At 53.6% G+C, this 115,343-nt stretch carries 77 protein-coding genes, 1 pseudogene and 1 other annotated feature (1 of these 79 running past the window's edge); of the genes and pseudogenes, 14 read left to right on the forward strand and 64 right to left on the reverse strand.

Annotation, left to right across the window (positions count from 1 at the left end; genetic code table 11):
• Positions 1-111 precede the first annotated feature (111 nt).
• The 3 genes from M2108_RS22885 to pheS all read right to left on the reverse strand — a co-directional run bounded on the left by M2108_RS22885 (position 112) and on the right by pheS (position 6,648).
• Positions 112-2,619 (reverse strand): hypothetical protein, encoded by a 2,508-nt coding sequence (locus tag M2108_RS22885; RefSeq protein ID WP_277471734.1) that lies wholly within the window; start codon positions 2,617-2,619, stop codon positions 112-114.
• A 205-nt stretch (positions 2,620-2,824) separates the two neighbouring features.
• On the reverse strand, positions 2,825-5,269 hold the full coding sequence (gene pheT / locus M2108_RS22890) for a phenylalanine--tRNA ligase subunit beta (protein ID WP_277471733.1): 2,445 nt from the start codon (positions 5,267-5,269) through the stop codon (positions 2,825-2,827).
• 344 nt (positions 5,270-5,613) lie between these two features.
• On the reverse strand, positions 5,614-6,648 hold the full coding sequence (pheS, locus tag M2108_RS22895) for a phenylalanine--tRNA ligase subunit alpha (protein ID WP_068729059.1): 1,035 nt from the start codon (positions 6,646-6,648) through the stop codon (positions 5,614-5,616).
• A gap of 96 nt (positions 6,649-6,744) precedes the next feature.
• Positions 6,745-7,014 (reverse strand) — a binding site (T-box leader).
• A gap of 259 nt (positions 7,015-7,273) precedes the next feature.
• Between pheS and M2108_RS22900 the strand changes: the two genes are divergently transcribed.
• From M2108_RS22900 to M2108_RS22920, 5 genes are all read left to right on the forward strand, one after another.
• A complete protein-coding gene (locus tag M2108_RS22900) occupies positions 7,274-9,871 on the forward strand; it encodes a hypothetical protein (protein WP_277471732.1) in 2,598 nt (865 codons plus the stop codon).
• A 57-nt stretch (positions 9,872-9,928) separates the two neighbouring features.
• Complete coding sequence (locus tag M2108_RS22905) at positions 9,929-11,407, forward strand: efflux RND transporter periplasmic adaptor subunit (protein ID WP_277471731.1); 1,479 nt, start codon at positions 9,929-9,931, stop codon at positions 11,405-11,407.
• Positions 11,404-12,099 carry an ABC transporter ATP-binding protein gene (locus M2108_RS22910; protein ID WP_277471730.1) on the forward strand — a complete coding sequence of 232 codons (696 nt, stop codon included), beginning with the start codon at positions 11,404-11,406 and terminating at the stop codon, positions 12,097-12,099. Before M2108_RS22905 ends, M2108_RS22910 begins: the two co-directional genes overlap by 4 nt.
• Complete coding sequence (locus M2108_RS22915) at positions 12,099-13,271, forward strand: ABC transporter permease (protein WP_068729067.1); 1,173 nt, start codon at positions 12,099-12,101, stop codon at positions 13,269-13,271. Before M2108_RS22910 ends, M2108_RS22915 begins: the two co-directional genes overlap by 1 nt.
• Before the next feature lie 476 nt (positions 13,272-13,747).
• On the forward strand, positions 13,748-15,352 hold the full coding sequence (locus tag M2108_RS22920) for a sensor domain-containing diguanylate cyclase (protein WP_277471729.1): 1,605 nt from the start codon (positions 13,748-13,750) through the stop codon (positions 15,350-15,352).
• A 96-nt stretch (positions 15,353-15,448) separates the two neighbouring features.
• On the opposite strand, the gene pulA is transcribed toward M2108_RS22920, so the two are convergent.
• The 10 genes from pulA to M2108_RS22970 form a co-directional block, all read right to left on the reverse strand.
• The gene (pulA, locus tag M2108_RS22925) at positions 15,449-17,857 is read right to left on the reverse strand and encodes a type I pullulanase (RefSeq protein WP_277471728.1); all 2,409 of its coding nucleotides are present in this window, start codon (positions 17,855-17,857) and stop codon (positions 15,449-15,451) included.
• A 331-nt stretch (positions 17,858-18,188) separates the two neighbouring features.
• Positions 18,189-19,466, reverse strand: coding sequence for an MFS transporter (locus M2108_RS22930; protein ID WP_277471727.1), 1,278 nt, complete (start codon positions 19,464-19,466; stop codon positions 18,189-18,191).
• A 200-nt stretch (positions 19,467-19,666) separates the two neighbouring features.
• Positions 19,667-21,379 (reverse strand): phosphoenolpyruvate--protein phosphotransferase, encoded by a 1,713-nt coding sequence (ptsP, locus tag M2108_RS22935; RefSeq protein WP_277471725.1) that lies wholly within the window; start codon positions 21,377-21,379, stop codon positions 19,667-19,669.
• On the reverse strand, positions 21,372-21,647 hold the full coding sequence (locus tag M2108_RS22940; RefSeq protein ID WP_039871440.1) for an HPr family phosphocarrier protein: 276 nt from the start codon (positions 21,645-21,647) through the stop codon (positions 21,372-21,374). Before M2108_RS22940 ends, ptsP begins: the two co-directional genes overlap by 8 nt.
• Positions 21,648-21,757: 110 nt before the next feature.
• The gene (gene ptsG, locus M2108_RS22945) at positions 21,758-23,815 is read right to left on the reverse strand and encodes a glucose-specific PTS transporter subunit IIBC (protein WP_277471724.1); all 2,058 of its coding nucleotides are present in this window, start codon (positions 23,813-23,815) and stop codon (positions 21,758-21,760) included.
• Between the two features lie 300 nt (positions 23,816-24,115).
• The gene (gene glcT / locus M2108_RS22950) at positions 24,116-24,979 is read right to left on the reverse strand and encodes a glucose PTS transporter transcription antiterminator GlcT (protein ID WP_277471723.1); all 864 of its coding nucleotides are present in this window, start codon (positions 24,977-24,979) and stop codon (positions 24,116-24,118) included.
• A gap of 138 nt (positions 24,980-25,117) precedes the next feature.
• The gene (locus M2108_RS22955) at positions 25,118-26,734 is read right to left on the reverse strand and encodes a hypothetical protein (RefSeq protein WP_277471722.1); all 1,617 of its coding nucleotides are present in this window, start codon (positions 26,732-26,734) and stop codon (positions 25,118-25,120) included.
• The gene (locus M2108_RS22960) at positions 26,727-27,437 is read right to left on the reverse strand and encodes an ABC transporter ATP-binding protein (RefSeq protein WP_277471720.1); all 711 of its coding nucleotides are present in this window, start codon (positions 27,435-27,437) and stop codon (positions 26,727-26,729) included. Before M2108_RS22960 ends, M2108_RS22955 begins: the two co-directional genes overlap by 8 nt.
• 159 nt (positions 27,438-27,596) lie before the next feature.
• Positions 27,597-29,126, reverse strand: a complete 1,530-nt coding sequence (locus tag M2108_RS22965) for a flotillin family protein (protein ID WP_277471719.1) — start codon at positions 29,124-29,126, stop codon at positions 27,597-27,599.
• Complete coding sequence (locus tag M2108_RS22970) at positions 29,126-29,662, reverse strand: NfeD family membrane protein (RefSeq protein WP_277471718.1); 537 nt, start codon at positions 29,660-29,662, stop codon at positions 29,126-29,128. Before M2108_RS22970 ends, M2108_RS22965 begins: the two co-directional genes overlap by 1 nt.
• 202 nt (positions 29,663-29,864) lie before the next feature.
• Between M2108_RS22970 and M2108_RS22975 the strand changes: the two genes are divergently transcribed.
• Positions 29,865-30,746, forward strand: a complete 882-nt coding sequence (locus M2108_RS22975) for an aminoglycoside 6-adenylyltransferase (protein ID WP_277471717.1) — start codon at positions 29,865-29,867, stop codon at positions 30,744-30,746.
• A 97-nt stretch (positions 30,747-30,843) separates the two neighbouring features.
• Here M2108_RS22975 and M2108_RS22980 read toward each other — a convergent pair whose 3' ends face one another.
• From M2108_RS22980 to M2108_RS22995, 4 genes are all read right to left on the reverse strand, one after another.
• Positions 30,844-32,007, reverse strand: coding sequence for an iron-containing alcohol dehydrogenase (locus tag M2108_RS22980; protein ID WP_277471716.1), 1,164 nt, complete (start codon positions 32,005-32,007; stop codon positions 30,844-30,846).
• Between the two features lie 160 nt (positions 32,008-32,167).
• Positions 32,168-33,748, reverse strand: a complete 1,581-nt coding sequence (locus M2108_RS22985) for a UDP-glucose--hexose-1-phosphate uridylyltransferase (RefSeq protein ID WP_277471715.1) — start codon at positions 33,746-33,748, stop codon at positions 32,168-32,170.
• A gap of 45 nt (positions 33,749-33,793) precedes the next feature.
• Positions 33,794-34,780: a UDP-glucose 4-epimerase GalE gene (galE, locus tag M2108_RS22990; RefSeq protein ID WP_277471714.1), complete on the reverse strand. Its 987-nt coding sequence runs from the start codon at positions 34,778-34,780 to the stop codon at positions 33,794-33,796.
• 1 nt (position 34,781) lies between these two features.
• A complete protein-coding gene (locus tag M2108_RS22995) occupies positions 34,782-35,960 on the reverse strand; it encodes a galactokinase (protein ID WP_277471713.1) in 1,179 nt (392 codons plus the stop codon).
• A 240-nt stretch (positions 35,961-36,200) separates the two neighbouring features.
• Between M2108_RS22995 and M2108_RS23000 the strand changes: the two genes are divergently transcribed.
• Complete coding sequence (locus M2108_RS23000; protein ID WP_277471712.1) at positions 36,201-37,058, forward strand: AraC family transcriptional regulator; 858 nt, start codon at positions 36,201-36,203, stop codon at positions 37,056-37,058.
• Positions 37,059-37,494: 436 nt separating this feature from the next.
• Here the strand turns inward: M2108_RS23000 and mgrA are convergent, their stop codons facing one another.
• The 4 genes from mgrA to M2108_RS23020 form a co-directional block, all read right to left on the reverse strand.
• Complete coding sequence (gene mgrA, locus M2108_RS23005; RefSeq protein WP_277471711.1) at positions 37,495-38,499, reverse strand: L-glyceraldehyde 3-phosphate reductase; 1,005 nt, start codon at positions 38,497-38,499, stop codon at positions 37,495-37,497.
• Positions 38,500-38,593: 94 nt separating this feature from the next.
• Positions 38,594-39,331, reverse strand: coding sequence for an NAD-dependent protein deacylase (locus tag M2108_RS23010; protein ID WP_277471710.1), 738 nt, complete (start codon positions 39,329-39,331; stop codon positions 38,594-38,596).
• 32 nt (positions 39,332-39,363) lie between these two features.
• A complete protein-coding gene (locus M2108_RS23015; protein ID WP_280777200.1) occupies positions 39,364-40,131 on the reverse strand; it encodes an HAD family hydrolase in 768 nt (255 codons plus the stop codon).
• Positions 40,132-40,155: 24 nt separating this feature from the next.
• Positions 40,156-40,896 (reverse strand): alpha/beta hydrolase, encoded by a 741-nt coding sequence (locus M2108_RS23020; RefSeq protein ID WP_277471708.1) that lies wholly within the window; start codon positions 40,894-40,896, stop codon positions 40,156-40,158.
• A 199-nt stretch (positions 40,897-41,095) separates the two neighbouring features.
• On the opposite strand from M2108_RS23020, the gene M2108_RS23025 reads away from it, so the two are divergent.
• Positions 41,096-42,136 (forward strand): acyltransferase family protein, encoded by a 1,041-nt coding sequence (locus tag M2108_RS23025; protein ID WP_277471707.1) that lies wholly within the window; start codon positions 41,096-41,098, stop codon positions 42,134-42,136.
• 73 nt (positions 42,137-42,209) lie between these two features.
• Here the strand turns inward: M2108_RS23025 and M2108_RS23030 are convergent, their stop codons facing one another.
• The 8 genes from M2108_RS23030 to M2108_RS23065 all read right to left on the reverse strand — a co-directional run bounded on the left by M2108_RS23030 (position 42,210) and on the right by M2108_RS23065 (position 53,432).
• On the reverse strand, positions 42,210-43,160 hold the full coding sequence (locus M2108_RS23030; RefSeq protein ID WP_277471706.1) for an ArsR/SmtB family transcription factor: 951 nt from the start codon (positions 43,158-43,160) through the stop codon (positions 42,210-42,212).
• 145 nt (positions 43,161-43,305) lie between these two features.
• Positions 43,306-44,718 (reverse strand): family 43 glycosylhydrolase, encoded by a 1,413-nt coding sequence (locus M2108_RS23035; protein WP_277471705.1) that lies wholly within the window; start codon positions 44,716-44,718, stop codon positions 43,306-43,308.
• 44 nt (positions 44,719-44,762) lie between these two features.
• A complete protein-coding gene (locus M2108_RS23040; protein WP_277471704.1) occupies positions 44,763-46,511 on the reverse strand; it encodes a glycoside hydrolase family 2 protein in 1,749 nt (582 codons plus the stop codon).
• 29 nt (positions 46,512-46,540) lie between these two features.
• Positions 46,541-48,319 carry a glycoside hydrolase family 2 protein gene (locus tag M2108_RS23045; RefSeq protein WP_277471702.1) on the reverse strand — a complete coding sequence of 593 codons (1,779 nt, stop codon included), beginning with the start codon at positions 48,317-48,319 and terminating at the stop codon, positions 46,541-46,543.
• Between the two features lie 44 nt (positions 48,320-48,363).
• Positions 48,364-49,299, reverse strand: coding sequence for a carbohydrate ABC transporter permease (locus M2108_RS23050; protein WP_277471701.1), 936 nt, complete (start codon positions 49,297-49,299; stop codon positions 48,364-48,366).
• A gap of 16 nt (positions 49,300-49,315) precedes the next feature.
• Positions 49,316-50,287, reverse strand: a complete 972-nt coding sequence (locus M2108_RS23055; protein WP_277471700.1) for an ABC transporter permease — start codon at positions 50,285-50,287, stop codon at positions 49,316-49,318.
• Between the two features lie 11 nt (positions 50,288-50,298).
• Entirely contained in the window at positions 50,299-52,047 is a 1,749-nt protein-coding gene (locus M2108_RS23060) for an extracellular solute-binding protein (protein ID WP_277471699.1), read from the reverse strand.
• A 431-nt stretch (positions 52,048-52,478) separates the two neighbouring features.
• Positions 52,479-53,432: a glycoside hydrolase family 43 protein gene (locus tag M2108_RS23065; protein WP_277471698.1), complete on the reverse strand. Its 954-nt coding sequence runs from the start codon at positions 53,430-53,432 to the stop codon at positions 52,479-52,481.
• Between the two features lie 413 nt (positions 53,433-53,845).
• Here M2108_RS23065 and ilvD point away from each other — a divergent pair, with 413 nt between their 5' ends.
• Entirely contained in the window at positions 53,846-55,531 is a 1,686-nt protein-coding gene (ilvD, locus tag M2108_RS23070) for a dihydroxy-acid dehydratase (RefSeq protein WP_277471696.1), read from the forward strand.
• A 444-nt stretch (positions 55,532-55,975) separates the two neighbouring features.
• Here ilvD and M2108_RS23075 read toward each other — a convergent pair whose 3' ends face one another.
• Entirely contained in the window at positions 55,976-57,355 is a 1,380-nt protein-coding gene (locus M2108_RS23075) for a polysaccharide deacetylase family protein (protein ID WP_277471695.1), read from the reverse strand.
• Between the two features lie 268 nt (positions 57,356-57,623).
• Here M2108_RS23075 and M2108_RS23080 point away from each other — a divergent pair, with 268 nt between their 5' ends.
• Positions 57,624-58,820, forward strand: coding sequence for an AI-2E family transporter (locus M2108_RS23080; RefSeq protein WP_277471694.1), 1,197 nt, complete (start codon positions 57,624-57,626; stop codon positions 58,818-58,820).
• Here M2108_RS23080 and M2108_RS23085 read toward each other — a convergent pair.
• Both M2108_RS23085 and M2108_RS23090 read right to left on the reverse strand, forming a co-directional pair.
• Positions 58,781-60,565 (reverse strand): peptidoglycan D,D-transpeptidase FtsI family protein, encoded by a 1,785-nt coding sequence (locus tag M2108_RS23085; protein ID WP_277471693.1) that lies wholly within the window; start codon positions 60,563-60,565, stop codon positions 58,781-58,783. The two genes, M2108_RS23080 and M2108_RS23085, sit on opposite strands and share 40 nt — an antisense overlap.
• 151 nt (positions 60,566-60,716) lie before the next feature.
• Positions 60,717-62,780, reverse strand: a complete 2,064-nt coding sequence (locus M2108_RS23090; protein WP_277471692.1) for a methyl-accepting chemotaxis protein — start codon at positions 62,778-62,780, stop codon at positions 60,717-60,719.
• 291 nt (positions 62,781-63,071) lie between these two features.
• Here M2108_RS23090 and M2108_RS23095 point away from each other — a divergent pair, with 291 nt between their 5' ends.
• Genes M2108_RS23095 through M2108_RS23105 form a run of 3 tightly spaced genes read left to right on the forward strand, consistent with a single transcriptional unit; the run spans position 63,072 to position 66,425 of the window.
• On the forward strand, positions 63,072-64,028 hold the full coding sequence (locus tag M2108_RS23095) for a glycoside hydrolase family 113 (RefSeq protein ID WP_277471691.1): 957 nt from the start codon (positions 63,072-63,074) through the stop codon (positions 64,026-64,028).
• A gap of 10 nt (positions 64,029-64,038) precedes the next feature.
• Positions 64,039-65,253, forward strand: a complete 1,215-nt coding sequence (locus tag M2108_RS23100; RefSeq protein ID WP_277471690.1) for an AGE family epimerase/isomerase — start codon at positions 64,039-64,041, stop codon at positions 65,251-65,253.
• Entirely contained in the window at positions 65,253-66,425 is a 1,173-nt protein-coding gene (locus tag M2108_RS23105) for a glycoside hydrolase family 130 protein (protein WP_277471689.1), read from the forward strand. Before M2108_RS23100 ends, M2108_RS23105 begins: the two co-directional genes overlap by 1 nt.
• Positions 66,426-67,077: 652 nt before the next feature.
• On the opposite strand, the gene M2108_RS23110 is transcribed toward M2108_RS23105, so the two are convergent.
• From M2108_RS23110 to M2108_RS23250, 29 genes are all read right to left on the reverse strand, one after another.
• Positions 67,078-68,142: a LacI family DNA-binding transcriptional regulator gene (locus M2108_RS23110; RefSeq protein ID WP_277471688.1), complete on the reverse strand. Its 1,065-nt coding sequence runs from the start codon at positions 68,140-68,142 to the stop codon at positions 67,078-67,080.
• 176 nt (positions 68,143-68,318) lie between these two features.
• Complete coding sequence (locus tag M2108_RS23115; RefSeq protein WP_277471687.1) at positions 68,319-70,430, reverse strand: methyl-accepting chemotaxis protein; 2,112 nt, start codon at positions 70,428-70,430, stop codon at positions 68,319-68,321.
• A 348-nt stretch (positions 70,431-70,778) separates the two neighbouring features.
• Positions 70,779-72,107, reverse strand: coding sequence for a peptidase U32 family protein (locus M2108_RS23120; RefSeq protein ID WP_277471686.1), 1,329 nt, complete (start codon positions 72,105-72,107; stop codon positions 70,779-70,781).
• Between the two features lie 319 nt (positions 72,108-72,426).
• Positions 72,427-73,359, reverse strand: a complete 933-nt coding sequence (locus M2108_RS23125; protein WP_277471685.1) for a peptidase U32 family protein — start codon at positions 73,357-73,359, stop codon at positions 72,427-72,429.
• Between the two features lie 57 nt (positions 73,360-73,416).
• Complete coding sequence (gene mltG, locus M2108_RS23130) at positions 73,417-74,466, reverse strand: endolytic transglycosylase MltG (RefSeq protein ID WP_277471684.1); 1,050 nt, start codon at positions 74,464-74,466, stop codon at positions 73,417-73,419.
• A 179-nt stretch (positions 74,467-74,645) separates the two neighbouring features.
• A complete protein-coding gene (locus M2108_RS23135) occupies positions 74,646-74,954 on the reverse strand; it encodes a DUF1292 domain-containing protein (RefSeq protein WP_277471683.1) in 309 nt (102 codons plus the stop codon).
• Positions 74,947-75,255 (reverse strand): DUF1292 domain-containing protein, encoded by a 309-nt coding sequence (locus M2108_RS23140; protein ID WP_090715060.1) that lies wholly within the window; start codon positions 75,253-75,255, stop codon positions 74,947-74,949. Before M2108_RS23140 ends, M2108_RS23135 begins: the two co-directional genes overlap by 8 nt.
• A 13-nt stretch (positions 75,256-75,268) precedes the next feature.
• Positions 75,269-75,685, reverse strand: coding sequence for a Holliday junction resolvase RuvX (gene ruvX / locus M2108_RS23145; protein ID WP_198536677.1), 417 nt, complete (start codon positions 75,683-75,685; stop codon positions 75,269-75,271).
• Positions 75,685-75,960: an IreB family regulatory phosphoprotein gene (locus tag M2108_RS23150; RefSeq protein ID WP_068729140.1), complete on the reverse strand. Its 276-nt coding sequence runs from the start codon at positions 75,958-75,960 to the stop codon at positions 75,685-75,687. The genes ruvX and M2108_RS23150 overlap by 1 nt, the downstream gene beginning before the upstream one ends.
• 315 nt (positions 75,961-76,275) lie before the next feature.
• Positions 76,276-78,909, reverse strand: coding sequence for an alanine--tRNA ligase (gene alaS / locus M2108_RS23155; RefSeq protein ID WP_277471677.1), 2,634 nt, complete (start codon positions 78,907-78,909; stop codon positions 76,276-76,278).
• Between the two features lie 818 nt (positions 78,910-79,727).
• Positions 79,728-80,258: a DUF5412 family protein gene (locus M2108_RS23160; RefSeq protein ID WP_277471676.1), complete on the reverse strand. Its 531-nt coding sequence runs from the start codon at positions 80,256-80,258 to the stop codon at positions 79,728-79,730.
• Between the two features lie 182 nt (positions 80,259-80,440).
• Entirely contained in the window at positions 80,441-81,331 is an 891-nt protein-coding gene (locus M2108_RS23165; protein WP_277471675.1) for a polymorphic toxin type 44 domain-containing protein, read from the reverse strand.
• Positions 81,332-81,610: 279 nt separating this feature from the next.
• A complete protein-coding gene (locus M2108_RS23170) occupies positions 81,611-85,606 on the reverse strand; it encodes an endo-1,4-beta-xylanase (protein WP_277471674.1) in 3,996 nt (1,331 codons plus the stop codon).
• A gap of 878 nt (positions 85,607-86,484) precedes the next feature.
• Positions 86,485-87,720, reverse strand: coding sequence for an amidohydrolase family protein (locus tag M2108_RS23175; protein WP_277471673.1), 1,236 nt, complete (start codon positions 87,718-87,720; stop codon positions 86,485-86,487).
• Complete coding sequence (locus M2108_RS23180; protein ID WP_277471672.1) at positions 87,713-88,780, reverse strand: pyridoxal-phosphate-dependent aminotransferase family protein; 1,068 nt, start codon at positions 88,778-88,780, stop codon at positions 87,713-87,715. Before M2108_RS23180 ends, M2108_RS23175 begins: the two co-directional genes overlap by 8 nt.
• Positions 88,764-89,549 (reverse strand): ABC transporter ATP-binding protein, encoded by a 786-nt coding sequence (locus tag M2108_RS23185; RefSeq protein ID WP_277471671.1) that lies wholly within the window; start codon positions 89,547-89,549, stop codon positions 88,764-88,766. The genes M2108_RS23180 and M2108_RS23185 overlap by 17 nt, the downstream gene beginning before the upstream one ends.
• Positions 89,546-90,310 (reverse strand): ABC transporter ATP-binding protein, encoded by a 765-nt coding sequence (locus tag M2108_RS23190; RefSeq protein ID WP_277471670.1) that lies wholly within the window; start codon positions 90,308-90,310, stop codon positions 89,546-89,548. Before M2108_RS23190 ends, M2108_RS23185 begins: the two co-directional genes overlap by 4 nt.
• Entirely contained in the window at positions 90,310-91,176 is an 867-nt protein-coding gene (locus M2108_RS23195; protein ID WP_277471669.1) for an ABC transporter permease, read from the reverse strand. The genes M2108_RS23190 and M2108_RS23195 overlap by 1 nt, the downstream gene beginning before the upstream one ends.
• A complete protein-coding gene (locus tag M2108_RS23200) occupies positions 91,173-92,162 on the reverse strand; it encodes an ABC transporter permease (RefSeq protein ID WP_277471668.1) in 990 nt (329 codons plus the stop codon). Before M2108_RS23200 ends, M2108_RS23195 begins: the two co-directional genes overlap by 4 nt.
• On the reverse strand, positions 92,159-93,775 hold the full coding sequence (locus M2108_RS23205) for an ABC transporter substrate-binding protein (protein ID WP_277471667.1): 1,617 nt from the start codon (positions 93,773-93,775) through the stop codon (positions 92,159-92,161). Before M2108_RS23205 ends, M2108_RS23200 begins: the two co-directional genes overlap by 4 nt.
• A 192-nt stretch (positions 93,776-93,967) precedes the next feature.
• On the reverse strand, positions 93,968-95,335 hold the full coding sequence (locus M2108_RS23210) for an MATE family efflux transporter (RefSeq protein ID WP_277471666.1): 1,368 nt from the start codon (positions 95,333-95,335) through the stop codon (positions 93,968-93,970).
• A gap of 253 nt (positions 95,336-95,588) precedes the next feature.
• Positions 95,589-96,785 carry a rhamnogalacturonan lyase family protein gene (locus M2108_RS23215; protein WP_277471735.1) on the reverse strand — a complete coding sequence of 399 codons (1,197 nt, stop codon included), beginning with the start codon at positions 96,783-96,785 and terminating at the stop codon, positions 95,589-95,591.
• Positions 96,786-96,962: 177 nt separating this feature from the next.
• Positions 96,963-97,763, reverse strand: coding sequence for a polysaccharide deacetylase family protein (locus M2108_RS23220; protein WP_277471665.1), 801 nt, complete (start codon positions 97,761-97,763; stop codon positions 96,963-96,965).
• Between the two features lie 144 nt (positions 97,764-97,907).
• Positions 97,908-98,603 (reverse strand): DUF1961 family protein, encoded by a 696-nt coding sequence (locus M2108_RS23225; protein WP_277471664.1) that lies wholly within the window; start codon positions 98,601-98,603, stop codon positions 97,908-97,910.
• A complete protein-coding gene (locus M2108_RS23230; protein ID WP_277471663.1) occupies positions 98,600-101,311 on the reverse strand; it encodes an exo-rhamnogalacturonan lyase family protein in 2,712 nt (903 codons plus the stop codon). The genes M2108_RS23225 and M2108_RS23230 overlap by 4 nt, the downstream gene beginning before the upstream one ends.
• Positions 101,312-101,394: 83 nt before the next feature.
• A complete protein-coding gene (locus M2108_RS23235; RefSeq protein ID WP_277471662.1) occupies positions 101,395-103,767 on the reverse strand; it encodes a helix-turn-helix domain-containing protein in 2,373 nt (790 codons plus the stop codon).
• Between the two features lie 91 nt (positions 103,768-103,858).
• Positions 103,859-105,496, reverse strand: a complete 1,638-nt coding sequence (locus tag M2108_RS23240) for an extracellular solute-binding protein (protein ID WP_277471661.1) — start codon at positions 105,494-105,496, stop codon at positions 103,859-103,861.
• Positions 105,497-105,538: 42 nt separating this feature from the next.
• Positions 105,539-106,426, reverse strand: a complete 888-nt coding sequence (locus M2108_RS23245; RefSeq protein WP_277471660.1) for a carbohydrate ABC transporter permease — start codon at positions 106,424-106,426, stop codon at positions 105,539-105,541.
• A 16-nt stretch (positions 106,427-106,442) separates the two neighbouring features.
• Positions 106,443-107,411 (reverse strand): ABC transporter permease, encoded by a 969-nt coding sequence (locus M2108_RS23250; protein WP_277471659.1) that lies wholly within the window; start codon positions 107,409-107,411, stop codon positions 106,443-106,445.
• A 241-nt stretch (positions 107,412-107,652) separates the two neighbouring features.
• Here M2108_RS23250 and M2108_RS23255 point away from each other — a divergent pair, with 241 nt between their 5' ends.
• Complete coding sequence (locus M2108_RS23255; RefSeq protein WP_277471658.1) at positions 107,653-109,647, forward strand: beta-galactosidase; 1,995 nt, start codon at positions 107,653-107,655, stop codon at positions 109,645-109,647.
• Between the two features lie 1,087 nt (positions 109,648-110,734).
• Here the strand turns inward: M2108_RS23255 and M2108_RS23260 are convergent.
• The 3 genes and pseudogenes from M2108_RS23260 to licT form a co-directional block, all read right to left on the reverse strand.
• On the reverse strand, positions 110,735-112,198 hold the full coding sequence (locus M2108_RS23260; protein ID WP_277547373.1) for a glycoside hydrolase family 1 protein: 1,464 nt from the start codon (positions 112,196-112,198) through the stop codon (positions 110,735-110,737).
• A 597-nt stretch (positions 112,199-112,795) separates the two neighbouring features.
• Positions 112,796-114,703, reverse strand: coding sequence for a beta-glucoside-specific PTS transporter subunit IIABC (locus M2108_RS23265; RefSeq protein ID WP_277471656.1), 1,908 nt, complete (start codon positions 114,701-114,703; stop codon positions 112,796-112,798).
• Between the two features lie 118 nt (positions 114,704-114,821).
• Positions 114,822-115,343, reverse strand: a pseudogene (gene licT / locus M2108_RS23270) (BglG family transcription antiterminator LicT); it runs 312 nt beyond the window's last position.

The following is a 115,343-nucleotide window of genomic DNA, read 5'->3' on the forward strand; positions in this document are numbered from 1 at the left end:
CAGGAGAATCGCTGCTCTGTTTAAATTTTAGACTTTTGAGAAGAGAATGAGCCTGTCACTACCAGTAGAATATCTACTTATGGGACAGCCTCTTTGCCTTGCATCCGCCATTCAACTGTCCTGCTCGATCAATTGAATCCATTCATTATATTCATTCTGCAGCTTGGCATATTCCGCCTGAAGCTCACGGTGTTCCTTGGCCAGCTTGTCCAGCTCGCCCTCTCTGAGCTCGAACTGTGCCTGCATCAGCCGAAGCTGGCTCTGGGTCAGTTCAAAATGCTCCCCGATCTCATCCAGCTGCTGCTGCGCTTCACGCTGTGCCTCGCTTAACGCTTTGGCCTGTGCCTCTGCCTCCCCGGCTTCCTGCTGCCAGATCTCGATTTCCTCGCGCAGAGCGGCTTCCGTTCCGCTCCACTGTGCTTCCCGCTGCTGCAGCTCTTCATACTGCTGCTTCCAGGAAGCTTCATTCTCGCGTGCCTCCCGGATTGCTTCCTGCTGTCCGGCAGCTGCCGCTGCAGCTTCACGGGCAGCCTCGGACAGCTCTTCAAAGCGCCGTGCCGTTTCCTCGGTTTCGGCCTCCAGCAGGCTGTATCTTTCTTCCAGCTGCTCTTTGTCCTGCAGCAGGTCGTCATACTGTGCAATCAAGTCCTCGTACCGGCTGCGCAAAGCCGCAAGCTGCTTGCGTACTTCCGCTGCGTCTTCACGCTGAGCGGCAGACTCAAGCTCGGCTTCCGCCCGCTGGCCGGCCTCGCGTTCAAGCTTCTGCTGCATTTCCAGAGCCTGGCTGCGCAGAGCTTCTATCCCGTGCTGCAGCGAATCTGCCCGCTCTTCCGCTTCCAGCAGGCTCATTTCAAGTTCGCCGATATCTGCCATATGCTTATCAGCTAGCTCCTGCCAGTTCCGCGCCTCTGCTTCTGTACGGGCAAGCTCATCCTGCAGACGGCTCAGCTCCGCCCCGGCTCTTCCGAGTTCGCTGCGCAGCTCCGCTGCTTCACTGCCTGCCTGCTCATACTGCTGGCGCAGCTCTTCCAGCTCGCCGCTCAGCAGCGTCTGCAGCTCTGCGGACGACTGCAGTTCCCTGCGAGCCTCGCCGAGCGCGGCTTCCTTCTCCTGCAGCAGACTGCGCAGCTCCGCCGCTTCACTGCCTGCCTGCTCATATTGCTGGCGCAGCTCTTCTAGCTCGTCGCTCAGCAGCGTCTGCAGCTCTGCGGACGACTGCAGTTCCCTGCGCGCCTCGCCGAGCGCGGCTTCCTTCTCCTGCAGCAGACTGCGCAGCTCTGCTGTCTCTTGGCCTGCCTGCCCAAGTCGCTCACGCAGACCGGCTGAGTCCCTCAGCTCCTGCTCATGGCGCTGACGCAGCTCTTCAAGCTCCGCGTTGACCAGCTCAGCAAGCTCTGTTGCCGACTGCAGCTCTTCCCCGGAGCGGCTCAGCCGCTCCTCAGCCTCCAGCAGGGCATCCCTGAGTCCGGCCGCATCGTTCTGCGTCTCATCATAACGCAGATGCAGCTCTTCCAGCTGCCCATTCAGCAGCGCAAGCTGCTCGGCTGAAGTCCGCTGCTCCCCGGCGAGCTGCTCTCCCCGGGCTACAGCCGCTTCATACTCGGCCTGCAGACTCTGCCGGGCATCGCGTTCACTCTTAAGCCCCGCTTCGGCCGCACGCAGCCGTGACTGAAGCTGTCCCGTACCTCCGCGCAGCTCATTAAGCTGCTTGTCCAGCTCCTGAAGCTGCTGCTTGTGGCGGTGCTCCTGTGTGCCCTGGGACTGCCGGAGCTCCTTGTTCTTGGTCTGCTCCTTCTGCAGCGCTTCCCGCTCACCGCTAAGCTCCTTCTCAAGCGCTGCCTTGGTATCTGCAAGCTCCTTGCTGAGCACGGCGCGGATCTCTACAACTTCCCCGCCGAGCGATTCCCGGGTCTGCGCCAGCTCCTGCTCCAGCTGAGACAGCGTTTCCGCTTTCTCCTGCAGCAGTGTATCACGGAGGTTATTCAGCTCCTCCGCATGCGCCGCCCTCAGTTCATCAAGCTGCTGCAGGCGGGCCTCATCAAGTGCCGCCAGCTCCTGCCTGTGGCTATCGCGGCTTTCAGCCTGTTCCTGCTCATAGACCTTGCGCAGCTCCTGCAGCTCCGCCTCACGGGCCTGCAGCTCTTCTGCAAGCTTCTCCCGGGCAGCTGCCGCCGCCTGCTCCGCCTGCTGCAGCTGCTCGGCATGAGCCTTACGTTCCTGCTCCAGATTATCCAGGTGACGCTTGCGTTCCTCTTCAGCTTCAGCTACCAGCCGGGCGGCTTCCGCCTTGGCCGACTCCCTTAGCCGTTCATATTCTTCCTGCCGTTCGCGCTGGACTTCCAGGAGGCGTGACACCTCTACCCGCAGCTCAGTACGCTCACCGGTCAGCATATTTAGTTCATTTTTGAAGTCCTGAACCTGGATGGCCTGCTCTGCCATATGTACGGCTGCAAGCACCGCGATCCGCGGGGTATCCAGTCTGGAATGGGATTTAGAAATGGCTTGCATATGCTCGTCCACATAACGGGCCACTTGTTTCATATATTCACTGCTGCTTCCGACTAATTTATAGGAAGTTCCATATATCTCCACGGCGACACGGGTCCGGTCCATAGCCACAGTTGTGCCCTCCTTTGTATGTGTGCGGATTCTAAGCTGATTGCCCTGCTCCTATTGTATCGTGATTTCTGGACATTTGGCAAAACAACCGTCTTATTGAATAAATTCTGCCGGTACCCCGCACTTTTGTACTAAAAGATGTGTATAGGAAAAGCCGCGCGAATCCCGGTCTAATTGGATTCGCTGCGGCTTTGCACAATTCCTGCTACTTTCTTAATTCTGCACCAAAACTTTGCTGAAGCGCGGAGACAACCTTTTCGTGCACTTCTGATACCTCTTCATCCGTCAGTGTATGCTCTGTATGGCGGTACAGGAGGGAGATGGCCACGCTCTTTTTGCCGCTCTCCATTTTACCGCCGGTATAGACATCGAATACCTGTACGTTCTGCAGCAGCGTTCCGCCGTTCTCACGGATAACGTCCAGCAGATGGCCGGCAGGAACAGCCTCATCGACTACAACGGCAATATCCCGTTCCATCCCCGGGAAGCGCTGCAGTTCACTGTACTGCAGATTAGTCCGGGCGTTGTCATACAGCGGCTGCAGCAGCAGCTCAGCCACATAGGTATCCTCAAGGTCAAGCTTATGCTGCAGTTCCGGATGAAGCTGGCCCATCGTGCCAATCAGCGTACGTCCTGCTCCTTCAAGCAGATAAATGGAAGCGGAACGGCCCGGATGATAATCCTGCGGCGCATTGCCTTCATATACAATACGTCCGGTGAGCCCAAGATAAGCAAATACGCTCTCCAGTGCTCCCTTGAGATCGAAGAAATCAACAGGTTCAGCCGTTATATTCCATTGTTTGGCTGTACGGGTTCCGCTCAGCAGCAGCCCCAGTACCGGCAGCTCACGCGGCTGGCGGGTAAGCTGTTCTTCGTCAGTGAAGAACACATTGCCGATCTCGAACAGCGCCAGATCACTCTGCCGGCGGTTCGTATTATAGAGGGCAATATCCAGCAGCTGCGGCAGCAGGCTGGTGCGCAGCACACTGCGCTCCTCGCTCATCGGCATTGCCAGCTTCACAGCCTGCTCGCCTGCGGAGAACGCAGGGAACAGCTTGCTCTGCTCCGGCTGGATGAAGGAATAGCCCATTACTTCCTGGTAGCCGCCAAGAGCCAGCATACGGCGCAGTTCACGGCGGACGGATTGCCGGGCTGTCAGGGCTCCCGGAGTCGTAACCCCTTCAATCAGGGTTGTCGGAATATTATCATAGCCGTACAAACGGGCTACCTCTTCAATCAGGTCCACATCGTAGCTGATGTCTCCGCGCCGGGAAGGCACCTGTACTTCAACCAGTCCTTGCGCGGCATCGCCGCACTTGAAGCTCAGTCGTCCGAACAGTGTCTTCACTTCCAGCAGTGAAAGCTCTGTACCCAGATAGTTGTTCAGCTTCTCAAGCGAGAGCGTCAGAATTTTCTCCGGAGCAGAATCGCTGCCTGCCTGCACAATGCCTTCATGCACTGCGCCGCCGGCATAACGGGCGATCAGGGCTGCGGCACGGTTCAGTGCCGGAATGACCGCTTTCGGATCAACCTGCTTCTCGAAGCGCAGGGAGGCTTCCGAACGCAGGCCAAGCTGGCGGGAAGTCTTGCGTACGGTGCCGCCCTCGAACCGGGCCGACTCCAGAATGATATTAACGGTCTCTGCCGTTACTTCCGTGTCCAGACCGCCCATTACACCAGCCAGAGCCACCGATTTGGCTCTATCGGCGATAACCAGCATTTGCGGCTCCAGCTTACGCTCCTGGCCGTCAAGGGTAGTCAGTACTTCGCCTTCACGGGCAAAGCGTACTCCCAGCACGCCGCCTTCCACTTTGTCTCCGTCAAAAGCATGCAGCGGCTGGCCGTATTCAAGCATGACGTAATTTGTAATGTCTACGATGTTGTTGATCGGGCGCACTCCTGCAGCCATCAGACGGTTCTGAATCCACAGCGGCGATGGAGCAGGCTTCACTCCGGAAATATAACGCACCGCATAATGGCTGCAGAATTCCTCGTTCTCGATCTGAACAGAAATGGAGTCAGAAGCTTTGCCTCCGGCTTCAACCAGTTCAGCAGCAGGATCAGGCAGCTTCAGGTCACGGCCCAGAATGGCGCTCACTTCATACGCTGCACCAATCATGCTGAGACAGTCGGAGCGGTTCGGCGTCAGGTCAAATTCCAGAATCTCGTCGTTCAGGCCGAGCACCTTTAGAATATCCTGGCCGACTTCCGTGTTCTCCGGCAGCACCAGAATGCCTTCCTGCAGCTCTTTCGGCAGCAGCTTGTCGTTCAGGCCCAGCTCTTTGGCCGAGCAGATCATGCCCTGTGACAGGACGCCGCGCAGCTTCGCCTTCTTGATCTCCAGACCCGGCAGCTTGGCGCCAACGAGGGCAACGGGAACCTTCTGGCCGGCGGCCACGTTCTTCGCTCCGCAGACGATCTGCAGATCCTCGCCCTGTCCGGCATCAACGATACACACGTTCAGCTTGTCGGCATCCGGGTGCTTTTCTTTGGATTTCACATATCCGGTTACAATCCCGGACAGTCCTTTGTTGCGGCGCTCCACGCCGTCAATCTCAATGCCTGCAGTAGTAATTTTGTCCGCCAGCTCTTCAGCGGTTACTCCCTCTAACGATATATAATCGGTCAGCCATCCGGTTGATACTTTCATGTCCGCTCACTTCCTTTTGTTTCAGATGTATTTATCTACCTGCCGGGTCTGCTTGCTGTCCGGGAAATAGAAAAGTCCGCACTCCCAATTTCACTTTTAAAATATTCTTGTATATCCGTACTTCCTCCAGGGAATGTTTGGACTTCCGGCCGCTGTTGTCTGCAGATTTCCTGATTGAACCGCTGTATGCGGTAGAAATCCGCAGACAAAGGCGGACGCTACCGCTCCTACAGTTCCAAAATTCCCTTCCGGTCGTTCCTATATAATATTATCCTTAAAAGCCAAACCATCGCTGCGCTTACCTTTCATAATCTACCGCCCCAGCCCGCAGCCCCGCCAAAAATCTATATCCCCTTGAACTGCTTCACAAAGCCCATATCGTTAGTGTAGAAGTAGCGGATGTCGTCGATTCCGTATTTCAGCATCGCGATCCGTTCCACGCCCATACCGAAAGCGAAGCCGCTGTATTTCTCAGGGTCGTAGCCGCCCATTCTAAGCACGTTCGGGTGTACCATACCTGCGCCGAGAATCTCCAGCCATCCGCTCTGCTTGCACAGACGGCAGCCGTCGCCGCCGCATTTGAAGCAGCTGACATCGACTTCAACGCTCGGCTCGGTGAACGGGAAGAAGCTAGGGCGCAGACGGATGCCTGTAGCCGGCCCGAACATTTCCTTCACGAACTGGTTCAGCGTTCCTTTGAGGTCGCTCATACGGATTTTGCTGCCGATGACGAGACCTTCAATCTGGTGGAACTGGAAGGAGTGGGTCGCATCGTCATCATCGCGGCGGTACACTTTGCCGGGACAGATGATTTTGACCGGAGTTTCGCCCTTCATCGCCTGCATGGTGCGGACCTGTACCGGAGAGGTCTGGGTACGCATGAGCAGGTCCTCTGTTAAATAGAAGGAATCCTGCATGTCGCGCGCCGGGTGGTTCTTGGGCAGATTGAGCGCTTCGAAGTTGTAGTAGTCTGTCTCCACCTCCGGACCTTCAGCGACCTTGTATCCCATGCCGATGAAAATATCCTCGATCTCCTGAACAACCCGGTTCAGCGGATGGATGCCGCCCTGCGGCAGAGTGCGGCCCGGCAGGGTAACGTCTACCTTTTCAGCCTGCAGACGGTTCAGCGTCTCCTGCTGCTGGAAGGCCTCCTGCTTGGCTGTAATAATCTCTTCAATGGCGCTGCGCACCAGGTTCGCCACCTGGCCGATCACTGGCCGCTCCTCGGCGCTCAGTCCTCCCATTCCGCGCAGAACCTCAGTCAGCTCACCCTTTTTGCCCAGATATTTGACACGCAAATCATTCAGCGCCTGCGGATCGGTAACCTCCTGCAGCTTAGCCAAGGCCTCGACCTTCAATGCTTCCAGCTTTTCTTTCATGGCATGCACTGCCCCCTTTAATCATCGTATTGTACAAGTTGAACCGGCACCCGTTCTAAACAGGACCGGATCAACAAAAAAAGGCCTTTTCTCCCGGAAAGGGACGAAAAGACCGTGGTACCACCCTTGTTAGACAAGCTGCACCATATCCCTCTAAGAGAGGTATTCCCTCTTACGGCATGGTAAAGACATGTCTCACTTTAACAGAAATAACGGTCTGCGGCCGGTATCCCCTACTGAATGAAATTCAGGGAACTGCTCCGGAGTGAACTTCGGCAGCTCTGCTCTCCCAGAAACGCTCTCAATCTCCGGCGTCTCCTCCCTGTTGGCCAGGCACTGCGTACTTGTCTCCATCACTGCATTTGTTCAGATTATACGTATTCATCTTCATAAAGATATGCCTCAATAGTATAAGCAAAAATAAGACTTTTGACAAGCGGATCTAAAATTAGGCAAATTTTTATCTGATTTTAATCTTCCTTTAAGTTTCAAAAAGCTTTTTCCGGTTTTTTTTCAGCGGACATTCAGCGAATCTTGATATTTTTCCTAATTAGTAAGGCCGGGCTAACCTGTTTTTCTATGCGAAAAAAGGATACTGCCGGTTTTTAAACAGGGAGGGAAATTCATGCATAAACGAAGTAAGGCTTATGTTCTGTTATTACTCAGCACATTTGCCGTAAGCCAGTTCCCCGGATTTACGGGATCTGCAGCATATGCGGCCGCCGCCGGCACAGCAGCAGCCAAAACGACGGCTGCCGTAACCGAAATCTCAACGCTCGCCAAGCTGAGCCCGATAAATCTGGGAGCGTCCTTTAGCGTCAAGCTTAGCGATGCCCGGGTGTTCGCTCAGGACAGCGGAAATATTTTAACGTATACCCTTACTTACACCAACAGCTCAAGCACCAGCGTCAATCTGGTCAATTACTTCTCCAAGGTTGTTACAACCGGGGGAAGCGTGATCAAGGGAACGGCTGTCTCCGCAGACAGCACGGTCAAAAAAATCGCCGGGAAAGAAACAAAGAGTATTACATACTACGCGAATATCGGCAAAGCCGTCAGCGTAAAAGGGCTCAAAATCAATATGTACGGCTGGAATTTCAGCGCAGCCAATTATGAGCAGCGGATCGGCACCTTTACCGTTCCTTCAAACTATTCAGCCGCAGCGCTTCAGGGGGAGAGCAAGAAAACCGAGCTGGGCAGCGTTCCCGTCACTACTCAGGCCAGCTCGCTGCAAATCTACAAATATAACGGAAAAGTCTATGCCAAGGTTGGCTATAGCATTACGAATCTCGGTACCAGGGTGCTGAGCGATCCGGGATACAGCATGTATCTGAAGTCCTCCGGCGGTTCGGTATTTACACTTGCGCTGGATGAGAGCAGCTCTGAATACAAGATTCAGCCGCAGCAAAAAAAGACGCTGTATTTCATGACCGAAATCCCGGCCTACATGAACACTTCCAAAATGGAGCTGCAGATTGCCAAGCTGGATGAAGGCCTCAAGCTGTACCTGCCGGTGGCCTCTTATTCATTGCCGACTCCGGTTACTGCTGACTTCACAGTTGCTGCCGGTGCGATCAAAAAAGTATCCGTCGACAGCAATGTGGTTGATATGCAGCTGAAATCAGCGGCCGTCTATGCCGAGAATGAGAACGGAATCTGGACGTACCAGTTCCGGGTCAAAAATACAGGCAGCACAGCAGTGACTTTGCCTGCCTACGTGCTTTCGGTCAAATCAGCGGAAGGCTATACCTTCCCGGTCACGACTGACGCCTTCAACAGCCTTACGCTGAAGCCGCTGGAAGAAAAGCTGATCGAGCTTACCGCCAGCGTTCCGCTTGAGCTCGCCCAGGATACCCTGCAGCTTCAGGTCATACCGCCAGCCGCCGCAGATAATTCCGGCAAAATCATGCTGCCGGTAGCCTATTTCAAAATTCCATATAAGCTCGAGAGCAACACTCACATCACCTCCGAGGCCAGTGTTATCAACAATTACGGGACGTTCGGCGTTACCCTGCAGTCTCTGGAGCGTCTGCCCTGGGGCGATGAGGACCTTGTCCAGGCCAAGCTAAGCATCCGGAACAGCACCTCCAAGACGATCACGCTGCCCAAGCTGACAGGTATTTTGAAGGCAGATTTGAATGATCTGACCTCCTCAACCCAGGTCGTTATTGACAATGACGTGTCCATCCTTGCGCCTGGTGAAAGTGCACAGCTTACCGTATTGGCCCATATTCCATACACGCTCGACTACAGCCAGACCAAGATCATTCTCCAGGAAACGTCCGGACAGTTCCTTTCTTTGAGCACAAGCGACGGGGCGGTAACCAGCCTCAGCCCGCTGGCGGCAGGTTCATCATTCAAAATCACGGCAACCGGTAAAAAAGCGAGCATTCAGGAGCGGCTGACCACGGTGTATACCGGCAGCAGCTCGAAGACGGTATACACCGAAATAGAGATGAACAGCGAGGAATCCCGCCAGACGAACCTGGCCAGGCTGTATGCCTCCTTCCGGACGGCGGACGGGCAATATTTTGAAGCCGATGTTAATCAGTCTGAGCTGCCTACCGGCGCAGCCGGCAAAACACTGGTCACCTTCTCGGCGAATGTGCCATCCACAGTGGACACCTCTTCCCTCCAGCTCTATATCGGACAGGGCGTTGCGGGCGGCAAGCTTGCTGCAGCCGGAACGGAAGCTACCGGATACGTGAATACTGCCGCGCTGGCCTTGAACGTTACAACTGTAAGCTCGCAGACGAATCTGAACAACGGAGTATCTATGTTCCCTTACGCTCTTACGATTACCAATTCTGCGGGCAGTTTGACTGCAGGAAATACCAATCTTACCTTGTCATTCAATTATAACCTGACACAGGATTCCACTTACCAGACTGGTACATACGGCCATAAGCTGGTGCTGCACTTCATCGATCCTTATGGGCAATTCTATGAAAAGACGCTAACGCTCGGCACCGACCTGATTGTCGGCAGCAACAGCCTGTACACCACGACGATCAGCAGCACCCTTTTCAAGACCCTTAACGGCGGAAACTACAGGCTGACTCTGTACGATGAATTCCAGGGCCAGCGGATTGAGCTGGGCAGCCAGGTTTACGACATTACCGTTACCCAGCCTGCTTCGGCAACAGACGATGACAAGGACAAAGATACAGACAGCAGCACAAGCACTGGTACTAGCGATACTACAGCAGATAGCGCATCTTAATATTTAGGCAGCCCTGCAATTTTTATATTCAATATTGAGCAAGATGGAGGCCCTTGAATGAAGAAGAAAAAAGTGATTATCGCTTCAAGTATCGTAGTAGTGGCAATCGCAGGTGTCCTGGCTTATGTGCTGTGGCCGGATGCCGGCAAGGAGGCCAGTGCGGCTCCTCTGAATACCGCCATTGTGGCAAAAGGCAACATCCTTAACGGAGTGTCAGGTTCCGGCTCGATCTCACCGATCAATACCGGCAGCATCCGGACCAAGGAAGCCGGGGAGGTCGATCAGGTTATGGTGGCTAAGGGCGATGTCGTTAAAAAAGGCGATGTGCTGATCACTTTTGTAGCCAGCGACATGAGCGACAAAATGAAAGAGGCCGAGAAATCATTGACCAGCCTGAAGACGGACCTTACGGACAAGCAGGAAAATTACAAAACGCTGGCGATGAACAATGCTACGGAGGAAGAGCTGGCTTCTGCCAAAAAGGCGATCGAAAAAGTGGAAAGCGACATAGCCGGGCAGCAGGAATCCATCGCCGACCTTGAGGAGGATATGCTTCCTCAAGGCCCGTTGACCGCTCCGATGGACGGCACGATTACAGCAGTCAACATTACGGACGGCGAACAGGCCCAAAACGGCTCGGAGCTGTTCACCATGACCGATTACGAAAACCTCAGCGTTACTGTTCAGGTGGACGAACTGGACATCCCGAATATTAAGCTTGACCAGTCTGCGACCATTACACTCGATGCCCTGGAGGACCAGGAGTTTGAAGGTAAAGTCATTGAGATCGCCAAAGAAGGCACCTCCTCCAACGGCGTCTCCCTCTTTGATGTGACCGTAGGCCTGAATGAATCCGAAGGCGTACTGGTCGGGATGTCCGCCGAAGTGGCAATCACGATTGAAGAAAAGAACGATGTATTAACCGTACCGATCGAAGCCGTATCCGAGATGAACGGAAAATATTACGTTAATGTTCCAGTGACGGAAGGTGACGGCAGTGAAACCGGCGCAACAAGTGACACTGCTGGCGGGCAAATGCCTGGCGGCGATGTTCCTGCCGGCGGTGCAGCTGGCGGGCAAGCGCCTGACGGTGCGGCTCCTGCTGGCGGGGAAGCTTCTGCCGAAGGTGCAACTGGCGGGAAGGCTTCTGGCGGTGAAGGCCGCGGAGGCACCTTCCCGAGCGGGGCTCCAAGCGGCGGCTTCCCGGGCGGCGGTCAAATGGGCGGCAGAAGCAGCTCAAACACAGCTTCCGGCCAGAAGCGGGTTGAGGTCACAGTCGGCATACATGATGAGAGCAACATTGAAATCGTCAGCGGACTGTCCGAAGGCGATGAAGTGGTTATCCCGACCGTTATCAGCACAGGCAGCTCCACTAGTAGCGGACAGTCCCAGATGGGCGGCATGGGAGGTATGGGCGGTTTCAGTACAGGCGGTTTCAGTACAGGCGGCTTCAGCGGCGGCGGCTTTAGCGGCGGCACAGGCGGCCCGCCATCCGGCGGCGGCAGCGGCAGCGGCATGGGCGGTGGCCGTCAATGAGTACGCAGCCGCTGATTAAGGTCGAGAACATGATTCACCGGTACGTCATGGCCGGTGAATCCATGACCATTCTCAAAGGCCTCAGTTTTACGATTGAACACGGTGAATTCGTGGCGATTATCGGCCCTTCCGGCTCCGGCAAATCCACATTGATGAATATGCTGGGCTGCCTTGATATAGCCAACGAAGGCGATTATTTGCTGGACGGGCAGGAAGTCCGTAAATTATCGGACAACAAACTGGCCCAGATCCGCAATGAAAAAATCGGCTTTATCTTTCAGAACTTTAACCTTCTGCCCAAGCTGTCGGCAGTAGAAAATGTAGAGCTCCCCCTCATCTACCGGGGGGTCTCCCACCGGGAACGCCGGGAGGTTGCCCGCAATGCACTGATCAGGGTCGGCCTTGAAGAACGGATCGACCACCGGCCCTCAGAGCTGTCGGGCGGCCAGCAGCAGCGTGTCGCCATTGCCCGCGCACTGGCCGGAACTCCGCCGATCCTGCTTGCAGATGAGCCGACCGGCGCCCTTGATTCCAGAACAGGCAAGGAAGTTCTCCAGATGATCAAAGAGCTGAATGAGCAGGGACACACCATCATCCTCATCACGCATGACCTCGAAATTGCCGAACAGGCCAAACGGATCATCCGCATACAGGATGGCAGCCTCGTTGAAGATCGGAGGATTGCCAGATAATGATGCTGTATCAAAGTATGAAAATGGCCATTAAGAGCATCCTCAGCAGTAAAGTGAGAGCTTTTCTGACTATGCTTGGAATCATCATCGGGGTTTCATCCGTTATTGCGCTTGTTTCTGTCGGGCAGGGAACGACTTCGCAAATTACGGAATCGTTAAGCTCACTGGGGACTAACCAGCTGACAGTTAGCATTATGGGACGAGGAGCAACCACCTCCCTGACCTACGAGGAGGCGCTTGCTCTTGGAGAGATTGAAGGTGTGGAGAATGTCTCTCCTGTCATCAGCGGCAATGTTACTGCCAAGCACGGAACCGAAAACGTCTCGGTATCGGTAGAAGGAATTACGCCCGCCTATGAGGATGTACAGAATTTCCATGTACAGTCCGGCCGCTTCCTGCTTGATATTGATACCGAGTACCGCCAGAAGGTCGCCTTAATCGGTTCGGACACGGCTGAGGATTTATTCGGCACTGACAGCCCGGTCGGTGAAAGAATACAGCTGAACGGGACGAGCTTTAAAATCGTCGGCCTGCTGGAGAGCAAGGGCAGCACCAGCGGCGGCTCCAGTGACGAGAAGATTCTGATTCCAATCTCCACTGCAGAACGGTTCCTACAGAGCAAAGGGGTTCGCTCCATTACCATTACCACGACCTCCAACGGGAACGTGGAGGAAGTCAAAACCAAGCTGGAGTCCACCCTGGACGCCAAATTCAGTTCAGCGGAGAATGCCTACTCTGTCTTTGATTCCCAGGAGATGCTTGAGACCGTTAACGAGACCAGTGCCACGCTTTCGCTCGCTCTGGGCGGGATTGCCGGTATCTCACTGTTTGTCGGCGGTATCGGCATCATGAACATTATGATTGTCTCCGTGAATGAGCGGACCCGTGAGATCGGTATCCGTAAAGCCATCGGCGCCAAGAAAATAAATATTCTCATGCAGTTCATGATCGAATCTGTCGTATTAAGCGGCTTAGGCGGCCTGATCGGTGTCGGCCTGGGTCTTGGAGCCAGCTGGGCGGTAGGCAATTATACCTCGATGAATGTAGCGACATCCTGGAACATGGTCCTGATCTCCTTCTCGTTCTCGCTGATCATCGGAATCGTGTTCGGAATGATTCCTGCGAACAAAGCGGCAAGAATGCGCCCGATTTATGCGCTCCGCAACGATTAACCCCGGCGAATGCTAACATAATCCGTAAAGCCCCTGAACCTGGCTTTGCGGATTTTTTTATCTGCCTTAAGGAGTATCGTTTACAGAAAAGATGGGTAATAGGATTCAAGGGCCGGAATAGAAATAGTCTGTAGGGTTCAATACATAATTTAAAAATTTGTTGTAAGATTTGTTTATACGTTCCCCTTTGCCGGTTGTATGCAGTTCCGGAAACCCCGGAATTCCGCATATTTCCGGTTGTAAGACGTTATCGTAATACATATGCTGCCTGCAGACATTCCGCCCCATTTGGCAGTTGAAGCGGGCAATCTGACGGATGAGAAGAATCGTTAATCGTACGGAAGCTAAGCTTTCCTGTGACTTTTGAATGACCCCTCCTCCAGTCCCTGAAGGGCCTAGCTCCGCAGTGGAACAGCACCGCATGTTTTCTGTACACAGCAATGAGTTTTTAAGTTTGATGCGGGGAGAGGATGACAGTGGCAGGTTTATCCAAGAATAACAACACACGCAGATTAATTATTGTATTTGCCGCTATCCCGGTGCTTCTGGTCGTTATCAGTACCGCTTCCCTGCTGTACTTGAATGCTACAATGAATAGGCTTTCAGATTCCCTGTACAGTGACGTATACCAGAACTCGGAGCTGATTCTGAACGCTGACCGCGACCTTTACCAGGGTGCAGTCTCCCTTCATGCGGCAATGAGCCCGAACATTACAAGCGAGCAGCGCAGCCTGTTCGCCCAGGATTTTGAAGACAACAACTCCCAGATCCGGCAGCGCCTTACTATGGCCAGCTATAACATTAACAACCTGGACAATCCGTACAGCGGCATGAAGCAAAGCGAGCTTCTGCTGAGTGAATTAAAGGATAAGCTGGCAAGCTTCGAGAGCTCCATGGAGACCTGGAAGGACACAGGCCGTGATCTTATTTCCCGGCGGGTACAGAGCGACTGGAACCCGGACAGCTTTTCGGCCACTCTTATTAATACCCAGTTAACGGAGACGCGCAGCAGCCTGGACGAGGCAGAAAACCTGATCGGCAATTACGCCCAGCAGATTACCCTGGAATTCCGCGAGAAAAAGAGCGCTCTCTTTGCCGTCTACTCCCTGTTCCTGTTCCTCCTCATCCTGGTCATTATTTACCTCTGCCGCCGGCTGATATCGCTGCAGAACCAGATGCTGGAGGAAAAATCGCTTTACCAGCTGATCGGTGAAACGATGTCGGATTTCATTATTTTGACCGACCCAAACGGCCTGATCCTGTATGCTTCGCCTTCACATGCCGGCGTGCTTGGTTATGTTCCGGAGAAAGGCTCTCCGCTCACCAACTATATCCGCGAGGCGGAGATATCCTGGGCCAAGCTGAAAAGCGCTGTACAAGGCAGTCCCCGCATCTCGGAGCTGCGCATGCGTTCCTCGGAAGGGCACTGGGTATGGCTGGAGACGAAGGTATCGCCAATCAGCGGGAGCAAGGTTTTCCCGGCCCAGTTCATGCTGATCTCCCGGGAAATTACGCAGCGCAAGCAATATGAGGAACGGCTGCACAAGCTGGCCTTCTACGATCATCTGACGGCGATCCCCAACCGGGCGCATTTCAAGATGTATATGGAAAACCTGATCACCCAGCCGGAGGAGCGCAGACAGGAAATTGCGCTGGCACTGCTCGATTGCGACCGGTTCAAACAGCTGAACGACACCCTGGGCCATCTGGCCGGCGATGAGTTCCTGCAGCTGTTGTCCCGTGAGCTGCAGCAGACCGTCAAGGGGACCGGCCAAGCCTTCCGCATCGGCGGCGATGAATTTGCCGTAGTGCTGCACCGGTTCACCAGTCCCGAAATGCTGGATGAAATCCTGCAGAGGCTGCTGCAATTATTCAACAAGACATGGTCGGTGAACAACGGCTCCAGCTTCCACACTTCAGCCAGCATCGGGGTAGCCTTGTATCCGCAGCACGGCTCCAGTATTAACGAGCTGCTCCGCGCAGCCGATCTGGCGATGTACCGCTCCAAAAATCGTGGCGGAAATGAAGCCAGCCTGTACAATGAGCTGATCGACGAAGAAGTGTCAGATCAGACTAAATAGAGCATCAGCGTATACAAAAAAGGCGCCCCTCAAGCCGGAAACGGCAGGGACGCCTTTTTGTAAATAGCAGAAATGACTTACAGGCTGCTGAGTTCTCTAAGCAGTGTGTCCGCTGCTCAGCTTCAGAGGATCATCCGCATTGCCGCGGCCGGGCTGCTTGCGTTCGCGAACCAGCACCTTGATCAGCTTTTCGCTGCCGGAGCAGTCAATGAACCGGTCGCCGTCCGCCGCCTTTTCTTCCCAGTCATTCAGTCTGAGAATATAGCCGACGGACTGCACGCCCATTTCAGCTTCAATCCGGGCTACAGCCCGCCCGTTCTCCATTTGCCGGAAATCACACTGGCCGTCCTGTATGCCTGTACCCCAGACCCACAGGTTCCAGCCGCGGTAATCGCCGTCAGGGCGGTCATAATGGACTTCAATGATTTTGGATCTTGGGGCAGGCTCACCATAGCTGTCGTATAGCACCATCATCGACAGGCCTTCAACCTGAACCTCCTGGTTACCGGCAATCCGGAAGGCTTCCGCCGCGGCATAGCTGTGATCCACCACAATGTTCCAGCAGCCGCCGGTATTAGGCAGCCTCTGCGTAATACTTTCCGTATTGGCATTGAAGATAACGACGATATTGTTCCAGACATCGCCGCCTGCATTATCCTTCAGCATATAAGACACTACACCGCCGTCACAGCGGAGGAATTCCAGGGAACGTTCGATTTCCTGGCGCCCGTGCAGACGGAAAGCGGGATGCTTGCGGCGCAGCTCAATCAGGCCCTTATAATACTGGAAGACCGGCATAAATGCCTGCTTCCGGTCCCAGCGGATCGCATTAATGACATCCGGGCTGCGGTAGCTGTTATGATCGCCGTATTTGCTGCGCAGCATTTCATCGCCGGCATGAAGAAAGGGTATGCCCTGAGACGTAAGGATCAGGCCATTAGCCAGCAGCGAGCGCCGCACCGTCTCGTTACGGAGAATATTCTGCGGATCGACGGCAAAATACGGATCGGCTGCCCCGACAGCCGCCTCCAGATCCCCCCCGTATTTCAGCCTTCCGTTCTCCAGCTCCGGCAGTCCGGCTGCCTGCTTCAGACCCTGGGAGGCCAGTATTTTATCCCACAGGTTAAGATTATCATGGGCAGTCACATAATTGACCGTTTCAACGGGTGAATCGGTAAAATCATGAATCGCACCTTTGATTCCGGAGGCTATCGCCCCCTCCTTGCCGTACTCGCCGGTCACGAATCCTCTGCCCCAGCCGTCACTGTCACCTTTGATTGCTGAGCGGAAGTTATCATTGAATACCGCATAACCTTTGCCGCGCTGCACGCCTTTGAGCGTCTTGGCAGCCAGAGGGGAATCTCCGCCAGTCCAGGGCTCTCCGTAAATCAGCAGATTCGGGTTTATGTTAAGCCGCAGCTCCTCGGTAATCTCCCGGATCGTCACGCTGTCCATCAGCCCCATCAGATCGAAGCGGAAGCCGTCGATATGATATTCAGAAGCCCAGTAGGCCAGGGAATCCTTGATAAATTTGCGGACCATCGGCCGCTCGGTGGCAAGCTCATTGCCGACACCCGAACCGTTCGATAACCGTCCCAGGTAGTCCCGGCGGTAGAAATAATCCGGTACCAGCGGTTCAAAAGGCCCCTTCTCGAACGCATAAGTATGGTTGTAGACCACATCCATAATCACCGCAATGCCTTTGCTGTGCAGCGCCTGCACCATTTCCTTACATTCGCGTATGCGCGCTCCTGGATCGCTTGGATTCGTGCTGTACGAGCCCTCAGGCACATTATAGTGCTGCGGGTCATAGCCCCAGTTGTACTCCGTGTAATAATCCGGACGAGGCCCCCCACCTGTACCATTCAGCTCATCAACCGTCTGGTAATCAAAGACCGGCAGCAGATGGACATGGGTTATGCCAAGTTCAGCCAGATGATCAATGCCCAGCGGATTTCCGGCCGCATCACGCAGACCGGTTTCGGTAAAAGCCTTGAACTTGCCCTTATTCATTATCCCCGAGCTTGCATGAGCCGAGAAATCGCGCACATGCAGCTCATAAATGATAGCGTCGGCCGGATGCGGGAGCTGTGGTGACTTATCTCTGCTCCAGCCTTCCGGATCTGTATCACGCAGGTCCACAATTGCCGAACGCAGCCCATTGGCCGAAACAGCGGTTGCATAAGGGTCCGCGGCTTCATTGATCGTTCCATCCTCAAAGATCGTACGGTACATATAATACTTGCCCTTCAAATCCCCGGTGACCTGTACCTGCCAAACGCCGCCATCCCCGCGCTGCATCGGAACAATCCGTCCGCTGTCCCTGCTTAATTTCGCCGGCGATCCGGTTCCGTTCCCTCCAGTCTCGTATAATACAAGTGAAACGGTAAACGCCGTTGGAGCCCACACCTTAAACTGGCTGTACGCTGCGGTATAGGTCAGGCCAAGATCACTGCCTGCATAGGTTTCGAGCACTGTCTCTGCATTCATATAGTTACTGTTCATAACATCCTCACCATCCTGATGCCCACCATTGATTTTACCGGTGAACAGATCACCTTATTTAATTCCAACTATTACCACATCATTATACAATCATACTTGCACTGATTTGCAAGCGGGGCGTAGCGGTGCCTTATTCCTGAGTTCAAGCTAATAACTTGGCTCAAAATAGTATATGTAACACTATGTTCACAGGTTTGGGTCCAGCAGCGTATTCTGCTGCTTATACAATATATATCGACAATTTATGGCATTTATTTAAGATAAAAAGCAAAGTGGCGAATCTAACGGAAGTATAGTCCATAATTCGCCACAGGGCTACAGTAAAATGCTGCTATCTGTCTGATTCAGCAGATATTGGACCGCTTTGCTTGTGCTTGCGCTGTACTCTGGCGAACAAAACGGCGACCGGAAACAGCAATGCGGCAGCCGCCAGCAATGAAGCTCTGATAGAGAACCTGCTGCCGATATAACCGACTGCAGGTCCGCCGGCTGTCTGTCCAAGCGCGTCAGACTGGCTGATCAGAGACAATACGGTTGCCCGTGTCCTGCTCTCCAGTCTAATGTTCAGCCAGGTCTTGTATACCGGCTCATTGACCGCACCTGCCACTGCAAGGAGCAGGACTGCAGCCACTGCCGTGTAAAAGCCCGGTGCAAGTGCAAGCAGCAGGATGGCCCCGATGCGGACCAGCGTCAGTACCAGTAAGGCTGCCGTAAGCACCTTCTCCTTGTGCATATCGATCCTGCGTTCAGCCATATGCACGGCAGGTATTGCCAGCAGTGTAGAAGAGGCGCTGATGATTCCGAACCACACTGCCATGGAGATCACACTGTCCGGAAACCCGATTCCTTCTATTAAGTGGATTTGCCATAACCGGTCATAGCCTTCGGAGGCTGCCCCGCTGAACAGGGTTACCGCAGCCAGCGGGAGCAGTACCGGACTTCTGAACAGGACTGCAGCACCGCTGTGCCAGGTAAGGGCCCATGCCTTGAACGGAGCAGCTTCTGCTTCCCGCTTCCCCCTGACGAAGCCTGTTTCCTTCATCAGTAGGAACAGGACAAGCCCCAGCATGAGATATATTAAACCTCCGGCGATGTAGGGCAGGTTCGGTGCTGCAAGCGATAACCCCACACTTGTTCCGGCACCGAGAAGGGAGGCGGCAAGAGAAGCCTTTTCCGCCTGCATAAAAAGAGTCCCGGCTTTTCCCTCCCCCAGCTCATCCATAATCCAGGCGGTGTCCGCGCCGCTGACAAAAGTCCAGCCGAGCCCGAACAGCAGCTGCGCGGCCATTACCCATGCAACCGCCGGCACGTCAGCCCCCCCGCCCGTAAACCAGACAATGCTTCCCTCCAGCAGGAAGCCGCAGCCCATGACGCTCACGCCTATGATCACGGACAGTCTGCGGCTGTATAAATCGGCAACAGCACCGGTAATTCCCTCAAAGATAAGCACTGTGATTTCCAGCACCGTTCCGATCAGCAGCAGCTCAGAAGGGCGGAGCCCGAGTTCAGTCACATAATAAATGCTGTAGGTGGTGAATATAGTGCTGCTTGCAAATGCCATGATGAATACTAGCAGCAGATACATTTGAGAAGCCTGTAATTTTCGCACATAAGTTCCGCCTTTTCCTAAGGAATGTGCTTTAAGTATAAGGAACGCTGTTCGTTGCTGCTGTTCCGGACTTGCGGATTTTCTCTTTATGAAACAGCGTATGGAACAGCAAAAAAACCGGCCCCCTTGTCAGGAGACCGGCATAAAGTAGTTGGAAAAGTGAATTTGCCAAAACGGATCTTGCTTAAGCTAAAAAAGAATTACTTCACGCTGCTCTGCACAAGTGCAGCTACTTCCTCGGCCGTGCCGAGCTGCAGCGCTTTAGCAGCCATTTCCTTCATTTCTGCAGCGGACAGCTTGGAAATCTGGCTGCGTGCAGGCAGGATGGAAGTGGCGCTCATGCTGAATTCATCAAGACCCAGGCCGAGCAGAAGCGGAATCGCAGTAGAATCGCCGGCCATTTCGCCGCACATGCCGGTCCATTTGCCTTCAGCATGTGCGGCGTCGATCACGATTTTGACCAGACGCAGGATTGCCGGATTATACGGCTGATACAGGTAGGATACCTGCTCATTCATACGGTCGGCAGCCATTGTATATTGAATAAGGTCGTTTGTTCCGATACTGAAGAAATCAACTTCCTTCGCAAACTGGTCAGCCAGTACCGCAGTAGAAGGAATCTCTACCATAATACCGAGCTGGATGTTGCCTCCCACTTCCTTGCCTTCTTCACGCAGCTTCGCTTTCTCCTCAAGCAGGAGGTCACGGGCTGCACGGAATTCGCCAAGGGTAGCGATCATCGGGAACATGATCCGCAGGTCACCGTGTGCGCTTGCTCTGAGCAGGGCGCGCAGCTGTGTACGGAAAATATCCTGACGGTCCAGACAGAGACGGATTGCCCGGAATCCGAGGAACGGATTCATTTCCTTTGGCAGATCCAGGTAAGGCAGCTCCTTGTCGCCGCCGATATCGAGCGTGCGGACAACGACCGGCTTGCCTTTCATGTTCTCAAGCACGGTGCGGTACGCGTTGTACTGAACTTCCTCGGAAGGCAGCTTGTCGCGGCCCATGTAAAGGAATTCGGTACGGTACAGGCCTACGCCCTCGCCGCCGTTCTCAATCACACCGGCAACATCGTTAGGCGTACCAATGTTAGCAGCCAGTTCAACATGTTTGCCGTCAGCAGATACGGTCGCTTCATCGCGGAGTTTTTTCCACTCGGCGATTTGCAGGTCGTATGCTTCCTGCTTCGTCTTGTACTCAGCCACCTCAGCCTCGCTAGGGTTGATCAGCACATCGCCGCTCAATCCGTCCACGATAACCAGATCGCCTGCTTTAACCAGCGACAGCACATTTTTGGTGCCGACAACCGCCGGAATTTCCAGGGAACGGGCCATAATCGCCGAGTGCGAAGTACGTCCGCCGATATTGGTAGTGAAGCCTTTAACAAAATTACGGTTCAGCTGCGCAGTATCCGAAGGTGTCAGATCCTGTGCAATAACGATAACTTCTTCACTGATCTCAGCAGGGCTGATATAGTGAATGCCCAGCAGGTGGTTCAGCACGCGCTTGGTTACATCGCGCATGTCGGCAGCACGTTCCTGGAGGTAGGCACTCTTCATATTCTCGAACATCGATACAAATTGTGAAGCAACTTCATTTAGCGCATAGTCTGCATTAACCGCTTCTTCACGGATTTTGTCCATTACCGGGCTGATCAGCTCAGGATCCTCAAGAATCAGCAGGTGGGATTCAAAAATCTCAGCTTTCTTCTCGCCCAGCTCTGCCAGCGTGCGCTCCTTGATGGCCAGCAGCTCACCCTTGGATTTATCCAGGGCGGCCTGCAGCTTGGCCAGCTCGGCTTCCACATCGCTTACTGCAGTCTTGGTAATGGTATAGTCCGGATGTTCCAGGATAAATGCACGGGCTACGGCAATACCTGCTGAAGCCGCGATTCCTGAAATTTTACTCATTAATTTCTCCCAGCCCTTCTTTGATCATTACGTCCTGCAATGCGCTGAGGGCTTCGGCTTCTTCGCCGCCTTCAGTGATCAGGGTCAGTGTGTCGCCTGCTTCAAGACCCAGGGACAATACGCCAAGGATTGATTTCAGGGTTACTTTTTTTCCTTTTGCTTCTGCAAAGGCTTCAGTGCCTTTGAATTTAGTAGCTGTATTTACCAGTGCAGTTGCTGGACGTGCGTGAATTCCATCTTCGTCAACAATTTTGAAAGTTTTTTGCATAATAATCCAACTCGCTTTCTGTTTATTTGGTGTGGTTGTATGTTGCTTATCTATATGTGAGGGCAGCGCCTCCACTAAATTATAATGGATGCGCTGCGCCATTGCACATTTTACTGAATTGTGATGATGTCCTTGTCGCCAATGGTAACCTTGCCAGGCTTCTTCAGGGTTACTGTTGAGCCTTCTGGCAGGTTGGAGAAGATGACCGGTGAAATGACGGAAGGCGCATTGGCTTTCACGTACTCCAGATCCACTTCCATAATCGGCTGTCCGGCTGCAACCAGATCACCTTCCTCGACAAGAACTGTAAAGCCCTGTCCCTTCAGCTTCACTGTATTAACCCCGATGTGTACAAGCACTTCCTTGCCGCCGTCCGACATAATGCCGATCGCATGCTTGCTCGGGAATACATTGAATACTTTGCCGTAAACCGGTGAAGCAATTTTACCGTCAGCGGACAGGAAGGCGAAGCCGTCACCTGTCATCTTCTGCGAGAAGACCGCATCCGGCACCTGGGTGATATCCATCAGCTCGCCGTTAACCGGCGATACGATGTCCTCTGGCACGATCGCTTTACCCTCTTCTCCGGCCTGCTGCTCAAGCTCAGGCTGCGGAGCAACCGGTGCTGCAGCAGGGGTTCTGCCGTTCATAACATCCTGAATCTGCGACTTGATGGTGTCGGAACGTGTTCCGAAGATCGCCTGGACGTTATTTCCGACTTCAAGCACCCCGGAGGCACCCAGCTTCTTCAGGCGGTTTTTGTCAACGCCTGCTTTATCTTTAACCTCAACCCGCAGACGCGTAATACATGCATCCAGGTGAGCAATGTTCTCTTTACCGCCCAGTGCTGCCAGAATGTTGCGCGGCAGATCGTCTCCGCTTGTTGAAACAGCTTCTCCGCTTGTTTCTTCTGTCTCATCGGAAGGCTCTTCACGGCCTGGGGTTCTAAGATTGAACTTGCGGATGACGAAACGGAATCCGAAGTAGTAGATTACCGCGATTACCAGACCTACCGGTATTACCAGCCACCAAGCAGTACGGTTTGGTATAACCCCAAACAGGACATAGTCGATGAAACCGCCGGAGAAGGTCATCCCGATTTTGACATTCAGGATGTGCATGGTCATAAAGGAAAGGCCTGCGAATACCGCATGTACCGCGAACAGCAGTGGTGCTACGAACAGGAACGAGAATTCCAGCGGCTCGGTAATCCCTGTCAGGAATGATGTGAGCGCTGCGGAAACCATCAAGCTTCCGACAATCTTTTTGTTCTCAGGTCTAGCTTCATGATAGATCGCCAGCGCCGCTGCAGGCAGTCCGAACATCATAAACGGATATTTACCAGTAGTGAAGGTACCCGCTGTGAATTCCACACCGTCACGCAGCTGCTGCATGAAGATCCGCTGGTCTCCGCGGACCAGATCACCCGCTTTATCGATATAGCTGCCGAATTCATACCAGAACGGCGAGTAGAAGATGTGGTGCAGACCGAAAGGAATCAGGGAACGCTCGATCACCCCGAAGATGAAGGCTGACAGCGTCAGATTCGTATTGATCATGCTCTGTGATACATAGTTCAGGCCGTGCTGGATCGGCGGCCAGATGATCGTCAGTACAAGACCGAGGATCAGCGAGGTTACAGCCGTCATAATCGGCACAAACCGTTTACCTGCAAAGAAGCCCAGATAAGACGGCAGCTCTATACGGAAGAACCGCTTGTACATAGACGCCGCGAGTATCCCGACGAGTATCCCGCCGAACACCCCAGTCTGCAGTGTTGGAATCCCCAAAACACTGGCGTACGCAAAGTCCTGCTTGCTCAGCACCCACTCGTTGATCCCGAGCACGGTCCCCATAGTCACGTTCATGACGAGGAAACCGATAATAGCTGCAAGCCCTGCTACCCCTTCGCCTCCGGCCAGCCCGATAGCTACCCCAACTGCGAACAGAAGCGACAGGTTGCTGAAGACAATCTGTCCCGAGTTCATTAATACATTGGCAATGGCTTGAACAACATCGTTCTCCAAAGCCGGAACGTATTGGAGGAAATCAGGATTAACAAGCATGTTGCCGATCCCGAGCAGCAGACCTGCCGCAGGCAGAATAGCTACAGGAAGCATAAGCGCTTTACCGACCCGCTGTAAAACGCCAAACAACTTCTTGAACATAGGTTCACTTCCTTAATATGATTTTCTCACCAGACAAAATGCCAAAAAAGGCATGAGCAATACAGCATACAGGTTGTCATCTAACGCTAAAGTTAGATTACCCCGAGTTAGGGGATTACAACCAAAATACTGTAAATCACTCATGCCTGATCGTATCAGTTACACGTTGGTATTCTGTTGGTCTTTATTAACAGGGATTAGTTTAGCACCGATAATAAAAGAAAGCAAGCGCAATTTTGGCGCACTTAATTTTTATGCATCCACTTATAAATTGTAAAAGCATCAAGGCCACGGTTACCGCTACTGCTCCATATCCGCCTCATCCTCTTTTTTCTGGGCAAGACGCTGCAGATGAATCGTTAAATAGCTGACCTCCGCCGGATATACAGGAATGCGGACCCGCTGCTCGATAATCTTGGTCAGCTTCCAGGACAGCGAATACATCTCCGGGTATTCCCGCTTCATCAGACCATCCAGCGAAGATGTCTCCCGAACCGTTTCCCCGCGGCGCAGCCGTTCCAGTACGAACCGCAGATGGGTAACCAGACGCGAATAATCCAGCGAATCCCGCGGAATCCGGTAATCCAGATTATCCTCCACAATCGCCACCAGATCCCCGATCAGCAGGGAATGCTCCCGCACCTCGGAGATATGCCTGTTGCTGAGCGCACTGACAATATGCAGCGCCACGAAACCGATCTCATCCGGAGGAAGCGTGACGGCCATCGTCTCGTTAATCCGCTTAACCGCATATTCGGCCAGCCTGTATTCTTCCGGATAGATCTCTTTTGTCTCATACAGAAAAGGGTTGTGAATGGCCATATTCTGTTCATTGCGCCGGATGGCAAAGGAAATATGGTCGGTCAGGGCAATATGGATATGCTCGTTCAGGGGCTGGTTGCTGCTCTGCATAATATGCAGAACGATTTCCTGTACAACCTCTATCAGTTTCTCGTCCACCTGGGGGACCAGTTGTTTATATTGTTCCTGCTCTTCCTGGTTGCGGAGAATAAACATCTTCTCTACAGAGGACAGAGTGATCTGATCACGGCTTTTGCGGTTATACCCGATCCCCTTGCCAATTACGACGACTTCGGCATACTGGGGATGCTGGGCAATGATGACATTGTTATTGAGTACCTTGGCTACAGTTATGCTGCCCAATTCCGACACCTCTTTTAATTCTGAATACCTTATGCTTCAAAGCAGACTGTCTATCATAGCAGCATGCGTAAATTATACTTGAGGTACCATCATAACATCAACATGAGGTTATTAGAAGAGCGTCTCGAAAGCAGCATTTTATTTGACCCGGAAGGTTTTGTATGAATATTTGTAGACCAGGAAAAGCGCAGTGACCATATAAACAGCAGCAGCCAGAAGCACCAGTATCGCAAATTGTCCGGGTGCACCCTTAAACTGCATACTGATTACTGCCACACCCATAATGATGCTGTTAACTATGCTGAAAAACGGATTTTTCACATTTAATTCGGTGCTGTAGGGCTGAAAGATATAATACATAAACAAATGGTGGACGGAGAAAAAGAGAGAAAGGCCCAGTACCGTCGCACTAAATATAAGTGAATCCCCTGCACTCCAGCTTTCACCGGACAGGAAAATCAGCAGATTCACCGCTATACAGATCGCCGCAGCCGGAATCAGATTGAGACCGCTGATCCGAAGCAGACGGACGCGAAAATTGCTTAATACAGCTGAGCGTTCACGGTAGAAGCCGTAGCGCAGCAGACTAAGATCACAATTGAAGAACATCGCTTTGCAGACCAGCTCTCCAATTGAGGTAAAGTTCATCACGATGACAAATACAGGCAAAGCCCTGACCAAATAACTGACCAGCCGGGAAGACAGCTCCGGTGCGACCAGCTGCAGCAGCAGTCCTGCGGCAAAAAGCACGCCAATGATCATCAGCCGGCGCTGAATCGGCTGCACCAGAAACCGCCTGTGCCGGGAAAAGAAAATCGCATTCAAGTAAGCATAACCGCTCTTTCCGGCGAACTGCTCCGGGCGCAGCTGCTCAGCCGAGAAATCCTGTTCCTTGGTTTCAACCTGCTTCAGATTGGCCTCTTTCATCATGCGTCCCATATCCAGCAGCGGGTCATCTATTTTGGTTACGGCATCTACCGCATTCCGGTACCTCGGGTATCTGGCAATATAAACGGCGGCAATGATTCCCGGCAGCAGCGCTGCCAGAACTGCAGGCAGACTGAACAGCACAGCATCCATGTCCAGCAGGGCACTGCCTGTATAGAGCGGCAGAAAAGCAAGCAGATATCCGGCTCCGATTACCGACCAGACCAGCATGTTCTGTTTAACTACTACAATCTCCTTACGGTCAAAAATACGCAAATGTACCGCTTCAGCGGCTGTGCGCCAAAATGTTAGCAGAAGTGCCAGCAGAACCCCATGCCAGAGCGGAGCATCGTAGATACCTGCAAATACCATCATCGCCGGCACAAAATATATAAAAAAGCTTACGCCCCTGAGTCCCATCACCGCATGCATATACTTGTCGGCAGGCATGCGCATCAGCTTGACACAGATATACTTGTCGCGCTTAGGCTCGAGAATTACCGCGTTTGAAACCGCACTGACTCCAAAACTCAGCAGAAACAGTATGTGCAGATATAAATTGTATTGCTGCGGCTGCGGCAGGTCACCGCCGGCAAGGGATACCGGCAGATAGATAATCAGACCCAGATAAGCAAATCTGGTCAGAAAGCCAAATAGAATCCGCAGGATAAGCGCTGCGATCGTGAACAACTTTTTAAGCGTCCGGTTGGAATAAACGTTTTCTTTCATCAGGGTGCCCAGCCAGGGGATTCTCATGAAATAGTACATGATCCGGTTGGCGCCGGATACACCCCGGATGTCCATGATCGTATTCAGTGTGCTAAGCATGGCTGTTCCCGTCCTTCAGCAGCGCGATAATCTTCTCCTCGAACTCCGGGCTGCGCAGCAGGTCTGACGGGATTTCCTGAAGGATACCATTGTTCAGAATGACCAGCTCGTCACACAGGTCTGCGGCAAGCTGCAGAATATGAGTAGAGAAAATAATAATATGATCCTGCTTCATCTCCCGCAGCAGCTTCTTGATCTCGAGCGCCACAACAACATCGAACGAGGTCAACGGCTCGTCCAGCAGAATCAGCGGCGGCCGGGTGATAATAAAGCACAGCATCTGGATTTTGTTCTTCATCCCGTGGGAATAGCCTTTAATCAGCCTGTGGCGGTCCTCTTCCTCGAAAGAAATAATATTAAAATAATCCTCGACAGTCCGTCCGGGCTGAATTTTATCCCGGTTAATGTCCATATAGAATTTCACAAACTCATAACCAGTCAGAAACTCCGGCAGAATCGGCAGAGAGAAGACATATCCGATCTCATTTTCGGTGAGCGGCAGACTGACCTCATTCCTCTTAAGGAAGGCCCCGCCGCTGTCCATCCGGACCTCGCCGCTCAGACAGTTGAACAGCGAGGTTTTTCCGGCACCGTTGCGGCCCAGGAGGCCGTATATTTTCCCTTTTTCAAACGTGAAATCGACGCCTTTCAGCACTTGTTTATCGTTGTAGCTTTTCCTGATGTTGTCCAGTATGAGCTCCATTCCATTCTCCCCCAGTCGGTACCGCTATCTGGTAATATTTCTGGTATAAAAAAATCAGCACGTCTTCCCAAATTAGAGACGTGCTGATCCTGAATGCTGTCATGCGTGAAAAGGTTGCACAGTCTAGTATGATCCCTTCACAGACTCAGCCTGTGCAGTCTACTCCTTATGCTCCTTGGCTGCTGCCGGGCTGCTCGGCACCACTTGAACCGTGCTTCCCCCGGATGCCGGAACGGCTTTCTGGGTCAGCCCCTTGATCAGCGCCTCCACATCAATGCCGGAGACGCTCTTGAGCATTTCCGGAGCGGTGGACATCAGCTGGGTCACATAATTGCTGACCCGGGCCGCCCCTTCGCCATTCCCGGTATCGACAACAGTGAGCTTATCGATGGAAGCGATCGGCTCGGCAATCTTGCCGGCCAGCTCAGGCAGCATCTTGACGATGATGTCGAGCACCGCTGCTTCGCCGAACTTCTGGAACGCCTCGGCCAGCTTCTCCTTGGCTTCCGCTTCGGCAAGACCGCGTGCCCGGATAACTTCAGCTTCCGCTTTACCTTTGGCCAGCTCGGCATCGGCCATCGCCTGGCCTTCAAGCCGCTTCTGCTCCGAGGTCGCCTGCGCCTGCTTCTCGATGCTGTACTGCAGGGCGTCCGCTTCGCGCATCCGTCTGGCCTTATCCGCTTCTGCCGCCTGCTCTACAGCATAACGGTCGGCTTCCGCTTTCTTCTTCACCTCAGCATCATACTGCTTCTCGCGGACCTGGATCTCTTTGGCCTGAAGGTCGATTTCGCGTTCCTTTCGGACCAGCTCAACCTTCATCTGCTCCTCGACCACCGTCTGCTTGGCCCGGGCCTCCTGAATGTGATACGCCTGGTCGGCTTCCGCCTTGGCTGTATCCTGATCGCGCTTAAATGCGGCGACCTTCAGCTGGTTGTCCTTTGAGGCTTCGGCAATGTTCGTGTCACGCAACAGCTCCGCCTTCTGCCCCTGCTCCTCGGCATTGGCCTTCTGAATCCGCGCATCCCGCATCGCTTCGGCTTCGGCAATTTCCGCATCGCGCTTAACTGCAGCAATCCGCGGTTTCCCGAGCGCTTCCAGGTATCCGTGCTTGTCACGCACATCCTTGATCGTGAATGAAACGATCTGCAGCCCCATTTTCTTCAGATCGCGCGCTGCAACCCCTTGTACCTCCTGGGCAAACCGGTCACGGTTGCGGTATACCTCTTCGACTGTCATCGAGCCGAGAATGGCCCGCAGATGGCCCTCCAGCACTTCCTGGGCCTCACTCTTGAGTGCTTCAATCGGCTTGCCCATGAACTGCTCGGCGGCCGTCGCCACATCCTCGGTCGAGCTGCCGACCTTGATAATGGCTACACCATCGGCGATAACCGGAACCCCTTGCTCCGTGTATACCTCAGGAGTTGTTACATCAAGTTTATGGGAGAGCAGCGACATGAACTCCGCCTTCTGGAACACGGGAAGAATAAAGGCTCCTCCGCCGCGTACAATCTTGATCTTGCGGCCGGAGCCGTCATCGGAGATGTGATTTTTGCCGAGGAATGAACCGGTAACGATCATCCCTTCATCCGGTCCGACTGTCTTATAGCGGGCCCAGAACGCAATCCCCAGAACGAACAGCACAGCTACAACTACTGCAGGAATAAACAAATAATCAGGTACACCGAACATTACACATCCGCTCCTTTTCTCTCTTCAAATTCAGATACCAGTGCGACGCCTTCCCTTACTTCAATCACTACCACCTTGCTGCCGGCAGGCAGGGACAGCTGCTCAAAGCTCGCTGCCGTATGCAGGCTGTTACCTGCACCAAACCTTACCATCACCTCGCCGTAGCCTGTCGCGGGAACCGGAACGGTAATTTCTCCGATCCTGCCGGGCAGATCCTGCATCGAGAAGCCTGTGGACACCTCGCTTTTATCCATAGGTTTGATGACTGCAAGGAACAGGAGTACTGCCATAAAGGCTGCTATCAGCAGGGACAAGGCAAGAATTGAGCCGTCTTCCAGCCCGCTGTAGCGTGTCAGCAGAACACCAGCCCCCCCGAAGACGGTGATGCCGCCTGCAAGTACCGTAGGGTTCAGAAAATCAAACGAAACGATATCAAATACCCCGTGCAGGGCATCCCCGATCAGATCCCCCACCAGCACACTAACCACCGCAAAAATTACGCCCAGCGCCAAACAGCCCAAGTATAGCGTTTGCATAATTTTCTCCTCCCGTCTTGTAGTTACGGACTGTCATACCAGTATAAACGCACAAACCACGTCCTTGGTTTCACAAACTTGGATTTTTATCTCATTAATGGTTCATGTAAGCGTGCGCGCTAATGTCATCCGCCCTGTCTCTATGATACACTTATATAACCGTTAATCGGAACTTTTTTACAATAAAGGCGGGGAAATGGCGATGAGAAATCAGCAGGAAATGATGGATCTGATTGTGGAAACCGCAGCTGCGGATGAGCGTATCCGGGCGGTCTATATGAACGGTTCGAGAACAAACGTGAATGCGCCGAAGGATATTTTTCAGGATTACGATATTGTATACGTGGTAACTGAGACGGAATCTTTTCTAAAGGACAGGGACTGGACCGGCAGATTCGGTGAACGGCTGATTATGCAGGAGCCGGACCAAAATGACTGGTTTCCCGGCAGTGTAATCGATGTCAGCCGCAGATACGCTTACCTGATGCTCTTCCGTGACGGTAACCGGATCGATCTTACCCTGCTCTCCAGGGATGCTGTAGCGGACGAATACCTTGCTGACAAGCTCACCGTTCCTCTCCTGGATAAGGACGGCATTCTGCCTCCGGCTGAGGCGCCTACTGATATAGATTACTGGGTGAAAAAACCATCGGAAGCGCGTTACCTTGGCTCCTGTAATGAATTCTGGTGGTGTCTGCAAAATGTGGCCAAAGGCCTCTGGCGCGACGAGCTGCCCTATGCCAAGCACATGTTCGAGCATTATGTAAGGGATCAGCTGGATACCATGATCTCCTGGTGGATCGGCACCCGGCATGATTTCAGCATTTCCGCAGGTAAAATGGGCAAATACTTCAAACGCCTGCTTCCGCCGGAGTACTGGGAAATGTATGAACAGACTTATTCTGACGGCAATCCCGGCCATTTCTGGGATGCTGTATTTACTGCCTGTGAGCTGTTCCGGACACTCGCCGCAGAGGTGGCAGCGAAGCTGTCATATCCCTATCCTGACCATGAGGACAGGAATATGACGGCTTACCTGCAGCAGGTCAGGGAATTGCCGGCGGATGCAGACGGCATCTGGTAAAGATGCAGCCGTAATAAACAAGGGGTGCCCCCGGCCATTGATACGGCCAGGGGACACCCCTTTTCACTGACAAATGCAAAAGAGCTAAAGCTGTCTCTTACAGTGACATCTTATAAATTTCTACGACATCCTCACGGTCCAGCTTGCGGAAGTTGCCGAACGGACCGAAGCGGACCGCCTTGTCGGCCATGCTGCCGATTTCGCTGTCGTCGATGTCGTAATCGCCGAGCGTCTTCGGAGCGCCGATGGAATCCCAGAAGCTGCGGAGTGCTTCAATGCCCTCAAGCCCGGCTTCCTCGTCGGTTTTGCCGGAAGCATCAACTCCGAATACATTCACCGCAAGCTGGCGGAAACGGGCAGGGTTGGTGCTGAGGTTATATTTCATCCACTGCGGGAACAGGATCGCCAGGCCGCCGCCATGCGGGATGTCATAAACTGCGGATACAGCATGCTCGATATTGTGTGTGGCCCAGTCCCCGGCGAAGCCCATGCTGATCATGCCGTTCAGCGCCATCGTACCACAGTACATAATCGTCTCGCGCAGCTCAAAATTCTCCAGATCCTCGATCAGCTTCGGCGCTGCTTCGATGACGGTGCGCAGCAGCGCTTCGCAGAAGCCGTCCTGCAGCGGCGTGTTGGTGTCGGTGTGGAAGTAATGCTCAAGGGTATGGGACATGATGTCCACGATCCCGTATACGGTCTGGTCGCGCGGCAGGGAGAAGGTGTTCACCGGATCAAGAATCGAGAATGCCGGATAGGCATGAACGCTTCCCCAGCCCATTTTTTCCTTGGTAACTTCGTTGGTGATTACCGAGCCGCTGTTCATCTCTGAGCCTGTTGCTGCCATAGTCAGAACTGTGCCCAGCGGAAGGGCACCCTGCGGAGCCGCCTTGCGCTCCACGAAATCCCACATATCCCCGTCATACTTTGCCCCGACAGCTACAGCCTTGGCGCAGTCCAGCACACTTCCGCCGCCCACAGCAAGAATAAGCTCAATATTATGCTCACGGCACAGCTCCACGCCTTTATGTACAGTCGACAAGCGTGGATTAGGCTCTACACCGGCCAGCTCTGTAACAACAGCCCCGGCTGCGCTCAGCTCGGCGAGCACATTATCATAAAGACCGCTGCGCTTGATGCTGCCGCCCCCGTACATGAGCAGGACATTCTTGCCGTACTTCGGTACTTCCGTCCGCAGTGCCTGCAGCGTACCTTGTCCAAAAATCAGTTTGGTCGGATTATAAAATTCAAACTTGCGCATATGTCTTAACCTCCGTTAATTCAAATATAGGGATGCAGGATTATATTATAGACCTCCGGCGGGCCGCATACAAATCGGAACTGGAATCATTTCCCTTCCGGTACAGGATAAAGAAATGCCCCGCGCCATCAGAGGCCGGGACATTCCGCTATGCTTGTATTTATTGTGCACCAAAGCTCTGGACGAACCTGCGGAAAGCCGCCTGGCCTTCCGGCGTCCGTTTGTACACTCCGGCATGCTCCAGAATATGCGTGAACTTGATGCCCACCTCGTTCTGGACTGTTTTGACTGCTTCTTCACGGGCAAGACCTGTACCGAAACGTTCCACCAGCTCGTCAATCCAGAAGGCGTGCAGCGCCAGCGCATGCCCTTCTTCTGTCTTGACCGCCTCAAGCAGCGCCTGATCTCCGGCCAGGATACCGGCCACAGCGTCAAGCTCTTCCTTCAGGCGTCCCGGAAGAATCGCCAGACCCATAACCTCAATCAGGCCGATATTCTCCTTCTTGATGTGGTGCATTTCGCGGTGCGGATGGAAGATCCCTTCCGGGTACTCCTCGCTGGTCCGGTTGTTGCGCAGCACCAGATCCATCTCGAAGCCGCCGTCTTCGGACCGGCGCACGATCGGTGTAACCGTGTTGTGCGGTGTCTGCACGCCTTCAACGTCGCTGAATGCCAGCACATCGGCTTCGGGATCGCTGTAGCCCTTCCAGGCCTCATACAGCGCGTTTCCGCATTCCAGCAGCACGGCCGGATCATTGCCGCCAAGACGCAGCACGGACATCGGCCATTTCACGATGCTCAGGCTCACGCCTGGATAAGCAGGATGATTGTAGCTGACCTCCTTAGGCGCTTTCTGGATCGGGAATGTATGCCGTCCGCCCTGGAAATGGTCGTGGGTCAGGATGGACCCGCCGACAATCGGCAGATCGGCATTGGAGCCGATGAAATAATGCGGGAACGACTCAACGAAAGAGAGCAGCCGCTTCAGCGTATCCTTCGTCAGCTTCATCGGCACATGATCATGATGGAACACGATGCAGTGCTCGTTGTAGTAGACGTAAGGCGAATATTGGAAGAACCATTTCTCCTTGTTCAGCTCGAGCGGAATAATGCGCAGGTTCTGGCGCGGCGGGTGGTTGACCCGGCCGGCATAGCCGACATTCTCGCGGCAGAGCTGGCATTTCGGATAGACCGGCGGCGGAAGCAGCCGGGCCATCGCGATTTCCTTCGGACTTTTCTCCGGCTTGGACAGGTTGATCGTCATCTCGATATTGCCGTACGGCGAATCCTGCAGCCAGTAGACGTTCTTGGCAACGCGGTCCATCCGGATATAGTTGGAATCAATGCTGAGCTTATAGAAGCGGTCAGTAGCCGCTGCAATCCCCTGCTCAGCTGCAAGGCTCTTGAATTCTGCGTTGACTTCTGACGGCCGGGCCATCAGCAGACCCATAATTTTGGCATCCAGCAGGTCACGGTACGTGTCGGTGTTCTCAGGGATAAGGCCGATAGTGAAGCCATAATCGATCAGTGCATCAAGCGGAGCCTGCGGACTCTCCAGCGGAGCTTCGCTGAACGCTCCGGCATAGGGCTCGCTGAAGCCAAACTGGTCCAGCAGCTCGTTGCGGCTGTAATCCACATCCGCCGGCTGGATCAGCTGCTGGTGCTGTGCGAACAGGACAAGCTGCTCGATGGCATACAGAGCCTTCTCTGCGGCGGGAGCGGCAGTATTATCGTTAGACATGTTAACTCTCCATTCTCCTTATTCAGGTGTAGCCTCTTGTCTGTATTATTCTCCGTAGCCTTGCGGATTGGCGGAATGCCAGTTCCAGGCGCTCTGGATAATTTCTTCAATGTCTGCCTTCTGCGGATTCCAGCCCAGAACCGACCGAGCTTTGGCCGAGGAAGCCACCAGTACTGCCGGGTCACCGGCGCGGCGTTCCTGGATCACTACCGGAATGTCCCGGCCGGTCACCTTGCGGGCCGATTCAATGACCTGTTTCACAGAGAAGCCAAGTCCGTTGCCAAGGTTGAAGACATTGCTGGCACTGCCGCTGCGCAGGTAGGTTACCGCACGGATATGGGCGTCAGCCAGATCGCTGACATGGATATAGTCACGGACGCAGGTTCCGTCTTCTGTCGGATAGTCGTCACCGAACACTGCAATGCTCTCGCGCTGTCCAAGAGCGGTCTGCAGCACCAGCGGAACGAGATGGCTCTCCGGACGGTGGTCTTCACCGATCTTGCCGCTGGCATGTGCGCCGGCTGCGTTGAAGTAGCGGAGGGCCACATACTTGATGCCCAGCACTTTGTCGAACCAGGCCATCATGCGCTCCATGGTCAGCTTGGTTTCACCGTAGACATTCGCCGGCTCGGTGCGGTCGCTTTCTTCAATCGGCACCTTCTCAGGTTCACCGTAGGTTGCCGCTGTGGAGGAAAAGACGATTTTGTCTACACCGGCATGCTGCATGGCTTCCAGAAGACACTGCGTACCGTACACGTTATTGTCGTAGTATTTAACAGGGTCTTTCATGCTCTCGCCGACAAGGGAGCTGGCCGCGAAATGGATGACTGCTTCAATCTTATTTTCGGAAAAAAGCTTGGCCAGCAGCTCTTTGTCACGCAGATCGCCTTCATACAGCTTGCCGCCCAGCAGCGCCTCGCGGTGCCCTGTCAGCAGATTGTCAATGACTACAACCTCTTCGCCCCGGTCCAGCAGCTCCGCTACCGTATGGGACCCGATATACCCTGCTCCGCCTGTTACTAAAATTGCCATCTTACTTCACTCCTTCCAGTTCTTCTACACCATTGCCGATGCCGCATACATAAAATTCGCCGGTCAGACCGGTTCTTGCTGAATAAGCTTCGCCTACCTCGCGGATAAAGCGTTCTACATCGTCTTCATGAACCAGTGATACTGTACATCCGCCAAAGCCTGCACCGGTCATCCGGGAGCCCAGTGTACCTGGAATGCGCTGTGCCTCCTCCACCATGACATCCAGCTCTTCGCAGCTTACTTCATACAAGTCGCGCAGCGATACGTGGGAGTCGTTCATGAACAGCCCGAACTGCTTCAGATCGTTGTTCTTCAGCACTTCTACAGAGTCAAGCACACGCTGGTTTTCTTCCACAACGTGGCGGGCCCGGCGCCGTACAGTCTCGTCGTCGATTTTATGCTGATGAAGCTCGAACTGCTCCGGCTTCATCTCTGCCAGATACGACAGGGAAGGCACTTCCTGCTTCAGAATCGCCAGCGCTTCTTCACATTGGCTGCGGCGCTCGTTATATTTGGAGTCTACCAGACCTCTCTTTTTGTTCGTATTGCCGATTACCAGCTTGTAGGCTCCGGTCGCGAAGGGAACCAGGCTGTATTCCAGTGTGTCACACATCAGGAGGATCGCGTGATCACGCTTGCCGTTGGCTACTGCGAACTGGTCCATAATCCCCGAGTTGACGCCGACGTACTGGTTCTCGGCACGCTGGGACAGGAGGGCAATTTCAACCGTATCGGTATCTCCGCCCAGCAGGGACAGGAAGGCATAGCCTGTAACTACTTCGATGGAAGCGGAGGATGAAAGGCCGGAGCCGTTCGGGATTTCACCGTGGAACAGCAGATCGTAGCCGCCGGAGAGCGGAAGATCCTTCTTGGCCAGCTCAACCAGAACGCCGACAGGGTAGTCGACCCATTCGCCGGTTTTGGCTTTGCCGATTTCACTGTAGTCAATGGAAGCTGTGTAAGGAAAGTTCGTGGAAGCGAACTGCACCTTGCTGTCGCTGCGCGGACGCACGATCAAAGTTGTTCCGAAATCCAGTGCTGCCGGGAACACATAACCGCCGTTATAGTCCAGATGCTCGCCGATCAGATTCACACGGCCCGGAGCGTAGAATACACGCGCCTCCTCCGTGCTCTCCCCATACTTCTCGATAAATTTGCTGTTAAGTTCCTGTATGCTCATTAATGCCACTCCATCCTTTCGCTGGTTTCACTCTTTGGTCTTAGGTTCTTTTGCTTGCGTCCTTTATGGTTACATTATAATAAAATCAGACTTGCCCTGATAATGCAATCATGTGTGTAATGTATGGATAAATGTGACTTCGCGCGTTATACTTTGAACAGGCCGGGCTTCAGGTTCTGAAGCCGCCTCCCTATCTGCAGGGCATTGACAGCGTTAACTCTAGGGAAAGGATCTGTCCGTGTGGAACATACTTATTCCGTAGGCTCTAACCCCGTGTACTATGACAGCCAGAATCTGCATGTGCTGTTTGCCGGCGAGAGCCAGACCCTGCCGGTCCATCAGGCCGGACCCAAAATCTACGATTACTACCTGCTCCATTTCGTTGAATCCGGCTACGGCCAGTTCACTACCGAGCACCGTAAATATTCGCTGGGGCCGGGCGACTGCTTCCTGATCCACCCCGGCCAGCTCGTCAGCTATGTCTCGGACCGGCAGCAGCCCTGGCGGTACCGCTGGGCGGCTTTTACCGGAGCTGATGCCGATGCCCTTGTGCTTCAGGCAGGCTTTGCACCGCAGCAGCCGGTGCTTCAGACCGCAGAGGGAACCGTATTCCCTTCGGCACTTGCCGGGATGATGCAGGCTTTCTATGCCAATAAAGAAAGCGCCCATCTTACTTCCCTCGGCTACCTGTACCTTGTCATCGGAGAAGCAGCCGAACGGCATCTCTCCGCATCACGGCTGCCGGGGGCAGAATCCCAGGTCAAGCGCACCGTGAAGCAGATGATCCATTATATGGCTTCCCAATATGCCCACCCGGTATCCATTGAACAGATGTGCGGCAGCCTGGGGTACAACCGGGCTTACCTGTCACGGATTTTCAAGCAGGAGACCGGCCTTTCGCCGGTCACTTACCTGCTCAAGCTGCGCATTGAGAAATCGCGCCAGCTGCTGCGCGAACGCCCCGAGCTGTCCGTCGAGCAGGTAGCCGCTTCGGTAGGACTGACCGATGCGCTCTATTTCTCCCGCCAGTTCAAGCGGTTCTGCGCCCAGTCCCCGACTGCCTACCGTCTGGCCACGGCCAGACACGGGGAGAAGTAGCCGGCTTTGCTTCCTGGCGGGCTCCGGCATAAGCTGGCTGTTCTTAATCTTTCTGCCAGCTTCATCTTTATGTAAAGCAACAGCCCGTATCCTTTCCGGAAACGGGCTGTTTGGATTTCTCTGCTGTAGCTTTTAATTACGAATTTCAAGAAATATTTCGGCAAAAGACTGGCTAATCAAACTAAGTGGAAAACCGCCAACTAATTCCGGGCTAACTACTGCTGCGAAGAATCTAGCTGGAAAAATGCTACTTAATGATACACTTTTCGCTTCAAACGGTGGTTTCAGCCTGAAATAAGATACGATTTTCCAACTAATTATTAGAAAAGCTTGTAAACAGTGAAATTAGGTGGCGAAAATCCAACTAAGTACCGGGCTCGCTCCCAACTTTTCAGCTGAACTTTGAAAGAACGCACCAACTCTACCGGCTGGCTCCTCAAACCTCGCTCTCAGTCTTCAGGATCGTATCGATCCGGTCCAGCTCCTCCTGTGCGAATGCCGGGTGGGACAGGCAGGCGATGTTCTCCTCAATCTGGCTGATCCGGCTGGCCCCGATCAGCGCCGAGGTCACCTTACCCTGCCGCAGGGTCCACTGGAGTGCAAGCTGTGCCAGGCTCTGGCCGCGTGTGACAGCCAGCTGGTTAAGGGCGCGGATCTTACGCTGTACCTCGGGTGTGATTCCGCTCTCATCCAGCGCCGCAGACGGACCGGCTGCCCGTGAATCCCCGGGGATGCCGTTAAGGTATTTACTCGTCAGCAGGCCCTGCGCCAGCGGAGTGAAGGCAATCGTGCCGACTCCATTGTCTTCGAGCACCTGCTGCAGCCCGCCTTCAATCCAGCGGTCCAGCATGGAATAGCGCGGCTGGTGAATCAGCAGCGGCGTACCCAGCTCCTTCAGAATACGGATCGCCTCCACCGTCTGCTCCGCCGTATAGTTGGATAATCCGATGTAAAGCGCCTTGCCCGAACGGACGGCATAGTCCAGCGCCCCCATTGTTTCTTCAAGCGGCGTCTCCGGGTCCGGGCGGTGGGAATAGAAAATATCAACATAGTCGAGCCCGAGCCGCTTCAGGCTCTGATCCAGACTGGCGAGCATGTATTTCCGTGAGCCCCAGTCACCATACGGCCCCGGCCACATATAATATCCCGCCTTGGTGGAAATAATCATTTCATCGCGGTAAGCGTAAAGATCACGGCTGAGCACTTTGCCGAACAGCTCCTCTGCCGAGCCCGGGGGCGGACCGTAATTGTTCGCCAGGTCAAAATGGGTAATGCCGAGATCAAACGAGCGGGTGATCATTTCCCGGCCGTTCTCATAGGTATTGATTCCTCCAAAGTTATGCCACAGCCCCAGCGATATTGCCGGCAGCTTAAGGCCTGACCTGCCCGAGCGGTTGTAATGCATTCCTTCATACCGTTCATCGCTAGCCACATATACCATTGCTGATCCCTGCCTCTCGCTAACCTCTATTGGTTATCTACCCTAATTTAAACCTGGCGCTGACATTATAATCTGCCACTTACGGAATTGCGGTTCACAGCTGCCCCATTATCCTTCCCATAACCTCCCCGATCCGATCAGTAATAATCAGATCCGCCCGGTCGTCATAAGGAGTCGGCTCCCCGTTCAGCAGAACGGTATGGCGCCCGTGGAAATAGGTGACGAGGCTGGCTGCCGGCTGTACAGTCAGCGAAGTGCCGCCGATAATCAGCAGGTCGGCAGCAGAGATTGCTGCAACAGATCCGATCAGCACATCATGATCGAGCTCTTCTTCATACAGCACCACATCCGGCTTGATGATGTCTCCGCAAGCTTCACAGCGCGGCACCCTTTCAGCCGAGCCTGTAACAGCCTCCAGGGGATAGAAGCAGCCGCAGCCCATGCAATGGTTGCGGTGTACCGAGCCATGAAGCTCAAATACGGCACGGCTCCCCGCCTTCTGATGCAAGCCGTCAATATTCTGCGTAATGACCGCCTTCAGCTTGCCCTGGCCCTCAAGCTCGGCAAGCAGCAGATGGGCGCCGTTCGGAACGGCCTCCGGGTGAAGCATTTTACTGCGGTAAAAATCAAAAAAAATGTCCGGAGAGGACATAAAAAACCGGCGGCTGAGCATGACCTCAGGCGGATATGGGGAGTTATGCTCACTCTGATACAGTCCGGCCGCAGAGCGGAAATCGGGAATACCGCTTTCCGTAGAGGTTCCGGCACCGCCGAAGAATACAATATTTCCGCTGTTCTTAATCCAGGAAACCAGTGTCTGCACTTGATCCATACTCTGCACACGCACCTTTCAACAAACCGAATTTAATCCGAAATGCGAAGCTGATGATACCCGGTAATAATGGCGTCCGCATCCAGCAGATGGTCTGCGGCTCCATCCGGCGAGATTCCGACGGACAGCAGCAGACCGGCTCCTTTGCCGAGCTGCATATCTGCGTTGCTGTCACCGATAATTACGGTGTTCTCAGACAGAACCCCCAGTTCACGGCAAGCCGTCTCAGCCATTTCGGGCGCCGGCTTGCCCTGACGTACACGGTCTCTTGTCACCACTGTCTGAAAAAAACCTTCGATACCCATCCATTCCAGCTGCTCACCAGTCGTACCGGCTCCGTCTGAAGTAACAACTCCGAGCTTCAGCCCTGCAGCTGCACACTGCTGCAGAAACGGCAGCAGCCCCGGCAAAGGTACAGCAGTACGGCGGGCACGCAGCTCATTCATCGCCTCCTTGACGATGGCGTTGACGCGGGCCAGCGCTTCATTCCAGGGAACGCCGGCCCCATACAGATGCCAGGCCAGTATGCCTGTTGTTTCTTCGGCAGTAGCCATCGCCAGCGGCCCGGCCGGGTCATAGCCGGTCAGTTTGCCGTCAGCGCCGTGCCGGGTCCCGAGCACACGGGACAGATCCGGCAGGCGGCTGCCCCCTATAAGCGCCAGCTGGTTGTCCAGCTCCTGTAATACCAGCTCTGCCCAGGCTCCCCATGTCGCGAGCAGGTCCAGCAGAGTGCCGTCCTTGTCAAATAATATGCACTGGCAGGGTACAGCCAGATGATTAACATGCAGCTGCGGCATCATCCGCCTCCTCTCGTTTTTTATATATCAGCGCAGGTTGCCCAGCCAGTCCAGCATAGCCCGCGCGGTGCGGGTCTGCTGCTCTTCTTCCGTGATGGAAGCTTCCCCGTCGCCCTTTTGCTTCCCGTAGCTTCCGAACTGGGCGTGATTTCCGCCCTCAATGGAGAAATAAACGGTATTTCCGGGCAAATAGGCACGGCCTTCGTTGTAATTCTCTTTGTTGACTACTGTATCTGCCGTACCCAACACAGACAAGACAGACAGCGTCGTGTCCTTCAGGCTGCCTTTCTCATCCGGGTAGGATGCGAGGTAAAAGACACCCTCCAGCTGATCTGCATGCTCTGCCGCATATCGCGATGCCATAACACCGCCCAGAGAGTGGCCGCCGATCACGAAGGACTGCTGCGGATGAGCGCTGATGATCTCCTCTGCGGCATCCCCTTTAATGACAGCCAGATTGAATGGCATCTTGGCTATGTAGAACGGATGGCCTGCGGTGGCAATTCTTTTGGCCAGTGGTGCGTACGCTTCCGCTTCCACAAGCGCACCCGGATAAAAAATAACGGCAGTGCCGCTTGCGACCGCCGGCTCAAAGGAAATCCAGCCATCATTCTGTTCTACAGTGACCCCTCCGGCGGAGAGCATTGCGGTCTCGGCATTTTGTCCCGGCTCATACGGTGTCAGGTATCTCCACAACAGAAGTCCGGCAACAACCAGAAGCACTGCAAGCGACAGGAGAGCCCTGCGTTTGTTTATTATTTTCTTCATATAGATTCACTCCCGTGTACTGCATAGAGAAAATTATAGTGGAATCAAAGAAATCAAACAACCTTCAACATATCGCCACAAATACAGCCTCTGATAGCGCTTTCCATTGTGATTGAATTCACAATAACGAGCTCCAAAAAGATGTATTTTAAAATTAAATTAAAAACTTTTGCATTGTGCAACTTTTGGGGGTTAAACCATGGAGAGGGAGAATACGCTGGAGGCGCGCGGAGAAACATTTTTTCTCAACCTGCGCTTCATGCTTATCGTCACAGTATTTGCCGGTAATGCGATCGAACCGTTAATCAGCAGAATGAGCGGCATGCACGGGCTATACATGTGGATTTTCAGCTTTCATATGCCGTTGTTCGTGCTGGTAACCGGTTATTTTGCCGGCAAGAGCCTTACCGGAGGCGCGGGCCGCAAGGTACTCCTGCAGATCGGTATGCAGTACCTGATTTTTCAGACCCTGTATTCAGCACTGGATGTTTCCCTTTTCCAGGTAGACGGCATTCATCACTCCGTATTCGCACCCTATCTGCTCCTATGGTTTCTGGCCAGCCATGCCTGCTGGCGCCTGCTGATGCTCGGTATGGGCAAATGGTCCGCACCCGCACAAATTGCTTTTGCTGTAACGGCCGGCGTGGCTGTCGGCTATCTGCAGGTTGACGGGGTCTGGTTCAGCATCAGCCGCACCTTTGTCTATCTGCCTTACTTCGTAATCGGCTATCATTTCTCTTTCGGCGCCTTCACCAGGCTGTACCGCAAATATATCAAAGCAGCCGCAGCCGCTGCCTCATTGCTGTTTCTGGCCGTTCTGGCCGCGGCAAGTCCCGAGCTTCCGCTTGGCTGGCTGTACGGCAATATGACTTACCTGCAGCTTGGCGCTGGCGAATGGTATGCAGGTGTATACCGGCTGGCGCTATACGCGGTGCAGATTGCCGCATCCCTTGCTTTTATCGGGCTCGTGCCCTATGGTGTGAGCCGGATGACCGACTGGGGCCGCCGTACGCTGTATGTCTTCCTGCTGCACGGCTTTATTGTCCGGATGGCTGCAGTCTCCGGAATCTACGGCTATCTCGGCAATACCGCCGGAGCCCTTCTGCTGCTGCTCGCAGCCGTTCTCTGCACTATACTGCTGGCCCAGCCGGCAGTCAAACGGTGGCTGCACCCGCTGGTTGAACCGCCGGTGGACTGGATGATCAGTCTGCAGCGCGCTGCGCTGCGGCGTACGCCCTGAGCTTTCCTGCAATAAAACGCAAACGCCCTGTCCCGGAGTGGTCATCACTCGTGAAGCAGGGCGTTTGCGATTTTCAGGCCAGAACCTCATCTTCCTGAGCCAGTGTATACCTAACCTTCATAATAATGTGCTGGTCATAGTCGCCGAACTGGCGGCCAAACAGGTTCAGCCCGCCCTGATGAACCGCATCAGGTCTAATTCCAATCCGCAGCCGCAGCTTGGGGTTCCCTTCCAGCTGAAGATCCTTTAGCGTCGTCTCTGATACCTTTTCCATATCAAGTGTAGTCTTCTCGTGGTCCACCCGCCAGGACTTCAGGAAGCCGTATTGCGTCGAGCCATCCCACCACCAGTTCGGATTCAGCCTGCCGCGCCGGTCACCGAAATCACCGGGACTGGTCCACATGCCGATCTCTGTACCGTTGACCCACACCGATATATTGGATGGCCAATCCTGGTCATAATTCGGTGCTTCCGAGCACATCTCCATTGACAGCTCAAGGCTCTGGATCTGCGCTCCGGCAGGAAGATCCATAGGCATCAGATACTCCAGAAATCCCCGGCGCAGCCAGATCAGCTGAGCGTTAACATGCTTGGGATGATAGAAGCTCGCCGGCTCATCTTCCTTGATAATAAGGCCCTCACTGTTCGCCATGCCGCAGGTCGGTGATACCTCACAATCGCTATAATGGCCGACCGGCATCTCCATCTCATACATATACTCTGCCCCGCCACCCGTTGTCTTTTTCGCATTAAGGGCAATATGAACATCGTCGTAGTTCCTGCTGCACACCTTCATTGCGCCGCGGGATGCGGGAAGCAGCTCTGTATGAATCAGCCCGGCTGCCTCCAGGACTTTGATATTGCTGGCTACTGTTGAGACCGGAAGCTTCAGCTTGTCCGCAATTTCAATAATATTTAAGTTTCTGGTGTTGAGGAGCCGGAGAATATCAACCCTGGAGCGTGTTGATAAGGCATGGGTTACCGTGACCAGTCTTTCCGGGTCGTCAAAGCTAAGTTCCAGCACAGGTTCAGCTCTCCTTCTATCCTGATTAGATATATTTATAGTACTTCCTAACCTATTGAAAAACAATTATGGTGAGCACCCTGCTTATTCACAAACGGCTCCCGGAAATCCGGAAGCCACCCTCGGTTCAGCTCTGTTTTTGTATCTAATCCGCCGGCTTGATATCAATAAAGTCAATCTCCCCGTAGCCGTCACCCTTCGCGAAGCGGAGGGTATTGGTTCCTGCATGCAGCTGAACGCGGGCTGTAGACAGCCCCCAATTTTCCCAGCCTTTGTTGGTGATATTGAAATGGCTGGGCGCGCCTGAATTAACACTGAGCAGCAAATGGGACCAGCCGCCGCCTGCCGTGCCGTTAGCGGTCCGGGCCAGAAGGATATATTGTCCCGCTTCTGCCGCTTTAACTGAAAATTCCACGTAGCTCTCCGGCGTATCAATATGTCCCGCCTTCATTCCGCCAGAACTATTCTGGCTCGAAGATGCATAAGCTGCGCCGCCAAAAGCAGCTTCTTCACCTTCATAACGCTTACGTGCCGCTTCCCCCGAAGGTAGAGTTACCGGAAGATTGGGATCAGCCGGAATGCCAAGGGCTGGTGTATTGTCTGCGTTCCAGCGAAATGGCTGCATCCGTACCTCACGGTTCCATCCGGCGCCGCTGTATTTGGCAACATGATACATGATCCAGTCCTCCCGGCCGTCGGGTGACTTCGTAAACGAATGATGGCCCGGCCCGTACAGCCCGTTCCCTGAGCTAAAGACCGGCTGGCTGCGCTTGTTCCAGGATGCCGGATTCAGCAGGTCAGCGGAAATGTCCGCCGTGATCAGCCCCAGGCAATAATCATCAGTCCAGCTTCCGCTGGCCGAATAGACAAGACTGATGATGTTCCCCTGTATAATCACCTGCGGCCCTTCATTCACGTTCGGAGAATGGTTCGTTTCCCAGCTGTATGTTGGCCTGGCAATCTCCACCCGTTCAGAATCGATGCTCCACGGATTGCTCATGTGGGCGATGTAGAGATTCTGCCGCACATTCACATCACCTTCCCAGCCGGACCAGATAAAATACAACTCGTCACCCGCCTGCAATACAGTACCGTCAATCGCCCACTTATCGGTGGGATCTGTGATCTGGCCTTTGTATTGCCAGGTTCCCTCCAGCGGATCAGCGGCAGTACTCTCCATCACATGCATCCGGTGATTTACATTGTCACCATCGTCCATCGCATAGTAGATATACCAGGCCCCGTTTAGATAATGCAGCTCAGGCGCCCAAATATTGCTGCCCCCGGTATTGATAACCTTAACTTGTCCTGCATCAATGGTTGTAAGCTGCGCCGACTTCCAGAGGGTCACATTGCCTCCGGTTGTTTTGGTGAAATAATAGAAGCCGTCTGTATGCTTGTAGACCCACGGGTCGGCCCCGTCCTGCATGACTACATTATAAAAATCATTATGGCTGAACACCTTACGGCCCTCCTTTCCCATTGTTAAAACGAGCAGTACACCTATGGCCAGCACACTAACAGCAGGCAGCCAGATATACCGGGCTTTCACTTTCATAACCCGTCACAATCCTTTCGGGTGATTAGTTAGTGGAGCTCCGGCTAGTCTTCGATTGCCGCTTTGCGCCCGTTGATCCGGCGGATGACCTCAGGAGCAAATTTCGGCTGCCTGTCATAGGTATACAGCCCGTTCACTTCCTGCTCTACGTCATACAGCTGGGTATAGCAGAAGCCGAACATCATCGGGTGGTCCAGCAGCACATCGGTCAATCCGGCGTAACGCGCAAGGAACGCCTCCTCCGATGCCGGACGGTCGCCGTAACCCCAGGACTTCTCATCCAGCTGCTGCGGATTCCACCAGATTCCGCCGTACTCGCTGATGAAATAGGGCTGGCCTGCATAGGTCTGCCGGTCAGGGAAGGTATTAAATACCTCGCCGCCGTCCTTCATCGGCTCGTATCTGGCCCGGAACGTCTCCGGGTTCTGGTCATAGTCATGCAGATCAAATATATCCGTCACCACATGGAAGTTACCACTGGTATCAATCACCGGACGCGTAGGGTCCATCCGTTTGGATACCTCATATACGAGCTGCAGGACGTCATCATGCTGCTTGACTCCATCCCGGTCCCACGTCTCGTTGAACGGGCACCAGCCGATCAGTGCAGGATGATTGAAATCCCGCTGCATTCCTTCAAGCCACTCGGGCAGGAACTGTGATACCGCTTCTGCGGTGGTAATATTAAGCCCCCAGTTCGCATGCTCGCCCCAGACAAGATAACCGAGCTGGTCAGCCCAGTACAGGAAACGCGGCTCGAACATCTTTTCATGCAGCCTGGCACCGTTAAAGCCGAGTCCCAGGGAAATTTCAATGTCCCTGCGCAAATCTTCATCGCTTGGAGCGGTATAGATTCCGTCAGGGTAGAAGCCCTGATCCAGAACCAGACGCTGGAAAACCGATTTACCGTTGATCCGGAAGGCCATTCCGTCCAGGCGAACCGTTCTCAGGCCGAAATAGGAATCAACAGCATCACACTCCTGCCCTTCGCACTGCAGCGAAAGCTTCAGATCGTACAGCTTCGCATTGCCGGGCTCCCATAAGTGAACCTCGGAGAGCGGAAGCGTCAGTCTGACGGACGGTCCGGATACGAGGACACTGGCCTCCCCGGCTGCTGCTCCGGCAAACTGTGCGGAAGCGGTAACCCGTCCCCCCGCAGCATTCCCGCTGACATTAACTTCAAGATGTACACAGGCGTTGTCCGGGTCCGCTATGATTTTCATATCCGATAAATGCTTGTCGGCTACATGTTCAAGCCAGACCGTCTGCCAGATCCCGGTAGTACGCGTATAATCACAGCCGTGCGAATGAAACAGCTCCGACTGTTTACCGCGCGGCTGACGGCCTGAGCGGACGTCGTCCTCTGCATTCACAGTTATTACATTATTGCCTGGAACAATAAGGGCAGTAATATCGAAGCTGAACGGGGTGTACCCGCCGCGGTGACTGCCTGCGGATACTCCGTTCACCCATACCTCTGCTTTATAATCGACAGCGCCAAAATGGAGCAGCGTCCGGCCGTCACTCCAGTCTTCAGGCAGGGTGAACTCCCGTCTATACCAGACGGCTGCCATAAAATCTGTGTACTCCACACCGGATAGCTTGCTTTCCGGACAGAAGGGAACGGTGATTACCCCGGATAGTTCATGGCTCCCGCCTTGTAATCCGCGTTCCCTGCCGCTTTTGCCATGGTCAATTTCAAACTGCCACCGGCCGTTCAGATTGATCCACTCCGGTCTGACCCACTGGGGGCGGGGATATTCAGGGCGGGGCAGAGCAGATAAATGTGACATTGTAAAACTCCTTTAATTGGAATTGGTTTTTATTTGCCGGTCATGATCTTACGAATCTCCGCCAGCGGCGCCTTCGGCTTGCGGTCATAGGTGAGCAGACCATTGATTTCCTGCTCAACATCGGTCAGCTGGGTATAGCAATAGCCCTGGATCACCGGTGAGGAGAACATCGGGTCAACGACTGCCTTGAGCCGGATCAGGAAATCCTCCTCATTCTCGGCTCCGGAATAGCCCCAGCCCTCCCATTCGCTTTTCTTGAAGGCAATGCCGCCGAACTCCGAGATGAGAATCGGCTGGCCCTGATAGGAAGCGCCGCCCACAAAAATTTTGCGGTTAGCCGGCATGGAATTCACAGCAGACTCAGCCGTAGCATACCGCTGCTCCAGCACCTCCTGGCGGCTCTCATAGTCATGGATCGTAATGAGGTCTGTCGTCATATGCTCCCAGCCGTCGTTATATACAACAGGCCTCATGTCATCCAGCGATTTGGTCAAATGATACATGGCCAGGCCGTGCTGCTGCTGGCGCTTATCGATCTGCACATTGGGAATCCCCCAGCTTTCATTCAGCGGAACCCAGGTTACAATGCTCGGATGGTTATAATCACGTCCGATAATTTCCTGCCATTCCTTGGTGAACCGGTTGACATATGCCTCAGAGTACTCATAGGCGTTGGCAGCCTCGCTCCATACCAGGAGGCCCAGCTTGTCGCACCAGTACAGGAAACGCGGATCTTCCGTCTTCTGGTGTTTGCGCACACCGTTGAAGCCCATTTCCTTGGCCAGCTCAACATCGCGCTTCAAAGCTTCGTCCGAAGGTGCGGTCAGAATCCCGTCAGGGAAATACCCCTGATCCAGCACCAGCCGCTGGTAGTACGGGCGGTTATTCAGGCACAGTCTGCCGTCCTCAACCGATACCTTGCGCATGCCGAAATAGGCAGCAACCTCATCGATTGTCTCTCCCCCCCGGACAAGCTGATACTCAATATCGTACAGGTTGGGGTGTTCAGGGCTCCACAGCCGCCCCAGGCCATGCTCGGCAAAATCACCCAGCCCGATCGTCCGCAGCTGCTCAGCGTGTCCTACATTGTATTGATCTTCAGCAATCCATTCCCCGCCGTAAGTAACCTTGATGCGGAGCTTCAGCTCAGCATCAGGCTTAAAGCCGTCAAGGAATGTACGGATGCGGATTTCGTTACGGTCAATATCCGGGGTCATCATTATTTTGCGCATATGCACCGCCGACACCGGCTCAAGCCAGACACTCTGCCAAATCCCGGTTGTGCGGGTATAGAAGATTGAAGCAGACTGCTCCAGCCAGTATTGCTTGCCCCGCGGCAGCGTTACATCGCGGCTGAAGTCCTCAGCCCGCAGTACAATCCTGTTGCTGCCCTGAACCAGCAGCGGGGTAATGTCCGCCTGGAACGGTGTATGTCCGCCTTCATGCATGACTGCCAGCTGTCCGTTCACCCAGACCTTGGCCAGATAATCAACGGCTCCGAAATGCAGGATGATCCGTTTGCCGCTCCAGGCCTCAGGAACCTCAAAGCTTCTTCTGTACCACACCACATCATGAAACGCAGGATCTTCAATGCCGCTCAGTTTGCTCTGGAAGGCAAAGGGCACCTGAATCGTCCGCGCAGACAGCGCAGGCGTGTCTTTCATATACCATTGCTCTTCTTCACCGGCACGTTCATCATCAAAGCCAAAGTCCCATGCTCCGTTCAAGCTTAGCCACTCTTTGCGTCTAAACTCGGGCCGCGGATATTCAGGACGGGAAATTAAGGTGTTGCCTGCTTCAATCAACATGGTGTACTTCACTCCCATTGCTTAATTTCTTCTCTCTGTTGCTGTTAACCCTTAATCGAACCGACATAGACGCCTTTGACAAAATACTTCTGCAGGAACGGATAGACCATCAGAATCGGCAAGGTGGATACGACAATCGCACAATATTTAACCAGCTCGCGGAAGGCCGTCTGACTGCCGGCACTGTCGATGACAACCCCGCCCGCACTGCCGATGGAGGTTGCAGTAGAGTCGTTGGCAACCAGAATTTCCTTCATTAACAGCTGTAGCGGAAAGAGATGCCTGTCTTTGAGCAGCACCATCGCATTGAACCAGGAATTCCAGTTCCCGACCAGATAGTACAGAAAAATAACGGCCAGCGTAGCCTTGGACAGCGGCAGAATCACATTGATCAGAATATTAGCCTGGCTCGCGCCGTCAATCGTTGCCGCTTCTTCCAGCTCCTGTGGAATGGCCTGGAAGCTGGTCCGCAGGATAATAATGTTCCAGGTACTCAGCGCCGTCGGCAGAATCATCGCCCACAGATTGTTGTACAGGCCGATATCCTTCATTAATAAGAACCACGGAATCAGCCCGCCGCCGAAGAACATCGTAATGGTAATCAGGATCATGATGAAGTTTTTGAAATACAAGTCTCTTCTCGATAACACATAAGCCCCCAGGATGGTCATAACCATGTTGACCAAGGTGCCTAACCCCACATAGATAATCGTGTTTTTATATCCGTTGATCAGGCTGTTATCCTTGAACACCAGCTTATAGCCGTCCAAGGTGAAGCCGAGCGGTTTGAGCAGAATTCCTTTATGGGCAATCAGCTCTCCCGGGTTGCTGACCGAGGCGAACAGGATATGCAGAATCGGATAAAAGCACACCAGAGTCAGGGCCGTCAGGACGATATACAGCGTGATATCGAAGAGCCGGTCGCCCGGAGAACGGTATTTTCTGCTTTTTTTCACTATAGGCTGCGGATTATCATTCATGGCTGTCCCTCTTTTCTTACCATAAGCTGGTTTCGGATCTGCGTTTGGCAAGGGTATTGGTCATCCAGAGCAGGCCGAAATTCACAATCGAGCTGACCAGACCCACAGCCGTGGAATAGCTCAGACTGGCCTCTCTTAACCCCCGGCGGTACACGTAGGAGGCAATGACATCTGCCGTATCATAGATCAGCGGATTGTAGAGCAGGATAATTTTCTCGTAACCGGATGACATCAGCCCGCCAATGGCAAAAATAAAAAGAATGATGATGACCGGACTGATCTGCGGCAGCGTAATATGCCACATTTTTTTGATCCGTCCCACTCCGTCGATTTCGGCTGCTTCATATAGAGAAGTATCAATTGAGCTCATCGCCGCCAGATAAATGATGCTGTCCCAGCCGATGCTCTGCCAGATGCCTGAGAATGTATAGATCGGACGGAAGAATGAGGAATAGCCGAGCAGAGACGAATACTCTTTTCCGGTAATAAGCTGCAGAATTTGTGTGACGATCCCTTCGTCTGCAGCGAAGATATGAATGATCCCGCAGACAACCACCAGTGAGATAAAATGCGGCATATAGGTGATTGTCTGCACGGTCTTCTTGAACTTCTCAGCGCGGATTTCATTGAGCAGGAGAGCCAGAATTATCGGTGCGGTAAAGCCGAACACAATTCCCCAGACGTTGAGCATAAGCGTATTTTTAACCACCCGCCAGAAGTACGGTCCCCCGAAAAAATCAGCAAAGTGCTTGAGCCCGACCCACTCACTCGCGTTAAACCCCAGCAGCGGCTTGAAATCCTTGAAGGCGATCAGAACGCCCCACATCGGCCCGTAGCAGAAGATCAGAAACCAGGCCACGACCGGAACGGCCAGCAGGTAGACGAACCAGTTCTTTTTCAGATCCTTCTTGATGATGAGTCCGGTCTTCTTCGGCTTAGCGGCCGCAGGAACAGGAGCACCACCCTTCTTACTGCGTACAATCTCCATAAAACAACCACCTATCGTTTGTTATATCGATCCAAGGCTGCCTGATGGATACTCAGGAATTCATCCAGTCCCATACTTTGCGCTTCTTTCAAAAATTTGTCGTAAGCATCGACCGGCAGCTCACCCATGATGATCTTGGCAAAATATTCTCCGCGCAGCGTCGACAGCTGGTTCCCAAGCTCAGCTTCCCGTGAGGCTTCTTCTTTGGTAAAGGTAAGCGGCGGTACCGCCATGCTGGTATCCATGTTCTCCGTCCAGTACTTGCGGATCTCCCCGGAATAGCTCCCCTTGGCGGTGATCAGCGGATTGGCATGATGCTCGTCACGGATATTCGGCCAAGTGTGCATCCGGTATTTCCAGAGCGTGGTCGATACAGGCTGGCCCTCAGGGTCCTTGTATATATAGCTGTTTTCGGGATAATACGGCATGCCACTGTCGTCGATCAGATGCACCGTTCCATATTCGCCGAAGTTAATCATTTCCCAGCCTTTTTTGCTGTAGCTGAAATCAAGCCAGGCCATTGCTGCTTCCACATTGTCAGCTTGGGTGGTGATCGCCGCTTCAGTACCGGTTCTTTTGAAATTTTTATAGGTGGTTGCCGATTTATCCCCTGCATTCAACACCGGATTCAGCGCCCCGACAAAATCAATGCCGCTCTGCTCCTTCCAATAGCTCCACATCGTATCCGGAGAATCCATCATCACCGCGGTATCGCCGGAAATCGCACTGGCCATCCTCTGGTTAAAGTCCGCTGTCGCCCAGTCCGGATTCAGCAAGCCTTCCTTGTTCCACTGCTGCATGGTTGCGAGATACTCCTTCGCTTTCGGCTGCGCCGGCCCCCAGGCTACTTTGCCGTTCCCGTCCAGGAAGGTCCAGTCCCACACCCCGTAGGCTCCGTTAATGATGCCGGTAAAAATCTGGCCGTAAGTCGAGCCGTAGTTGAGCGGCGCCTTATAGCCGGCTTCCTTTGCTTTGGTCAGGAAGGTGTGCCATTCATCGATGGTGTTAGGAACGGCCAGCCCTGTTTTGTCGAGCGCCTCCTGCTTGATCAGCATCCCGAACCAGGTCCATTCTGAATAAGGGGCGATCCCGTAAAAGCCGAGCAGCCTGCCTTCGTCGGTCACCGTCGTTTTCCGGCGGGTTTCATCAGAGTTACGCCACTGAGAATAGTTGGGGGCATTCTTCTCCATCAGATCGGTGAGATCCAGGTAAGCGCCGTCATTGACACCTGCTTCAAGCCCGCCAGGGTAACGTCCCGGCTCAATGATGATGTCTGGAAGATCACCAGAGGAGATCATCAGCGTGAAGGCATCTGCCTCCTGGCCGATCGGCGGTGTAATGAAATTCACTTTGATCCCTGTTAATTTCTCCACCTGCTTCTGGACGGCATGATTGTTCATATCTGGAATGTTGGAGTTCGCAGGCATCCATACATCGAGGACCACATCGCCCTTCACGGGATAGGCGGAGTAATCACTTGGAATCACTTCATCGTAATTATCGCCGAGGTAGGTATCATTCAGGGTAGCGTTCACTTCATCGATTTGCTCCTGCGTAGGCGCCGTATTCCCGCGGATGTCACCGCTGATATCCGTAAAGGCTACATCGTTCTTCTCCCGGGTTACATTTGCATTATTAGTGCCCGGGTCACTGTCCGCAGTATTGTTCTTAGCATTGTTGCCGCTGCATGCCGTTACAGTCGAAATAATCAATATTAATACAAATAACAGGCTAACCAAGCGCTTTGTAATGTTCTTCATACTTAACCCCCCGCTATTAATTAATTTGCGCCTTACCTTAACCGAATCCGAAGTCAGCACCCGCCTCTCTGTCACAGCTGAATATTCCCCTTTTACTGTAAGTAACCAACTACAAATCAATCATTAGATACATAACTTTTGTATCTTTAATCGGATTATAAGCACGAAAAAGTTAAATGTCAACGCTTTCAAACATATTTATCGTTAGTTTATTTTCCGGATCTAAGCAGTCAATATTTTTAACCAATCATTAAATCAAATAAATAAACCCTTATACTTCAAGGTAATTTTCAATTTTTTGTCGATTCCATGCAGAAACAAGCCGCTGGAACCCGCAAATAAAGGGTCACAAAGAAAAAACCTTTTGTTACAATATTATTGTAACAAAAGGCATGAAGAAGCCGGAAGTTATGTTTCATATAACCTGTTTCTTATTCTCCTGCCGGAACATCAATTGCCTGGCTGTCGCTCAGCGGAATTCCGAAATCAGGTGTACCGTCAGGGTGCCAGCCGAACTTCTGGATACGGGTGGCACGCAGTGAAGCGTCTGCACCGGGGGCAGGAAGCGCATGATACACAATCCAGTCCTCAAGATCATCAGGGGACCGGGTGAAGCTGTTGTGGCCAGTCGCATAGATTCCGTTCTCCACACTTTTGCAGAAGACAGGCATCATGGATTTCTCCCAGGACTGCGGTTCCAGCGGATCATCCGCTTCATTCATCGTCAGCATGCCGAGTGAATAATCCTCTGACCAGGTTGCACTGGCAGAATAAATGAGAAACACCCGGCCGTTCCGCCGCAGGATCACCGGACCTTCGTTAATCGCCATGCCGCCCTGCTGCTCCCATTTCAGCGTTGGCGCGGTCAGGAGCTGCTGCTCCCCTGTCACCGTCCAGGGATTATCCATCCGCATGATGTATACCGCCGATCCATACTCGGGAAAATGCCCATAACCGGCGTACAGGAAATACAGCTGGTTCCGCAGTGTCATAACCGTCCCGTCCAATCCGGGCACCGGCGTCTGCAGCGCCCCCTTCCAGCTCCATTCTCCCTCCAGTGGATCAGCGGCCATATTCTCCAGCACACAAATCCGGCGCGATTCGTCCCCGCCCCCGTCATTTGCCGTGTAGTAGATGTACCAATTGTTGTCCAGCCGGTGGATTTCCGGAGCCCAGAGGTTGTAGCTGTAGCGGCCGCCGGGCTGCGGTGACCAGATTGTTTTTTTATGGCCCGAAGCCAGCCCGGTCAATGTCTCAGCCCGCGTAAGCTCCAGACGATTGCCATTCGTGGACATGAAATAGTAGCAGCCGTCGGTATGCTTGAGCACCCAGGGATCCGCTGCCTTTTCCACAACCGGATTATGAAATGTCTTACTCTCAGTCATCTTATCCCTCCCTATACAATTTCACTCTTAATTGAATAATGCGTTTACAGAAATTTAGAATAATAATCCTCCCCCTCCAGCACCTCCCTTTTTCAAAAGTTATGTCCATCTTACTCAGCCCTTCTTAACTTGTCTATAGCCGGATATCTGGCGACAAACTTCACATTGCCCGGTAGAAAAAACAGGTTTTTTGTGATAGACTCTCTAATAACAATGGCAGGCTGCTTCCTACAGCAGGTTCATCTGTTTTGTTCATTACGGTATTATTTTTTATAGAAACGGCTCCGCCCTCCTTCTGCAAGATGAAGCTGGACCCCGTTATTTCTATAATCCGCAGACACGCAGCTTTCGGGATTGCAATGCGTTAATGCGACAGTATATCCGTTCAACATATTTTGGGAGGGAATGTTATTATGGCAGCCAAGAAAATGCGTTCAGACATGATTAAAAAAGGCTTCGACCGTGCTCCGCACCGCAGTCTCCTGCGTGCAGCCGGAGTGAAAGAGGAGGATTTCGGCAAACCGTTCATCGCGGTCTGCAACTCGTACATTGATATCGTACCTGGTCATGTTCATCTGCAGGAATTCGGCAAAATCGTCAAGGAAGCGATCCGCGAAGCCGGCGGCGTTCCTTTTGAATTCAATACGATCGGCGTAGACGACGGAATCGCCATGGGCCACATTGGTATGCGCTATTCGCTGCCAAGCCGTGAGATCATCGCTGATGCCCTGGAAACCGTTGTGTCCGCGCACTGGTTCGATGGTATGGTCTGCATTCCCAACTGTGATAAAATCACCCCCGGTATGATGATGGGCGCCCTGCGCGTCAATATCCCGACGATCTTTGTGAGCGGCGGACCGATGAAGGCTGGCGTAGACAGCAAAGGTAATAAGCTCTCCCTGACCTCCGTATTTGAAGGTGTAGGCGCGCATCAGGTCGGCAAAATCAACGATGCTGAACTGCTGGAGCTTGAACAATTCGGCTGTCCGACCTGCGGCTCCTGTTCCGGTATGTTTACCGCGAACTCCATGAACTGTCTCGCAGAAGCTATGGGTCTCGCCCTTCCAGGTAACGGCACCATCCTTGCTGTTGCTGAGGAACGCAGAGACTTTGTCCGTAAATCAGCTACCCAGCTGATGGAGCTGATCAAGCTGGATCTGAAGCCGCGCGATATCGTAACCCAGGAATCGCTGGATAACGCCTTCGCACTCGATATGGCGATGGGCGGCTCTACGAACACTGTACTTCACACATTGGCTTTGGCTCAGGAAGCTGAAATCGATTATCCGCTGGAGCGTATCAATGAAGTGGCTAACCGCGTACCTTATCTGGCCAAGCTGGCACCAGCTTCCGATATCTTCATCGAGGACGTTGACCGCGCAGGCGGCGTAAGTGCCGTACTGAACGAGCTGCTCAAGAAGCCGGGTGCAATCTTCGGCGACTGTATGACCGTTACCGGCAAAACCATTGCCGAGAATGTCCGCGGCCACGAAATTCTGGATACCAGCGTCATTCACAAGCTGGACAATCCGTACTCCGAAGTAGGCGGTCTGGCTGTCCTGTACGGCAACCTGGCACCGGAAGGCTCGATCATCAAAGTCGGTGCGGTTGACGCTTCCGTAGGCGGCTACCATAAAGGTCCTGCCATCTGCTTCGATTCGCAGGAAACCGCACTGGAAGGCATCGCTAACGGCAAGGTTAAGGAAGGCCATGTCGTAGTTATCCGTTATGAAGGTCCAAAGGGCGGACCGGGCATGCCGGAAATGCTTGCTCCGACTTCCCAGATCGTCGGCATGGGTCTTGGCGCCAAAGTCGGCCTGATCACCGACGGACGTTTCTCCGGCGCTTCCCGCGGCATCAGCATCGGCCATATCTCGCCGGAAGCTGCTGAAGGCGGACCGATCGCGTTCGTTGAAGACGGCGACATCATCGAGCTGGATCTGATCAACCGCAAGATTGAGCTGCTGGTCGACGAGGAAACCCTGGCTACCCGCCGCTCCGGCTGGAAGGGCTTCGAGCCCAAGGTCAAAAAAGGCTATCTGGCCCGCTATTCCGCGCTTGTTACTAACGCAAGCAAAGGCGGCGTGCTGAAGATTTAATTGTTTTAATTCAGGCCCCGGACGTGTAAGACGTCCGGGGCCTTTTTATGTCGCGGCCTCTGTGCGGGCCTCTGCTGCACTCGCGTCCGGGGCGCCCTTAGACGAAATGAATGACACCGGCATTTGCAGGCAGCGCCTTCGCCGAACGAATAACTGCATTCCCGGATACGGCCGTTTTTAATTGTACAAAGTGCAGCTAAGCTTACAAGCAGGCGGGTAATCCGCCAATCTAAATTCAGTATTAGACGAAAATAAGAGAATGGCCAGCAGACTGCGTAGCAGATAACAAAAAAAGACAGGGGCTTCAAAAGCCTCTGCCCTGTCCTGCACAAGTTATAACGATAATAATGGCCTGGTTACTGCCTAATGCTAATAAAGCCAACGATTGCTGACTAGATTATATTCACTCAGCTGACAAATTAACGAATCTACCCGCTGAGCAGCTTAATGTACAACCGTCGCTCCCGGAAGCTCTGCTTCAAGGGTAAGCTCCTCTTCCCTCACCCGCTCGCGCGCCTTAACCTGCGTCTGCGGCCGCTGGTGGTTCATCTTGCCCAGCAGCTCCGATACCGGCATCAGCATCATCTTCGGCACAAGCACCTCACTGCGTTCCTTGAGCCGTGCACCGCCAGCCGGATGAATGACGCTGAGCAGGATGCTCAGATAAAACTTGGTCGAACGGGCAAACCAGCCGTCCGGCAGATCCAGCACCATAAAGCCGAACTTCTCCGGCCCGCGGTTGAGCATGCTAACCCCGTACAACGCCTTGGCCTCTGCGAGATCCATATCTGCAGCAATCCGTTCTGCCAGCACCGGCAGATCCTTTTCCATGCGGCGGATCATCCGGATGGCCAGCTGTGCAGATGACCGGGAGTGCACACCGAGCTCAAACAGCTGCCTGTTGTCGATGTGCAGCTCGATGATCGGGTCGCCCTTGGTCAGGCGTTCGCCGTTATCCATCAGCACAGGTTCCCCCTGATACTTGCGCAGCCGGTAATGCAGGAACGGGTCAGCAGGCGCAATCGTCTTGATCCGGAACAGGAACTGGAAGCACTGCTCCCAGATCAGCCACAGGCCGACGACCAGCCGTTTGACGAAGGATAGCTGCGAGACCGGAGAGGTCTGCACCTGCCGGATCATCTCGTCGATCCGGATACTGCGCAGGCCCCGGCGGCGGGCCTCATCCAGCATCCGTTCCAGGGCAACCAGCATATGCTCCGGCGCTTTCGGATCGGCACCGAGGGTCGTTCCGCAATCATGCAGAAGCATCACCTCTCCGGGACCAAGCTTGTTAAGCAGCTTGCCGGTCAGGCGTTCCGCACCAAGCTTCTCCTTCCAGTCGCCGAACATTGCCGACCATAATACGATTTGCACCTGGCGGCGCTTGGAGAAATCGAACAGGTTGACAATGCCCCACGGCGGACGGTAGTACGTGCTGCGTACACCTGTAATATTGTAAATAATGTCATCTGTGCGCTTGATCTGCTGCTTGACGGTTGCCGGCCGCATCAGCCAGTTTGTTTTGTGCACATAATTATGAATTCCGATGAGATGACCCTCATCATGGATACGCTTAATAATCTCCGGATTCTGCTCGGCGTGTGAGCCGACGACAAAGAAGGTTGCCTTGGCATCATACCGTTTCAAAAGATCCAGCAGCAGCGGTGTATAGTGCCGGTCCGGCCCGTCATCAAAGGTCAGGGCAAATTCACTGCGCCCGATTCCTTTGCGGAAAACGCGGTAGCCGAAAATTCTGCTGATCATTCCGGGAATGAAAGCATAGAAGGTAGAAATGTAAAATAACCAGAGCAGCAAAGTCTGCATGTATATTCCCCGCTTTTCCAGAGTTGACTTTGGCTCGTCTTACGGGTACGGCCAAGTAGGTGACAGCTGTGACAGCTATAGGACAGTTCCGAAAAAAAACGCTACCCCCTATTTTAACACAGGTCATAAAGAAAAAGACGCATTTTTATTAAAATCGTGTACAATGAATGGAAGATAAATTTGTCATTTTCTCTAAAAAGAAACCAATGTCATGGAGCAACGTAAAATCAGCTAAATTCGTGTAATGGAAAAGGAGTCGTGTTAATCTATGCTGCCGCTGTACAAAAAATATTGGCGAACGTTCTTTGACATCGGGCTGGTCGTGCTGACGGTGTATCTCGTCATGCTCGCGTTCAGCAAGCTGTACCAGCTCGCCGCGCCTGTATTTCTGTCGTTTTTTGTTTTTCTGCTGATTGAGCCGCTGGCCCGCTTCCTTAACCGCAAAGGCTTGGGCAAGCCCTTCGCCTCAGCCATCTCGGTGCTGCTGTTTCTGGTCATTCTGCTCGGCATCCTGTTTGGTGCCGGCTTGCTTATCGCTACCCAGGCGCTGCACTTCCAGGATAGCCTGCCGCGGTACACCGCAATTATCCAGCTGCATTTCACCGAAGCCACTACATATCTCCAGCAGCAGATTGATGCCCTGCCGGCCGATCTGACCGACAAACTCAACGGCTATTTCACAGATGCTACCAATGTCCTGTCTGACTGGCTGGTTGTTTTCCTTAAATATATGATCGGAGCGCTTGGTTCCTTCTCTTCCTTTATGGGGAATTTCGGCATTGCGATTATTCTGGCCTTTTTCCTCAGCATGGAGATCAAGGACTGGCGCAAAATCGCCCATGATAAAATGCCCAAGACGTTCAAGACGGCTTACGCTTTTGTTCAGGGGAATGTGTTTAAGGCCATTGGTTCTTATCTCAAGGCACAGCTGATCCTGATCTGCATCACCTTCGTTATTGTACTGGTCGGCCTGCTCATTCTCGGTACTGGCAATGTGCTGACAATGGCACTGATCTGCGCCGTATTCGACGTGCTGCCGCTGCTGGGTGTATCCACCATCCTGATTCCCTGGATCATCTACCTGTTCATCGTCGGTAACACTTCCCTTGCTATCGGACTGATTGTGCTGCTCGCCGTTGTACTGATTGTAAGGCAGCTGCTGGAGCCCAAAATTACCGGCAATTCCATCGGGGTCTCCTCCGCATTCCTGATGCTGTCCTTTGTAATCTTCTCCATGTCTGCCTTCGGTGTCGCCGGACTGATCCTGTCGCCGATTCTGCTCATTCTGATCAAGGAGCTGATCCAGCAGGGGTACCTGCAGCGCTGGATCTATCTGCCCCAGGAAGAGTTCATTGTATCCCCGTTCGCCGCATCCGGTCCGTCCACTGCCGGTGGAACGGTGTCCGGTGATTCCGCCGCTGAGCCTCAGGCTCCGGAAGATGCCGACAGCAAATCAAAAATCTGACCGAACAGCCGGGCAGCGGTATGTTCACTGTCAGGGTCCACGTTCTCCACAGCAACGGAGACGGCGTACCGGGGATGGTCTGCCGGCCCGTAGCCGATAAACCACTGGTTGTTGCGCGGCACACCCTTCACCATCGTCTGGGCTGTTCCGGATTTGCCGGCGACCGGCCACTGCGTGCTGCGCAGACGTTTGCCGGTTCCCTCCGTAACGACCAGGCGCATCCATGACAGCAGCGCCTGCGAGGTCTTGCGGGAGATGGCGCCTGCTGCGGCCGGCGCCAGATGGGCGGGCAGCTCCTGCAGCGTCTGCCCGTTCCTGAAGGCGACGCGCTGCAGAATGCGCGGCGCCCGCACTTCCCCGCCATGCAGCAGCGTAACCACCAGATTCGCCGCCTGCAGCGGCGTCATGGTTACATCCCGCTGGCCAATGGCGGTCTGCACCCTGGCCCCGGCGTCGTCCGGAATCAGGGTGCTGAAGATCCGGCCCGGCTGCTCGCCAGCCAGCGGCCGGAGCACCGGCTGGCCCAGCATGTCCGCAGCCTGCCAGCCGATGTCTCTGCCCAGGCCGAGCGCAAGCGCTGCGGCCTGGAGCTGAGCGCCGCTGAGCCGCTCGGCCAGCGTAGCGAATACGGTATTGCAGGACACGGCGAACCCTTGCGCCAGCGTGAGGGAGCCGTGTTTTTTGCCGTGCGGGCAGGACAGGTGATACCTGCCGAATTCGCCGGAGCAGAAGAAGCGTTCCTCCGGCGAGGTCAAGCCGGCTTCGAGGGCTGCGGCAGCCGTAACAATCTTGAAGACCGAGCCGGGAACTGCCGCCTGCAGTGCCCGGTTGTTCCATTCGCCGCCTTCGGGCGAGATATGATCCGGGTCATATAAAGGCAGCGAAACCATGGCTTCAATGTCCCCTGACCTGGAGTCGAGCACAACCACCGCCCCTTCCTTCACCCCGGCCTCCACAGCCAGCTTTTCTATCCCTTCCTGCAGCTCTTTATCAATAGTGGTATATACAGAGAGCGGATAATACGGATTCCCCGGTGTTCTGACCTTCAGTACGCTGCCGGGAAGCCGGTTGCCGCGGGCGTCCACCTGCGCATAGACTTCCGTATGTCCGACTCCCTGCAGCAGCGGCTCCAGCGTCTTCTCAAGCCCGTCCGTTCCGGCCAGCGGAACCCGCAGTCCGGTCGGGGACTGCTTCGCGGCCGCAGGTGACAGCTCAGACAGATACCCCAGCCACTGACGTCCGGATGCAGCCCCGTCATATCTGCGTGCAAACGGAAGCGCGCGAACGTAGCTGAGCTCAAGCTTCTCTACCTGCTCCGCCTGATCCGGAGTCAGCGCCAAAGGCTTCCGGCTTCCGGCCGAAGGCCAGATCAGCGGCTCCTTCAGGCCGCTGATCCGGCTCTCCAGTTCGCCGTACGTCACTCCAAGCACAGTCGCAAGCCGCTGCAGCTTCGGTCCATCTGCCGCTTCCGTCCGCTCCTCCTGCGGAAAAAAAGCAGCCGTCCATACTGTCTCGCCGGCAAGCGGCTTGCCGCTGCGGTCATAGAGCCGCCCTCTTCCGCTGTCGAGCACCATCTCCCGCTCGCTTTGAATTTCAGCCATTTGGGCCATTGTATATGCGGCACCCGGCACGTTCCTGTCCTTCAGCACAAGCTGCACCCAGGCGAGCCTGATTATCAGAACTCCAACAAGAGCCGATAAAATGAGCAGGCTCCAGACAATACGCTTATTGATGTGTTTATGCAAGGTAATTCCTCCCGCTTGCCGCCTGTACCTTAGCCGGTCAGGACTACTGCACCTATTATGCCCACCTTCTTGGCTAAATTACATAACCCTGCATCAGCTAAATCAAAAAACCGTACTATCCGGGTGGACAGTACGGCTGACAATAGTCATTCTATACGTTGAACCTGGACAGTCGCTCCCTGAGCCGGAGAGAAGCCTTCTCCAGCTTACCTGAAAGCTCGACCAGATACTCACTCACATTCTGCTGTTCACCGCTGAGAGAGGCAACCTCCTCGGAGGCCGCAGAGGATTCCTCGGCAAACGAGCTGACATTCCCGATCGTCTCTGACAGCCCTCTTTGAGACTGGCTTAACCCGGCGATGGAATCCGACACGGAATCAAGGCTCGCTATGAACTGGTTCATCCGCTCCTGTACCGATACAAAAATTTCACTTGTATCCCGGACTGAGGCCATCTGCTCCGTAAAGAGCGGGGCTACTTGAGACAAGGCGTTCACTGTCTCATTAATATCCTTAATAATCGTGTCGGTAGTTTCCGCGACCAGGGCAATCGAACGCTTGGACTGGTCGGCAAGCTGGCGGATTTCACCCGCAACCACCATGAAGCCGCTGCCCGCCTCGCCTGCACGCGCTGCTTCGATAGTGGCATTCAGCGACAGAATGTTCGTCTGCTGCGTGATATTCTGCATAACATCCAGCACCTTGATGACCGAGGATGCCGTCTCCTGCAGCTCGTTCACCTTCTCCACCAGGGTACCGGTCATTCTGCCGGTGCTTCCGGTTCTGTCCAGGAGTTCCTGCAGCCTGGCAACTCCCTCCTGGCTCGATTGCCCGACACTGTGTGCCGTGCTGCTCATTTCCTGTGCTGCAGAGATAACCAGGGCTGTCTGGCCGGATATCCGCTCCGTCATTTCATTGCCCCGGTCGGCTTCAAGTGCCAGACTGCCGGCTCCGCCGGCAATCTCCTCCGTTGCGGAGGCGATATCCCGGGCCGCCATCGCCGTCTTGCGTGACGCCTCGCCCAGAGCGTCTGCCGTCTCAAGCACTTCACGTGCGGTTTCATTCGTATGTACTACAAGCTCATTAATCCGCTCCATCATCATATTAAAGGAGCCGGAGAGCTGGCCGATTTCGTCCCGTGACGTTACTTGGGTGCGGACCCTGAGATCTCCCTCCGCTCCCTGGAACATCAGCGTTTTCAACCGGTTCAGCGGTCCCGAAACCATCCGCATCATCCAGAAGCCGATTAAAATTGCAATAGCCCCGGCGGCCGCAACAGCAATGTATGTGGTATTCAGGATACGCCCGGCTTCCTTGGTCAGATTGTCCGCCGGGACTACGCCCAGAACCCTCCATCCTGAGTTTGCCAGTGTGCCGTACACCGCCAGAATAGATTTGCCCTGCTCATCCTTGGTCGGCAGCGAGCCTGATTCCTGGCTCAAGCCATTGAACAGTGTTCCGCCCAGGCGCAGATAAGAATCAGCCTCCTGATGCTGTGAGGTGGCAATAAGCTCATCTTTGCTCGTCAGCAGCTGAATGTAGGAATCTGCACCCAGGCTGACCTTGCTTAGCTGGTTCTCAATATCGGCGGTCTTGATATCACAAACTGCAATATAACCTGCGTTCCCGGAGTTACTGCTAACCGATTTGGCAAAATGAAAGACCCCCGCATTCTCCCCCTGCTTCACAGCCTGTGTAATCCATACACTCTGGGGCTGCTTTTGCAGCTGACTGAACCAGTCATTGCCCCGTATTCCTTCAATAAATGTGTTATCAGCCGCTCCTGAAGCCAGAACCGGCAGGCTCTCATCCAGCGGAACAAGATATACAGCCTGCATATTACCGGCAGCATTGAGCCACTGGTCCAGAACGGCCTGGATCCGTGCAGCCGCTGCCTCCCTCGTCCCATTGTCGGATGACGCCGTTCCAGACTGGACTGCCTGCACAATCGTCTCGTTGTAAAACAGCTCACCCAGCCTGTCCTCAAAACGCAGCAGAGTAACATCCAGCTTCTCAGCCGTCTGCTGAACGGTCTGTTCGTTTGCTGCCAGAGCATTAGTTTCAATCGTATGTTTAGCTACGGAGTACGAGGTATAGCCAAGTGACAGCACTATTCCCATAGTCGTGATGAAAAACACCAGGAATAACCGCGTTCCCAGCGATCTGGATGGAAGCAGCCGGGCGAATCCACGGCTGCCTGCTCTTGATTTACTCACAAAAAACCACCGCCGAATCTTTATTATCTTTTGCACATAACCGCATTTAATCATAAACGATTGGGCTTTCAGATGCTGTGATTTTGTTCCATCAGGCGATTCTTGTCGAAGATTCCTTAAAAAGATTGGATTCTCCGCCTCGTTTCATCGGTTTCCCCTCTTGAAATCACCTCCGAAAAGGGTTATAACTAAATTGTGTTGATTTTGTTATTTATTTTTAACTAACTAACAATAACAAAATAAATATTGTTATCTTTTCATTATCATAAAATTAGCAAAGCGAGGGTTGCAATGTCACGGCTGAATGAATATGTCGGGGGCGTTACCTGGGGTTTCATAGGCAAACGCGGAACGTGGGCAACAGAGGCTGCCGGGGCCTCAATGGAACTTATGAAATCGGTTACGGGAGCCAACTGGACGGCAATCGCCTTCAGCGCTTTTCAGGCAACTGCCCAGTCCACAGCTATCCCTTACCAGGAGACGCCGACGGTTACTGATGATGAAGTGCTATGGGCAATCCGTAAGGCCAAGTCACTTGGCTTAAAGGTCTGTCTGAAACCGATTGTCAACTGCGCTGACGGGACATGGCGGGCTCATATCAATTTCTTCGACAAGGATGTTCCCTGTGAGCCCAAGTGGTCAGACTGGTTCCGCTCTTATACCGCCTTTATTCTGCATTATGCTGCGATTGCCGAGGAATCCGGCTGTGAAATGTTCTGCATCGGTTGTGAAATGGTGCAGACGGACCGGCGCGAAGCCGAATGGCGCACACTGGTTGCGGAAGTCCGCAAGGTATACACCGGTGTACTGACCTACAATTGCGACAAGTATCAGGAGGACAATGTGACCTGGTGGGATGCGCTCGATGTAATCTCCTCCAGCGGTTATTATCCTGAAACGGACTGGGAAGCGCAGCTGGACAGAATTGAAGCAGTGGTACAAGCGCACGGCAAGCCTTTCTTCTTCATGGAAGCCGGCTGTCCGAGCCGCAGCGGGAGCGCAGCGATTCCCAATGACTGGTCACTGCCGGGCAGACCGGATCAGGAGGAGCAGCTCCGGTTCTACCGGGCGATGTTCGGTGCAAGTGGGTGCCGCAGCTGGGTGCAGGGCTTCATGCTCTGGGACTGGCCGGCTGAGCTTTACCCGCTGGAGGAGGCAGGATCCAATGATGATTACTGCATGTACGGCAAGGCGGCTGCTCCGGTGATCAAGGAATATTTTACATCCAAAATAAATAGTCAGGAGTGAACGAAACAATATGAAAATAGCAACTGAAGCGTGGCTTGGCGCACTTGAGAATGAGCTTCAAAACAATATCCTTGGCTTCTGGATGAAGCATACGCTGGATGAGGAGCATGGCGGTTTCGTCGGGGAGATCGACAATCAAATGAAGGTGATTCCCGGAGCCGAGAAGAGCCTGGTGCTTAATGCGCGGATTCTCTGGACTTTTGCGACAGCTTACCGGACCTATGGGTCGGCTGAATACCTGGGTATGGCCGAACGGGCCTACCGTTACCTGCTGGAGCATTTTCTGGATAGGGAATACGGCGGGCTGTATTGGATAGTGGACGCTTCCGGTGCTCCTTCCCAGTCCAAGAAGCAGGTATATGGCCAGGCTTTTGCCATTTATGCTTTGGCTGAATTCCATCATGCCACCGGTAAAGAGGAAGCACTGAATCACGCAGTAGAGATATTCCGGGTTTTGGAGAAGTACAGCTATGATTCTGTTTATAAAGGATATATCGAAGCCCTCTCCCGCGAATGGGAGATTACGGATGAACTGTCGCTCAGCGACAAGGATATGAATGAGAAAAAGTCGATGAATACCCACCTCCATGTCCTCGAAGGGTACACGGGCCTCTACCGGGTGTGGAAGTCCGAGGAGCTGCGGGTGAAGCTGGCCGAGCTGATTGATACGATGCTTGTCCACATTATTGATGATCAGGACCAGCATTTCCACTTGTTCATGGATGAAGAGTGGCATGTCAAATCGGATATTACGTCCTACGGCCACGATATTGAAGGCAGCTGGCTGCTGGTGGAAGCGGCAGAGGTGCTGGACGATGAAGCGCTGCTGGAGCGTGTACGCAAGGTTGCCGTAACTATGGCTGAAGCCGTGCTGGCCGAAGGCATAGACAAGGACGGCGGCATCTGGAACGAGGCTGACAAGAACGGCCTGCTAAACGAAGAAAAAGACTGGTGGCCGCAGGCGGAAGCGATGGTAGGGTTCTATAACGCCTATCAGCTGACACAGGATAGCCGTTTCCTGGATGCCTCCGCAGGGGTATGGACGTTCATCGACCGTTACATGGTTGACCATGAGCATGGTGAATGGTACTGGGCAGTAGATGAGCATCTGCAGCCGCTGGCCCATGCACCGAAGGTCAGTGCCTGGAAATGCCCTTATCATAACGGCAGAGCCTGCTTCGAGATGATCGGAAGGCTGCGGGCTGCTGTAAAGGAGACTCATTAATGACAGCATTATTCGAAGAACGCAAAGCACAGCTGACCCAGCGCTATGAGGCGCTGATTACCCGTACCAATGAAAAGCTGCCATACGGCAACGGAATTTACGACCGCTACCGCTACCCGCTGCTGACCGCAGAGCACGCTCCGCTGATCTGGCGTTATGATTTTAATCCAGAGACTAACCCCTACTTCGCCGAACGGATTGGCGTAAACGGCGTGTTTAATCCCGGGGCAATCGAGCTTGACGGCAAATTCTATATTATTGCCCGCGTTGAAGGCAACGACCGCAAGTCGTTCTTCGCCGTTGCCGAGAGCGACAGCGGAGTGGACGGCTTCCAGTTCTGGGATCATCCGGTCGTCCTGCCTGAGACGGAAGAGCCTGACGTCAACGTCTATGATATGCGCCTTACGAAGCATGAGGACGGCTGGATCTATGGCCTGTTCTGTACCGAACGCAAGGACCCGGATGCCCCGCATGGCGACCTGTCCAGCGCCGTAGCACAGTGCGGGATCGCGCGCACCAGAGACCTGAAGAGCTGGGAGCGCCTGGCCGACCTGAAAACCGGCTCTGCCCAGCAGCGCAATGTCGTGCTGCATCCCGAGTTTGTAGACGGCAAGTATGCCTTCTACACCCGTCCGCAGGACGGCTTCATTGACGCCGGTTCCGGCGGCGGCATCGGCTGGGGCCTGTCTGAAACCATCGAGAACGCGGTAATCGGTAGCGAAACCATCATCGACCAGCGTTATTATCATACAATCAAGGAAGTGAAGAACGGCCAGGGCCCGGCTCCGATCAAAACCCCGCGCGGCTGGCTTCATATCGCCCACGGCGTGCGCAATACTGCCGCCGGCCTGCGCTACGTGCTCTATGTTTTCCTGTCCGACCTGAATGAGCCAAGCAAGGTCACCCATGCTCCGGGAGGCCACTTCATCGCACCGGAAGGGGAAGAACGTGTCGGGGATGTCTCCAACGTAGTGTTCTGCAATGGTGTAATCGCCTGTGATAACGGGGATATCTATATCTACTATGCCTCCTCCGACACCCGGGTGCATGTCGCAACCACCACAGTCGACCAGATGCTCGATTATGTGCTGAACACACCGGAAGATCCGCTGCGCTCCTACGCCTGCGTTCAGCAGCGCATCGCATTGATCGACCGTAATTTGCAGCTATAACTTATGCTCTACAGCAAAGAGGCGGGTGCCGCAGAACTTAATGTTTCTGCCGGCACCCGCCTTTTGTTGTGATTCCAACCTATCTCCTAAAGCTAGCCGATAACTCCCATACCAGATCGCCTAAACCCCTGATGCCGACGCCGTAATGCTCTGGTCGCCGTAAAGCTTTGGAAGGCTCGTACGCCTAGTTGGATTTTTGTCATCTAATTTACTTATATATCTGCATTTTGGTTATTTAGTTGGATTTTCGCTACTTATTTCGGCTGGAAAGGCTCGTCATCCATAAATCCGGTGCAATTAAGTGACGTTTTTCCAACTAGGAGGCTGATTCCGGGATTATATGGAGAATTAAATGCCGAAAATCCATTTAGTCATAGAAAAGCAGCCGTCCTCCCGATTCCTAACACCAAGCTACGAGTTTAAACCAGCGTCCTGCTCCAGCACCCGCTAGCTCCTTGATCTCCTCAATCACCAGCAGTATGAGTACAAGCAAAAAGTGAAAGAACTGCAGGATGTTTTCCTGTTTTACTACTTTTACCGAAACTAATAAACCTCCCCCTCATTTCCCTGCACCTTAGCGCCTAATCCGGCAGCAACCCGATCATTTTCTCAATTACAAAATCATCCGCACGGTTACCGTAATCCGTCAGGCTCAGCTCCGCGGCGCAGCCACCGAATCCCGGTGGACGATGTCGGCAGCGATAAGAATCTTCTCCAGCGGCGAAGACGGGCTGTTAATCCGGCTCAGCAGCTTCTCTACGGCAGCCCGGCCCATCGCTTCTTTGGGCACATGGACCGTGGTGAGCGGCGGAATGCCTCTGGCGGCATCATCAATATTGTCAAAACCGGTCACGGAAATATCCTCCGGCACGGACAAGCCCTCCTCCCGGAGCACATTGCATACAGTGAGCGCAATAAAATCATTGCCGCACAGCAGCGCGGTTGGCAACTGGTTTGCTTTTTTACGCTTCAGCAGCCATTGCTTGAATTCTTCATGCAGGATGATCGCGTCCATCCCTTCCTGCAGCAGCAGCTCGTCATCACCGGACTGGGGCTGCAGCCCGCCCTCCTCCAGCGAACTGCGGAACCCGATCCAGCGGTCCCTGAAGCTGCGTGAATAACGGATCGGACCGATAAAATGCTGGTGCGTATGGCCGATTCCCAGCAGATGATTGGTCAGCCTGGACATGGAATCCATATTGTTCGCAAATACGGTATCGCTTGGAATGAGCGGATCCTCATGGTCTATAAGCACCATGGGCAGACCGATCCGGTGCACCTCCAGCAGCAGCGAGGTTGAGATCGTACCTACACCGACCAGACCGAGCAGGCCGCCGGGATTCAGGATATTCACAAAGTTGTCTGCACGGTGCTCGGAGACAATTACCATTCCCAGTCCCTGCTCATCCAAAGCGAGGGCGATCCCGTCCACAATTTTACCCCAGTACAGCGAATCCTGTGTCTGCGAACGGATATTAGGCATCAGCACCAGGACCGACTGTTTATTACGGTCACCGGCAGACGTTTGGGTGGAGCGTTTTGCATTTTGCATATAGGCGTTCTTTTGCGTAAAATAACCAAGCTGTGAAGCAGCCTGAATCACCCGCTCCCGGGTCGTTTCATTGACGCCCTCTTTGCCGGACAGGGACTTAGAAACGACAAATTTGGAGACCCCGAGATGGTCGGCGATTTTCTGCATCGTTATCTTTTTAGCCACTTCTATTCCTCCAAGTAATAATTCCGTTATCATAACATTTACCTAACAAAATAATTATACTTGTCCTTTTCGGGATACACAAGGAAAAGCACCTCACAAATGAACAGGCCGGCTCTCCGCTGAGGGAGAACCGGCCTGACTCTGCAATATGAACACCGGCAGACTGCCGGCCAATTTTAAATGGTGAACAAGGACAGCTTGTCTTTCAGCTGGTTCGAGGCCACCTCAAGCTTGCCGGACAGGGATACGAGCTGATCGCTCACATTCTGCTGCTCGCTGCTTAGTGACGCCACTTCCTCCGAAGTAGCCGAGGATTGCTGTGCTACTGCACTTACGTTACCCATTGCATCAGACAGCACACCCTGCGAGTGGCTGAGACTGCCGATCGCACTGGTAACGGACTCCAGGCTGGCGATGAAATCCTCCATCTGCGCCTGCACGGATACAAAGATATCACTGGTGCTTTTGACTGAGTTCATCTGCTCTTTGAAGAGCGGCGCCACTTCGGACAGCTCCTCCACCGTTCCGTTCATTTCAGTAACGATATTATCAATGATGCCGGCCACAAGGGCAATGGACTGCTTGGATTGATCGGCCAGCTGCCGGACTTCGCCTGCAACCACCATAAATCCGCGGCCCGCTTCACCGGCTCTTGCCGCTTCAATTGTAGCGTTCAGGGACAATATATTAGTCTGCTGGGTTATATTCTTCATTACGTCCAGTACTTTAACGACCGAATATACCGTATCCTTGAGGTTGTTGACACGGGTCACCAGGGCACCTGTCTTCTCGCCGATCAGGCCGGTCTTCTCCAGCAGCTCCCCTAGCTGCTTCGCTCCATTTCCGCTGGCCTCACCGACCGTGTGCGCAGCCTCGTCCATCGCCGCATTTGCAGCAATGACGCTCTGCATCTGTGTACCGATCAGATCAGTCAGCTCATTTCCGCGCTCTGCTTCCAGTGCAAGACTGCCGGCACCTCCGGCAATCTCTTCCGTGGCTGCAGCAATTTCCTTGGCCGATACAGCCGTTTTGCGGGAGGCATCGCCAAGCTCGCCGGCAGTCTCCAGCACTTCACGTGCTGTATCCGTGGTCTGGGCCACCAGTTCGGTGATCCGTTCCATCATCACATTAAACGATGCGGACAACTGGCCGATTTCATCCTTTGATACATATTCTGTACGGACACTGAGATCGCCTTTGGCCCCTTCGACCATCAGATCCTTGAGACGGGCTAGAGGCCGGGCAATCATCCGCACCATCCAGAAGCCCAGCACTACAGCAAGCAGGGCTGCTACAAGCGCGGCCATATAAGTAGTAAACAGAATCGGCTTAGCGGCTTTTACCAGTTCGCCCGTCGGAATGACACCGCTCAGCTTCCAGTCAGCCTTGGTCAGTGTTCCGAATACGGCCAGCACAGCTTGGCCGTTACCGTCCTTGGCCTCCCGGCTGTTCGTCGCATCCTTGCTGTCCTTAATGAAGCTGAATTCCGAAGCCACGCCGTCATCAGCCGGAACGGAAGATGCAACTACAATCCCCTCCGGATCAACCAGCTGGATTCGCGATCCCTCGCCTAGCGACACACTTTTGAAGGCATCCTCAAGCAGTGTGTTTTTCAGCTCCAGCATCATGATAAAACCTGAGCCGGATCCCATTGTTTTCAGTGCTCTTACCATCGCGACATTCTTGCTGCCGTTTCCTTGCACAGCCGTTGAGAACCAGTAATTCTGCAGCGACTCACCATCTTTTGTATAATAAGCGGTATATTCTTTAGTCCGTTCGACCACTGTCTTGAACCAGTCCTGATCTCTGATTCCGTCCATCTTCAGACTGGAATTGCCGCTTGAGATGACACTTTCTTCCGGTTCAATCGGAATCAGGGAAATGGCCACAATATTAGAGTCCGTGGTTGTCTGGCTGGACAGCTTCTTGCTGATTGAATCCGTGGCGACGAATTTATCATAATTAGACGAAGCGGAGACCAGTGCGGTCAGATCGCTTTGCATTTTGGTATCAAAGTACAATTGAAGCGCAAGGTTCTCATACTGGTTGAGCATAATATCCAGCTTGTCCGAGGTCTGAATAATAGTCTGCCTGTTCGCCTCTGACACATTATCTTTAATCGTCGTCTTGGCTTTGTTATAAGACAACAGACCGAGAAGGAGTACAACAACTACAATCGCTGACAGAAAAATTAGAAACAGCTTGACGCCTACCGATTTAACCGGATTTACCCTTTTTACTTGACGGAGTGAGCCGTTCATTACCCCTTTAAAGCTCAATTCCGGCATCTTTACTTTTCTCTTGCTTTTACCAGGGGCCTTGTTATCCATTGCAAGACTTGGTTTTGCTTTCTGCTCTTTGCCTGGTTTTTGATTGTTCTCTCTCACTATGATCCTTCTCCCCTTCTGGTTTCTCTCTGCTCTTCTGTCCGGAATTCTCCATACAATCACCTGCCAGCTAGAATAGAGGACGTATGTAAGCGTTCACCATATATATCGGCTAATTAGGGCAAATTGCTTAGGTCTACAGAGAAATATCCTGAGAAGTTTTTATATTATATGTTCATTTTCCACATTTTTCAAAAAAGTAAAGAGGACACCCCGCTTCCGGGGCATCCTCTGTTTAAGCTAAAGCTGTTATTTTCTTTTGCGCATCATATCAAAATAAGCAACCGGATGATCTACCTTCATACGGATCTTTTGAAGCGGGTGACGGGCAGCATCAAGCTTGTTCCCTTCTTCATCCCACAGCTCGCCTACAGTCTGCTTGAAGCTGGTGATGTCCGGTCCGAAGAACTCCACTTCCTGTCCTGGCTTGAAGTGGTTGCGCTGCTGGATCAGTGCCATACCGGTGTCTGCATCATACTCAAGAACGAGGCCTGCAAAATCATACGGCGCCGCTTTTTCCTCAGGCTCATAAATGTGATCTTCATGGTCCGGCGTATCGTAAAAGAACCCTGTGTTCAGCGGACGGTTCGCCGCTTTCTGGAGCTCCTCCAGCCATTCCGGATTCAGCACGTAATTGTCCGGATCGGCCATATAGGCATCTATCGCCTTACGGTAGGCGTTGACTACTGTGGCAACATAATGGACCGACTTCATCCGGCCCTCGATCTTGAAGCTGTCAATGCCGACTTCGATCAGGTCAGGAATGCTCTCCAGCATGCACAGATCCTTGGAGCCCATGCTGAACTGGTTATCCTCCGGCTGATGCAGAGGCAGCTGGGTCACTCCCGGCAAAAGATGCTGCGGCGGGGCAGCCTCTGCCTGCTCCTCTTCCGATACCCAGTTACCTTCCGGACGGCCGTCTTCGAACAGGTCATACTTCCAGCGGCAGGACTGGCAGCAGCCCCCGCGGTTGGAATCGCGGTCTGTAAAATGGTTGGACAGCACGCATCGGCCGGAATAGGAGGAGCACATCGCGCCGTGAATGAAGCTCTCGATTTCGATGTCGACATGCTGTTTGATCTCAGCAATCTCTTCCAGGCTGGTTTCACGGCCCAGTACGACACGCGGCAGACCTTCTTCCTTCCAGAAGGATACCGCCTGCCAGTTCAGCGTGGACTGCTGGGTGCTCAGATGCACTTCCAGCTCAGGCACCAGCCGGCGCGCTGTATCCACAATAGCCGGATCGGCTACGATAATCGCGGCGATTCCCGCCTTATGCAGATTGCGCAGGTATTCTTCAATCCCGGCGATATCTTCATTGTGGGCATAGATGTTGGTGGCTACAAATACTTTGGCCCCGTATTTCTTGGCGAACTCTACACCCTCGCGCATTTCCTCGAAGCTGAAGTTGTCAGCCCCGGAGCGCAGGCCGTATTTCTGTCCTCCGATATATACTGCATCCGCGCCATAGTGCACGGCGAATTTCAATTTTTCCAGGTTACCCGCCGGAGCCAGGAGCTCCGGTTTGTCCAGACGGTAACGTTTGCCCTTGTACTGGGGCTTGGTCATGGTACCCATTGTTGTACTCCCCTCCATATCTTTGCTTTGTTAAAATAAACCAGAAATCTAACCTTTGGGATATGACCGTAACTGCGGAAAGCGTTTGGACTTCCGGCCGCTGTTATGTCTGGATTTCCTGATTAAAACCGCTGAACGCGGTAGAAATCCAAACATAGCTTATGCTTACGTAGCCAGCTTTCCTTCGGAAAGCTCTCAGGCGGACGCTAATGCTCCTACAGTTCCAAACCTTCCCTCCGTTACTCTTATCCTTAAGGTAAGCTACAAGTTCATTTTAAAGAAGCAAATCATTGCCTTATTTTATTTCCTAAAAGATTAATTAATAGACTTGCTCTTTGTAGAAGAAGCCGAACGACAGGTCACGCTCAGGGTCCTGCAGCGCACGGATTCCATCCATCCAGGACTCATCAAACTCATAAGCCTGCGGGTCCTGGAAATACAGGTCAACCGCATGGCGGAATGCTTTAACAACAGCCACATTATAGGCAATCGGCTTGAGCAGGCCTTCGATCTTCAGGCTGTGTACTCCTGCGGCCAGCAGGATATGCAGGTCCTCCAGAATGCAGACATCATCGGAGCTCATAATGTGCGTTCCGTTGATATCCTCGTAGATCGGGAACTTCTCTTCCTGGCGCTCCGCCTCAATCAGGAACAGGCCGCGGTCCTTGCCCAGATTACCGTCTTCTACCGGACGTCCCTGGTGTGCCATATAGCTGGCTACCAGTCCGCGTTTGGAATGATAAATATTGGTCATCCCGTGTACCTGCACCTGGGCTTCTACCTCAAGCAGCGGCACCATCTCAGTGATTTCATCCATATTCAGCTCACGGGCCAGCACGACACGCGAAGCCCCTTTGCGGCCCCAATAGTTGGCCGTATAGTAATTGGTCGAGGTCATCTCGGCATTCCAGTGCAGCCGCAGCTCCGGCGCTTCGGACTTCACGGCGTACAGCACCGCAGGATCTCCGAACTCGATTCCGTCGATGCCGAGCTGGCCGATCGCCTTAACATATGCCGGAAGCTCATCCAGCAGCCGGTTGGACATCAGTCCGCCCAGGCCCGCATATACTTTGCGGCCCATGCTGTGGGCCAGTTCTATTACAGCTGCTGTATCCTCCAGCGTAAAATGGCCGGCCAGCCGCATCCCGAAACGGTCGTCTCCGATGAGCAGCGCGTCCGCCCCTGCATTCAGCAGCGCACGCGCTTCCTCCAGGGATGCTGCTGTGACCAGCAGCTCCGGTTTGTTCATCATGTTGCATCCTCCTGCCCTTGCGGTACATCAAACCGCAGTAATCTCTATTTTAATAGGTTACGGCGAATTTTGTTCACTTTTTTTGATATTGGCTAAATGTTCCTCGTACGTTTTACCGAACAGATGGCCTTGGGTACCGTCTTTTTTGGTCACGTAGAAATAATATTCCGATGCCTCAGGCGCAAGCGCCGCCTGAATCGACGCCAGTCCGGGACTTGCAATCGGCCCCGGCGGCAGGCCGGCATTTCTGTACGTGTTATACGGGCTCTCCACTTCCAGATCCTTGTACAGCAGCCGTTCCTTTTGCTTGTCCAGCAAATACTGGACCGTAGCATCTATCTCCAGGTTTTGGCCCTTGTTCAGCCTGTTATAAATAACGCCGGCCACCAGCGGCCGCTCATCGTCGACGACAACCTCACGTTCCACCAGCGAAGCCACAGTCAGCAGCTCATGCAGGGACATTTTCCGTTCGGCCAGCTGATTTTTCCAGTCCGGAATGCTGTTCAGCTTCTTCTCCAGCTGCTCCAGCAGCGCTTCAACAACGTCCTGGGGCGTGCTGTCCTTGAGCAGCTCGTAGGTTTCAGGGAACAAGTACCCTTCAAGACGGTGCAGCACACCCCCGCCCGCAGGAATCCCCAGCCTGTCAACTGCAGCGAGTCCTGCTCCGGAATCTATAATTTCAAGAAAAACCTCAGGCTTCTGCCCCCAAGCCTCCGCCAGCTTGCCGGCCACCTGCTTTGCCGTATATCCTTCCGGAATGGTGAAGACCACTGTCTCCTCCTTCACGACATCTCCCGCATTCAGGCGGGCAATCAGGTTGTCGTAGGTATCTCCGGGGCTTGCGGTATATGTACCCGCCATAAAGCCTGACCCTTCCTTGACCCACTTCAGATAACCTTTGAAAAATAAAGCGTTACGGATAATACCGTTTTCTTCGAGCAGATCTGCAATCTCCGAGCTGCCCATTCCCTTCTCTATCGTAAACGTAACGGGCGGCCCCGCGGTATGGACCGGCTGCATTCCATTCCAGACATACCATGCGCCTCCCCCAGCTGCCAAGACCAACACAAGGACTATAATCAGCACGGCGCGAATTGCTGCTTTCAAATGGAACTCCTCGCTTTCCAACAATATAGTATAGAATTGTATTATCTTAAATTCAACATATATTTTTTGTGAGACTTTCATTTAACACCATTTTTACAGTCCTACCAAGCAAAAAGAGCGCGGAAATAAATCCGCCCTCTCCCTTGCCCAGCATAGATATTGCATATCGTGAACAGTCTTTATTCCGTATCTTCTGCAGGAAAAGTCAGCTCATCATACAGCTCGGAAACATCTTCCCACTCTTCATCGTCAACGATACTCTCCAGCTCCGGCACACCGTCAGGCGAAACCACAATCCGCAGAATCTCCTGCTCCGCTTCCCTGCCAGAACTGGCCAGTACCGCATACGCGCGGCCACCGACCTCAAACTCGGCGACAATATTGTAAACGGAAGACCGGCCCTGCTCATCTTCCAGTTCTACTGTTTCTCCATAGGCTTCCTTGAGCTTAGATGTCCAGACCGCTTGTTCTGCGGAAAAATCAGTCATTCTCTGCTCCCCCGTCAAGCTCGTCTACAAGTGTATTGAAGGTCTCTTCAACGATTGCCCACTCTTCGTCATTCTCGATCATAAAGAGCTGCAGGTCGTCCCCGTCTTCTTCGTAGCGGAATGCGTAGACCTCATCGCTATCCTCATCCTCGGAATCCAGCGGCACCACCATCATATACTTTGCATCCGAACCGTCAACTTCAAACTTCATGATGACCTCAAATTCCTCTTCATTACCTTCCTCATCGGGAATATAGATAATTTCCGGTTCTTCTTCGTGGCCAATCTGTTCGTTTGTCATAATAGCGCACCCCTCACCTTTTACTGTTAGCATCCAAAAAATTTTGCAAAATCAGGGCTGCGGCCATTTTGTCCACAATCCCCTTGCGTTTCTTCCGGCTGACGTCCCCTTCAATCAGCATCCGCTCGGCGGACACTGTCGTCAGACGCTCATCCCAAAGGTGTACGGGTATTTCGAGTTCCTCCCGCAGCTGACCGGCAAATTCGATACAGATTTCACCGCGGGGTCCAACTGAGCCGTTCATATTCTTCGGCAGGCCAACCACGATCTCTCCAATCTCATGCTCCTTGACCAGCTCACGGATACGTTCAAACTCGTTGCCGTTTCCGCGGCGTTCAATGGTCTCCAGAGCCTGGGCGGTCCACCCGAAAATATCACTTGTGGCGACTCCGATTCTGCGGTCGCCGTAATCCAGTCCCAGCTTCTTCATCATCTCGGCTGATCCACCCGGTGATTGGCCAGGTAGAAACGGACCAGTTCCTCGATCAGCTCATCACGTTCTTTTCTCCGGACCAAACTTCTCGCATTGTTGTGGCGCGGAATGTAAGCCGGATCTCCGGAAAGTAAGTACCCTACGATCTGGTTGATCGGATGGTACTCTTTCTCCACAAGCGCGTCGTATACGGCGAGCAGAATTTCCTGGGAAGAAGCTTCCTTTTCGTCGCCCTTCACATTGAATTTAACCGTTTTGTCCATGGAGTCCATTTGTGACACCTTCCTTCTGCAAAATCACCCTCAGAGAGCGGTTTCGCATAGTTGCTGCTGTACAGCTCACTTGCTGCCTTCATCATAACATATTCATGCCCCGCCTTGGAAATCCTCTATCCAAGATAACGCTTTTTTTGGCATTTTATCTACAAAAATATAGATAATTTTGGTTTTCAAGCTATTGCAGAACGGCCTTCAAGGCGAATTTTCGCTAAACTGCACTACACAGCCTCATCAATAAAGCAGCGGTACTGATATGAAGCTCTCAGTACCGCTGGGCATATTATATGGAGGAACAGTCTATTTCAATCTTTAAGCCTGGGCAGCAACGAGCTCCTCGGCTTTGGCCAGTGCTTCGGACAGCTTGGAAGCATCCTTGCCGCCGGCCTGTGCCATATCCGGACGCCCGCCGCCTCCGCCGCCGCACACAGCGGCAACTTCCTTAACCAGCTTGCCGGCGTGGAAGCCCTGCTTGACCAGTGCCTGCGGTACGGAGACTACAAAGTTCACCTTGTCGTCCATCGCAGCGCCGAGCACCAGAATGGCATCCGGCAGCTTGACCTTCAGCTCATCAGCCGTGGAGCGCAGTGCATCCATGTTGCCTGCCTGGACAGCAACGGCCAGCAGCTGCGTGCCGGCGCCTACGGTCTTCACGCTGCCGGTCAGCTCGGCGGCAAAGGTTGCGCTCAGCTTCGACTGCAGCGATTCGTTCTCGCGGGATACTTCACGCACCTGCGCATGCAGTGCTTCGATCCGCTTAGGCACATCATTCAGCGAGGATTTCAGCAAGCCAGCAGCCTGCTTCAGGAGATCAAGCTGGCTCTCGGTGAACTGGTAAGCATAACGTCCGGTAACGGCCTCAATCCGGCGTACGCCGGAGCCGATGCCGCTCTCACTGACCAGCTTGAAGATTCCGATCTGCGAGGTGTTGCCGACGTGGATACCGCCGCACAGCTCAAGGCTGTAATCGCCGACCTGTACGACACGGACGATGTTGCCGTATTTTTCGCCGAAAAGAGCCATTGCGCCCATAGCTTTGGCTTCGTCAATCGGCTTGTTCTCAATGACCACATCCAGGCCGCGCCAGATCTGCGCATTCACCCGGTGTTCAATATCGCTCAGCTCCTCCGGTGTAATGGCACCGAAATGCGAGAAGTCAAAACGAAGGCGTGCGCCTTCCACCAGAGACCCTGCCTGGTTAACATGACCGCCGAGCACTTCCTTCAGCGCCTTATGCAGCAGGTGAGTCGCCGTATGGTTCTTCACGATGTCTTCGCGTATTTCACGGTTAACTTCCGCACGTACGCTCTCGCCGGTCTTCAGCTCTCCGGCTTCCACGGTCACCAGATGTACATGCTGTCCGTGCGGTGCCTTGAACAGGCCTGTAACCTTGGCAGTAACGGAGCCGCCTGTCAGAAGACCGGTATCACTGACCTGGCCGCCGCTTTCAGCGTAGAACGGGGTCGCTTCCAGCACAACCTGGCACTCGGCGCCTTCGCCGACAGAATCCACAAGCTCTCCGTCTACAACAATGGCGAGGATCTTGGACTCTGCTACCGTGTCATTATATCCAATAAATTCACTTTTAACCGTCAGATCGGCAAGGGCGCCGCCCTGGATTTTCATGCTGGCATTGTCCTGGCGGGCTGCTCTGGCCCGGTCGCGCTGCTCCTGCATAGCTGCATCGAATCCTTCGCGGTCCACGGTCAGTCCCTGCTCGGAAGCAAAATCCTCTGTCAGGTCAAACGGGAAGCCGTAAGTGTCATACAGCTTGAATGCATCGACGCCGGCAATGACGCTGAGGCCGTCAGCCTTGGCTTTTGCCGAAATTTCACCCAGAATAGCCAGGCCGTCGGACAGCGTTTCATGGAAACGCTCCTCTTCCGTGCGGATGATTTTGGCGATATATTCGCGGTTCTCCACAACGGACGGGTAGTACACGCCCATAACCTCGCCTACGGTTTCTGTCAGCTCAAAGAGGAACGGACGGTCAAGACCCAGATTCTTTCCGTAACGTACTGCACGGCGGAGCAGACGGCGGATGATGTAGCCGCGGCCTTCATTGGAAGGAAGCACACCGTCGCCTACTGCGAAAGTCACCGTACGGATATGGTCGGCAATCACCTTCAAGGCGATATCCTGCTCCAGGTTGTCCTTGTATTTCACGCCGGCCAGACCGGCAGTCTTCTGGATCACCGGCTGGAAAAGGTCAGTGTCAAAGTTCGAGTCTACGTCCTGCAGGATGGAAGCCAGACGCTCCAGGCCCGCACCGGTATCAATGTTCTTGTTGGGAAGCGGTGTGTAGCTGCCGTCTTTGTTGTGGTTGAACTGGGAGAATACGAGGTTCCATACTTCCAGCCAGCGTTCATTTTCACCGCCCGGATACATTTCCGGATCACTCATGTCACTGCCGTAAGCTTCGCCGCGGTCATAGAAAATTTCCGAGCAAGGGCCGCACGGGCCTTCGCCGATATCCCAAAAGTTCTCGTCGCCCAGCTTGATGATGCGTTCAGCAGGCAGGCCTACTTTTTCATTCCACAGCTTGAATGCCTCTTCGTCCTCAGCGTACACGGTAACCGAGATGCGGTCGCCGTCAAAGCCGATCCACTCCTTGCCGGTCAGGAACTCCCAGGCCCAGGTGATGGCTTCTTCCTTGAAATAATCGCCGATGGAGAAGTTCCCGAGCATTTCAAAGAACGTATGGTGGCGGCGCGTTTTGCCGACATTCTCGATGTCATTGGTACGGATACATTTCTGCGAGTTGGTCAGGCGCGGATTCTCAGGAATCTCGCGTCCGTCAAAGTATGCCTTCAGCGGGGCCATACCGGCGTTGATCCACAAAAGGGATGGATCGTTGTGCGGAACGAGCGATGCGCTTGGCTCGATTTTGTGGCCTTTGCTCTCAAAAAACTGCAGCCATTTGGAACGGATTTCACTTGCTTTCATCATGTACAGCCCCCGTCTTAGTATTAATCTGCATCCGGCAATTACGCCGGAATACACAAAAACGCCCCTGAATAAATTCAGGGACGATGATTATCGCGGTACCACCCTGGTTATCGCCTTGATCCGTGTAATAACACGCGGACACCTGCAGACGATCGCCTTGTCGCGGCTGTTAACGGGCGCCCCCGGCGGGATTTCCCCGCACTCCGAAATCAGCTTTCCGCCGGTCTGTCTTCCGGGTTCTCACAGCCATTACGATTCATCCGTAACGGAACCCGTTCTCTGGGGGAGCCATGCTCCGGCGTACTTCATTTCATCAATGTTTTATCCGATTTGCATTTTAACATTTCAAGTATAGCCAGCGGCGGGGGTTGTGTCAATGATTGGAGGCGGAGCTGTCTGCTGCAGACTGCTGAATCGCCTTAAAACGGACGCAAATATGTCTTAAACAGATTATTTACAGTGCCTATACACAGGAGTATAATTCTGGATATTAAGAGGATTCATGCGTGTAACAGGGCACCTGAACTTGATATCGAGACGTGGCTCAGCTTGGTAGAGCGCTTGCTTCGGGAGCAAGAGGCCGCAGGTTCAAATCCTGTCGTCTCCACCATACTAAAATACTATAACCCTTGATTTATAAGGGTTTTTTGTTCGGAATTTTTTAGTAGTTCTTTCAACTGAATAGATATGCATAAAATAGGGTCATGTGCGCTTTGCCATGATATTTAAACATAGTTTTTATAAAAGCTATATTTAACATAACTCATATTCAAACCCAAGCACTATCTTTAAATTACTTGCACCTTAACATACCTTCATTTTACAATCAGCGACTCACCATCCATCAAATTCAATCTATGATTATTTATTAAAATAGTATGTGCATTTTCCCATTCAGTCTGAACTTCATTTACTTTACTCTCTATATAAACTTTTTTCTTAAACCAAAGCGGCCCCTCTAACTCACCCAAAACACCAAAGCTGCCCATCCCACCTGCATCAGTAGCATAAAAATGAATTGTGTACTTTTTATCCGGTGACTGTACTGTCTTCAATAATTCTTTTGAACCCGAAAACAGAGCTGTAAAAACCAAAGAAGCAGTTAGAACAATAATCAAAATCGAAGAAAAAATCATGGAAAACCAGCTTCTTACTTTTGCCCGCCAACTTGATTGATCCTGAAAACCTACTATCCCTAAAATTAAAGCAATTACTGTGAAAATAAGAGTAATATAATTTGGTGGAGAAATCATCCATTGGTTATATATTTGACTGTATACGGAGCCTCCGATTATCCCGCCTAAGACTAAGAGCAATAGAAATGAGCACCAATTGTACTTTTTCATTTAAAAGCTCGCCTCAATTCAATTCGAACAAATTTTTATAAAGAGTATTTCAAATCATCAACTTGTAAGACTGAACCCAAAAACCGGAAATTGCTTAAACCTATAACAAAGGAGATAATTCCTTATTTAAAGAATCATCCCCAATTTTTATTGAATAGTAATAAAATTCTTAATAATATCCTTTAGTGATTTGCTGCATCATTATAACCATCGCTTATCGCTGTTCTATCGCCCTGACCTTCTGGCTGCCATATGTTCCCATTAGCATACTGTCCACCATAGTATAATATGTTCAGTGAAAATAAAAAAGAACCGGTGAATCCGTAATTATAGTTTCCTATATATTCTGTTGTTACATATCTAAACCCTCTATAAGTGTCAGCGTACCATGACTTACTGTACCCTCCCCAGCCCGGCTGACTTTTATAGTCCCATGGTCCACCGGCTTGCACTTTTCCTTTAAACCAAAACGCCGAAGCGGTTAAAGCTGCGATACCTGCGTTACCACCTGATAAAATCGCACCATAATATACATCCCAATAATAACTCGACAATTGTGTTCTATTACTTTGAACCAAGCCACTCAAATCAAAAATCTCTACTCTAGCTGGCGTTAATTTTGATGTACCAGCTTCTTGAGCTGAGCTTTCTTTTTCCTGGCTTGATATCTTTTGAATTTCCTCTGAATTCACTAATTGTGGTGTATAATTAGCATCGTAATATGCATATCCACCTTCGACTAGACGGTTTGCAGCTTGAAGACTTCTTACATACTCTCCGAATAGCACCTCATTAGAGTATTGCAGCTGAGTTTTACTAGCCTCTAAAACATTAAGATCTATTACATTTTCTGAGATTTTAAGCAATTTAAGTTCTACGGCTTTCTGGTGTAATTGCTGAATAGCTGTTGTTTCTGAGGTGTCAGGCAACGACTCTAGAAGTTCTGTAGAACTTTTGTAAGAATTACTAGCAGTAGGATCTGCCCAAGCAATCGAGTTGCTATTAACTGAAGTTGATATAAGAATTGCTATTAAAGCTAAACTTATTAATTGAAGTATCCTAATCTTTTTCATGAAAGTTATCCTCCTATCAAAATGGTTTGAAATAAAGTTCGGCCCCTCTCTTGGTTGGACTTTCACCAACTAGATCATGCGTGCCTCTGGGCACGCGAATAGAAAAAAACACTCCGATTTAGGGAGTGTTTGACAGTAACTAAAAACTATTGAACCCTTTATACATAAGTCTTCTCCGCACTATCTCGTAACACCCAGGAGTGTCACCCTTAATTCGGGAGCAAGAGGCCGCAGGGTTCAGCACCTGCGGCTTCTGTTATTTTATTCTCGCTTAACGGGCTATAGCCCCCAAATCCGGTACACAATGACCGCTGCTTCCGCGCGGGTCAGTGTATCTCCCGGGGCCAGCAGGCCGTTCTTGCCGGCGACAACGCCGGCTTTCACCAGCAGGGATACGCTGTCGGCAGCATATCCGGCGACTTGTGCGGCATCCGGATATGCATTCAGGCTGCCGCTGCTGCTTGCGGCAGCTTTGCCCGCTGCCGCCAGTGCCCGTGCTGCGATCACCATCATTTCCTGACGGCTGATCGGATTGTCCGGACGGACGGTACCGTCCGCATAACCGGTAATGATGCCAAGCTGCTGTGCAATGGCCAGCTCACTGCCGTAATAAGCTCCGGCTGGAACATCGCCGAAGCCCGTGGCAGCCGTGCCGGTTCCCTTCAGCTCAAGCGCTCTGACGAGCATCGTGATAAAGTCTGCCCGTTTCACAGGTGCTGCCGGAGAGAAGCTGCCTTCAGCGGTTCCCTGCACGACACCGCGGGCAGCCAAGGCGGTGACGCCCTCTTTGGCCCAGGCCAGCTTCTCTATATCAGTGAAGCTTACAGGGTTAAAGGCTGGCGCATAGGTGCCGGCCCCCGCAATGTGGAACACAAGGGATTTGCTGACCGCGTCATAGCGGCTATTCGGAATTGCCGTCAGGCTGCCTGTGCTGCCCAGTTGTCCGGCGAACAGGGCTGCGGTATTACCGAGCTGCGCCGCAGCAGGAGTGTACAGGATGGACACCTTTACCGGAGTTTCCGGGCTGCCCAGGGCAATCGCTTTGCCGCCTGCCGTCAGGCTCAGGTCAATAACCGGTCCTGCCCCTATAATCGTGCGGGCTTTGGCATCCAATCCATCCTTGGAAACCTGTTTGATATGGATTGAAATGAGGTCAGCGTCTGCTGCTGCACCGGAAAGTATATTACCCGGAATCTCTACCGCAGCTGCCGCTGTCTTCACCAGCAGCACAAAGCTCTGTTGCCCTTTCAGGCTCTGCGAAGGCAGCTGTACCTCATAGCCCGCGGCATCCCCTTGCTTAGCCACTTCGATAATGACCTGTTTCCGGCCGTCAGCAGCAGGGCTTGCCTGTGCAAGGGCTTTATTCAGATCATCTGCAGAGACAGCCGCTTTAACCCCGCCGCCAGTACTGGTAACCTCAGGTCTGAGCGTCACCACACCATCCTTGCTCTCCGAAACAGCAGGCTTCGGCGTAGCAGCACCGCTGCCCGTTCCGCCGGGAATCGCAGCCGGCCCCGGAGTAGCTGTCGGTGTTGGTGTTGGTGTTGGTGTTGGTGTCACTGCCGGAGCATCAGGCTTGCCCGTGAGCGTAAGCACGCCGTATACCGAAGTATCCTGATACCCGTTGCCGGTAGTATCGTTCCATGCGGCTACACTTTGCCGCGCGCCATCCTTCGCATCATTGATCTGCACGTCGAAGCCGAGCTTCTTGGCGTTGGCCGGTGTAACGCTGGTAAGCGGTATTTTGACTTCAATCGTATAGTTGGTTCCTGATATTTTGGTTGTAGAGGCGAACCCTGCCGCAATCCTGTCGGGATTAAATGTACTTTCGTTATCAAAATTGACCCGGAACTGGCCGTCATCGTCCTGATAGAAGGAGGTCTTTCCGTTATTCTGATCCACGAAAATCTCAACCGAATCCTGCTCCCAGGCATTCGCGCTCGCTTTATCCAGCTGCGCATCGCTGACCTGAACCAGCACGTACAGATTCTGGTCGTCCCATAGGGCTTTGGCTATGCCGCTTGCGCCCTGCCAAGCCAGCTGGTAGCGGTTAACTTGCATTTCGGGTACACCTGTCCAGAGAGCATCTACTGTACCGTCAATGACCGGCGTTCCATAAACAGCGTTAGACACGTTAGCGTCCGTCGTATCCGGCTGATGCCCGGCGATATATTTTACCGGATCGATAACCCCGTAATATGCCGGCTTGGCCTGCAGGCTCTTGTCGAACAGCAGCGGATTGGATGATGCTCTCCAGCTCGTATTGTCATCCATCCCCCAGAAGGTGACTCGTGCAATATTCGCAGCATGTTCCTTGTAGAGGCTCATAAGCTGTGCGTACAGATAACCCTGGGCATCGGCCAGCTTTTCTGACAGCTCGTAGTTGCTGCCCGCCTGAATATCAAGCTCCGTGATGCTAACCTCCACACCAAGAGAGATGAATTTTTCCAGCGACAGTCTGACATTCTCAGGATTGGTGTTAACGTTGTAGTGCGCCTGCATGCCGATACCGTCGATCAGCTTTTTGCCGGGATGATTAAGCGCATACTTATCGTTTAGTGCTTTTACCATGTTATAGATGGCCTGGGCTTTATTCTGGTTATCCTCATTGTAATCATTGTAATAGAGCTTGATGTTCCATTCCGGATGCTCATCCAGCACTTCCCGCGCCGCCAGAAAAGCCTGCTCGACGTAATCTGCTCCGATTGCGGTTTTCCACGGGGCCTGGCGCAGCGACGACTCCCAGTCGGCCGGATTCCCCGGATTGTCATTCATCGCCTCATTCACGACATCCCAGGAGATCACCTTATCCCCGAAATGCTCCATGACAGTACGGATGTGTGTCCGCAGATTCACAAGGGCCTCTTCGCGGCTCAAAGGTACGGTATTGCCCTCCGCATCCTGGGACGTATTCATCCACGCCGGCGACTGCTGGTGCCAGACCAGAACATGGCCGTGCATCTGCATGCCTTCCGCCAGCACCTTATCGACCATCGCATCCGCTGCGGTAAAGGTAAAATCACCCTTCACATTCTGCAGCCCATCCGGCTTCATCGCATTGCCTGCCGTGGCCACGTTATGATGCATCTCCAGCAGCTCCAGCCGTACCCCTTCCAGATCCTCGGCCGAAATGGCATTCCCGATCAGAAAATCATCCCGGTACGCAGCCTTCAGCGGAACCAGATCCTTCTGGATGGCAACCGGACCAGTGCCCGTAGGTACAAAGCTGATATCGTCAATGTAAAAGGATGCTGTAGCGTTATTCGAGCTCTCCACGTAAATCGTCAGGTACTCGCCGCCTACGCTGTTATAACGGTAGCTGCCCTCAAATTTGACCCAGCCGTCAGCGGTACTGATGGTCTTGGGGGAGAGTGCGACATAATTGGCGCTGCTGCCGTCGCCTACCTGTGTGGACAGCTGAAGCTGTGAACTGGCCGGATCAATCAGCTTGACCCAGGCCGAGATCAGATATTCGCTGCCTTTGTCCACATATTTCTCTACACGCAGCACCGGCCCGTGCCAGGTTGATGTGCGGCCTTCCACCTTCAGGGCATAGGAGCCGTCTGCGGTATGGTTCACTTCATCCGTCACCGTCAGCGTCTCATTTCCCGACCTGCCGGCGAAGCCGCCTGCTGTCTGATCCTCAAAGGTAATCGTATTGAACTGCAGCGCCGGGTCTCTTACTGGCTCTTCTCCGCCTCCGGAGGCTGGTTTACCGGTAATCAGAACGTCTCCAATATAGAACGGAACCGCCTTGCCAGCCTCATTGGAATTAATGCGCAGCGCCTGATCCTTGGATGTATCGGCAATGAATTCCCTGGTCAGCGTAACCGCGTTGCCGGCCACATAGGCTGCTTCGGCATAATTACCGTAGCTGTTTACAGTTTGCAGCGCAGCCTTTGCCCCTTCGGGCAGAATGACTGAAGCATCAACATAAACCACCGCAGTTACTGTATACGTCTCCCCGTTAACGAGCCCGAGATCGCTGAATTTAAAATCTGCAGCATCCCAGTTGTTCGCTCTGTTACTTACATATAGCGCTGCACCATCGGCGTTGCCGTCAAATGGCATGCCGGTGACCGCAGTCAGGCTTGCGGTGCCGGATTGGCCGGCTTTGCCTGCCCCGCCCGCAAAGGTTTCATGATAAACGGTTGTTTCTGCCTGGCTGACTTCTGCAGCATTGGCCGCCTGCGCTGCCGGAGCGATCCAGCCGAGCGGCAGCAGCAGGCTTACCGCTAATACTGTGGAGAAGATTCGTTTGAACGTTCTACTCATGCACTGCACTCCTCTTTTTATGAATTTGAATTCACGTGGATTAAGCGCTTACAAAAAAGAATCGAACAGCCCCCTTTCTCAAGCAAAATCGTAGCACACCCGCAAAATCGCTGTCTTTCTCCAAACTAAAGATGATACCGGACTTTTTATATAACATTTAAATTAACGGGCAGTTACCGATCCGTACGGTCCGGAACTTTTGTTTCGGGATTAGCTGTTAATCCAGATAATGGTATATAATCCCGGCCGCTGATGTCCAATCTATGCTTGGCTGGAGCCGCTGACTGCGGTTGAAGGTTGAAATACGAGAGACAGCTCAGCCTCCCGCAGTAAATTTAATTTTCTAGCCTGTACGAGGGATTCTACAGAATGTACGAGTGATTCCCTGATCGAGCTAAGTGGAAAAATGGCATCTAATTCTCCGCTCGATCCCACTTTCGGAAATCTAAGTGGAAAAACGCTACTTAATTTTACGGTTTTGCGCCTTATGGTGGGATTTGGGCTAAATTAAGTGCCGATTTTCCAACTAATCCTTGAAACTCAAAAAAATCGGAAGAATTAGGTGGCGAAAATCCACTTAGCTGTTCAGGAACCCTCATCCCGGCGGAAGTTTAATAAAACCCAGCTTAGATTCGCCCTTCACCGCTGTCCGCTTAATAAACCAGCCTCTGCAAAGCAGTATAAAGAACACTAACCAGCCTTCAGAATATAAAATCCGGCCTAAAAAACCATCTCCGGCATAGATCCCGCCGCTCTCTTTAGCCAGACTACCAGCTCGAGGTAGGGCATCAGCGCATCACCTCACTAACCAGCCACAGTAAAAAGCCGTATAACCTCAGTTATACGGCCCGTCCACACTCTAAAACCGCAAAAGCGGATTATCTCCCCCCGGCTAGCTCCGCTTCCGTCTCCCCGGTTATAACTGAGACTATGCTCTCACGCAGCACATCGGCACCCCGTGCCTGGAACGGATCGGCGTTCCAGATTACAGCATCAGCCAGATAACCTTCGGCAATCCGGCCTAAATCATGGCCGCGTCCGAGAATGTCAGCCGCGCCGGAGGTAGCGGACTGCCACGCTTCTGCGCGGGTCAGTCCGTAATCCAGCAGCGTGTCCAGCTCCTGCAGGTTATAGCCGTGCAGCGCCGGCGTGGCATAGTCTGTGCCGAAGCCGAAGCGTACGCCCGCGCTTCTGGCATAGCTGATGGCCCGGGAGTGGGCTTCGGCTGCCCGTGCGGCACGGTCACAGATGACCTGGGGCAGCCCCAGCACGCCGGCAGGATCTGCGGCAATCCGGTAGATTGAAGCGGTAGACACGTAGGCTGTACGGGATTCAGCCAGCCGGCCGGCCTGATCTGCGGTCAGGAACATTCCGTGCTCAATCGATTCGACGCCTGCCCGGATCGACCAGTCAATGGTCACCCCGCCCCAGGTATGGACCAGCACCTTAATCTGATGGGCATGGGCATGGCGGACAATGAAGTTGAACTCTTCTTCCGAGAACACAGGGTCCAGCACTTTCTCTGCAGGCGCACCAAGACCGCCGGTTGCCATAATTTTGACCCAGCCTGCTCCGGTGGCATAAATCTCGGCCAGCCGGCCTTCCAGGAACTTTGTTCCCAGCGCATCCGCTGAACCCAGCATTTCGCTGCTGGTTTCGACCCTGAGCGGGTGCCCATAGCTGCGGACCAGGTGGCGGATGGTCTGCGGCGTAATGCCGCCCGCATCCCGCGCAGTCGTTACACCGGTCCGCAGGGTAGCTCCAAACGCCGCGCCTTGCATGGCTTCCACCTCGCTGGCGGTACGCTTCAGCTGGTCTGCATGGTCAAAGTCCGTCCAGGCCAGGTGTGTATGCAGATCAATAATACCGGGGCTGATCCACAGATCAGCCTGCGGGATAGCAGCCCCTGCAGGCTGCGCCGGTTCCGGCTGTCCGGCTTCTCCTTCCAGAAGCAATTCTCCGGAATATCCGGCCTGCCCCGCCGATTCCTCCGGCACCGTTTCCTTTACAGACGTGAATCTGCCGTCTCTGATGGAAATGTCGTAACGCTTGCCTTCGATCCCCGCAATGCGGATTGCTTTATAATCAAGCGCCTTCGGATGTTTATTAAGCATGGGTATTCCCCCATGCTGCCCGGACCGCCTGCAGCGCTGAAGCAGCGTCTTGTTCGAGCAGCTCAGCCAGTGTTACAATCGCCTTTTCCACACTGAGGAGGCTCGCATTTACCCCAAAATGATTGATCCGCAGCAGACGGCCGTTAAGCTCCCCGTCTCCCGGAGCAACAATGCCGACAGGCTGTACGATTCTGAGGCGCTCATCCCCGCCAATGCGGACGGTCGTCGTTAGCGTGGAATAATGCCCGCTGTCCTTCTGCCAAGGCTCAAGCCCAAGTGCCTTGATGCCGGAAATAGCTGAAGCAGCCGCATTCTCGTGTCGTGAGATGACATTGTCCAGGCCTTCCGCTTCAACAGCCGCCAGCGCATCAATCAGCGCTCTGGCCTCAAGCGCCGGAATATTAGGCGGAACGCGCACCGGCTCTGTACCAGCCGGGGACGGCTTCAGATCCAGCAGTGACAGAATCGAATTGCGCGGCGCAACTTTATTAGACTCCAGGAACTGCCAGCCGCGCGGCGAGATACTGACCGCACTGACCCCGTTAGGTCCGCCCAGCGCCTTTTGCGCTCCGACAGCGGCGAAGTCAACGCCCCATTCATCTACCAAGAGCTCTTCCCCGCCGACCGCCGAGACGGAGTCCGTTACCGTAATCAGGTTGTGGGTGCGGGCAATGCGCAGGATTTCTTTTGCCGGATTCGAGCCCCCGGTGACTACCTCAGCCTGCACAAAGGAAATCGCATCCGGCTTAACCCGCTCAATGGCCGCGGCAACCTGCTCCGCCGGCACTACCTCATCAAACGGGACCTTCACTTCAACCACTCTTGCCCCGCCGCGCTCCAGCCACAGGCCGAACAGGCTGCCGTACGGCCCTGTTACAACATTAATAAACGTGCGGCCCGGTGCAGATATGCCTGCGGCTACCGCCTCGATCCCCAGAATCGCCTCACCGGGAATGATAACCGGAGGGTGTTCAGTAGACAGCAGCCGGGAGAGCTGGCTGGTCAGCGTGCTGAATTCAGCGCGTGTCAACGGCACATATCCTTTATGTTCTTGGTTCATGTTGTCCTCCTGATGGTTTCATAGTCGGCATTTGGGGAACCGCAGACAGCAATTCACGGCTGTAGGCCGCTTCCGGATAGCTGAAGAATCTGTCCTTAGGGCTGATCTCAACCAGCTTCCCCTGCCGCATGACGGCAACTTTATCACTTATAGCATGTATAACGCCCAGATCATGGGAAATAAACAGCATCGTCAGATTAAGCTCTGACTTGAGAGTGCCCAGCAGCTCCAGCACCCTTAGCTGTACGGATACATCCAGGGCACTCGTCGGCTCATCGGCAATCAGCAGGCTGGGCTCTACGCTCAGCGCACGGGCAATCGCGATCCGCTGGCGCTGGCCGCCCGAGAATTCATGCGGATATTTATCCAGCGCTTTTCCCTCGAGGCTCACACGCTCCAGCAGCTGCCTGGATCTCTTCTCGACTTCTGCACAGCCTACGATCCTGTGGAACAGCAGCGCTTCAGCCAGAATCTGCCGGATAGAATGCTTCGGATTCAGCGAGGCATCGGGATTCTGGAAGATCATCTGGATCTTTTTGCGCTGCTCACGGGTCCGTTTCCCGGTAAGCGGCTCTGCATCCAGCAGCAGCTGCCCCTGATCCGGGATAATCAGCCCGGCAATCACCCGCGCGAGCGTGGATTTGCCCGACCCGGATTCTCCGACAAGCCCGAGGGTGGTATGCTGCTGCACCTCAAGCCTGATATTGTCCAGCGCAGTAAACCCGCCGTAACGTACGGTCACATTGTTAACCTGCAGGCTTAAGTTCATATAGCACCGCTCCCTTCAGGCGTAAGCTCCGGCACAGGCAGCACCGAGTTAATCAGCATTTGAGTATAGGTATGTTGCGGACTCTGCAGAACACTTAGCGTACTGCCGTGCTCGACAATTTCGCCTTTTTTCATTACTGCCAGCCTAGAGCACATCGCTGCAGCAACCGCCAGGTTGTGGGTTACAAAAATCATCGCAAACCCCAGCTCCTGCTGAAGCCGGCCCACTGTCTCCATAATCTGCTTCTGCACTGTGACATCGAGCGCCGTGGTCGGCTCGTCGCAGAGCAGAATGCCCGGCTTGCAGGCCAGGGCCATGGCAATGACGATCCGCTGGCACTGCCCGCCCGAGAGCTGGCCGGGATACCGGTCCGCCTTGCGCAGCGAATCCGGCAGGCCGAGCATCTGCAGCAGCTCCAGCGCCGCGGCGCGCGAAGCTTTGCGGCTGAGCCGCTGTCTGTAGTACACTACCTCCGCTACCTGCTTGACCACCGGACATAGCGGGTCCAGCGCCCCCCTGGGATCCTGAAACACCATGGCGCTGTCCGCCGCGCCCCGGATCACTCCGCCTGTCTGCTGCACACCGCGCGGCAGCAGACCGAGCACCGCCCGCAGCGTAAGCGATTTGCCGGAGCCCGATTCACCGACCAGCCCCAGGCTCTCCCCCTGGTTAAGCGAGAAGCTGACATCCTTGACCAGCACCTCCTGCGTTTTGGCAGTCAGCGTCAAGCCCTCTATTTCCAAAACGGGTGTTGTAGCCATTATTTTTTCCTCCATAGATCTGCCAGCCCGTCGCCCACCAGCGACAGGGCAATCCCCGTATATACCACGGCGAAGCCCGGCACGGCCGAGAGCCACCAGGCGGTCGAGATAAAGGATTGCCCGTCCGCAATCATCGTTCCCCAGTCGGGAGTCGGCGGGGCGATCCCGATGCCCAGATAGCCGAGTGTGACAATTGCAACCAGCAGGCCGACCATATCCGTCATCAGGACGACCACAGCCTGCGGCAGCACATTCGGCAGCAAATGGCGCAGAATAATGCGGGGGCCGGACAGCCCCAGCGTCCGGGCCGAAGCAATCCATTCCTGCTCGCGGAACGAAGCGCTAAGCCCGCGGACCACCCGGGCGAACACAATCCAGCCGACGAGAATAAAAGTGATATAAATTCCGCGCTGGCCCGCCCCGCTGGCAAAGGCCACAATAATCACGATCAGGTAAAAAGGAAAGGCAATAAACGTATCGGTAATCAGGGTAATGATGTTATCGACCCATTTTCCATAGTAGCCCGCCACCATACCCAGAAAAATCCCGGTACAAAACGGAATAATCTCCGCCAGCACCATAATGGTCAGGTCTGTCCGGGCAGCGTAGATCAGTCTGGTGAACAGGTCCCGCCCCAGCTGATCGGTTCCGAGCCAGTGCTCGGCGGACGGCGGCTGCAGAAATGCGCTTAAATTCTGCTCTGTCGGGTCATAGGGGCTGATGTACGGAATGAAAATAGCCAGCAGGATCAGCACAGCAAACATGATGCCTCCTGCCAGCAGGGAAGGGGTATTCAGAATCCGGCGGATCAGCGAAGTCCTGGCTGCGTCCGTCTGCAGTTCAGGATAATTGGTTGTAGTTTTCATCGTGTTCCTTTCGTCCGGGGATCAAGCCACTTGGCTGCAATCTCCACCAGCAGGCTGATAATCACCACAGAAACCGCACAGTACAGCGCAATTCCCTGGATGACCGGAAAATCCCGGTTTGAAATGGAAGTAAACAGCAGGCTGCCGATGCCTTTAATGCCAAACACCTGCTCAACGACCAGCGTGCCGCCAATCAGATAGGAAATGTTAACCCCCAGCAGCATCAGCGTCGGCAGTGCCGAATTGCGCAGCACATGCTTGAACAGAATAACCCGGCCGGGAATGCGTGCAGCCCTCAGAGTAACCACAAAGTCGGACTCCAGCACCTCCAGCATTTGCGCCCTTAAAGAGCGGACAAGCGTTGGGATCTGGGAAAAAGCGACCGTAACCGCCGGAAGCGTCAGGCTGTACAGCATGCCAGACCAGCCTTTGCCTACACCGCCGACAGGAAACCAGCCGAGCCGGACACTAAGCAGCATAATGAAAAGGATGCCAACCCAGAAGATTGGCATACCCAGAGTAATCGTCGGAAAAATACGGATCAGGTGATCCACCAGCTTGTCCTTATTCGTAGCCGCAACCGTAGCAAGCAGGAGGGCAATCACTACAGCAATGACACAGGCCATCAGAATCAGCAGCATGGTTACCGGTGCACGCTCGGCAATCAGCACCCGTGTTGAGGTTCCCGAGATAATGGAATTACCGGTGTCACCGGAGGTGAACAGCAGCTTCACAAACCGGATGAACTGCTCCCACAGCGGAAGATCCAGCCCGAGTGTATGATGCATGGCTGCGATGGCTTCAGGTGTACTGTATTCACCCAAAATCATTTTTGCGGGATCGCCGGGAACGATGCGGATCAGAAAAAAGACAGCGGTCATCACACAGAGGATAACGACAGCGGCTCTAATCAGAGCCGCCGTCAGCCATCTGTAGGATGTACGATTACCTGCTGCAAAACTTTGCAGCTTCCCCGGTATCATCATTGACCGATCCGCACATCTTCAAAGCGGACGCTGCCGTTAGGCAATACAGTGAGTCCCTCTACCGAGGAACGGGCGCCGATCAGAATGTCAGGGTAGTAGAGCGGAATGTAAGGCACTTCATCTGCCAGCGTCTGCAGAAGCTTGGTGTAAATCTCTGCCCGGGCATCGCCGTCTGCTGTTTTTTGTCCTTCATACAGCAGCTTGGTTACTTCATCATTGGTATAGTGCGTCCAGTACGATTTGCTGAAGCCTTCCGGATCGGTCTGGAAAGCCAGAATCGAGTTCGCTTCCGGAGAATCCGCCTGGCCGCTGTTCAGCATGGCAGCGAAATCATAGGCGAAGAACCGTTCACGGAAGGAAGCCAGCTCAATCGATTCAATCTCAATTTTGATACCGATCGCCTGGCCTGCCGCTTGAATAATCTGGGCTTCCTGGGCTCTTGTGCTGTTGCCGGAGGCTATCAGCAGCTTGGTGCTGAATCCGTTAGGGAAAGCGGATTTAGCCAGCTCTGCCTTGGCAGCTTCAACATCATAGTTCAGCGCTTTAATCGTATCATTTGCATTGTAAGGAATGGTTGTCGGCAGCAGGGAATTAGCCGCCCTGGCATAACCGAAGGTCAGCGCCTTGGTCAGGCCTTCACGGTCCAGCGCCAGCGCCAGTGCACGGCGGACATGTACATCCTTGAAATGCTCATCCAGTGTATTAAAGAACAGCTGCTCTGTTACCCAGCTGCCATTGGTTACTACAGCAGTATCTGCGCCGTTTTTCAACTCTTCAGCATTCTGCAGGGCAAGCGCTTCGATCGCGTTAACTTCTCCAGCCTTCAGCTGGTTGATTGCCTGGCTGTCGTCTTCGATCAGCTTATAGACCAGCTTATCAATTGCCGGCTTGCCTTCCTGCCAGTAATTCGTGTTCTTAACGAATGTCACATCGCCCGCAGGGTCCCAGGCTTCAACGGCGAACGGACCTGTGCCGATTGGCTTTTTGAAGAATTCTTCCTCAGTAACCCCACCGAAGTCAGCCGGGATAATGCCGTTAGAGAAGTTGGACAGCTCGGAAATGAAAGGTGTGTACGGCTCCTGGAGTTTAATTACCAGTGTCTTGTCATCCTGTGCAGTCACACTGTCTACCTTGGCCGCAATCGCCAGCGGACCGCCGACCTTCAGGTGACGCTCCAGCGAGAATACAGCATCCTTGGCTGTAACGGCGTTGCCGTTAGAGAACTTCAGCCCGTCACGCAGCACAAAGGTATAGGTCAATCCGTCTTCACTGATGGTATGGGAGGCAGCCAGCCAGTCCACAATTTCCCCTTCACTGTTGAAAGCAACCAGGGATTCAAAAACCTTATCAATTGCAAACGCATTATTAGAGGTAATCTGATTATGCAAATCAAACGAGGTTACTGCAGCAGGCCGTCCATAGACAAAAGTCCCTCCTGCCGCCGGTTCACTGGTGCTGTTGCCCGCATCCGCCGCCTGGCTAGCGCTTGGCTGAGCCGTCTCGCCGGAAGCAGCTGTATTGTTCTGTCCGGAGCAGCCGGCAATCACCGCCATTAATAGAACTGCCAGTGTTCCTGACCCTAATGTTTTCTTGATAGAAGCTGTAAATTGCATGTCTCATTCTCCCCTTCCTATAAACCTTATATGTTTAGTATGGATTGTATTATGGCCCATACTATCCCCCCTGTCAAACAAAATTCACATAATGCCAGAGCGGGTAAAACTATTATATCCAATAGAGGAAATGAATCCGTTTTTATTATAGTGAACCGGCAAATTTTCAGCGTGACCGCTTCCTCGCGGTCTTTATATCAGCTTATGTGCAAACCATTTTTCCCCTCTGAAACGCCACAGAAAAACAGCCCCGCGGACGGCCCACTCGCTGTTCATCGCGATCCAGACCCCCAGTACACCGAAGCCGAGCACGATTCCCAGAACATAGCCAAAAACAACCCGGAACAGCCACATTGTCAGCATTGAGGTAATGGAGGTGAACCGTGAATCCCCTGCTGCCCGCAGTGCCGACGGCAAAATAAAGCTGACCGCCCACAGCGGAACCTGGGCAATGGCATTGACCAGCAGCACTATAAATAAATCATCAATAATCTCCGGAGGCGGAGAAAAGATTGACACCAGCGGGTGGAACAGCGGCATCAGAATCAGGGCAATCAGGGCCAAAGAGCCGGAACCGATCCAGAGGAAGGACTTGATGAATTTTCTGGCATCGGCGACATTCCCCCTCCCGATACTTTGGCCGACAACCGTCACAATGGTCAGCGACAGCGCACTGGCCGGTATCTGAAACACCATGGCTAATGAGCCGGCAATGGCATTGGTTGCGATGGCATACGTACCCAGGCTGACAATGAAGATCTGGGTCAGCAGCTTCCCGCCGTTAAAGAACATCTGCTCCGCCGCAAACGGTACACCGATGAACATAATTTTGCGCAGCATGCTGAGCGGAATATGAAGCAGGTCGCGGGCACGTACGCGCAGAGCGGTATCGATTTTGAACAGATAGACAAGGGCACAGATCATCCCTGCATACCGCGCAATATTGACCGCCAGCGTCATGCCCAGCACACCCATATCCAGCAGATTTATAAAAACAATGTTCAGGAGTACATACAACAGGTTCATGATCAGCGACAGCATGAGGGAAGCCCGCGTCCGGCCCACGCCCCGCAGTGCCCCGCATACGGCCTGAACCACGGCAATCCCCAGATAGGAGATGCTGCTGCCGATCATATAAATCCGGGCATTGTCCAGCACATCGGCGGAGGCAGACCCGAACAGAAGATTTAATATCAGCGAGTGGAATCCCATAAGCAGAAGACCGATGCCTACAGCGATCAGCGACACCGAAGTAACGGAGCCCGCCGCAGCCTGTGACACCATCCGGTCATTTCCGCTGCCTTTATACTGTGCAACCACCACCGTACCGCCGGTCGCAATCGCCACAAATACGTTGATCAGAAAAATATTCAGTGAATCCACCATATTCACCGCACTGACCGCCGCCATCCCGGACGAGCTGATCATCGCCGTGTTTACGAGATTTAGCCCGATGATGAAGGCCTGATCAATCAGGATTGGGAGAAACAGGGCGATAATCTGCCGGTAATCCATCCCTTCCCCGGAAAGGTGTTTCTCCAGCCATTTTTTGTTTGGCATTCGAGCCTGAAGCTGCATAAATAGATCACATTCTTTTCTGTAGGATTAGAGTGCGCGAAATACATTCCTTCCAGTTTACTACAAATTCTGTCTTTCGTCTGTTATCCGGGTGATAACCGGTATTTACCACAGACACCTTCTATGTAAAAAAGCAATAACCCGCAGCTGTATGCCACGCAGGTTATTGCTTGGGTACTTTTGTATGACAGGCGCAATCCATGCCGTGCAGCCGTTCTTTTACTTGAGTCCCACCTTACAGCTCCACTTCTCCTCCCGGGTACAAGGTGGAGCTGTACAGCCGCTTTGGCTGCGGCAGCGGCCGGCCCGGATGGACTGCCGCAAGCGGAAGCGGCTCGCCGGCATAAACTGCAGCCTGTTCATCCGTGTAAATGATAACCTGCTCTGTGCCGCTGCCGAGCAGGTCCCCATGTACGGCATAGCCCTGCTCGGCAAACTGTGCAACCCTGTTCATCTTCCCGTCGTAAAGCGCCGGCAGCACGCCTTCCCCGCGCCGGTACGCCAGAATGTAATCCGGCGCGTTCTTCCAGAATGTGCTGACCGCATCCACAATCGTCAGCCAGCCGTCTGTGGTACGCTCCTCTTTCCACAGCTCCTTGCCGTTCTGATCCAGCAGGAACATAGCGTCTTTTCCCTTAAGGCCCTTACCGTCATCCTCGCGGACCATTCGGTCAAGTCCGGCAATCTGCAGTCCCGGCAGCTCAGGGCAGAAGCGTCCAAGCGCCAGATGCTGGGATTCAATGGAGCCCTCGTACCGCCACAGCTCCTGTCCGTCCCGGTCGTACATTACCGTAACACTTCCACCGACCACCAGCTCGGGAAGGCCGTCGCCGTTCACGTCCCCGACCCAGAGGCAATCCGCATGATCGTCCAGATCACGGCAGCTCCATTTCAGCTTTCCGCCAGCATCCAGCAGATCGTATCCAGCCATGACCTCATCGCGTCCGTCACCATCCAGATCATATACCCACGGATAATGGCCCACATTGCCTTCGTGGGTCCATAGCAGCTGAAGGTTATTGTCCAGCGCCCACAGCCGGTGATAGCGGTCTTTGAGGATAATGTCGGAAGGGTGCGCGTTACCGCTCAGGTTGGCAATAATAATGCAGTCATGGGCTTCAGCGGACGGAAGCTCATATACTGCCTTTACTTTTCCCGTTACCCCTTCCAGGATCTGCAGCTTATCGCCCATGACGCACAGCACCTCAAGCGCACCGTCACCATCAATATCATAGACTTGGGCCGGATAATCCGAGCCCTGGCTGCCTGCGCCTGCATCCGGCTTCCCGGTCTGCCACAGCAGCCGGCCGTCCAGGTCAAAAGCGGTCAGGCACTGCACCTGATGCGGAATATATCTTACATCCTGACGGTTATCAGGCTGAACCAGCAGCAGCTCAGCCCTGCCGTCCCCGTCCAGGTCACCCAGCAGCATTTTGCATCTTGGCCCCGCAGCCGAAATGTCGATCCCGGCCAGCCGGTGCAAGGCTTGATCGCCTTCAGCCGGACTGCCCGCTTTATTCGTATTATTCACAGTAGCTCCTCCTTGTCTCCCATCCGTTTGCCCCGCCAGCGGCAGGTGCAAGCGGTCTCTTCCAGCCTGCTTCAATAATTAACCCAAGTCCACCGTCTGCCCGCCCGGCACTTCAACGATTTGACCGTCAACCTCCAGCCAGACCGCTGAAGCGTTCGGATTGTACACAAAATCCCGGCTTGCCGAAAAAATCAGATTCCGGCAGGCCTTCATATAATGGACAAACTCCAGATTAGTAGCGTACCAGATGTCATCCCGTCCGCCGGCCATTGTGCAGAATTGCTCCATCAGCTCCCAGTTATCATCATTGTCGAATTCATAGCTGTGTCCCCACACATACATCAGATACAGATACTGCCGTTTGTGCAGGGCGATAAAATTCTCCCCGTGCGCAAGCAATCCCCGGTTGTGATGGCAGGTCGCCGGCCATTCGAGCCAGTCTTCCGGGAGGCCGAAGCCGCCGGTGCTCTGTACGGTCCGGGCATACTCAATGCCCAGATGCGGCAGCAGCTTTTGGATCTCGGCGGTATACGACCCGTTCGGGTATGACATCCCGCGGACCGGCTGATGCAGCAGCGCCTCAAGCGCCTTGCGGTCCTCCATAATCTCCTCAACGATGTATTCCTGCGGGCAGCGGGCCATCGTCGGATGCCGCCGCGTGTGGGCGCTGACTTCATGACCTTTGTACAGCTGAGGCAGCTCCTCCGCTGTAATACGGTCCCCTTCTCCCAGCAGGCCGGAATTTATGTGAAAGGTTCCTTTAATCCCATATTTGTTAAACAGGCCGACCAGCCGCTCATCGGCCCGTCTGCCGTCATCATAGCTCATAGTCAGCGCCTTGTGCCGGCCTTGCGGATAGCAATAATACACTCCGGGCATTGCTGTTACGCCTCCTTGGATATTGATAGTTGTATCCCATGTAAAATAGTTAAATTTCTCGGCTCATGGGCCGCATCAGCCGAATTCAAGGGCATTTTTGCCTTTCATTCGTACTGCGCCCGCGTCCGGCGGCTTCCGGTCCTCTCAGGGCGCATACACTACCAGATTACTGTACTCTGCAATCAGCGGGGCCATCTGCCGGAAGCCGATCCGGCCGCCGGCAAGCAGCGGACCATAGGACGAGCCGTTATCGGTCCACTGCAGCAGCGGCAGTCCGTTGATGGCGAAAGTTACTGCAGCGCCCTGCTTCACTACCAGCATCTCGTAAGCTTCGGACATATCGGCCACATCCGGCAGCGGATCAGCCCCCTGCGCGACGAGATGAAAGCCGTAGCTTTTGCGCAGGTTACAAGTGTGAAAGGATCGCTCCTCCTCCCACATCCGCCGGAAATAGGAGATATGGAAAGCATTCATCTTCCCGTGATGATACTGGTCATATTCCCCTGTCCGCGCCGGCAGCGACGGGTCAAACAGATCCTTCCCCCCGGCACCGGCGGCAGCGAAGAACAAAATGGCCAGCCCCGGCTCCCGCAGCGGCCGGAATGTCCACGCCACTGCCAAATCCGCCGGAAATACCTCAGGGCACCAGAGTACAAGGTTTGCCTTCTGCCCCTCCGAAGCAGCCCGGATGCTCTCCAGGCGTAACCGGCCCATCGGAAAGCTTACAGCGCCGTCCCCCTCCATACGGAATCCGGCCGTTTGCTCCGGGCCCGCCAGTGTATTGCGGTATATCTCCCGCCACTGCTCCGGGATTAGCGACGTATTCTGCTGAGCTGTCATTCTTTTGCCCCCTTCACAGAATTCCGCTCCGGCAGAGCTTCAGCAATCAGCTCCAGGGCAATGATCGTATTGAGCGACCATTGGGAGGCTTCATTAGTATTCATCCAGCCGATTTCATTCAGCTCTTCCATGTAAGTGACCAGCGTCTGCTCTTCCTGCAAATTGACGGCTCCGAATGGATTCTCAAGCAGGATGCTCCAGCAGCGGTCAGCCGTTGTCCGGTCATCCTTGTACCAGGCCCCGTAAGCAGCAATGGCGACACTCAGCACAGGATGCTCGAACCGCAGTTTGCCTGTAATCGCCCCTCCGGCAATAACGTTCTTTTCTTCCTCCGGCAGGTTATAGAACACTCCAAACTCTGCAAGCATATCTTCCCACTCCGGGTCCTCCAGCATCAGGGCCAGCTCAAACCACACCTGCGGCCCGCCCATGCAGATTGCCAGATGTCGGCCCCAGTTATCATCGCCCATCGGGCTGAGGATGCCGGTCTTCGGATCATAGCCGTAGGTTGGACCGGAAATGAGCCGCAGATTGGCTGCTTTGATGCAGTCTATCCCCGTCAATATTTTGTCGCGGTAATCCGTCTCCTCGTACCGTTCCCACCTTGTCATCCAGTTGGAGCTGAACGCTGCCCAATCCGGGCCAACCCGCACATGCGTCGGAAATTCATCCTTGGGAAAATAAGCCCGCATCGGGTCCAGCGTCACGGTCGTATAGTCGGCATCCTTCACACTGTCCATGATGTCGCCGGTCCGCTCATCGCCGGTAAGATAATAGTAATAGCGGTGCAGTCCGGCCATGGCAATCCGCGCTTCCTTGCAGCCGCAGCCCCAGTGCACGACATTATGCCGCGAGCCGAGGCCTGCATACTCCCCGAAATGGTACACATCCACCTCGCTCGTATGCCGGGTCATCGCCTCGGCCATACGGAAAATGTCAGCGCGTCCGGTCCGCAAAAAGCTCATCCACAGCCACATGTTCGGCACCAGCTCCGCATTCTGCCATGCGCAGCCGCCGAGGTCATAGTTCCAGACATGGCGCACCGGGTCATAGCTGTGCATGAAGTCGCCGTAATCCCACAGGCCATACCATTTGCGCTGCTCTACCTCCGCCTGGTAGAAGGAGATGATCCCGTCCAGCCGCTCCTCCAGATAAGCCTTGGCGGGTGTACTCCGGTCGGGCAGGCTCCATAAGCCAAACGCCCGGCTTCGGTGATAATATTCCGGTTCACAGACGAGCAGCGGCGGTTGATCCGACTCCTGCTGCATCCGCTGCAGACCGGCCGAATCCGGTGTTCCCGAAGTGCACCACAGAGTCAGCTCACTGGTGTTGGCAATACCGTACGGGGTAGCCCGCAGCTCCTCGGCACCTTCATACGAGGACTCCACATGCGTCTTGGTGTCATAGTGGCGAAGGTCCATGGCCGGTACCTCCGGCGACCAAAACCAGACGGTCAGCGCAGCCTCATCACCGGAAAGGCCGCTGAGCTCAAGGCTGGATGGGCACTTCCGCCAGAAGTCCTTCACTCCGGCGGCCAACCCGCCGCACTCTGAGCCGACATAGCCAAGCCCTCCGGCACGCCGGCCTTCCGCTCCTTTGATCCAGACACAGTCGGGACCCGTACGCTTATGAACTGCATAATGCTCGGAGGAATCCTGAACGAGACGGAAGCTGTCCCACACTGCCGAATCCCGCAGCAGCCCGGTGAAATAAGCATCCTCCTCCGGGTCAAACTGCAGTCTGCGGCCCTCCAGCTGGGCCGCGAACAGCTCCGCATATTTGCCTTTGGTTCTGCGGGTATGGAGCGTCTTCGGCGACTCGCTGAAGCTGCCCTCGCTGCCCGCGAACCGGATATGGCGGTTATACAGCGGGCCGCTGAGCGGCACCTTGAACAAGATGCCCAGCCCTTTGATGAAGTCCTGATGCGGATTACCGTCATAATGGAAGGTATGCACCAGCCGGACCGTCTCGAGCCCGGCATAGAAATACAGCCGCAGTGTATAGGGAATCCATTCCCCGGCTCCGCTGCGGCTGCGGTGCCGGCCCTCCAGGCGGATAACGGCGCGCAGCGGCCCCGCTTCCTCGAGCGCAGCCTGTCCAGTTTCGCCGGTGAACCGTTCCTGCCGCAGGGTAAGGGCACCGCTGAGCATGTCCCGCTGCTCCCGGACACAGACCAGCTCGCTTCCGCTGCATACCAGATGCTCTGCCTCTGCATTAGAATCCTTTAAATCTCCGGAATATCCGTAATTGCTATCCGGACTTCCCTGCTCTGCCGGGCTGCTATTCTGTTCCAGCCTCCTGCGGATAATCCGCGAGACCAGCTCCGCACCGCGCTTTTCCACGGTACATACAATGGCTCCAGTGTCCACAACGAAGGCAGACTCTGTATCTTGAACAGATATCTTTGCCGCATGCTTGACCTCCTGCGGCTCCGAACCCCGTTCCAGCACGTACCCTTCCGCGCTGCCCTCCGGGCAGACTGCAGAATGTAACGACCATTTAATACTGCCGTCCGGCCAATATGCAGCCGGACGGCTTTGCAGCGGCAGACGGGATTCGCCGCCTGGGCTGACAAGATATACAGCAGATAGCCCTTCGCGGCTCAGCTCTCCCTTGGTCCAGGGAACTCCCCAGGTAACTCCCGCAGCCGCTGCGGGTTGATTCAGCCAGTGTAATCGGATCGGCAAGGCTGAAGACAAAGCTGTCATCTCCTTTTCGGAGCATCACAAAGCGGGCGGTACGGATGCAGGAAGTCGGCCTTCAGGCACATTGCGGCATCCAGTGCGAACCTTTACCGGGTTTCCGCATCCTTCTGCCCTTCATGACGGCTAAGCTCACGGTAGCGTGTCGGTGTGATGTCCTCCTGTTTTTTGAATATCCGGTTAAAATAGCTCTGCTGATAGCCGACCTGTAGCGCAACATCGTTCATTTTGAGATCTGTGTCGCGCAGCAGCTCCTTCGCTTTTTCAATTCTGAGCCCGGTTAAATAATCGATAAAATTCTGTCCGGTAACCCGCTTGAAGGATTTGCTGAGCAGGAACGGGCTGGTGCCCGTATAATCCGCGCAGCTGTCCAGCGAGATATTATCCATATAGTGCTCCTGAATGTACAGCATAGCCTGGTCAATCGTCCGCCGGATCCCGGCGTCGGAACGCTCGGACAGCTCCTTCAGGAAAGGCGAAACCACATGATCGCGGAACCAGGGCAGGATCATGCCCGGCTCATGGATCTGTGACAGGCCGGCATACAGGTTCCTGCCCTTGAACAGCTGGTTCGGCGCAATCCCTGCTTCCAGCACCGCATGCTGTACTGCACCGAGCAGATGCAGCATGCCCTGCTGCACATCAATTACCTTGGCGCCGTCAGCGGACAGCGTGGCGAGGAATTCCTCCAGCAGCCGGTCTGCCTCCTCCGCCTCGCCGGTGCGCAGCGCCTGAATCAGTCCGCGTTCCAGAGCGAACGAATACTGCGGCATATGGGCACCCTCTCCTTCCCGCTCCAGTTGCTCCAGGCTGACCACCTGGTTGCCGCCCCCGTATCTGCGGTGGCTGGCTGCCTGCTTGGCCGCTTCAAAGGACCGCGGAATCGCGGAGATGCTGTCGATCGGCGCACTGTAGGCCACAGTAGCCTGCAGCTTCAGCATCCGGTTGATCGTGGCTGCCAGCTCTTCGCCGAAAGCCTGCACCCTTGCCGTCTCCGGAGCGCCTCCCGGTCCGATCAGCAGAATGCCTGCTGTAAGATTGTGCAGATTGACTGTCTCGGCGCGCTCGAAATGCTCAGCCGCCAGTTCCCCGATGATGTTCACCGCCGCAAAGGACACCAGACTCTCGTCGCCGCTGCGGAACTTGCCTTCCAGGCTGGAGATGCCGGTGAGCTGAATATACAGCACCACAAAGACGCAGTCCGCCACCTCCCACTTATACTGCTTCATCCGGCTCTGCAGCTCCTGTTCGGAGAAAGCATACAAGTACCCCTGGAACAACTGGTGGAGAAAGCTGCGCTGCACATGCGGCAGCTGCTCCGAAAGCGTATATTGCAGGGCATTCTGCTGCCCGTGCAGATTCTGCCAGTGCCGCTCGATCAGTGTTACCTCATCCTCCCGGCCTTCACAGACGTCATGCTCGGGGAGCAGCGTCTGCAGCAGGCGGCGGAAGGGAGAATAGATTTTACGGGAAGCGATCCACGACAGGACAGCTGCAAGCAGCAGTGCGCTCAGGCTAACCATAATAATGGTGCGGGACAGCTCCACCACCGGAGAGGTTATGCTGGAAATAGGCGAAGCCGATACGTACAGCCACTCACTGGCAATCCGCGAAAAGTCTCCGTAAGTCACCGCATAGGTAACCCCGTCCCAGTCATACAGGAACGATGTGCTGTTTCCGCTGCCCCTTGCTTCAATCGCCGACTGCAGCGAGTTGACAAATGGCGTGGCAGCACCGCCGGTACCGCTTCCGGAGATGAACAGTCCGCCCGATTTTCGCAGCATGTAGACTTCTCCGCTGTTGTACGGGGTCATGGTCCGCAGCATATCCGAGACCTTCTGCGTATCCATCCGCAGCAGCAATACCCCGAACGGCTCAAGGCTGCCGCCGGGAATATGATGCACAAGTGTCAGTTCTTTTTGCTGAGGCTTGGCCGGATCAAAAGCCAGCTCTGTCCAGTAGGTGCTTTGCTCGGTCTTCATCAGCTTTTCGTAAACGGCAGCTCCGCTGGAAGTAACCGTACCGTATTCCGTGTTGAACAGCACGGGACGGTCTCCGGCCAGATAGAGCTCCACCTGCCGTGCCATGGAATTGGAGCCCTGCATGACCACCAGTGTCTTGGTGATGTCCCAGGCCCGCTCATGGTTCATAATAAAGTCCATATTCTTCAGGCTGTAATCGAATTTCGGATCAAAAGCCCAGTGGGCCAGCATCAGCTCCAGATTGGACAGCTGGTCATCAATGTTGGCGGCACGCTGCTCGATCTGCCGGTTATGCATTTCGAGCAGCTCCTCCTCCAGGCTTCCGCCTGCCATCCAATACACAAGCAATCCTATAATCAGGCCGGGTATGGACGAGACGATCAGCACAATAATCAGATTATTGCGGTAATACCGGCCTTTACGGCCCGCCCATATCCGCTTGTAGCCTTTGCTTTTTACTGCTGTTGTTGTATTCTCCATTTATATTCACCAGCCGAATTCATAGTTTTGCATTGCAGCCTTGCGGCATTAATGAGGCTATTCCGGCCGGTGCATGGAGAATGGCCGGACGCTATTTAGCCGTTTTTGCGTACAATTCGTTCATTTCTTTTACCAGCTCGTCCCCGCCTGTCTTCCGCCATACATCAAAGGCTGCCTTCAGGCCGGCCTCGTCAATTTGTCCGACAATATACTTGATGCGCGCATCGTTGATGACATTATCAAGCTGTGAGCCTTTTTGCGTATAGACGGTAGAGATCAGCGCTTCAGCCGGATTGATAACAATGGTTGCTTTATTTTCTTCCTGCACCTTTGTCTGCTTGTCCCGCAGTGGAGTCTGCTTAATCTGCTTCGCGTCCTTCGCATTCTCATCAGGAATATACGGGATCATCTGGTTAAGCCCTTCCACTTCCGATTCCAGCAGGACAGTGTCAGCTGAACGTTCAACGAATCCATCCACCAGATTGTAATGAACACCCTCAATTCCGTATCCCAGCAGCGTCTGCAGATCCCCGTCATTCACCTGGTCCAGGAAGGCCAGCACACGCTTCAGCTCATCCTCTGTTTTGACAGAAGATTTCGGAATGGCCAGCATACCGGAGAAACCGGAGGTCGGGAGTGTGTGGAGCTGTCCGTCCGCCCCTGTAACGCCGCCCATGACATCCATGTAGTGACGGTCAGGCTCGTCTTTGCCTTCTTTCTGGAGTGCAGCATGGATCTTGTCGTCAATACGGGCTGCAGTGTCCACTACATCAACAATAACGCCGGCCTGGTTGTTCACAACCGGATCATTCCATTTGGAGCTGTCCATAACCGCGAAGTCGGAGTTAATCAGCTTCTCGTCGTACAGCTTTTTCATAAATTCAAGCGCTTCCAAATATTCCGGATATTCATGCTCGGGAACGAGCTTGCCATCCTGTACACCCCATCTGTTCGGGGAGCCGAACCACAGCTTGATCGTATCGAAGCCGCTGGCCCAGCCGCCTGTCCACTTCACCATTACCATACCGTAAGTGTCATCCTTGCCGTTGCCGTCCGGATCCTGCTCTTTAAACGCTTTCAGCATATTATAGAATTCATCCACAGTCTGCGGATTCTCAAGCCCCAGCTTCTCCAGCCAGTCTTTGCGGAATACGACACCGTTGCGGCCCAGCGCCCGGCCTCTGTAAATCCCGTAGTTTTTGCCGTCAATGGCCGAGTTGTTCAAAATAACCGGGTCGGCCTTGCTCAGGTTAGGATAATCCTTCAGGTAAGGACCAACCTCCCAGAACGCGCCGGATCTTGCTGCATTTACAAAGCTTGAAGCCTTAACATCACCTACATAAATAATATCGGGGAGCTTGCCTGAAGCAAGCGTAATGTTGAATTTGTCGGTATAGGAGGCATTCGGCACCCATTCAAAATGGATGTTCGTACCCGTCAGCTCCTCCAGCTTGGCCGCAACCGGGCTGTCATCCTTCGGATAATTCGTTTTAAAAATCGGCAGCATCAGCGTCAGATCCAGCGGTTTCTCTGCTTCTGCCCCCGCTGTTGTTTCAGGCTTGGCCGTTCCTTCACTGCCTGCAGCCCCGTTTGTTCCTGCTGCATTATTGTTTTCGCCGTTACTTCCGCAGCCTGACATCACACTTACAATCATAATAGTTGACAGTAGCGTAAACAACCGCTTTTTGAATGTAATGGAACGCTTTCCTGTTGAACTTTGATTTTTCATGATTGGCCTCCCTTTATTTGTTGGCATAACATGTTTACCTTTTTAACCTTTAACCGAACCGAGCATCACCCCTTTGGCGAAATGTTTTTGCAGAAACGGATAGACGCACATAATCGGAAGTGTGCCGACCACGATAACTGCCATTTTGATCGACTGCTCCGGCGGCTGTACAAAATTCGGGTCCATCGAGCTGAGATCGCCGGCTGCCGACTGGGACAGCATAACGATCTGGCGCAGCATGACCTGCAGCGGCCACTTGGACGGATCATTGATATATAGCAGCGCAGAGAAGAAGTTGTTCCAGTGTCCGACGGCATAAAAAAGAGTAAAGGTCGCAAGCACCGGCTTCGAGAGCGGCAGTACGATTTTCCACAGCAGACCCAGCTCGCTGCAGCCGTCGATCCGCGCCGCCTCCTCCATTTCAACCGGGAGCTCCTGGAAGAAGTTTTTGACGATAATCAGATTGAAGGCGCTGATCGCCCCCGGCAGAATCAGGGCATTCAGGGTATCCAGCAGGTGCAGGTCACGGATCACCAGATAGGTGGGAATCATGCCGCCCCCGAACAGCATGGTGAAAATAACGAGATTAAGGATCAGATTGCGGCCCATCAGATAGCGTTTGGCCATCGGGTACGCCATGGTTACCGTAAAGAACAGATTAACAATAGTCCCGATTACCGTTATATATAACGACACTCCAATGCTTCGGACAATCGTATCTGTAGAAAAGATAAACTTATAAGCATCAAAAGAGATCGTTGTCGGAATCAGAAAGACCGCCCGCTTTGTAATTTCCGCTTCCGTCGCGAACGAACCAGCGACCACAAACAGGAACGGCAGGATGGCCGCGATTCCGATAATTCCAAGTATTAAATAGTTGAATACGTCAAAAGTAACCTCTCCGGCGCTTCGATATTGCTTCTTAACCACGCACGCAGCCTCCTTCTTAATAAAGTCCCGATTCGCCGAATTTCTTGGCTAGCCAGTTGGTACCGAGTACCAGCACAACGCCGATGACCGACTTGAACAGCCCGACCGCCGTACTGTAGCTGAATGCCCCCTGGGTAATCCCGAGTGCGTACACATAGGTGTCGAACACCTCAGCCACTTCACGGTTAAGCGCATTCATCATCAGATAAATCTGCTCAAAGCCGTTGTCCAGAATAGTACCCATCCGCAAAATCAGCAGAATGACAATGGTACTGCGGATCGCCGGCAGTGTAATATGCCAGATCTGCCGCCAGCGGTTCGCCCCGTCCATAACGGCAGCTTCATATTGCTCCACATCAACACCGGCAAGCGCAGCGAGGAAAATGATTGTCCCCCAGCCGCATTCCTTCCAGATGGTCTGCAGGATAATCAGCGGCCGGAACCAGTTCGGATCAGCCAGAAAGTCTATTTTGCTTCCTGTAACCGTGTACAGGAATTCATTGACTGCCCCGCCCTGAGTGGTCAGGAATACATAGGAGATACTCGCGACAATAACCATGGAAATGAAATGGGGCACATAGATCAGCGTCTGGATTGTCCGTTTATAGAAGGACAACCTGATTTCATTCAGCAGCAGCGCCAGTATAATCGGTGCCGGAAAAAAGAACACCAGATTAAGCAGAGACAATACCAGGGTGTTGCGCAGCAGCATGAAAAAATCCGGATTCTGGAAAAACGTGCGGAAATGCTCCAAACCCACCCATTCGCTTTTCCAGAAGCCCAGAAAAGGCTGAAAATCTTTGAAAGCGAGCAATACTCCCCACATTGGCACATATTTAAACAGCAGAAAATACAGGATTCCCGGGGTCAGCAGGATATAGAGCCATTTGTCACGCTTCAGGCGTCTAAAGAAAAGCTCCCGTCTGCTGCGGTAATTTGAAGCAGCATGTATTTCAGCTGTTCCGATTGCCGCTCCTTGCTTCATTACATTCACCTCCGATTGAATAGGCAGCCCCGTCTTGTCTTCAGGGGGCTACGGTTCCCATTATGTCGGCGGCAGATTTTTCCGGCAATCGGACTTTTTGGATTGCCCTGCATTAGTCCCGGTCCAGTCCGCTTCAAAAAAGTGCAAAGCCGGCAAAACTTTACTATTGCCGGCCTGACAGGCAGCATCTATGATGCCGGAAGATCAATTCCCTCATTATAATCTCCTGGAGGTATGCTTAGTGAAGCATAAATTGTATTACGGCGCCGCATGGTACCCCGAGCTGTGGGGGGAGGCCGAGCGGCAGGCCGATCTTCAGCTCATGAAGGAAACCGGGATCAACCTGGTCCGCATGGGCGAGTTCATCTGGTCAGAGCTGGAGCCAGAGGAGGATGTTATCGATGTCCGCCCGTTTGCCGAGCATATCCGCCAGCTGCATAATCATGGCATTGACACCATTATGTGTACCCCGACGGCGACACCGCCGGTCTGGCTGACGCACGGACACCCGGAGCGGCTGTTCGTCCGGGCGGACGGGGCCGTCATGAGCCACGGATCGCGGCAGCATATCTGTACCAATCATCCTTATTTCCGGCAACGGGCCGCCATCATTGCCGGGCATCTGGCCCGGGAGCTGGGACGGCTGCCCGGTCTTGCCGCCTGGCAGCTCGACAACGAATTCAAAGCACATGTGGCTGAATGCATGTGCGATACCTGTAAGGGGCTGTGGCATAAGTGGCTGGAGCAGCGCTACGGGAGCATTGCCCGGCTGAATGAGGCCTGGGGAACAGCCGTCTGGAGCCATACCTATCAGGCATTTGAGCAGGTACCTCAGCCGGTAGCTACCCCCTTCCTGCATAACTCCTCACTCGTTACGATGTACCGGCTGTTCCAGATGGACAAGATCGCTGAATTTGCGGCAGAGCAGGCAAGCATTCTTCGCGGGTATTCGGATGTTCCCATCACTCATAACAGCAGCGTTGCTTTTCATCTGGATAATGAGCAGCTATACCGGGAGCTGGATTTCGCATCATATGATACGTATGCCTCCCAGGCCAACCGGCACGCCTATCTGCTGAACTGTGATCTGTGGCGCAATTTCAAGCCCGGCCGGGATTTCTGGCTGCTTGAGACCAGCCCCGCATACGCCGGATCTCTTACGAGCTTCGGACAACCGCATCCGGACGGGTACTTGGTTGCTGAAGCCGTATCCGCTTATGCGCTTGGAGCCGGAGCTTTCTGCTACTGGCTGTGGCGGCAGCAGCGTTCCGGCAGCGAGCAAACGCACAGCTCCATCCTCAGTGCCTGGGGTGACCCTGCACTCGGCTACGATAATGTGCGGGCCGCTTCGCAGGCCCGGCTGGCCATCGAGCCGCATATGCTGGCTACCCGGCCGGTGCAGGCTGAGGTTGCGGTCACCTACTCCGACCGCACAAAGGCTTTCCTTGCGACAGAGCCGCACCGGAAATTGAATTACCGCTCCCTGCTCGGCGATTTCTATAAGCGGATCGTGGACATGGGCATCCACCGCGATCTGGTGCCCGAAGGCGGCGGCCTCAGCGGTTATAAGCTGCTGTTCACTCCCTTTGTGCATTATTTGTCGCCGGAGTTTGTGGAGAAAGCCTTGGCGTTCGCCGAAGCCGGCGGCATCTGGATCGCCGGCCCGCTGAGCGGGGGCCGCACAGCCGAGCACACCCTGCATACAGATGCTGCGCTGGGTGACCTTGAGCGGTATGCAGGCGTGCATACCAAATACGTCTACCCGATGGAGGGAACCGGCAGCATCGGGCAGGCCTTTGGCTTGTCCGCGCCGCTGTCCTTATGGAGCGCGGTGTTTGAGCCGCTGCCCGGCGGGGCTTCCGTGATCGGCGAGATCACGGAGGGCCGGACGCCGGGCCTGGCCTTTGTGACTGAGCAGCCGTATGGCCGCGGGGCCATCGTCATGCTCGGCTCTTTGCCGGCCGGCGAGGACGGCGATCAGCAGCTGCAGGCGCTGATCGGGCATTACGCCGGCCGGGCCGGGGTGGCGCTGCGCAGCGATGTCACCGCGGGCACGGTTGTGTGCCCGCGGCGCGGCAGCAGCGGCGAGCTGTGGACCGTCGTGAACATGGACGGTCTCGGGGGCACTGTTACCCTGCCGCGCAGCGGGCAGGATGCTCTCGGCGGCGGGGCTGTGCCGGCCGGCCCGCTGACACTCGGGCCGTATGAATACCGGCTCATCGCGCTGGAGGAATAAGGGCGCAGCGCTATATCGCGAATCATTCGGAAGCGGGTAACGCTGCAATAACCCCGGCACAAAGGAATGGGGATGTGCGCGTTGGCCGTACATGAATGGTTGCTCCCGTTTGACCGCACATGCTTGCCGTCACACACTCGTCCCACCTATGTCCCACATACTTGGAAGTGCATGATCGTCGTGCTCAGTAGGCTCCACAAACCTGTCGCACCCGTTAAATCGCAAAAAAGCAGTATGCAGCCGGATTTACTCCGCTGCATACTGCTTTTTTAAATGTTGTAAGTATTGCTTAAGGGTTGATTCCGCTAGTTAACAAGCTGCGTAAGCCATTAACCCTACCATAAGTACTTAGTTACTCAACTGTCCCACTGATGAGCATACGTCTGCCCGCGCACCTATCTTCCGCACACTTATCTTCCACCCACTCGCTTACTCACGCACTTATGGCTCCCCGAAATCTAGTTGGATTTTCGCCACTTAATTCCACCATTTATTAGTTTTTTGAATAATTAGGTGGAAAAACAGCATCTAATTCTGCCCGTTAACCCACTTTAGCGTAGATACAGTAAAACTAAGTGTCGTTTTTCCAACTAACAACCTCATTTCAGGGAGTTGGCGCAGAATTAGATGACGATTTTCCACTTAGCTTGCTCAGCGATACCCTGTGGATTATTCCTGCCAACTAACTAATCCACTTAGCTGTATTTTATATAACTAAAACAGCTCGTTTGCCCCAGAAAACACAAATAAGTGTATTCCCTACAATTAAAATGTCCGCATACCCCACTTTTGGCCGATATGGGCAGATATAGCTGCACAGAATACACTTATAAGGCGCGATGGCAGGAAGTTACCATTTTTAATTGTACAAACTGCAGTTAAAAGGCCTTCTACTTTAAGTAGGGTAATCCCAAAACAACCGGCTAAGCGATGCCTCTGTCAAGGCTGTTAAGAGCTCATTCAATAACTCAATAACTCCATAGCTCTATCAACGCTCTTCAACAGTTCATCAATAGCTCTTAATCGCTCTACACAGCACTAGAACAGCTATGCTGCAGCGAAGCTCCCGCCCCACACTCCCCCGCTATTAGTCCAGATCCGCACCATTCGAGGCAATCGCCTTCTGGTACCAGAAGAAGCTTTTCTTTTTGAACCGGTTCAGCGTACCCTTGCCCTCATCGTCCTGATCCACATAGATCACACCGTAACGCTTGGACATTTCAGAGGTCGAGGCGCTGATAATATCAATCGCTCCCCAGCTGGTGTAGCCCATCACGTCAACGCCGTCCTGAACAGCTTCCTTCACCTGAGTAATGTGCTTGCGCAGATAATCGATCCGGTGATCATCGTTGATTGAACCGTCTTCTTCCACCTTATCTTTTGCCCCGAGACCGTTCTCCACCACGAACAACGGAAGCTGGTAACGGTCGTACAGTTCTTTGAGCACGATACGCAGGCCGATCGGATCAAGCTGCCAGCCCCACTCCGTTACCTGCAGATTCGGATTCTTCACCGTGCTGAACAGGTTGCCGCCGGTAACGCCGTATTTCTCCGGATCTACTGTTGAGATAAGCGAAGTGTAGTAACTGAAGGAGATAAAGTCGACTGTATGCTCACGCAGCAGCTGCCCGTCTCCCGGCTCTACAACGAGATTGATGTTATTTTCGGCAAAATACCGCTTTACAAACGGAGGGTAACTGCCCCGCGCCTGCACATCCGTATGCAGCAGATTGAGCTGGTTATCTACCTGTGCCTGCAGAACGTCCTCCGGACTGCTGGTTGCCGGATAGTGAATCATGCGCGCCAGCATGCAGCCGATGCGGAAGTCCGGATTGATCTCGCGGCCTTTTTTCGTTGCCAGACTGCTGGCTACGAACTGGTGATGCAGCGCCTGGTAAGAAGCTTCGCGGATATTATCGACTGTATCCTCAACCACCCCGCCGCCGGTGAACGGTTCAATGACGGTCGTGTTGATCTCGTTAAAGGTAAGCCAGTACTTAACTTTGTTCTTGTAACGGGTCATCACCGTCTCTGCATACTTTTCATAAAAAGCAATCACCTTACGGTTTCTCCAGCCCCCATAATTCAGCACCAGCGACATCGGCATTTCATAATGGGACATGGTAACCAGCGGCTCAATCCCGTACTTATGCATCTCGTCGAACATATCGTCATAGAACTGCAGCCCTTTTTCGTTCGGCTCAGCATCATCCCCGTTAGGGAAAATCCGCGCCCAGTTAATCGACATCCGGAACACCTTGAAGCCCAGCTCGCCGAACAAAGCGATATCTTCCTTATAACGGTGGTAAAAATCAATTCCGTAACGCTTCGGATACCCTTCAGCCGTAGTGTGCTGCATCGCGCGCTGAATGGATTCACTGGTGACATGCATCAGCTCTTTCAGATTGGTATAGTCCTTTTTCTTAAAATAAGGCACCATATCCGCAGTGGACAACCCTTTGCCATCCGCATCAAAAGCACCCTCCGCCTGATTGGCCGCGATCGCGCCGCCCCACAGAAAACCTTCCGGAAACCCCTGCTGTATGCTCAATGTGCTCATCTCCTTGGTTTTTATATAGTTTGAACTGATAATTTATTATTTCGGGATTGGCCGTGACTCCATGAATATTTGGACTTGCGGCCGCTGTTGTCTGCAGATGTTTGGATTTAACTGCTACTAAATAGATATAACTGGTGAATTTTCCGTTTTGGGGTTGGCCGTGACTCCAGAGAATGTTTGGACTTCCGGCCGCTGTTGTCTGCAGATTTCTTGATTTGATACCGCTGTTCGCGGTGGAAATCCGCAGACAAAGGCGGTCGCTATCGCTCCTACAGTTCCAAACTTCCCCTCCGCCACTTTTCCCTTAACTTAATTTCCAAGTTCAATCTATATAGGCCCTAACATCCAAACATAAAGGCGGACGCTCCGCTCCTACAGTTCCAAAATTCCTTCCGCCACTTTTCCCTTAATTCAAGTTTTCAAGTTCAATCTATATAATATTTTTTTTGTAAAAAGTGCTCTGGATCTGCTGCGCCTGCAAATCCATCTCCTGGTATATAAAACCAAAGGGCAATTGCCCGGGAAATGGAACTCCCCTGCGCAGCTGCAGGTCAAACCGTCTAATCTAATCCAATCGTACTAATCACCCTACAGCTCCGCCCGCAGCACCGGCTCACCAAAACCAACCGGTCCCAGCTTGATCGGAAGAATCTGTTTGTAATCAGCAGTATTAGTAACAACCATCGCGGTCGTAATATCGTAATTCTGCGCGATCTGCTCCAGGTCAAAGGTCAGCAGCTTGTCGCCTGCCTGCACCTGATCACCGGTCTGTACATGCGCTTCGAAGAAATGGCCGCGCAGCTTAACGGTGTTGATGCCGACGTGAATCAGCAGCTCCATGCCGCTCTCATCACGGATGACCAGGGCATGTTTCGTTTTGAATACATTCATTACGGTGCCGCTGACCGGAGATACCAGCTCACCGACTGCCGGTACAAAAGCAATGCCCTTGCCCATCAGCTCATCACCAAAGGTAGGATCGTTGACCTCTTTTAGAGGAATTGCCTTCCCGCTCATAGGAGCATAAGCCGTGCTGTCTGCAGATGCAGAAGCCGCTTCTACTTCAACCACTGCCGGAGCGGCAGCCTGCGGAGCATCGTTCGAAGGTTTAGGCGCAATATTGCCGGAAATCTGTGCAGCGTCATCCGCCTCTTCCTGGAATCCCAGGAGCACTGTAACAATAGCGCCGACTACAAAGGCAATAACCATCCCGCCAAAAGCGTACCAGAACGTCTGGCCGACCAGTCCCGGGAGACCCGGAATACCGCCGTTACCGGCAAGTGCGTACGCCTTGGCACCAAAGGCCAGCGCAAAGCCGCCCCCTGCCGCACTACCAATCATTGCCGCGATGAACGGCTTCTTATATTTCATGTTCACACCATACATAGCTGGCTCGGTAACACCCATAAGCGCGGTGAAGCTGGTGGAGAGCGCTACGGATTTCAGCTTTTTATCTTTTGCCCGGAAGAATACACCCAGTGTCGCCCCAGCCTGCCCCATGTTGGAGATGTACGTCAGCGGCAGGAATTTGTCGAAGCCAAGTGTTGCCAGATTGCCGATAATAACCGGAACCAGCGCGTAGTGCATACCCGTCATAATAATCAGGGCCATTGCACCCCCAAGGACAATACCGGAGATCAGCCCGCCTTCATTCAGTAGCCAGTTGATGCCGCCGGACAAGCCGTCGCCGATAAAGGTTCCCAGCGGTCCGATCGCAATCAGCGTAACAGGAACCATAATAAGCAGCGAAATCAGCGGAACAAGCAGCAATTTAAGCGAAGGCGTGATGAAACGGTCCACCGTCTTTTCCACATAAGAGAGCAGCCATACGGCCAGCAGGATCGGAATAACGGATGAAGCATACGATACGGCAGTAACCGGAATGTTCAGAAAAGCAACCGGATTACCGCTCGACAATAACGCCCCCATGTCCGGATACATTAATGCTGCACTTACTCCAACCGCAATAAACGGATTACTCCCGAATTTCCGGGCTGCGCTGAAGGCGATCAGAATCGGCAGGAAGTAGAACACACCGTCACCGATGGCGGAGAGAATCCGGTACGTATCCGTTCCGGTTGTCAGCCATTCCAAGGTTACGAACAGGGCCAGCAGCCCCTTGAGGATACCGGCAGCCGTGATTGCAGGAAGCATCGGTGCAAATACGCCTGCGATGGTTTCAAAAATGTTCAGAATGACATTCTGTTTCTTTCCATCCTCTTTTTTAGTGCCCTCACCACTCTGCTTAAGCCCCGGGTAGGCCTTTACCATCTCATCGTAAACCTTCGGCACATCGTTGCCGATGATGACCTGGAACTGCTCACCCGAGATGTTGGTGCCCATGACCATATCCAGCTTTTTGAGCGCAGACTGATCGGCCTTGCTGTTATCTTTAAGCTCAAAACGCAGCCGGGTTACACAGTGGTATACCGAGTTTACATTGTCCACACCGCCCACGGACTGGACGATCTGCTGTGCTGTTTCCTGAGGTTTCATCTTACTTCCCCCTATTTTTGGCATATAAAAAAACCCGAACGAACACACTGTCTCCGCGCTCTTACGCGTACCGTGCCTCATCCGGGTTTTGCCTGACTGAACAGTAACAAGCCCTTGGTTATTTACTTTTCATCAGCCGCTCCAGATGCAGCGTCAGGTAGAGCTGCTCGGAATGCGTCATAACATAATCATAGTTTTTGAGGATAAACGTTTCGATCTTGATGATGCACTTGAAGGTCTCCGGATAATTCTTGCGGACAACCTCGTACAGATATTCCTCCGTGTCATCATGACTGGAATGGGTAATCACCCGCTGGCAGAAATATTTGAGATGCGTAATGAATCTGAAATAGTTGACGCTGTCCTCATCCAGATCGACACTGAAATGATATTTGATGATGTTCATAATCTCCTGCAGCAATTGCATCAGATGCGTCACATCGTTCATCGAATCATTGACTTCAGCATTTATGAAATGCAGGGCGATATTGCAAATCTCATCTTTCGGAAAATCAATCCCCAGCCGTTCCCTGAGAATCGTCAGCGCTTCCTTGGCTACATCATACTCAGCCTTATAGAAGTGCTGCACCTCCCACGACAGCGGGTTACGGACAATCTGGTCCCGCACCATCCGCTGTAC

Source organism: Paenibacillus sp. PastM-3 (assembly GCF_029893965.1).
Lineage (GTDB): Bacteria > Bacillota > Bacilli > Paenibacillales > Paenibacillaceae > Paenibacillus_AQ.

What these genes read in the sequence shown, in the direction of transcription:
- pheT (WP_277471733.1), bottom strand. Translation starts at nt 5,269, where the DNA reads ATGAAAGTATCAACCGGATGGCTGACCGATTATATATCGTTAGAGGGA.
- pheS (WP_068729059.1), bottom strand. Translation starts at nt 6,648, where the DNA reads ATGAAAGAAAAGCTGGAAGCATTGAAGGTCGAGGCCTTGGCTAAGCTG.
- M2108_RS22900 (WP_277471732.1), top strand. Translation starts at nt 7,274, where the DNA reads ATGCATAAACGAAGTAAGGCTTATGTTCTGTTATTACTCAGCACATTT.
- M2108_RS22905 (WP_277471731.1), top strand. Translation starts at nt 9,929, where the DNA reads ATGAAGAAGAAAAAAGTGATTATCGCTTCAAGTATCGTAGTAGTGGCA.
- M2108_RS22910 (WP_277471730.1), top strand. Translation starts at nt 11,404, where the DNA reads ATGAGTACGCAGCCGCTGATTAAGGTCGAGAACATGATTCACCGGTAC.
- M2108_RS22915 (WP_068729067.1), top strand. Translation starts at nt 12,099, where the DNA reads ATGATGCTGTATCAAAGTATGAAAATGGCCATTAAGAGCATCCTCAGC.
- pulA (WP_277471728.1), bottom strand. Translation starts at nt 17,857, where the DNA reads ATGAACAGTAACTATATGAATGCAGAGACAGTGCTCGAAACCTATGCA.
- ptsP (WP_277471725.1), bottom strand. Translation starts at nt 21,379, where the DNA reads ATGAGTAAAATTTCAGGAATCGCGGCTTCAGCAGGTATTGCCGTAGCC.
- M2108_RS22940 (WP_039871440.1), bottom strand. Translation starts at nt 21,647, where the DNA reads ATGCAAAAAACTTTCAAAATTGTTGACGAAGATGGAATTCACGCACGT.
- ptsG (WP_277471724.1), bottom strand. Translation starts at nt 23,815, where the DNA reads ATGTTCAAGAAGTTGTTTGGCGTTTTACAGCGGGTCGGTAAAGCGCTT.
- M2108_RS22955 (WP_277471722.1), bottom strand. Translation starts at nt 26,734, where the DNA reads ATGCTTAGCACACTGAATACGATCATGGACATCCGGGGTGTATCCGGC.
- M2108_RS22960 (WP_277471720.1), bottom strand. Translation starts at nt 27,437, where the DNA reads ATGGAGCTCATACTGGACAACATCAGGAAAAGCTACAACGATAAACAA.
- M2108_RS22965 (WP_277471719.1), bottom strand. Translation starts at nt 29,126, where the DNA reads ATGTTCGGTGTACCTGATTATTTGTTTATTCCTGCAGTAGTTGTAGCT.
- M2108_RS22970 (WP_277471718.1), bottom strand. Translation starts at nt 29,662, where the DNA reads ATGCAAACGCTATACTTGGGCTGTTTGGCGCTGGGCGTAATTTTTGCG.
- M2108_RS22975 (WP_277471717.1), top strand. Translation starts at nt 29,865, where the DNA reads ATGAGAAATCAGCAGGAAATGATGGATCTGATTGTGGAAACCGCAGCT.
- M2108_RS22980 (WP_277471716.1), bottom strand. Translation starts at nt 32,007, where the DNA reads ATGCGCAAGTTTGAATTTTATAATCCGACCAAACTGATTTTTGGACAA.
- M2108_RS22985 (WP_277471715.1), bottom strand. Translation starts at nt 33,748, where the DNA reads ATGTCTAACGATAATACTGCCGCTCCCGCCGCAGAGAAGGCTCTGTAT.
- galE (WP_277471714.1), bottom strand. Translation starts at nt 34,780, where the DNA reads ATGGCAATTTTAGTAACAGGCGGAGCAGGGTATATCGGGTCCCATACG.
- M2108_RS22995 (WP_277471713.1), bottom strand. Translation starts at nt 35,960, where the DNA reads ATGAGCATACAGGAACTTAACAGCAAATTTATCGAGAAGTATGGGGAG.
- mgrA (WP_277471711.1), bottom strand. Translation starts at nt 38,499, where the DNA reads ATGGTATATGTGGCTAGCGATGAACGGTATGAAGGAATGCATTACAAC.
- M2108_RS23010 (WP_277471710.1), bottom strand. Translation starts at nt 39,331, where the DNA reads ATGGATCAAGTGCAGACACTGGTTTCCTGGATTAAGAACAGCGGAAAT.
- M2108_RS23015 (WP_280777200.1), bottom strand. Translation starts at nt 40,131, where the DNA reads ATGATGCCGCAGCTGCATGTTAATCATCTGGCTGTACCCTGCCAGTGC.
- M2108_RS23020 (WP_277471708.1), bottom strand. Translation starts at nt 40,896, where the DNA reads ATGAAGAAAATAATAAACAAACGCAGGGCTCTCCTGTCGCTTGCAGTG.
- M2108_RS23025 (WP_277471707.1), top strand. Translation starts at nt 41,096, where the DNA reads ATGGAGAGGGAGAATACGCTGGAGGCGCGCGGAGAAACATTTTTTCTC.
- M2108_RS23035 (WP_277471705.1), bottom strand. Translation starts at nt 44,718, where the DNA reads ATGAAAGTGAAAGCCCGGTATATCTGGCTGCCTGCTGTTAGTGTGCTG.
- M2108_RS23040 (WP_277471704.1), bottom strand. Translation starts at nt 46,511, where the DNA reads ATGTCACATTTATCTGCTCTGCCCCGCCCTGAATATCCCCGCCCCCAG.
- M2108_RS23045 (WP_277471702.1), bottom strand. Translation starts at nt 48,319, where the DNA reads ATGTTGATTGAAGCAGGCAACACCTTAATTTCCCGTCCTGAATATCCG.
- M2108_RS23050 (WP_277471701.1), bottom strand. Translation starts at nt 49,299, where the DNA reads ATGAATGATAATCCGCAGCCTATAGTGAAAAAAAGCAGAAAATACCGT.
- M2108_RS23055 (WP_277471700.1), bottom strand. Translation starts at nt 50,287, where the DNA reads ATGGAGATTGTACGCAGTAAGAAGGGTGGTGCTCCTGTTCCTGCGGCC.
- M2108_RS23060 (WP_277471699.1), bottom strand. Translation starts at nt 52,047, where the DNA reads ATGAAGAACATTACAAAGCGCTTGGTTAGCCTGTTATTTGTATTAATA.
- M2108_RS23065 (WP_277471698.1), bottom strand. Translation starts at nt 53,432, where the DNA reads ATGACTGAGAGTAAGACATTTCATAATCCGGTTGTGGAAAAGGCAGCG.
- ilvD (WP_277471696.1), top strand. Translation starts at nt 53,846, where the DNA reads ATGGCAGCCAAGAAAATGCGTTCAGACATGATTAAAAAAGGCTTCGAC.
- M2108_RS23075 (WP_277471695.1), bottom strand. Translation starts at nt 57,355, where the DNA reads ATGCAGACTTTGCTGCTCTGGTTATTTTACATTTCTACCTTCTATGCT.
- M2108_RS23080 (WP_277471694.1), top strand. Translation starts at nt 57,624, where the DNA reads ATGCTGCCGCTGTACAAAAAATATTGGCGAACGTTCTTTGACATCGGG.
- M2108_RS23095 (WP_277471691.1), top strand. Translation starts at nt 63,072, where the DNA reads ATGTCACGGCTGAATGAATATGTCGGGGGCGTTACCTGGGGTTTCATA.
- M2108_RS23100 (WP_277471690.1), top strand. Translation starts at nt 64,039, where the DNA reads ATGAAAATAGCAACTGAAGCGTGGCTTGGCGCACTTGAGAATGAGCTT.
- M2108_RS23105 (WP_277471689.1), top strand. Translation starts at nt 65,253, where the DNA reads ATGACAGCATTATTCGAAGAACGCAAAGCACAGCTGACCCAGCGCTAT.
- M2108_RS23115 (WP_277471687.1), bottom strand. Translation starts at nt 70,430, where the DNA reads ATGCCGGAATTGAGCTTTAAAGGGGTAATGAACGGCTCACTCCGTCAA.
- M2108_RS23120 (WP_277471686.1), bottom strand. Translation starts at nt 72,107, where the DNA reads ATGGGTACCATGACCAAGCCCCAGTACAAGGGCAAACGTTACCGTCTG.
- M2108_RS23125 (WP_277471685.1), bottom strand. Translation starts at nt 73,359, where the DNA reads ATGATGAACAAACCGGAGCTGCTGGTCACAGCAGCATCCCTGGAGGAA.
- M2108_RS23135 (WP_277471683.1), bottom strand. Translation starts at nt 74,954, where the DNA reads ATGACTGATTTTTCCGCAGAACAAGCGGTCTGGACATCTAAGCTCAAG.
- M2108_RS23140 (WP_090715060.1), bottom strand. Translation starts at nt 75,255, where the DNA reads ATGACAAACGAACAGATTGGCCACGAAGAAGAACCGGAAATTATCTAT.
- ruvX (WP_198536677.1), bottom strand. Translation starts at nt 75,685, where the DNA reads ATGAAGAAGCTGGGACTGGATTACGGCGACCGCAGAATCGGAGTCGCC.
- M2108_RS23150 (WP_068729140.1), bottom strand. Translation starts at nt 75,960, where the DNA reads ATGGACTCCATGGACAAAACGGTTAAATTCAATGTGAAGGGCGACGAA.
- alaS (WP_277471677.1), bottom strand. Translation starts at nt 78,909, where the DNA reads ATGAAAGCAAGTGAAATCCGTTCCAAATGGCTGCAGTTTTTTGAGAGC.
- M2108_RS23160 (WP_277471676.1), bottom strand. Translation starts at nt 80,258, where the DNA reads ATGAAAAAGTACAATTGGTGCTCATTTCTATTGCTCTTAGTCTTAGGC.
- M2108_RS23165 (WP_277471675.1), bottom strand. Translation starts at nt 81,331, where the DNA reads ATGAAAAAGATTAGGATACTTCAATTAATAAGTTTAGCTTTAATAGCA.
- M2108_RS23170 (WP_277471674.1), bottom strand. Translation starts at nt 85,606, where the DNA reads ATGAGTAGAACGTTCAAACGAATCTTCTCCACAGTATTAGCGGTAAGC.
- M2108_RS23175 (WP_277471673.1), bottom strand. Translation starts at nt 87,720, where the DNA reads ATGCTTAATAAACATCCGAAGGCGCTTGATTATAAAGCAATCCGCATT.
- M2108_RS23180 (WP_277471672.1), bottom strand. Translation starts at nt 88,780, where the DNA reads ATGAACCAAGAACATAAAGGATATGTGCCGTTGACACGCGCTGAATTC.
- M2108_RS23185 (WP_277471671.1), bottom strand. Translation starts at nt 89,549, where the DNA reads ATGAACTTAAGCCTGCAGGTTAACAATGTGACCGTACGTTACGGCGGG.
- M2108_RS23190 (WP_277471670.1), bottom strand. Translation starts at nt 90,310, where the DNA reads ATGGCTACAACACCCGTTTTGGAAATAGAGGGCTTGACGCTGACTGCC.
- M2108_RS23195 (WP_277471669.1), bottom strand. Translation starts at nt 91,176, where the DNA reads ATGAAAACTACAACCAATTATCCTGAACTGCAGACGGACGCAGCCAGG.
- M2108_RS23200 (WP_277471668.1), bottom strand. Translation starts at nt 92,162, where the DNA reads ATGATGATACCGGGGAAGCTGCAAAGTTTTGCAGCAGGTAATCGTACA.
- M2108_RS23205 (WP_277471667.1), bottom strand. Translation starts at nt 93,775, where the DNA reads ATGCAATTTACAGCTTCTATCAAGAAAACATTAGGGTCAGGAACACTG.
- M2108_RS23210 (WP_277471666.1), bottom strand. Translation starts at nt 95,335, where the DNA reads ATGCCAAACAAAAAATGGCTGGAGAAACACCTTTCCGGGGAAGGGATG.
- M2108_RS23215 (WP_277471735.1), bottom strand. Translation starts at nt 96,785, where the DNA reads ATGCTGCTGGGTGACCTGGACGGGGACGGCAGGGCTGAGCTGCTGCTG.
- M2108_RS23220 (WP_277471665.1), bottom strand. Translation starts at nt 97,763, where the DNA reads ATGCCCGGAGTGTATTATTGCTATCCGCAAGGCCGGCACAAGGCGCTG.
- M2108_RS23225 (WP_277471664.1), bottom strand. Translation starts at nt 98,603, where the DNA reads ATGACAGCTCAGCAGAATACGTCGCTAATCCCGGAGCAGTGGCGGGAG.
- M2108_RS23230 (WP_277471663.1), bottom strand. Translation starts at nt 101,311, where the DNA reads ATGACAGCTTTGTCTTCAGCCTTGCCGATCCGATTACACTGGCTGAAT.
- M2108_RS23235 (WP_277471662.1), bottom strand. Translation starts at nt 103,767, where the DNA reads ATGGAGAATACAACAACAGCAGTAAAAAGCAAAGGCTACAAGCGGATA.
- M2108_RS23240 (WP_277471661.1), bottom strand. Translation starts at nt 105,496, where the DNA reads ATGAAAAATCAAAGTTCAACAGGAAAGCGTTCCATTACATTCAAAAAG.
- M2108_RS23250 (WP_277471659.1), bottom strand. Translation starts at nt 107,411, where the DNA reads ATGAAGCAAGGAGCGGCAATCGGAACAGCTGAAATACATGCTGCTTCA.
- M2108_RS23265 (WP_277471656.1), bottom strand. Translation starts at nt 114,703, where the DNA reads ATGAAACCTCAGGAAACAGCACAGCAGATCGTCCAGTCCGTGGGCGGT.